General features: G+C 61.6%; 110 protein-coding genes, 2 tRNA genes and 1 other RNA gene (2 of these 113 cut by a window edge). 49 read left to right on the top strand and 64 right to left on the bottom strand.

Annotated elements, in window-relative coordinates; all coding sequences use genetic code 11:
- Positions 1–906, bottom strand: partial view of a peptidase T gene (pepT, locus tag K3759_RS04705; RefSeq protein ID WP_259985565.1) — the 5' portion only. Its footprint begins 354 nt before the window's first position; the window shows 906 of its 1,260 coding nt (coding positions 1–906); it begins with the start codon at positions 904–906; the stop codon falls past the left edge of the window.
- Positions 907–1,036: 130 nt separating this feature from the next.
- Between pepT and K3759_RS04700 the strand changes: the two genes are divergently transcribed.
- From K3759_RS04700 to K3759_RS04685, 4 genes are all read left to right on the top strand, one after another.
- Entirely contained in the window at positions 1,037–2,119 is a 1,083-nt protein-coding gene (locus tag K3759_RS04700) for an AI-2E family transporter (protein WP_259984549.1), read from the top strand.
- A gap of 1 nt (position 2,120) precedes the next feature.
- On the top strand, positions 2,121–2,801 hold the full coding sequence (locus K3759_RS04695; RefSeq protein WP_259984548.1) for an HdaA/DnaA family protein: 681 nt from the start codon (positions 2,121–2,123) through the stop codon (positions 2,799–2,801).
- 61 nt (positions 2,802–2,862) lie between these two features.
- Entirely contained in the window at positions 2,863–5,037 is a 2,175-nt protein-coding gene (locus tag K3759_RS04690; protein WP_259984547.1) for an RNA degradosome polyphosphate kinase, read from the top strand.
- An 84-nt stretch (positions 5,038–5,121) separates the two neighbouring features.
- A complete protein-coding gene (locus K3759_RS04685; protein WP_259984546.1) occupies positions 5,122–6,705 on the top strand; it encodes a Ppx/GppA family phosphatase in 1,584 nt (527 codons plus the stop codon).
- A 13-nt stretch (positions 6,706–6,718) separates the two neighbouring features.
- Here the strand turns inward: K3759_RS04685 and K3759_RS04680 are convergent, their stop codons facing one another.
- The 5 genes from K3759_RS04680 to scpA all read right to left on the bottom strand — a co-directional run bounded on the left by K3759_RS04680 (position 6,719) and on the right by scpA (position 11,558).
- Positions 6,719–7,084, bottom strand: a complete 366-nt coding sequence (locus tag K3759_RS04680) for a hypothetical protein (protein WP_259984545.1) — start codon at positions 7,082–7,084, stop codon at positions 6,719–6,721.
- Positions 7,085–7,161: 77 nt separating this feature from the next.
- Positions 7,162–8,163 carry an endonuclease/exonuclease/phosphatase family protein gene (locus tag K3759_RS04675; RefSeq protein WP_259984544.1) on the bottom strand — a complete coding sequence of 334 codons (1,002 nt, stop codon included), beginning with the start codon at positions 8,161–8,163 and terminating at the stop codon, positions 7,162–7,164.
- Positions 8,163–8,843, bottom strand: a complete 681-nt coding sequence (locus tag K3759_RS04670; protein WP_243262551.1) for a molecular chaperone DjiA — start codon at positions 8,841–8,843, stop codon at positions 8,163–8,165. The genes K3759_RS04675 and K3759_RS04670 overlap by 1 nt, the downstream gene beginning before the upstream one ends.
- 52 nt (positions 8,844–8,895) lie before the next feature.
- Entirely contained in the window at positions 8,896–9,420 is a 525-nt protein-coding gene (locus K3759_RS04665) for a GNAT family N-acetyltransferase (RefSeq protein WP_259984543.1), read from the bottom strand.
- The gene (scpA, locus tag K3759_RS04660; protein ID WP_259984542.1) at positions 9,417–11,558 is read right to left on the bottom strand and encodes a methylmalonyl-CoA mutase; all 2,142 of its coding nucleotides are present in this window, start codon (positions 11,556–11,558) and stop codon (positions 9,417–9,419) included. The genes K3759_RS04665 and scpA overlap by 4 nt, the downstream gene beginning before the upstream one ends.
- A 165-nt stretch (positions 11,559–11,723) precedes the next feature.
- On the opposite strand from scpA, the gene K3759_RS04655 reads away from it, so the two are divergent.
- A complete protein-coding gene (locus tag K3759_RS04655; protein ID WP_259984540.1) occupies positions 11,724–12,179 on the top strand; it encodes a DUF4174 domain-containing protein in 456 nt (151 codons plus the stop codon).
- Positions 12,180–12,221: 42 nt separating this feature from the next.
- Here the strand turns inward: K3759_RS04655 and K3759_RS04650 are convergent, their stop codons facing one another.
- The 7 genes from K3759_RS04650 to K3759_RS04620 all read right to left on the bottom strand — a co-directional run bounded on the left by K3759_RS04650 (position 12,222) and on the right by K3759_RS04620 (position 18,002).
- Entirely contained in the window at positions 12,222–14,267 is a 2,046-nt protein-coding gene (locus K3759_RS04650) for an acetyl/propionyl/methylcrotonyl-CoA carboxylase subunit alpha (RefSeq protein ID WP_259984538.1), read from the bottom strand.
- 131 nt (positions 14,268–14,398) lie between these two features.
- Positions 14,399–14,605 carry a hypothetical protein gene (locus K3759_RS04645; protein ID WP_259984537.1) on the bottom strand — a complete coding sequence of 69 codons (207 nt, stop codon included), beginning with the start codon at positions 14,603–14,605 and terminating at the stop codon, positions 14,399–14,401.
- A gap of 322 nt (positions 14,606–14,927) precedes the next feature.
- Positions 14,928–15,275 (bottom strand): hypothetical protein, encoded by a 348-nt coding sequence (locus K3759_RS04640; protein ID WP_067630248.1) that lies wholly within the window; start codon positions 15,273–15,275, stop codon positions 14,928–14,930.
- Between the two features lie 81 nt (positions 15,276–15,356).
- Positions 15,357–15,497 (bottom strand): hypothetical protein, encoded by a 141-nt coding sequence (locus tag K3759_RS04635; protein WP_259984536.1) that lies wholly within the window; start codon positions 15,495–15,497, stop codon positions 15,357–15,359.
- A gap of 214 nt (positions 15,498–15,711) precedes the next feature.
- Positions 15,712–16,086, bottom strand: coding sequence for a DUF6497 family protein (locus K3759_RS04630; protein WP_259984535.1), 375 nt, complete (start codon positions 16,084–16,086; stop codon positions 15,712–15,714).
- A 23-nt stretch (positions 16,087–16,109) separates the two neighbouring features.
- Positions 16,110–16,364, bottom strand: a complete 255-nt coding sequence (locus K3759_RS04625) for a Rho termination factor (protein ID WP_259984534.1) — start codon at positions 16,362–16,364, stop codon at positions 16,110–16,112.
- A gap of 105 nt (positions 16,365–16,469) precedes the next feature.
- On the bottom strand, positions 16,470–18,002 hold the full coding sequence (locus K3759_RS04620; RefSeq protein ID WP_259984533.1) for an acyl-CoA carboxylase subunit beta: 1,533 nt from the start codon (positions 18,000–18,002) through the stop codon (positions 16,470–16,472).
- 169 nt (positions 18,003–18,171) lie between these two features.
- On the opposite strand from K3759_RS04620, the gene K3759_RS04615 reads away from it, so the two are divergent.
- Together K3759_RS04615 and K3759_RS04610 are read left to right on the top strand one after the other, a co-directional pair.
- Positions 18,172–19,386 carry a multidrug effflux MFS transporter gene (locus tag K3759_RS04615; protein WP_259985563.1) on the top strand — a complete coding sequence of 405 codons (1,215 nt, stop codon included), beginning with the start codon at positions 18,172–18,174 and terminating at the stop codon, positions 19,384–19,386.
- An 80-nt stretch (positions 19,387–19,466) separates the two neighbouring features.
- Positions 19,467–20,867, top strand: a complete 1,401-nt coding sequence (locus K3759_RS04610; protein ID WP_259984532.1) for a short-chain fatty acyl-CoA regulator family protein — start codon at positions 19,467–19,469, stop codon at positions 20,865–20,867.
- Here the strand turns inward: K3759_RS04610 and K3759_RS04605 are convergent, their stop codons facing one another.
- The 6 genes from K3759_RS04605 to K3759_RS04580 form a co-directional block, all read right to left on the bottom strand.
- Positions 20,868–21,542: a thermonuclease family protein gene (locus K3759_RS04605; RefSeq protein ID WP_259984531.1), complete on the bottom strand. Its 675-nt coding sequence runs from the start codon at positions 21,540–21,542 to the stop codon at positions 20,868–20,870.
- Positions 21,543–21,603: 61 nt separating this feature from the next.
- Positions 21,604–23,262 (bottom strand): choline dehydrogenase, encoded by a 1,659-nt coding sequence (gene betA, locus K3759_RS04600; RefSeq protein WP_259984530.1) that lies wholly within the window; start codon positions 23,260–23,262, stop codon positions 21,604–21,606.
- 81 nt (positions 23,263–23,343) lie between these two features.
- On the bottom strand, positions 23,344–24,801 hold the full coding sequence (gene betB, locus K3759_RS04595) for a betaine-aldehyde dehydrogenase (RefSeq protein WP_259984529.1): 1,458 nt from the start codon (positions 24,799–24,801) through the stop codon (positions 23,344–23,346).
- 76 nt (positions 24,802–24,877) lie between these two features.
- Positions 24,878–25,453 carry a choline-responsive transcriptional repressor BetI gene (gene betI, locus K3759_RS04590; protein ID WP_093926810.1) on the bottom strand — a complete coding sequence of 192 codons (576 nt, stop codon included), beginning with the start codon at positions 25,451–25,453 and terminating at the stop codon, positions 24,878–24,880.
- 92 nt (positions 25,454–25,545) lie between these two features.
- Positions 25,546–26,475, bottom strand: a complete 930-nt coding sequence (locus K3759_RS04585) for a DMT family transporter (protein ID WP_259984528.1) — start codon at positions 26,473–26,475, stop codon at positions 25,546–25,548.
- Between the two features lie 54 nt (positions 26,476–26,529).
- Positions 26,530–27,129 carry a LysE/ArgO family amino acid transporter gene (locus tag K3759_RS04580; protein ID WP_259984527.1) on the bottom strand — a complete coding sequence of 200 codons (600 nt, stop codon included), beginning with the start codon at positions 27,127–27,129 and terminating at the stop codon, positions 26,530–26,532.
- A gap of 88 nt (positions 27,130–27,217) precedes the next feature.
- Between K3759_RS04580 and K3759_RS04575 the strand changes: the two genes are divergently transcribed.
- A complete protein-coding gene (locus tag K3759_RS04575; RefSeq protein ID WP_259984526.1) occupies positions 27,218–28,099 on the top strand; it encodes a LysR family transcriptional regulator ArgP in 882 nt (293 codons plus the stop codon).
- Here the strand turns inward: K3759_RS04575 and K3759_RS04570 are convergent.
- A complete protein-coding gene (locus K3759_RS04570) occupies positions 28,096–28,836 on the bottom strand; it encodes a YebC/PmpR family DNA-binding transcriptional regulator (RefSeq protein ID WP_093926813.1) in 741 nt (246 codons plus the stop codon). The two genes, K3759_RS04575 and K3759_RS04570, sit on opposite strands and share 4 nt — an antisense overlap.
- Positions 28,837–28,955: 119 nt before the next feature.
- Here K3759_RS04570 and K3759_RS04565 point away from each other — a divergent pair, with 119 nt between their 5' ends.
- A complete protein-coding gene (locus K3759_RS04565) occupies positions 28,956–30,728 on the top strand; it encodes an SLC13 family permease (RefSeq protein ID WP_259984525.1) in 1,773 nt (590 codons plus the stop codon).
- A gap of 79 nt (positions 30,729–30,807) precedes the next feature.
- Entirely contained in the window at positions 30,808–31,665 is an 858-nt protein-coding gene (locus tag K3759_RS04560) for a bile acid:sodium symporter family protein (protein WP_259984524.1), read from the top strand.
- Between the two features lie 62 nt (positions 31,666–31,727).
- Here K3759_RS04560 and K3759_RS04555 read toward each other — a convergent pair whose 3' ends face one another.
- Positions 31,728–33,488: a hypothetical protein gene (locus K3759_RS04555; RefSeq protein WP_259984523.1), complete on the bottom strand. Its 1,761-nt coding sequence runs from the start codon at positions 33,486–33,488 to the stop codon at positions 31,728–31,730.
- 320 nt (positions 33,489–33,808) lie between these two features.
- Between K3759_RS04555 and K3759_RS04550 the strand changes: the two genes are divergently transcribed.
- On the top strand, positions 33,809–34,843 hold the full coding sequence (locus K3759_RS04550; protein WP_259984522.1) for a hypothetical protein: 1,035 nt from the start codon (positions 33,809–33,811) through the stop codon (positions 34,841–34,843).
- A gap of 1 nt (position 34,844) precedes the next feature.
- Here the strand turns inward: K3759_RS04550 and K3759_RS04545 are convergent, their stop codons facing one another.
- From K3759_RS04545 to mgtE, 4 genes are all read right to left on the bottom strand, one after another.
- Positions 34,845–36,617: an SLC13 family permease gene (locus K3759_RS04545; protein WP_259984521.1), complete on the bottom strand. Its 1,773-nt coding sequence runs from the start codon at positions 36,615–36,617 to the stop codon at positions 34,845–34,847.
- Between the two features lie 95 nt (positions 36,618–36,712).
- Positions 36,713–37,525, bottom strand: a complete 813-nt coding sequence (locus K3759_RS04540; RefSeq protein ID WP_259984520.1) for a TIGR00282 family metallophosphoesterase — start codon at positions 37,523–37,525, stop codon at positions 36,713–36,715.
- A gap of 57 nt (positions 37,526–37,582) precedes the next feature.
- The gene (locus K3759_RS04535; RefSeq protein WP_259984519.1) at positions 37,583–38,149 is read right to left on the bottom strand and encodes a 5-formyltetrahydrofolate cyclo-ligase; all 567 of its coding nucleotides are present in this window, start codon (positions 38,147–38,149) and stop codon (positions 37,583–37,585) included.
- Positions 38,146–39,549: a magnesium transporter gene (mgtE, locus tag K3759_RS04530; RefSeq protein WP_259984518.1), complete on the bottom strand. Its 1,404-nt coding sequence runs from the start codon at positions 39,547–39,549 to the stop codon at positions 38,146–38,148. The genes K3759_RS04535 and mgtE overlap by 4 nt, the downstream gene beginning before the upstream one ends.
- Positions 39,550–39,671: 122 nt before the next feature.
- Between mgtE and guaD the strand changes: the two genes are divergently transcribed.
- A complete protein-coding gene (gene guaD, locus K3759_RS04525; RefSeq protein ID WP_259984517.1) occupies positions 39,672–40,973 on the top strand; it encodes a guanine deaminase in 1,302 nt (433 codons plus the stop codon).
- A gap of 24 nt (positions 40,974–40,997) precedes the next feature.
- Here guaD and K3759_RS04520 read toward each other — a convergent pair whose 3' ends face one another.
- The 4 genes from K3759_RS04520 to K3759_RS04505 form a co-directional block, all read right to left on the bottom strand.
- Positions 40,998–41,417 carry a CAP domain-containing protein gene (locus K3759_RS04520; protein ID WP_259984516.1) on the bottom strand — a complete coding sequence of 140 codons (420 nt, stop codon included), beginning with the start codon at positions 41,415–41,417 and terminating at the stop codon, positions 40,998–41,000.
- On the bottom strand, positions 41,414–42,748 hold the full coding sequence (locus tag K3759_RS04515) for an 8-oxoguanine deaminase (protein WP_259984515.1): 1,335 nt from the start codon (positions 42,746–42,748) through the stop codon (positions 41,414–41,416). Before K3759_RS04515 ends, K3759_RS04520 begins: the two co-directional genes overlap by 4 nt.
- Before the next feature lie 134 nt (positions 42,749–42,882).
- A complete protein-coding gene (locus K3759_RS04510; protein WP_259984514.1) occupies positions 42,883–43,683 on the bottom strand; it encodes an inositol monophosphatase family protein in 801 nt (266 codons plus the stop codon).
- A gap of 70 nt (positions 43,684–43,753) precedes the next feature.
- A complete protein-coding gene (locus K3759_RS04505) occupies positions 43,754–44,128 on the bottom strand; it encodes a helix-turn-helix domain-containing protein (RefSeq protein WP_259984513.1) in 375 nt (124 codons plus the stop codon).
- 626 nt (positions 44,129–44,754) lie between these two features.
- Between K3759_RS04505 and K3759_RS04500 the strand changes: the two genes are divergently transcribed.
- Complete coding sequence (locus K3759_RS04500; RefSeq protein ID WP_259984512.1) at positions 44,755–45,531, top strand: Bax inhibitor-1/YccA family protein; 777 nt, start codon at positions 44,755–44,757, stop codon at positions 45,529–45,531.
- 79 nt (positions 45,532–45,610) lie between these two features.
- Here K3759_RS04500 and K3759_RS04495 read toward each other — a convergent pair whose 3' ends face one another.
- The 3 genes from K3759_RS04495 to K3759_RS04485 all read right to left on the bottom strand — a co-directional run bounded on the left by K3759_RS04495 (position 45,611) and on the right by K3759_RS04485 (position 47,242).
- On the bottom strand, positions 45,611–46,300 hold the full coding sequence (locus tag K3759_RS04495) for a VIT family protein (protein ID WP_259984511.1): 690 nt from the start codon (positions 46,298–46,300) through the stop codon (positions 45,611–45,613).
- A 16-nt stretch (positions 46,301–46,316) separates the two neighbouring features.
- Positions 46,317–46,475 (bottom strand): hypothetical protein, encoded by a 159-nt coding sequence (locus tag K3759_RS04490; protein ID WP_259984510.1) that lies wholly within the window; start codon positions 46,473–46,475, stop codon positions 46,317–46,319.
- 74 nt (positions 46,476–46,549) lie between these two features.
- Positions 46,550–47,242: a metal-dependent hydrolase gene (locus K3759_RS04485; RefSeq protein WP_259984509.1), complete on the bottom strand. Its 693-nt coding sequence runs from the start codon at positions 47,240–47,242 to the stop codon at positions 46,550–46,552.
- A gap of 367 nt (positions 47,243–47,609) precedes the next feature.
- On the opposite strand from K3759_RS04485, the gene gatC reads away from it, so the two are divergent.
- The 6 genes from gatC to rpmG all read left to right on the top strand — a co-directional run bounded on the left by gatC (position 47,610) and on the right by rpmG (position 51,676).
- Positions 47,610–47,897 carry an Asp-tRNA(Asn)/Glu-tRNA(Gln) amidotransferase subunit GatC gene (gatC, locus tag K3759_RS04480; RefSeq protein WP_259984508.1) on the top strand — a complete coding sequence of 96 codons (288 nt, stop codon included), beginning with the start codon at positions 47,610–47,612 and terminating at the stop codon, positions 47,895–47,897.
- A complete protein-coding gene (gene gatA / locus K3759_RS04475; RefSeq protein ID WP_259984507.1) occupies positions 47,897–49,387 on the top strand; it encodes an Asp-tRNA(Asn)/Glu-tRNA(Gln) amidotransferase subunit GatA in 1,491 nt (496 codons plus the stop codon). The genes gatC and gatA overlap by 1 nt, the downstream gene beginning before the upstream one ends.
- A 37-nt stretch (positions 49,388–49,424) precedes the next feature.
- Positions 49,425–50,162: a hypothetical protein gene (locus tag K3759_RS04470; protein ID WP_259984506.1), complete on the top strand. Its 738-nt coding sequence runs from the start codon at positions 49,425–49,427 to the stop codon at positions 50,160–50,162.
- A 3-nt stretch (positions 50,163–50,165) separates the two neighbouring features.
- The gene (locus K3759_RS04465; protein WP_259984505.1) at positions 50,166–50,834 is read left to right on the top strand and encodes an N-acetylmuramoyl-L-alanine amidase; all 669 of its coding nucleotides are present in this window, start codon (positions 50,166–50,168) and stop codon (positions 50,832–50,834) included.
- Between the two features lie 33 nt (positions 50,835–50,867).
- An RNA gene (rnpB, locus tag K3759_RS04460) (RNase P RNA component class A) lies at positions 50,868–51,349 on the top strand.
- A 159-nt stretch (positions 51,350–51,508) separates the two neighbouring features.
- Positions 51,509–51,676: a 50S ribosomal protein L33 gene (gene rpmG, locus K3759_RS04455; protein WP_007119221.1), complete on the top strand. Its 168-nt coding sequence runs from the start codon at positions 51,509–51,511 to the stop codon at positions 51,674–51,676.
- A 324-nt stretch (positions 51,677–52,000) separates the two neighbouring features.
- Here the strand turns inward: rpmG and K3759_RS04450 are convergent, their stop codons facing one another.
- Positions 52,001–52,456, bottom strand: a complete 456-nt coding sequence (locus K3759_RS04450; protein WP_259984504.1) for a nucleoside deaminase — start codon at positions 52,454–52,456, stop codon at positions 52,001–52,003.
- A gap of 62 nt (positions 52,457–52,518) precedes the next feature.
- Here K3759_RS04450 and K3759_RS04445 point away from each other — a divergent pair, with 62 nt between their 5' ends.
- From K3759_RS04445 to dtd, 10 genes are all read left to right on the top strand, one after another.
- Positions 52,519–53,601: a pseudouridine synthase gene (locus K3759_RS04445; protein ID WP_259984503.1), complete on the top strand. Its 1,083-nt coding sequence runs from the start codon at positions 52,519–52,521 to the stop codon at positions 53,599–53,601.
- 87 nt (positions 53,602–53,688) lie between these two features.
- Entirely contained in the window at positions 53,689–53,946 is a 258-nt protein-coding gene (locus tag K3759_RS04440) for a hypothetical protein (RefSeq protein WP_259984502.1), read from the top strand.
- 3 nt (positions 53,947–53,949) lie between these two features.
- Positions 53,950–54,864 (top strand): 5-bromo-4-chloroindolyl phosphate hydrolysis family protein, encoded by a 915-nt coding sequence (locus tag K3759_RS04435; RefSeq protein ID WP_259984501.1) that lies wholly within the window; start codon positions 53,950–53,952, stop codon positions 54,862–54,864.
- Positions 54,864–56,060, top strand: coding sequence for a toxic anion resistance protein (locus tag K3759_RS04430; protein ID WP_259984500.1), 1,197 nt, complete (start codon positions 54,864–54,866; stop codon positions 56,058–56,060). The genes K3759_RS04435 and K3759_RS04430 overlap by 1 nt, the downstream gene beginning before the upstream one ends.
- A gap of 22 nt (positions 56,061–56,082) precedes the next feature.
- The gene (locus tag K3759_RS04425) at positions 56,083–57,045 is read left to right on the top strand and encodes a DUF2927 domain-containing protein (RefSeq protein ID WP_259984499.1); all 963 of its coding nucleotides are present in this window, start codon (positions 56,083–56,085) and stop codon (positions 57,043–57,045) included.
- 35 nt (positions 57,046–57,080) lie between these two features.
- The gene (locus tag K3759_RS04420) at positions 57,081–58,202 is read left to right on the top strand and encodes an SPFH domain-containing protein (RefSeq protein WP_259984498.1); all 1,122 of its coding nucleotides are present in this window, start codon (positions 57,081–57,083) and stop codon (positions 58,200–58,202) included.
- A 52-nt stretch (positions 58,203–58,254) separates the two neighbouring features.
- The gene (locus K3759_RS04415) at positions 58,255–58,803 is read left to right on the top strand and encodes a cytochrome b/b6 domain-containing protein (RefSeq protein WP_259984497.1); all 549 of its coding nucleotides are present in this window, start codon (positions 58,255–58,257) and stop codon (positions 58,801–58,803) included.
- 71 nt (positions 58,804–58,874) lie between these two features.
- Complete coding sequence (locus K3759_RS04410) at positions 58,875–59,987, top strand: TFIIB-type zinc finger domain-containing protein (RefSeq protein ID WP_259984496.1); 1,113 nt, start codon at positions 58,875–58,877, stop codon at positions 59,985–59,987.
- Complete coding sequence (locus K3759_RS04405) at positions 59,984–60,661, top strand: nitroreductase (protein ID WP_259984495.1); 678 nt, start codon at positions 59,984–59,986, stop codon at positions 60,659–60,661. The genes K3759_RS04410 and K3759_RS04405 overlap by 4 nt, the downstream gene beginning before the upstream one ends.
- A gap of 1 nt (position 60,662) precedes the next feature.
- Positions 60,663–61,109 (top strand): D-aminoacyl-tRNA deacylase, encoded by a 447-nt coding sequence (gene dtd / locus K3759_RS04400; protein ID WP_259984494.1) that lies wholly within the window; start codon positions 60,663–60,665, stop codon positions 61,107–61,109.
- A gap of 188 nt (positions 61,110–61,297) precedes the next feature.
- Here the strand turns inward: dtd and K3759_RS04395 are convergent, their stop codons facing one another.
- From K3759_RS04395 to K3759_RS04375, 5 genes are all read right to left on the bottom strand, one after another.
- Entirely contained in the window at positions 61,298–61,558 is a 261-nt protein-coding gene (locus K3759_RS04395) for a hypothetical protein (protein WP_259984493.1), read from the bottom strand.
- Positions 61,548–61,790 carry a DUF1127 domain-containing protein gene (locus K3759_RS04390; protein ID WP_259984492.1) on the bottom strand — a complete coding sequence of 81 codons (243 nt, stop codon included), beginning with the start codon at positions 61,788–61,790 and terminating at the stop codon, positions 61,548–61,550. The genes K3759_RS04395 and K3759_RS04390 overlap by 11 nt, the downstream gene beginning before the upstream one ends.
- Positions 61,791–62,051: 261 nt before the next feature.
- Positions 62,052–63,932, bottom strand: a complete 1,881-nt coding sequence (locus K3759_RS04385; protein ID WP_259984491.1) for an acyl-CoA synthetase — start codon at positions 63,930–63,932, stop codon at positions 62,052–62,054.
- Between the two features lie 148 nt (positions 63,933–64,080).
- Complete coding sequence (locus K3759_RS04380; RefSeq protein WP_259984490.1) at positions 64,081–65,889, bottom strand: ABC transporter transmembrane domain-containing protein; 1,809 nt, start codon at positions 65,887–65,889, stop codon at positions 64,081–64,083.
- Positions 65,890–66,052: 163 nt separating this feature from the next.
- Positions 66,053–66,126 (bottom strand) — tRNA-Gly (locus K3759_RS04375).
- A gap of 166 nt (positions 66,127–66,292) precedes the next feature.
- Here K3759_RS04375 and K3759_RS04370 point away from each other — a divergent pair.
- The gene (locus K3759_RS04370; protein WP_259984489.1) at positions 66,293–67,234 is read left to right on the top strand and encodes a YihY/virulence factor BrkB family protein; all 942 of its coding nucleotides are present in this window, start codon (positions 66,293–66,295) and stop codon (positions 67,232–67,234) included.
- Here the strand turns inward: K3759_RS04370 and K3759_RS04365 are convergent.
- The 6 genes from K3759_RS04365 to K3759_RS04340 all read right to left on the bottom strand — a co-directional run bounded on the left by K3759_RS04365 (position 67,225) and on the right by K3759_RS04340 (position 74,117).
- Complete coding sequence (locus tag K3759_RS04365) at positions 67,225–67,806, bottom strand: hypothetical protein (RefSeq protein ID WP_259984488.1); 582 nt, start codon at positions 67,804–67,806, stop codon at positions 67,225–67,227. The two genes, K3759_RS04370 and K3759_RS04365, sit on opposite strands and share 10 nt — an antisense overlap.
- A complete protein-coding gene (locus tag K3759_RS04360; protein ID WP_259984487.1) occupies positions 67,803–70,043 on the bottom strand; it encodes a xanthine dehydrogenase family protein molybdopterin-binding subunit in 2,241 nt (746 codons plus the stop codon). Before K3759_RS04360 ends, K3759_RS04365 begins: the two co-directional genes overlap by 4 nt.
- Before the next feature lie 2 nt (positions 70,044–70,045).
- Positions 70,046–70,504 (bottom strand): (2Fe-2S)-binding protein, encoded by a 459-nt coding sequence (locus tag K3759_RS04355; RefSeq protein WP_259984486.1) that lies wholly within the window; start codon positions 70,502–70,504, stop codon positions 70,046–70,048.
- A 122-nt stretch (positions 70,505–70,626) separates the two neighbouring features.
- Positions 70,627–71,808, bottom strand: a complete 1,182-nt coding sequence (locus K3759_RS04350) for a hypothetical protein (protein ID WP_259984485.1) — start codon at positions 71,806–71,808, stop codon at positions 70,627–70,629.
- 94 nt (positions 71,809–71,902) lie between these two features.
- Positions 71,903–73,339: a TolC family outer membrane protein gene (locus K3759_RS04345; RefSeq protein WP_259984484.1), complete on the bottom strand. Its 1,437-nt coding sequence runs from the start codon at positions 73,337–73,339 to the stop codon at positions 71,903–71,905.
- Positions 73,340–73,463: 124 nt separating this feature from the next.
- Positions 73,464–74,117, bottom strand: coding sequence for a protein-L-isoaspartate O-methyltransferase (locus K3759_RS04340; protein ID WP_259984483.1), 654 nt, complete (start codon positions 74,115–74,117; stop codon positions 73,464–73,466).
- Between the two features lie 143 nt (positions 74,118–74,260).
- Here K3759_RS04340 and K3759_RS04335 point away from each other — a divergent pair.
- Positions 74,261–74,334 (top strand) — tRNA-Cys (locus tag K3759_RS04335).
- Between the two features lie 116 nt (positions 74,335–74,450).
- On the opposite strand, the gene K3759_RS04330 is transcribed toward K3759_RS04335, so the two are convergent.
- The 6 genes from K3759_RS04330 to K3759_RS04305 form a co-directional block, all read right to left on the bottom strand.
- Positions 74,451–76,076: an alkaline phosphatase family protein gene (locus K3759_RS04330; RefSeq protein WP_259984482.1), complete on the bottom strand. Its 1,626-nt coding sequence runs from the start codon at positions 76,074–76,076 to the stop codon at positions 74,451–74,453.
- Positions 76,077–76,181: 105 nt separating this feature from the next.
- Complete coding sequence (gene ptsP / locus K3759_RS04325; RefSeq protein ID WP_259984481.1) at positions 76,182–78,425, bottom strand: phosphoenolpyruvate--protein phosphotransferase; 2,244 nt, start codon at positions 78,423–78,425, stop codon at positions 76,182–76,184.
- Positions 78,426–78,586: 161 nt separating this feature from the next.
- Complete coding sequence (locus tag K3759_RS04320) at positions 78,587–79,825, bottom strand: aspartate kinase (RefSeq protein ID WP_067935742.1); 1,239 nt, start codon at positions 79,823–79,825, stop codon at positions 78,587–78,589.
- A gap of 87 nt (positions 79,826–79,912) precedes the next feature.
- Positions 79,913–80,557, bottom strand: a complete 645-nt coding sequence (locus tag K3759_RS04315) for an SDR family oxidoreductase (protein WP_259984480.1) — start codon at positions 80,555–80,557, stop codon at positions 79,913–79,915.
- 43 nt (positions 80,558–80,600) lie between these two features.
- A complete protein-coding gene (locus tag K3759_RS04310; RefSeq protein ID WP_259984479.1) occupies positions 80,601–81,050 on the bottom strand; it encodes a DUF1178 family protein in 450 nt (149 codons plus the stop codon).
- 94 nt (positions 81,051–81,144) lie between these two features.
- Positions 81,145–81,612 (bottom strand): NUDIX hydrolase, encoded by a 468-nt coding sequence (locus tag K3759_RS04305; RefSeq protein WP_259985562.1) that lies wholly within the window; start codon positions 81,610–81,612, stop codon positions 81,145–81,147.
- A gap of 111 nt (positions 81,613–81,723) precedes the next feature.
- On the opposite strand from K3759_RS04305, the gene modA reads away from it, so the two are divergent.
- Genes modA through modC form a run of 3 tightly spaced genes read left to right on the top strand, consistent with a single transcriptional unit; the run spans position 81,724 to position 84,228 of the window.
- Positions 81,724–82,461 (top strand): molybdate ABC transporter substrate-binding protein, encoded by a 738-nt coding sequence (modA, locus tag K3759_RS04300; RefSeq protein WP_259984478.1) that lies wholly within the window; start codon positions 81,724–81,726, stop codon positions 82,459–82,461.
- A complete protein-coding gene (modB, locus tag K3759_RS04295; RefSeq protein WP_259984477.1) occupies positions 82,451–83,143 on the top strand; it encodes a molybdate ABC transporter permease subunit in 693 nt (230 codons plus the stop codon). Before modA ends, modB begins: the two co-directional genes overlap by 11 nt.
- Complete coding sequence (gene modC / locus K3759_RS04290; RefSeq protein WP_409202502.1) at positions 83,143–84,228, top strand: molybdenum ABC transporter ATP-binding protein; 1,086 nt, start codon at positions 83,143–83,145, stop codon at positions 84,226–84,228. The genes modB and modC overlap by 1 nt, the downstream gene beginning before the upstream one ends.
- Here the strand turns inward: modC and K3759_RS04285 are convergent, their stop codons facing one another.
- Both K3759_RS04285 and K3759_RS04280 read right to left on the bottom strand, forming a co-directional pair.
- Positions 84,229–84,996: an EcsC family protein gene (locus K3759_RS04285; RefSeq protein ID WP_243262477.1), complete on the bottom strand. Its 768-nt coding sequence runs from the start codon at positions 84,994–84,996 to the stop codon at positions 84,229–84,231.
- 51 nt (positions 84,997–85,047) lie between these two features.
- Positions 85,048–85,527 (bottom strand): GNAT family N-acetyltransferase, encoded by a 480-nt coding sequence (locus K3759_RS04280; RefSeq protein ID WP_259985561.1) that lies wholly within the window; start codon positions 85,525–85,527, stop codon positions 85,048–85,050.
- 105 nt (positions 85,528–85,632) lie between these two features.
- Between K3759_RS04280 and K3759_RS04275 the strand changes: the two genes are divergently transcribed.
- Positions 85,633–86,238 carry a flavin reductase family protein gene (locus K3759_RS04275; RefSeq protein WP_259984475.1) on the top strand — a complete coding sequence of 202 codons (606 nt, stop codon included), beginning with the start codon at positions 85,633–85,635 and terminating at the stop codon, positions 86,236–86,238.
- Positions 86,239–86,496: 258 nt separating this feature from the next.
- Here K3759_RS04275 and K3759_RS04270 read toward each other — a convergent pair whose 3' ends face one another.
- On the bottom strand, positions 86,497–88,128 hold the full coding sequence (locus K3759_RS04270) for a SulP family inorganic anion transporter (RefSeq protein WP_259984474.1): 1,632 nt from the start codon (positions 88,126–88,128) through the stop codon (positions 86,497–86,499).
- A gap of 288 nt (positions 88,129–88,416) precedes the next feature.
- Between K3759_RS04270 and K3759_RS04265 the strand changes: the two genes are divergently transcribed.
- Together K3759_RS04265 and K3759_RS04260 are read left to right on the top strand one after the other, a co-directional pair.
- A complete protein-coding gene (locus tag K3759_RS04265; RefSeq protein WP_259984473.1) occupies positions 88,417–89,289 on the top strand; it encodes an S-methyl-5'-thioadenosine phosphorylase in 873 nt (290 codons plus the stop codon).
- Positions 89,290–89,448: 159 nt separating this feature from the next.
- Positions 89,449–89,979 carry an adenine phosphoribosyltransferase gene (locus K3759_RS04260; protein ID WP_259984472.1) on the top strand — a complete coding sequence of 177 codons (531 nt, stop codon included), beginning with the start codon at positions 89,449–89,451 and terminating at the stop codon, positions 89,977–89,979.
- On the opposite strand, the gene K3759_RS04255 is transcribed toward K3759_RS04260, so the two are convergent.
- From K3759_RS04255 to coxB, 10 genes are all read right to left on the bottom strand, one after another.
- Complete coding sequence (locus tag K3759_RS04255) at positions 89,976–91,391, bottom strand: FAD-binding oxidoreductase (RefSeq protein ID WP_259984471.1); 1,416 nt, start codon at positions 91,389–91,391, stop codon at positions 89,976–89,978. The two genes, K3759_RS04260 and K3759_RS04255, sit on opposite strands and share 4 nt — an antisense overlap.
- 129 nt (positions 91,392–91,520) lie before the next feature.
- On the bottom strand, positions 91,521–92,105 hold the full coding sequence (locus tag K3759_RS04250; RefSeq protein ID WP_259985560.1) for a GNAT family N-acetyltransferase: 585 nt from the start codon (positions 92,103–92,105) through the stop codon (positions 91,521–91,523).
- Positions 92,102–93,364 carry a pitrilysin family protein gene (locus tag K3759_RS04245; RefSeq protein WP_259984470.1) on the bottom strand — a complete coding sequence of 421 codons (1,263 nt, stop codon included), beginning with the start codon at positions 93,362–93,364 and terminating at the stop codon, positions 92,102–92,104. Before K3759_RS04245 ends, K3759_RS04250 begins: the two co-directional genes overlap by 4 nt.
- The gene (gene thrC / locus K3759_RS04240; RefSeq protein ID WP_259984469.1) at positions 93,361–94,749 is read right to left on the bottom strand and encodes a threonine synthase; all 1,389 of its coding nucleotides are present in this window, start codon (positions 94,747–94,749) and stop codon (positions 93,361–93,363) included. The genes K3759_RS04245 and thrC overlap by 4 nt, the downstream gene beginning before the upstream one ends.
- Before the next feature lie 4 nt (positions 94,750–94,753).
- Positions 94,754–95,440, bottom strand: a complete 687-nt coding sequence (locus K3759_RS04235; protein WP_259984468.1) for an SURF1 family protein — start codon at positions 95,438–95,440, stop codon at positions 94,754–94,756.
- A gap of 95 nt (positions 95,441–95,535) precedes the next feature.
- On the bottom strand, positions 95,536–96,342 hold the full coding sequence (locus tag K3759_RS04230) for a cytochrome c oxidase subunit 3 (RefSeq protein WP_259984467.1): 807 nt from the start codon (positions 96,340–96,342) through the stop codon (positions 95,536–95,538).
- Between the two features lie 35 nt (positions 96,343–96,377).
- Positions 96,378–96,953 (bottom strand): cytochrome c oxidase assembly protein, encoded by a 576-nt coding sequence (locus K3759_RS04225; protein ID WP_259984466.1) that lies wholly within the window; start codon positions 96,951–96,953, stop codon positions 96,378–96,380.
- Positions 96,953–97,120, bottom strand: a complete 168-nt coding sequence (locus K3759_RS04220) for a cytochrome C oxidase assembly protein (protein ID WP_259984465.1) — start codon at positions 97,118–97,120, stop codon at positions 96,953–96,955. Before K3759_RS04220 ends, K3759_RS04225 begins: the two co-directional genes overlap by 1 nt.
- Complete coding sequence (gene cyoE, locus K3759_RS04215; RefSeq protein WP_259984464.1) at positions 97,120–98,055, bottom strand: heme o synthase; 936 nt, start codon at positions 98,053–98,055, stop codon at positions 97,120–97,122. Before cyoE ends, K3759_RS04220 begins: the two co-directional genes overlap by 1 nt.
- Before the next feature lie 60 nt (positions 98,056–98,115).
- Complete coding sequence (gene coxB / locus K3759_RS04210; protein ID WP_259984463.1) at positions 98,116–99,033, bottom strand: cytochrome c oxidase subunit II; 918 nt, start codon at positions 99,031–99,033, stop codon at positions 98,116–98,118.
- A 179-nt stretch (positions 99,034–99,212) separates the two neighbouring features.
- Between coxB and tldD the strand changes: the two genes are divergently transcribed.
- The 6 genes from tldD (at position 99,213) to K3759_RS04180 (ending at position 106,945) form a co-directional block, all read left to right on the top strand.
- Positions 99,213–100,634, top strand: a complete 1,422-nt coding sequence (gene tldD, locus K3759_RS04205; RefSeq protein ID WP_259984462.1) for a metalloprotease TldD — start codon at positions 99,213–99,215, stop codon at positions 100,632–100,634.
- Positions 100,635–100,731: 97 nt separating this feature from the next.
- Positions 100,732–101,910, top strand: a complete 1,179-nt coding sequence (dprA, locus tag K3759_RS04200) for a DNA-processing protein DprA (protein ID WP_259984461.1) — start codon at positions 100,732–100,734, stop codon at positions 101,908–101,910.
- 242 nt (positions 101,911–102,152) lie between these two features.
- On the top strand, positions 102,153–104,780 hold the full coding sequence (topA, locus tag K3759_RS04195) for a type I DNA topoisomerase (protein ID WP_259984460.1): 2,628 nt from the start codon (positions 102,153–102,155) through the stop codon (positions 104,778–104,780).
- A gap of 152 nt (positions 104,781–104,932) precedes the next feature.
- The gene (locus tag K3759_RS04190) at positions 104,933–105,520 is read left to right on the top strand and encodes a L,D-transpeptidase (protein WP_259984459.1); all 588 of its coding nucleotides are present in this window, start codon (positions 104,933–104,935) and stop codon (positions 105,518–105,520) included.
- 97 nt (positions 105,521–105,617) lie between these two features.
- A complete protein-coding gene (locus tag K3759_RS04185; RefSeq protein WP_243262466.1) occupies positions 105,618–106,322 on the top strand; it encodes a CoA transferase subunit A in 705 nt (234 codons plus the stop codon).
- Positions 106,322–106,945 (top strand): CoA transferase subunit B, encoded by a 624-nt coding sequence (locus K3759_RS04180; protein ID WP_259984458.1) that lies wholly within the window; start codon positions 106,322–106,324, stop codon positions 106,943–106,945. The genes K3759_RS04185 and K3759_RS04180 overlap by 1 nt, the downstream gene beginning before the upstream one ends.
- Before the next feature lie 45 nt (positions 106,946–106,990).
- On the opposite strand, the gene K3759_RS04175 is transcribed toward K3759_RS04180, so the two are convergent.
- Positions 106,991–107,806, bottom strand: coding sequence for a lytic transglycosylase domain-containing protein (locus K3759_RS04175; RefSeq protein WP_259984457.1), 816 nt, complete (start codon positions 107,804–107,806; stop codon positions 106,991–106,993).
- A gap of 358 nt (positions 107,807–108,164) precedes the next feature.
- Between K3759_RS04175 and K3759_RS04170 the strand changes: the two genes are divergently transcribed.
- From K3759_RS04170 to K3759_RS04145, 6 genes are all read left to right on the top strand, one after another.
- The gene (locus K3759_RS04170; protein ID WP_259984456.1) at positions 108,165–108,347 is read left to right on the top strand and encodes a Flp family type IVb pilin; all 183 of its coding nucleotides are present in this window, start codon (positions 108,165–108,167) and stop codon (positions 108,345–108,347) included.
- Positions 108,348–108,459: 112 nt separating this feature from the next.
- Entirely contained in the window at positions 108,460–108,627 is a 168-nt protein-coding gene (locus K3759_RS04165; protein ID WP_259984455.1) for a hypothetical protein, read from the top strand.
- Positions 108,628–108,777: 150 nt separating this feature from the next.
- Complete coding sequence (gene cpaB / locus K3759_RS04160; RefSeq protein WP_259984454.1) at positions 108,778–109,638, top strand: Flp pilus assembly protein CpaB; 861 nt, start codon at positions 108,778–108,780, stop codon at positions 109,636–109,638.
- A 205-nt stretch (positions 109,639–109,843) separates the two neighbouring features.
- Positions 109,844–111,280: a type II and III secretion system protein family protein gene (locus K3759_RS04155; protein ID WP_259984453.1), complete on the top strand. Its 1,437-nt coding sequence runs from the start codon at positions 109,844–109,846 to the stop codon at positions 111,278–111,280.
- Positions 111,267–111,959, top strand: a complete 693-nt coding sequence (locus K3759_RS04150; protein ID WP_409202501.1) for an OmpA family protein — start codon at positions 111,267–111,269, stop codon at positions 111,957–111,959. Before K3759_RS04155 ends, K3759_RS04150 begins: the two co-directional genes overlap by 14 nt.
- 289 nt (positions 111,960–112,248) lie before the next feature.
- On the top strand, positions 112,249–113,402 hold the 5' portion of the coding sequence (locus K3759_RS04145; RefSeq protein WP_259984451.1) for an AAA family ATPase. Its footprint extends 91 nt past the window's final position; only the first 1,154 of its 1,245 coding nucleotides appear in the window; the start codon lies at positions 112,249–112,251; its stop codon lies beyond the right edge, outside the window.

The raw sequence follows: 113,402 nt of genomic DNA, 5'->3' as shown, positions 1-113,402 counted from the left end.
ACGCAGCAGATCGCCCTTGGCCTGCAGGCCGTCACGCTCGAAATCGCGCAGGATCAGCTTGATCTCAGCCACCGAAGAGCCGCCGTTGATCTCGGAGACGTGGATGAACCCTTCGACCCCTTCAGTGGTGTCGGGCGTCATTGTGGCTTGCGGCAGGGTCATCACAATTTTGGAGGCCAGATGCAGCGCATTGACCATCTTGTCCTTAGCGAAACCGGGATGGGCGGAGACACCGGTGATCTTCACCGTGGCCCCATCGGCGCTGAAGGTCTCATACTCAATCTCACCCGGCTTGCCGCCGTCAAAGGTATAGGCGAAGTCGCAGCCCAGATCCTTGGGCAACCGCGCATGCACACCGCGCCCGATCTCTTCGTCGGGGGTAAAGGCGAGACGGATTTTGCCGTGCGGGATGTCGGGGTTGTCGATCAGATGCCGCGCAGCCGTCATCGCAATCGCAACGCCCGCTTTGTCATCCCCGCCCAACAAGGTAAGCCCGCTGGCGGTGATAATATCCTCGCCTTGCTTCTCGGCCAAATAGGGCGAATTCTCGGGCGACAGCCGCAACTCCGGCGCATCGGCAAAGGTGATATCCCCGCCATTGTACCCGCGATGCACCACCGGCTTCACGCCCGTCGCATTGTACTGCGGTGCGGTGTCCACATGCGCGAGCCAACCCATCACCGGGCCGCCCTTCACCGTGGCGGGCACCGTCGCCAGAACCACGCCATAGTCGGTGAGTGTCACTTCTTCGGCGCCCATGGCGGCCAGTTCCTCCACCAGCAGCCGCGACATATCGAGCTGAATTTCGGTACTGGGCGATGTCGGGCTGTCCGCGTCGCTCTGGCTGTCGATCCTAGCATAGCGGACCAACCGTTGTTCTAGCTCATCGTCAAATTCGCTACGCATCATATGCTCCCTCCATTTTCGCGCCATGGTCGCCTGATTCGTGCCACTGTCAAGCGCCCCCGGCCACAAGCGAGACTTGAAACGAAACGCCACATGGGCGATGTGAGAACATTCCTTTACGGAGAGCATCATGGCCCTGCCAATCCGAGACCAACTGAAATACTGGGGCATCGCTGCGGCGGTGTTCATGGTGGCGCTGTGGTTCATGGGCGATGTGCTACTGCCCTTCCTGCTGGGCGGGGCGATTGCCTATTTCCTCGACCCCGTCGCCGACCGGCTTGAACGGCTGGGGCTCAGCCGCGTCATGGCCACGGCGCTGATCACCGTGGCGGCGATCCTGATCTTCGTGCTCATGGCACTTTTGGTGGTGCCGACGCTGGTCAATCAGACCGTCAACCTGATCGAGACCGCGCCCAAGGTCACCCGCAACTTCACCGATTTCATTACGAGCCGTTTCCCCTCGCTGCTGGACGACGATTCGACGCTGCGCACCTCGCTGACCACGCTGGGCACCACTATCCAAGAACGTGGTGGAGAATTGTTCCAGACAGCGATTGCCTCCTTTGCCTCGCTCATCAACATCCTGCTGCTCTTTGTCATTGTGCCCGTGGTGGCCGTCTATCTGCTGCTCGACTGGGACCGTATGGTCGCTGGCATTGACCGTCTGCTGCCGCGTGACCACGCGCCGACGATCCGGCAACTCGCCCGCGACATAGATGCCACGCTGGCCTCCTTCGTGCGTGGTATGGGCACAGTCTGTCTGATCTTGGGCACCTACTACGCCGTGGCGCTGATGCTGGTGGGGCTGCAATTCGGCCTTGTCGTGGGCTTTATCGCCGGGCTGGTCACCTTCATCCCCTACCTCGGCGCGCTGATTGGCGGGGCGCTGGCGATTGGTCTGGCCCTGTTTCAGTTCTGGGGTGATTGGCTTTCAATTGGGCTGGTCGCCGGCATCTTCGTGCTGGGCCAGATCGTTGAGGGCAATCTGCTGACGCCAAAGCTGGTCGGCAACTCCGTCGGGCTCCACCCGGTCTGGCTGCTGCTGGCGCTGTCGGTCTTTGGCACGCTCTTTGGCTTCGTCGGTCTGCTGGTCGCCGTGCCTGTGGCCGCCGCCATCGGCGTCATCGCGCGCTTCGCCACGGCGCGGTACCGTGAAAGCGTGCTCTACATGGGCCGCGAACCTGAAACGACGGTCGACGAGGACATCCGCTGACATGGCCCATCAACTCGGGTTGAACCTGCCCAGCCGAACGGCTCTGGGCCGCGATGCTTTCTTTGTCGCCCCCTCCAACGCGATGGCGATGGCGATGGTCGACGGCTGGCGGGGTTGGGCCGGCGGCAAGCTGGCACTGACCGGGCCGCAAGGGTCGGGCAAGACGCATCTGACGCATGTTTGGGCGGACCTTTCAGGCGCGCGGATCATCAGCGCCGCGGACCTGATGGAGGCCGGTATCCCAGCCCTCGCCCGTGGGCCTGTGGCCGTGGAGGATGTGCATCTGATCGCCGGAGACGCGGCGGCGCAAACGGCGCTTTTTCACTTGCACAACCTCGTGCTGGCCGAGGGTCAGGCGCTTTTGCTCACCGGCACCGGCCCCGTGGCACATTGGGGGCTGACACTGCCCGATCTGGTCAGCCGTATGCGCGGCGCCACGATGGTCGAAATGGAAGCGCCGGATGATGCGCTCCTTTCCGCCCTGCTGGTCAAGCTTCTGGCCGACCGGCAGTTGACGCCGAAACCGGAGCTGATCAACTACCTGATGACCCGGATGGACCGATCCTTTGCCGCCGCCATCGCACTGGTAAACCGGCTGGATGCCGCCAGCCTTGCGCAGAAGCGTCCGCTGACTCGCGCACTGGCTGCGCAGGTGCTGGACATCGCCCCGCCCCGCGCGTGATACTGGAATAATTAACGTTCGCATTCGCAAACCCGTTACATTCCAATGTCATGAGGCCCGCATGACCCAAGCTGATTTCCTGCAAGCGCCCTTTCCACCCGCTACCGATCTGCCCGAGCTTGATACCGCCGGGCCGGGACGTTTCTTTAACCGTGAGCTGAGCTGGCTCGACTTCAACTGGCGCGTGCTGGAAGAGGCCGAGAACCCGCGCGTACCGCTGCTGGAACGGCTGCGTTTTCTGTCAATCTCGGCCACCAACCTTGATGAATTCTATACCGTGCGCGTCGCGGGGCTGCGCGAACTGGCCCAAGCCGGTAACACCACCGCCGCCGCCGACGGGCTAAGCCCCGGTGAGCAATTGGTGCTGATCAACGAAGACGCCCGCAACCTGATGATGTCCCAGCAGCGCGTGCTCGTCGATCTGATGGCCGAGATGGACGACCAGAATATCATGCTGGAACGCACGGCGGACCTGACCGAGGCGGACCTTAAGCATCTCGAAGGGGTCTTTCTCAACCAAGTTTTCGCCGTGCTGTCGCCGCTGGCCATCGACCCTGCGCATCCGTTCCCTTTCATCCCCAACACCGGTTATGCGCTGGCTTTGCAACTGGAACGCAGCCGCGACAAACGCCCCCTGCAAGCGCTGCTACCGATCCCCGGCCAGATCGACCGCTTCGTGCCCCTGCCCGCGCCCGATGGTTGCCTGCGCTACCTGCCGCTCGAAGACCTGTTGATCATCAACATCCCCAACCTCTTTCCGGGCTACAAACTCAAAGCGCATTTCGAATTTCGCGTGCTACGCGACAGCGATCTTGAGGTCGAAGACGAGGCCGAAGACCTCGTGCGGGAATTCGAAGTCGCCCTGAAACGCCGCCGCCGCGGTGAGGTCGTGCGCCTGACCCATTCCGCAGGCGCGCCCGAAAAGCTCAAATCCGTCGTCATGCGCGAGCTTTGCGTGCGCCCCCAAGACGTGATCGAGATCGAAGGCATGTTGGGCATTGCCGACCTGTCAAAACTTGTGACAGACGCCCGGCCCGACCTGCTTTGGCCGCAGTTCACCCCGCGGGTGCCCGAGCGGGTTAGTGACCACGACGGGGATATGTTCGCGGCGATCCGGCAAAAGGACATGCTGCTGCACCATCCTTACGAGACTTTCGACATGGTGGTGCGCTTCCTCGCCCAAGCGGCGCGGGATCCCGATGTGGTGGCGATCAAACAGACGCTCTACCGCACCTCGCGCGACAGCCCGATCGTCAGTGCGCTCTGCGAGGCTGCCGAGGATGGTAAATCCGTCACCGCCTTGGTTGAACTGAAGGCCCGCTTTGATGAGGCCGCCAATATCCGCCAGTCGCGCCGTTTGGAACGCGCGGGCGCGCATGTGGTTTACGGCTTTCTCGACCTCAAGACCCACGCCAAAATCTCGACCGTGGTGCGCCGCGAGGGCGACCAACTGGTGACCTATACCCACTATGGCACCGGCAACTATCACCCGATCACCGCGCGGATTTATACGGACCTGTCGCTTTTCACCTGCGACTCGAGCCTTGGGCGCGATGCCACGAAAGTTTTCAACTTCCTCTCGGGCTATGCCCCGCCAGAGCAGTTGGAGAATCTCGCCATCTCTCCCACCACGCTCAAGCCGCGCCTGCTTGAGATGATCCACGCTGAGGCCGAACATGCCCGCGCCGGACGCCCTGCCGTGATCTGGGCCAAGATGAACGCGCTGATCGACGCCGAGGTGATCGATGCGCTGTATGACGCCAGCCAAGCGGGGGTAGAAATCAGCCTTGTCATTCGTGGCATCTGCGGACTGCGCCCCGGTGTGAAAGGTCTGTCGGACAACATCCGGGTCAAATCCATCATCGGGCGTTTTCTCGAACACAGCCGCATCGTCTGTTTCGGCAATGGCCATGGGCTGCCGCATAAAAAGGCGCGGGTTTTCATGTCTTCCGCCGACTGGATGGGCCGCAACCTCAACCGCCGAGTCGAGACATTGGTCGAGATCGAGAACCCCACCGTCAAGGCGCAGATAACCAGCCAGATCATGGCCGCCAATCTGGCTGACGTGGCGCAAAGCTGGGTCATGGGGCCGGATGGCAAATTCACCCGGCCCGCCGTGCCGGAGGGGACTTTCGCGTTTAACTGCCACCGCTTCTTTATGGAAAACCCCTCGCTTTCGGGGCGCGGCAGCGCGGGGGCGTCGGATGTGCCCAAGCTGACCCATACCGAGGATTGACCGGGCAGGCGGCCCGTTAGCAATTGACCTCACCGCCCCCCTGCGCCAATTATCCCCTCAAACGGATGGCCCGCAGGAGCATTGATGGCAGACCAGACCGACCCTTCCCGAGCCGCCCCCGTCCCTGAGACCGGCGTGGCGGAACTGGGCCTTTTCGCGAAACCGTTGTTTCAAGATCCGGGCGCACGCGCCTTGGCGCGGGTGGGCGTGGTGGATGTGGGCTCGAACTCTGTCCGCCTTGTGGTGTTCGACGGCGCGGCCCGCTCTCCGGCCTATTTCTATAACGAAAAGATCATGTGCGCCTTAGGCGCGGGCATGTCCGAAACCGGCCATCTATCGCCCGAGGGCCGCGCGCGTGCCCTCTCGGCGCTGCGCCGGTTCAGCAAGCTGGCCGATGGCATGGGCCTGTCGGAACTCACCGTCGTCGCCACTGCAGCAGTGCGTGACGCCAGCGACGGGCGCGAGTTCTGCGCCGATGTGCTGCGCGAGACCGGGCTGCGCATCTGGGTCATCGACGGCGAGGAAGAGGCGCGGCTTTCGGCCCAAGGGGTGCTGCTGGGCTGGCCCGGTGCCTATGGCCTTGTCTGCGACATCGGCGGCTCTTCGATGGAGCTTGCAGAAATCTCTGGTGGGCGCGTCGGGCGGCGGGTGACCTCGCAACTCGGGCCGCTGAAGCTGCGCGATCTCAAGGGCGGTGCCAAAGGCCGACACGCCCATATCAAAGAGGTTATTACCGGGCTTCAGGAAAAGATGGGCAGCCAGCGTGACCGGTTGTTTCTTGTGGGCGGCTCATGGCGGGCGATTGCGCGGATCGACATGTACCGCCGCGGCTATCCGCTGCATGTGCTGCATGAATACCGCATGACCGTCACCTCGGTGCGCGAAACGGTGAAATTCATCCAAGCTTCTGATCTCGAAGAACTGCGCAACGCCTGTAACGTCTCGTCCAGCCGGATGTCGCTGGTGCCCTATGCCGCCGAGGTGCTCAGCCGTCTGGTCAAGACCTTCCGCCCCAAGGACATCGCTATTTCCAGCTACGGCATTCGCGAAGGCATGCTCTATGAGCAGATGCCACAACGCCTGCGCGACCGCGACCCACTGATCGAAGCCTGCTATTTCGCCGAAGCCAAAGACGCGCGGATGCCCGGCTTTGGTAAGGTGCTGTATAACTTCATCCTGCCGCTCTACCGCTCTGCACCGCATGCGCTCAAACGCCTCGTCAAAGCCGCGTGTCTGCTGCATGACGTGAGCTGGCGCGCGCACCCTGACTACCGGGCGGAGACTTGTTTTGACAATGCCACCCGCGCCAATCTGGGCGGCCTGAAGCATTTGGAACGTATCTATCTTGGGCTGGCGCTGCTGCACCGCTACTCCAACAAGCGCGAGAATACGCGGTTTGAAGATCTCTATGAGATGGTCGACGAACAGACCCGGCTTGAGGCCGAGATATTGGGCAAGGCCATGCGCTTTGGCGCAATGCTGTGGATGGACAAGAACGAGCAGCGCGGCGAATTGCGCTGGTTCCCCAAGAAAAAGCAGTTGGAGCTATGGCTGACCCCAGACATGGTGCCCCTCTTCGGCGAGGTCGCAGAGGCTCGGTTGAACTCGCTCGCCAAATCGCTTGACGCCGAAGTGCATGTGCGCACTGGCAAGCGGCCTGCACGGTAAAAAGAGAAAAGCCTTACAGGTCGATCTGGGGCGTAGGCTCGGTCGGGGTTTCTGGCGGCACCATGGGGTGATCCGGCTTGCGGCGAATGATGATATCGCCGTTGGGCTGCATCTCGGGTGCCTGATAGGCATTCCAATCCTCAACGTCGTCCAGCAGCTCCGTCAGCTTCGGCCCCATCTCCCGCGCGAAATCGCGCAGCGCGGGGCGCATGGCTTCGGTGAAGCCTTCAAAACCCTCCATGACTGGACCCATCTCATCCATGATCCCGTCCATGAACATCTGCGCGCCGCGCTCCATCAAACCGAGGCCGCGTTCTTCGGTTTCCTCTTGCGCATGGGCCGCAAGCGGCAGCATCGTGCAGAGGGCGATAAGGGGCATGAAACGTGTCATGCGACACATGTAGGCGGTGCAATGGGGATTTCTAGTCCTGCGGCGATGCGCTGGCACAAGCCCGCCTAGAGGTCGACATCCAGTGTGACGGGGAAGTGATCGGAAGCCGCCAGCAGCGCATCGCGCAGCGCCACGTTCTGCCAGCAGGCGGGATCCTCCATTGGATGCCAGATGCGCCACCGGGCGTCGCGGGCCTGAATTTGTGGCGTGACCATGATGTAGTCCAATAGCGCCTGAAGGAAGCGTTCTTCGGGCGCGATCCAAAACCGCGCGCTGGTGGGAGAGGCCCCCAAACGTCGGCTAAGCGCCTGTTTAGCATGCGGGTCAAAGAGCGCCGCCGCCCCCTGCCCCAGAATGATCTCAACCGACGACCGCCCGAACAGGCTTTCGAATTCATCCAGCCCCGGCCCGTCGTTCAAATCACCCATCACCATCACGGGGCGATCCGCTGCCAGATGCATGTCGATCCGCCGCCTGAGCCAGATCGCCTGCGCCAATTGCTTGCGCCTGTTGGCGATGGCGATGCGCAGCACATCGGCGGCGGACTTGGCCCCATGGGGCGCTTTGGACTTAAGATGCGCGCCGATCATCTGAAATACAAACCCGGCCTTCGTGGTCACCTCCAACTCCAAGGGCGGCTTGGAGAAGACCACCGCGTCTTCTGTCGCATCCACGTCAAGATCAATCCGCAGCGTCCGATCAAAGCGCGGGGCATCGGCAGCGGCCAGCGGCGCATGGCGGGCCGTGAGCTTATCGGGGTCATAAAGCAGCGCAATCTCTTGCTCTGTCTCGTTGGAAAACCCCATAACGGCCTCTCGCGCGCGTAGGGAAAACCGTGCGGCGAAATGCTCAAGCGCGGCCACAGTAGACTGCCGCCGCCCATGGTTTGGCGCCTCGATCACCATCACCGCATCCGCATCCAGCGCCGCGAAAACCACCCCCAGAGCCGCCGTTTGCTCTGCGCGCGTCACCTGATACCGCGACGACCATTCGCCGTCGTCGTAAAGCTGGTTGTCGCTGTCAAACAGGCTCGCGAACCACTCAACATTGTAGGTCGCGATGCGCATCAAGCGTGTTTGCCCGAGATCGTTTCCCACGCGCGGTTGATGTCGATCATGCGTTTCTCGGCCATTTTGATCGCCTCTTGCGGCAGGCCGCGCGCCACCAGCGCATCGGGGTGGTTCTCCCGCACCAACCGCCGCCAGGCCTTACGTGCCTCTGTCAGCGTGGCATTGGGACCAATCCCCAGAACCGTGCGCGGCAGGGGGGAACTATCCGGTACGAAACGCGCCTTGAGCGAGGCGAACGCCTCTTCCCCCATGCCAAAAATTGCGGCCACATCCTCAAGAAAGGCGTTCTCATTCGGGTGATAGATGCCATCGGCCATGGCGATGTGAAACAGCCCCTCCATCAGATCATGCAGCATCTGGGGTTGGTCGTTGAACATACTGGCGATGCGTTTGGCGTATTCCTCAAACCCCGTCACATCCTGACGGGCAAGGTTAAAGACCCGCGCCGCGCCGTCTTGGTCCCCTTCGGCAATTTGGAAGACCTCGCGAAAGGCGGTCACCTCGTCGCGAGTCACCAATCCGTCAGCCTTGGCCATCTTTGCACCCAAGGCGATCACCGCGATGGTAAAAGCCACCGACCGCTCAGGCGGGCTGCGCAGGCGGTCAAAGACAGCCGACAGCCCCTCGCCCGCGGTGAGGGCTGACAAAGCTTCGGTAATGCGCGTCCAGATCGACATGGGTTAACCCCTTGGTATTCGGCCCCCAGCTTAACCGCTGGCACCGGGGAAGTCAGGATGCTGGCAGCGTTTTTTGCATCAAGATCAGGTCAAGCCATTGGCCGTGTTTGCGCCCTACCTCGGGCATCCGGCCCACCTGTGCAAAGCCCAATTTTTCATGGACATTCACGGCACCGGGGTTGGCGCTGCTGATTGCGGCGACCATCACATGATGGCCCTCCGCCGCAGCCGCCTCCTCGGCCCGCGTCATCAAGCCGCGCCCCAGCCCCCGCCCCTGCGCGGCGTCCGACAGCACGATGCTATGCTCCACCGTCGCGCCGTAGCCCGGCCCGCCCCGAAAGCTGCCGTAGGTAACAAAGCCCAGCACCTTCCCCGCATCCTCAGCCACCCAGAAGGCACCGGCGCGGGTGGCGATAAGCGCAGTGATATCCTCAGGCGTCTTTTCGTCGGTGGTAAAGGTCGACAGGCTATCACGGATCATGCCGTTCCAAAGATCGGCCACTGCCACGGCATCGCGCGGCTCTGCCGGGCGGATCGCCCCGCCCCTTGGGGCGGAGCCATCAGCCGCCTGCGTCACTTCCGCGTCTCACGGATCAGCTTGAGGATATCCTGCGCAGCGGTCGGGATATTGGTGCCCGGCCCAAAGATCGCCTTGACCCCAGCGTCCTGCAAGAACTTGTAATCCTGCTGCGGAATGACGCCGCCGCAGATTACCAGAATATCCTCGGCCCCCGCATCCTTCAGCGCCTGAATAAGCTGCGGTGCCAATGTCTTATGCCCCGCCGCTTGGCTGGAGATGCCGACGACATGCACGTCATTGTCCACGGCGTCTTGCGCCGCTTCGGCAGGCGTCTGGAACAATGGACCCACGTCGACGTCGAAACCGATGTCGGCAAAGGCAGTGGCGATTACCTTGGCCCCGCGGTCGTGCCCGTCTTGGCCCATTTTGACCACCAGCATGCGCGGGCGGCGGCCCTCGGCCTCGGCGAACTCATCGACTGACTTCTGGATATCGGCAAAGCCCGCATCACCCTCATAGGCCGCACCATAGACGCCCGAGAGGGTCTTGACCTCGGCCCGGTGCCGCCCGAATTCTTTCTCCATCGCCATGCTGATTTCTCCCACTGTGGCGCGCGCGCGCGCGGCTTCCACCGCCGCGTCGAGCAGATTGCCGCCCTCGGCGGACCGCCGTGTCAGTTCCGCCAATGCGGCTTCGCATGCCGCGTCGTCCCGCTCTGCCCGGATGCGTTCCAGCCGCGCGACCTGACCGGCGCGGACCTTGACGTTGTCGACGTCCAAGATGTCGATCGGCTCTTCCTTGTCGCGGCGATACTTATTCACGCCGACGATAACCTCGGTGCCCCGGTCAATGCCCGCCTGACGCTGTGCCGCCGCCTCTTCAATGCGCAGTTTCGGCATGCCTGAGGCCACGGCCTTGGTCATGCCGCCCATCTCTTCGACTTCTTCGATCAACTTCCACGCGGCCTCGGCCAGATCAGCGGTCAGCTTCTCGACGTAGTAGCTGCCAGCGAGCGGATCGACGACATTGGTGATGCCGGTCTCTTCTTGCAGGATCAGCTGGGTGTTGCGGGCGATGCGGGCCGAATGCTCGGTCGGCAGGCCAATCGCTTCGTCCAGCGAGTTCGTGTGCAGCGACTGCGTGCCACCCAAGACCGCAGAGAGCGCCTCGTAGGCGGTGCGCACAACGTTGTTATAGGGGTCCTGCTCGGCCAAGCTCACGCCGGAGGTCTGGCAATGGGTGCGCAGCATCGAGGACTTGGGGTTCTTCGGCTCGAATTCCTCCATCACCCGTGACCAGAGCAGACGCGCGGCACGCAACTTAGCGGCTTCCATGAAGAAGTTCATGCCGATGGCGAAAAAGAACGACAGCCGCGGCGCGAAGCGGTCCACGTCCATGCCCGCCGCGATGGCGGTGCGCACGTATTCGCGCCCGTCCGCAATGGTGAAGGCCAGCTCCTGCACGAGGTTCGCGCCCGCCTCTTGCATGTGGTAGCCCGAGATTGAAATCGAGTTGAACTTCGGCATGTGGTCCGAGGTGTATTCGATGATGTCCCCGATGATCCGCATCGACGGTTCCGGCGGATAAACATAGGTGTTGCGTACCATGAATTCCTTGAGGATGTCGTTCTGGATCGTGCCCGAAAGCTTGGCCCGGTCATGGCCCTGCTCTTCGCCCGCGACAATGAAACTTGCGAGGATCGGGATTACCGCGCCGTTCATCGTCATCGAGACTGAAACCTGATCAAGCGGGATGCCATCGAAGAGGATTTTCATGTCCTCGACCGAGTCGATGGCCACGCCGGCCTTGCCGACATCGCCCTCAACGCGCGGGTGATCGCTGTCATAGCCCCGGTGCGTCGCCAGATCGAAAGCAACCGAAACACCCTGCTGCCCGGCGGCCAACGCGCGGCGATAGAAAGCGTTGGATTCCTCAGCCGTCGAAAAACCCGCATATTGCCGGATCGTCCAAGGACGGCCCGCGTACATCGTCGCTTTCACACCGCGCGTAAACGGCGCTTCGCCGGGGATGCTGCCGAGATGCTCCAGCCCGTTCACGTCGTCGGCGGTATAAAGCGGTTGTACGTCGATCCCCTCCAATGTCTTCCACGTCAGATCATCAAGGCTGCGTCCGCGCAATTCGCCCGTGGCCAGTTCCTGCCAGCGTGTCTTGGCGTCCTTTTGGTCGGATGTCATATGCTTGTCCTTCTCCCTTAACGCCGAGTGGCAGGCATGGGCCTGCGCATCACCGGCGGCTGAATTGTCACGGAGCGCGCGCTCACGGGGATAAATACCCCCTGCGGCGCTTTGCCCTTCGCAAAATGGTACAGGCCACCTATATCTGAAGGGACAGGAGCCTTGATGAAACGTTTGATCTCACTAGTTTTTGCAGGATTGATCGCGAGCACAGCGATTGCCCAAGGGGCCGACACCCCCGAGGAGGATCCGCTGTTTCTGGTTGCCGATATGGCCGATCTTAGCGCCTTCCAGTGGAAAAAGCGGCCCGTGCTGGTCTTTGCCAATTCCGAGAACGACCCCGCATTTGTCGCCCAGATGGAGTATCTACACGACCGCGAGGAGGAGTTGCGCCTGCGTGATGTCATCGTGCTGACCGATACCGACCCCGCCGCGCGCAGCCCGCTCAGGCTGCGGATGCGCCCGCGAGGCTTCATGCTGGTTCTGGTCGACAAGGAAGGCCAGATCGAATTGCGCAAACCCTTTCCATGGGACGTGCGCGAGATCACCCGTAGTATCGACAAGATGCCGCTGCGCCAGCGTGAAATCAGAGAGGCAAAGGAGCGCGACGTCATCCGTTGATGCCCCGCGCCCTGCCCGCCCTGATCGCCAGCGCATCGCACCCTATTCGAACTCCATGATCACATCGTCCACCGCAAGGCTGTCGCCCGCGCCCGCGTTGACCTTGCTGACGACGCCTTTCTTTTCGGCGCGCAGGATGTTTTCCATCTTCATCGCCTCAATGGTGCAGAGCGCTTGACCTTCTTGAACCTCATCGCCCACCTCGACGTCGAGTTTCACCACCAGACCCGGCATCGGGCAGAGCAGCATCTTGGAGGTGTCAGGCGGCAGTTTCTCGGGCATCAGCGCGGCCAATTCCGCCTGACGTGGGGTGCGAACGTGGACTTTGAGGTCCGCGCCGCGTGTACGAATGCGGAAACCGCCTGAGATTTTGCCGACCTTCAGCACCAGCGGTGCACCATCGACCGTCATCTCTGCCAGTTGGTCGCCCGGCGTCCAATCGCCGCTGACGCGCATCTCGACACCGTCGGAGAAGACCACCGTCGCCCCCTCGGGATCGGCCTTGGTGACCACGTCAAAGTTCTCACCCTGAAGCTTCACGTTCCAGTCGCTGCCGACCTTGCGCTCGTGGTTGTCCATCCGGCCGGAGACACGGGCGCGGCGGATTTCGCCGACGCGGTGCATGGCGGCACAGGCGGCGGCGATGCGGCGCAGCTCGCCTTCTGGCAGGGTAACGCCCTCAAAACCCTCGGGGTATTCTTCAGCAATAAAGGCGGTGGTCATCTCGCCCGAGATAAACTTGGGGTGATCCATTACGGCAGACAGGAACGGAAGGTTATGTCCGATCCCCTCGACCTCAAAACTATCAAGCGCCACGCGCATCTTCTCAATCGCCTCGGCCCGGGTCGGTGCCCAAGTACAGAGTTTGGCGATCATTGGGTCGTAATACATCGAAATCTCGCCGCCCTCATAGACGCCGGTATCGTTACGCACGGCCATGTCGCCTGCAGGGGCATCGCCCTGCCATGTACCCTGGTCCAAGAGCGGGCCGGCGGCCACTTCCTGCGGCGGGCGGTAGCGGGTCAGACGGCCAATCGAGGGCAGGAAGCCGCGGTAAGGGTCCTCGGCATAAAGTCGGTTTTCGATGGCCCAGCCGGTAAGTGTCACATCGTCTTGGGTGATCGACAGTTTTTCGCCATTGGCGACGCGGATCATCTGTTCGACTAGATCGACGCCGGTGATCAGTTCCGTCACCGGGTGTTCCACCTGCAGGCGGGTGTTCATCTCAAGGAAGTAGAAGTTCTTGTCGCCGTCGACGATGAACTCCACGGTGCCCGCGCTGGTGTAGCCCACCGCCTGCGCCAGAGCGACGGCCTGTTCACCCATCGCTTTACGGGTGGCTTCGTCAAGGAAGGGGCTCGGCGCTTCTTCAACAACCTTCTGGTTGCGGCGCTGGATCGAACATTCGCGCTCGCCCAGATAGATACCGTTTCCATGCGCGTCGCAGAGTACCTGAATCTCGATGTGGCGCGGCTGTGTGACGAACTTTTCAATAAAGATACGGTCATCACCGAAGGAGTTCGCGGCCTCGTTCTTGGACGATTGGAAACCTTCGCGCGCCTCTTCATCATTCCAGGCGATACGCATGCCCTTGCCGCCGCCACCTGCAGAGGCTTTGAGCATCACCGGATAGCCGATCTCATTGGAAATCTTCACCGCCTCATCGGCATCTTCGATCAGGCCCATATAGCCCGGCACGGTCGACACCCCGGCCTCTTGCGCGATCTTTTTGGAAGTGATCTTGTCGCCCATCTTCTCGATGGCACCGACGGGCGGGCCGACAAACGCCACGCCGATCGCATCAAGAGCCTCGGCAAACTTGCTGTTTTCGCTGAGGAACCCATAGCCCGGATGCACCGCCTGCGCGCCGGATTTCTTGACCGCCTCCATCACCCTGTCGATAACGATATAGGATTGGTTCGCAGGGGGTGGGCCGATGTGAATGGCCTCATCCGCCATTTCGACATGCAACGCATTGGCGTCCGCGTCTGAATAGATCGCGACGGTGGTCAGCCCCATTTTCTTGGCAGTCTTGATAACGCGGCAGGCGATTTCGCCCCGGTTGGCGATCAGGATCTTGTCAAACATCAGCAGTTCCTTTGACGGTGACAGGCAACGCAAAAAGCCGCGTCAGCGGGGGCTGCGCGTTGCCTATAGAGGTAAAGATGGTGGGCAGAGCCGCCCTGCCCGCACGGAGGGTGGGCAGAGCGGCGAATTGGCTAGTTACATTTGCCGGGGTTGAGCTGGCAATAGCCGACGTTGGCTGCGGCGCCGATGGCTGCACCTTGCAAAAGCGAGCCGCTTGTGACCGCTGCGGCGCCTGCGCCGACGGCTGCGCCGCCAAGGGTTTGTTCACCGATGTTGTCGCCACATGCGGCAAGCCCGGCTGTCGCGCCAAGCGCGAGAATGATGTTACGGATTGACATGTGCCTGTTCCTTCACTGCTGTCTACTGTCCGACCAACGCCCCGCCTATTGGCGGGTTCCCGGTCAGATTTTCTGCCTGATGCCCTGTGTTTAAAAGACCACGCATTCAAAAAGTCGGGCAGCGGTGCCGATCGGCACGTCCGCTGCCCGACAGGGGAAGGGGTATGGTCTTCATGTCTGGTGGCACGTAGGACAAATAATGCGCCGCCAAGCACCGCAAACCTGCCCCAAACCCGCACCCGCGCCAAGCGCGCGGTGAACGGCGGCCTGACTTCGGCAAAGCTGTGCTGATTTACGGCGAGACGCGGCGACAACATGCCGATCAACCCTCGAATGCTTCGGGGAAGGCAGCCCGCGCAGCGGCGACGTCGAGCACCAGCAACGCTTCGTAATCGGCGGGATCAAACGGATCGGTTGCGGGCAGTACCTCGCGGCCAAATAGCCAAGACAGCCGGCCCGCATCGAGATTGCCACGCTCGAAAGGATGCTCGCCAAAGGCTTCCCAAAGGGCTTTGACAAAAGCGGTGTCAGCGCGACGGTCTGGCGCCCGGCGGTCAGGGCGACGCTCACGCCGTGTGATCGGCGTGACCCCTTTGGGGTTCGGGCGGCGAATGGTGAATTGAAAATCGGTGCCAGGCAGACGCCCGGGGAACCCGCGGTGCTTTAACATATAGGCGGGCATCAGACACCCCTCCCGATTGCAGGGGTGTTAGGGATCAGGGCAGGCGTGGACGCCTGCCCTGCAACGGCATTACTTGTACTTGCCGGTGTAGACGGGCTCAACCGAGATGGGCGCGGGCTCGACAACAACGAATTCTTCTTCTTGCTGTGCGCAGGCCGAAACAGCTGCGACGAAACCGATAGCTGCCAGCAATTTGATGCTCTTGGACATGTAAATCTCCTATTAATGTTAGTGGAACCTGGTGCGACATCATGCCGACCAAGCCCGGGTTCTGAGGCAAGGGATACGTGGGTATTCCTTGACTGCATCATATGCGATTCACATGGCAATGGATATGGTTGCAAGCGCAATCGGTGGCGCTGTGACTCCAAAGCATCATTCCAAATGGGGGATCGGCGGATTCTTGCAAGATATGGCGTGCCCATCACAAACCTTCCCAAATACAGGTGTCGTTTTGAGCGCGAAAAGCTTCGAAATACTGGGTGGCTTCAGGGTCGGCTGCGCCAAACTCCACCGCACGGTCGGCCAAGGAGACAACTATCACCTGCCCCACGAGCGCATGTTCAATCATATAGGGCAGTGCGACAGCCGCGCAGAGGTGTTCCATATCGGGCGCGGCCAAATCATAGGCAATGGCATCCGGGCCTTCGGCGATCTGGGGCGCAATGAAACGAAAGCGCAGCCAAGTCTCTTCGCCCATATCCTCGACCAGCACTTCTTGCAGATCGATGACCTGCCCCGAGGGCACGTCGATGGCCAAAGCTGGCGTCGCCAGCGCAAAAATCAGCGCGGCTGGCAAGGCGGCGCGGGTGAATCGCGCGCCTAGTGGCTGCGCAGGGCGTCGATCAGCGCGTCCTTGTCCATGTCCGAGCGTCCCTCGATCCCAAGTTCCTGCGCCCGGTCGTAAAGCGCGTCCTTGGTCCAATCCTCGTAGGACGGCTGCTTGCCCCCCTTCTTGCTGGGATGCTGTCTGTCGTTGGCCTGCGCATTGGCGATCCGGGCGGCTTTCTCCTTGCTCGCCCCGTCCTCGCGCAGGGACTTGTAGGTCTTTTCGTCCTTGATGGATGCGTTCGGCACGGTCAGATCCTCCTTTGCAGAGGAAACCACCCAGCCCGCCGGGGGTTCCGCGCGCGGCCCCCGTGGGATCGGTATTTAAGAAAGGATGAAGCTGCATGATGGTGCTCAGAGCGGGATGTTGTCGTGTTTTTTCCACGGGGTCTGCACTTTTTTATTGCGCAGGGAGGCAAAGGCGCGGGCGACCCGTTTGCGGGTAGAGCGCGGCTGGATCACCTCATCGATGAAGCCCCGTTCGGCGGCGACGAAAGGATTGGCGAAACGGTCTTCATAATCCTTTGTGTGCTGGGCGATTTTCTCAGGGTCGTTCAAGTCTTTGCGGTGGATGATCTCTGTCGCGCCCTTGGCCCCCATCACGGCGACTTCAGCGGTGGGCCATGCGTAGTTAAAATCCGAGCGAAGATGTTTGGAGGCCATCACGTCATAGGCGCCGCCATAGGCCTTGCGTGTGATCACAGTGACCATCGGCACGGTCGCTTCGCCATAGGCGAACAGCAGTTTCGCACCGTGCTTGATGACGCCGCCGAACTCCTGACCGGTGCCGGGCAGGAAGCCGGGCACGTCCACAAGGGTCAGAATTGGAATCTCGAAAGCATCGCAGAAGCGCACGAAACGCGCCGCTTTGCGCGAGCTGTCGATGTCGAGGCATCCGGCCAGCACCATCGGCTGGTTGGCGACCACGCCGACGGTACGGCCTTCAAGGCGGATGAAACCGGTGATGATGTTCTTGGCGAATTCCTCTTGGATTTCATAAAAATCGCCTTCATCCGCCAGCTTCAGGATCAATTCCTTCATGTCGTAGGGTGTGTTGGCGTTGGCCGGCACCAGCGTGTCGAGCGAGGGTTCGATCCGGTTGGGGTCGTCGAAGAAGGGACGAACCGGGGGCTTCTCGCGATTGTTGGCGGGCAACAAATCGACGAGACGGCGCACCTCGGCCAGTGCCTCCACATCGTTCTCGAAGGCCCCGTCAGCGACGGAGGATTTGCGTGTGTGGGTCGTGGCGCCACCCAGTTCCTCGGCAGTGACGACCTCATTAGTGACGGTTTTCACCACGTCGGGGCCGGTCACGAACATGTAGGAGCTGTCTTTGACCATGAAGATGAAATCGGTCATCGCCGGGGAATAGACCGCGCCGCCCGCGCAGGGGCCCATGATAACGCTGATCTGCGGGATCACGCCGGAGGCTTCGATGTTACGTTGGAAGACTTCGGCATAGCCAGCAAGGCTTGCCACCCCCTCTTGGATGCGCGCCCCGCCGGAATCGTTGATGCCGATCACGGGCGCGCCGTTCTGCACCGCCATGTCCATGATCTTGCAGATTTTCTGGGCGTGGGTTTCCGACAGGGAGCCGCCGAAAACTGTAAAATCCTGACTGAATACATAGACGAGGCGACCGTTGATCGTGCCCCAGCCCGTAACCACACCATCGCCCGCAGGTTTTTGATCTTGCATGCCGAAATCGGTGCAGCGGTGGGTGACGAACATGTCGAACTCCTCGAACGAGCCTTCGTCGAGCAGCAGATCGACACGCTCCCGCGCGGTCAGCTTTCCGCGGCCATGCTGCGCATCGATCCGTGCCTGACCGCCGCCCAAACGCGCATCTTCACGGCGCCGCTCCAGTTGTTCGAGAATGTCTTTCATGACGCACCCCTAATGTGATTTCGAGCATTCTATCGGAGGACCGCAGGTGACCAAAGAGCAATTTTGCAAATTTGCAAAACTAATACAGCTAGCGTTGCGCAAAATGAAAAGTTGCAAATCAATCTAGTTAACATGGACATTTCCCATGCCCCAGACTACTTGCATTTGCATGAGCGATATCCCCCGGGTCCGATATTTAAATCGGACAACCCCACCCCACATTTCCACGCTGATCCTGCTGGCCGGGCTTTCGGCCATGGTGATGAACATCTTCCTGCCCAGCCTGCCGAAGATGGCAGAGCATTTTGGCACGGATTATGCAGTGATCCAGCTTTCTGTGCCGCTCTACCTGTTCTTCAGCGGCATATTGCAGATTTTCATCGGGCCGATTTCGGACAACCTCGGGCGGCGGCGCGTGATGCTTTGGGGGCTGGGCCTGTTCCTTGCCGCCACGGTGGGCTGCTTGTTGGCTCCGAACATCGCTGTGTTTTTGGTCTTTCGCATGGCGCAGGCCGTGATCGCCACAGGCATGGTGCTGAGCCGCGCGGTGATCCGCGACCTCTATACTCAGGAAGAATCGGCCTCCATGATCGGCTATGTCACCATGGGCATGGCGCTGGTGCCGATGATCAGCCCGGCTTTGGGGGGCCTGTTGGAGCAGGGCTTTGGCTGGCAGGCGTCATTCTGGGCGATGCTAATCCTCGGCGGCTTGGTGTTCTGGGTGGCCTGGGCTGATTTGGGTGAGACCGCCCGTGCCAGCGGCAAGTCACTGGCGCAGCAATTTGGCGAGTACCCGGAGTTGCTCCGCTCTCCACGCTTTTGGGGCTATGCGCTTGCGACGGGCTTTTGCTCGGGCGCCTTCTTCGCCTATCTCGGCGGCGCACCCTTCGTTGGAACCGTCGTTTTCGGGATGGAGCCTGCGGTGCTGGGCCTCTATTTCGGCGCGCCCGCGATTGGCTATTTCATCGGCAACTTCATCACCGCGCGCACTGCGACCCGCTTTGGCGTGAATACGCTTGTGCTCTGGGGCTGCATTTCCAACGCGGTGGGCGGCACGGTGTCGCTGCTGATTTTCCTTGCGGGCTATGGCTCCCCGCTCAGCTTTTTCGGGCTGATGACCCTTGTGGGGTTGGGGAACGGGCTGTGCATTCCAAATGCCACTGCCGGGATGCTGTCGGTGCGCCCGCATCTGGCGGGCACGGCCTCTGGTCTTGGCGGGGCGATCATGATCGTCGGTGGTGCGGCGCTGAGCGCGCTGGCAGGCGCCCTGCTCACCCCGGAAACCGGGGCCTATCCGCTGTTGTGGCTTATGCTGCTGACGGCCATCGCCTCGGTCGCCTCCATATGGGTTGTGATCCGGCGCGAGAAAGCCCTGGGACTTTAACCTGCACCCCGCCTCGGGCTTGCTAGGAAGAGTTTGCAAAGCTACGCTGCGCCTGACTGCAAAGTTGCAAAGGTGCCCAGATGGCGATCCAGAAACTCTATGCCGGTGTGAAACTGCGTGAGACCCGGACACGCGCGGGGCTGACCCAGAAGGACTTCGCCGCCCGGCTGGGCGTCTCCTTGCCTTATCTCAACCAGATGGAAAACAACAACCGGCCCGTCAGCACCAATGTCGTGCTGGCCTTGGCGTCGGAGTTCAGGCTGGATGTGACCGAGCTTTCCAGCGGCGACGGGGAGCGGCTGGTGAGCGATCTGCGTGAGGCGTTGGCCGATCCGATCTTTGCCGGAAAGGCACCCCCGATGGCCGATCTGCGCCTCACGGCCTCCAATGCGCCGGGGTTGGCGCATGCCTTCCTTGCTTTGCATCAAAGCTATCGGCAGGTGCACGAGCGGCTGGCATCATTGGACGAAGCACTGGGCCGCGAGGACGCCCGCGCCACGCCTTCCCCCTGGGAGGAGGTGCGCGACTTCTTTCACTATTGCGACAACTACATCGATGCAGTTGACCGCGCGGCCGAGCATTTTGCCACCCGTGAAGGCTCAGGCAGCGATACCCGCATAACCGCTATAGATGCGCTCGACCGCGCCGGGGTGACGGTGGTATTTAAGGACGACGACCGTCTGCGTGCCTATGATCCAACAAGTAAAACGCTGCATCTCTCTGCCCGCGCAGCGCCTGAGACGCAGACCTTTCAAATCCTATTGCAAGTGGCGCTGACCCAGCAGGACGCGCTGCTGGAAGCGACGCTTGATCTAGCCCGGTTCCATAGTGCAGCCGCGCGGGATATCGCCAAGATAGGGCTGGCGAACTACTTTGCCGGTGCGGCATTGTTGCCTTATGGACGGTTTTTGCAAAAGGCGCAGGACTGTCGCCATGATCTTGAGGTGCTGGCCGGACATTTCGGTGCCTCGATCGAACAAGTGGCGCATCGGCTCTCGACGATGCAAAGGCCCGGCGCCAAGGGGGTGCCCTTCTTCTTTGTGCGGGTCGATCAGGCGGGCACGATCACCAAACGCCATTCCGCGACACGTCTGCAATTTGCCCGTTTTGGCGGAGCCTGCCCGTTATGGAATGTTCACCGCGCCTTTGAGACGCCGGGCAGGTTCCTGCGGCAACTGGCCGAGACGCCGGATGGGGTGCGCTATATCAGTCTGGCGCGGGATATTTCGAAACCGGCCGGACGCTTTGGCGCGCCGGTGCGGCGCTACGCGATTTCGCTGGGCTGCGAAGTGCGCCATGCGGCAGCGCTGGTCTATGCCGATGGGATGGACGTTACCCGCAGCGATGCTTTTGAGCCGATTGGCATTTCCTGCCGAATTTGTGAACGGCGGGACTGCCATCAACGCTCTGTTCCGCCTCTGGAGCGGCAGCTTGTTGTTGATCCCCACCTGCGTGATGTGTTGCCCTATCGGGTCGAATGACTAGCGCCGCGCAGGTCGCCAGCCCGCACCCCGCGCTTCGGCTTCGCTACAGAACCATCTTTCGCCCTTGCGGGTATTGATCCGCGTGCGGGTGTAAAAGTCCTGCCCCGGCATATGATAAATCTTGGTTCCCTTGGCACTGATATTGCCCTTGATCTGGCAACTTCCCTTGGGCCGCGTGGGCTCTGTCCCGCTGCGGCGGGTCACGCGATAGCGTGCGGGAGAGATCGTCTTGAACCCATGAATGCCACGTTCCGCGACGAATGCGGCCTTTTCATCCAGATCATAGTCCATCGAATACTTACGATAGGCGAATGCCAGCCCGTCACGCACCAGCGTCTGCCCCACGTCGACGCCACCCACTTGGCAGCGCGCGACGATGCGATCATAGCGGTCGCGGTCCAGCGCCTCACATTCAGCTTTAGCGCCTTGATATCTTTCGCGCACCTCCCTCGTTGTCCAATCGCCACAGGCCCATGGCTGCCCCGTGGCCGTTTCGCAAGTCTGGCTCGCCTCAAGCGCATCAATGCCATGCAGACGGATGCGCGTGCCGTTGAGATCAATGGTATCCCCATCGATCACCCGCACCACGCCCGAGACAGTCTGCGCATCGGCAGGAACAGCCCCGAAGCTCAGCGCCAGACTGAGGGTGAAAAGTGAACAAATCCTTAACATGGGGCAGGTATGACGCCCTGCCCCGTTGCCTTCAAGCCGCTAAATTAAGAGAGGTTAACAGCTATCGCTGCGCCACCTGCCAATTGGGGTGTAACCAAGGCTCCTCATTCGCGCGTGGCAAAGGATCGCGCCCCAAAAGCAGGTCCGAGACCTTTTCCCCCACCATGATCGACGGCGCATTTAGGTTGCCATTGGTGATGCGCGGAAAGATCGAACTATCGGCCACCCGCAGCCCCTCAACCCCAATCACCCGCGCCTGCGGGTCGACCACCGCGCCTGGATCATCCGCTGCGCCCATGCGGCAGGTGCCACAGGGGTGATAGGCGCTTTCCGCATGTTCAGCGATGAAACTATTAAGCTCCGCATCCGACTGAAGCGCGGCCCCGGGCTGAATTTCATGCTTCACGAAGGGCTTGAACGCTTCCTGCCCGAAGATCTCGCGCGTGAGGCGGATGCAGGTGCGGAATTCCTCCCAATCGTCAGGATGAGACATATAGTTGAAGCGGATGCGCGGCGCCTCGGCCGGGTCCGCCGAGCGCAGGGTAATGTCGCCCCGCGATTTGGAGCGCATCGGCCCGGTATGGGCTTGAAAGCCATGTCCTTCGGCCGCCGCTTGCCCGTCATAGCGCACCGCGATGGGGAGGAAATGGTATTGAATATCAGGGTATTCCACGCCGGGTTTCGAGCGGATGAAGGCCGCGGATTCAAACTGGTTCGACGCGCCCATGCCGGTCTTGGTAAAGAGCCACTGCGCCCCGATCACCGCCTTCGACAGCAAGTTCCAATGCTTATAAAGCGTGATCGGCTGGCTTGAGGCCATCTGAATATAGAGCTCCAGATGGTCTTGCAGGTTCTGCCCCACGCCGGGGCGGTCGGCGACTACGTCGATGCCATGGTCCGCCAGATGCGCCGCCGGGCCAATGCCCGACAGCATCAGCAGTTTGGGTGAGTTGATCGACGACGCGGCCAGCACCACTTCGCGCTGCGCACGGATGACCTCGGTGGCCGCGCCACGCTTGACCTCAACGCCCACGGCGCGCCCGTCCTCAATCACCACCCGCTGTGCCAAAGCGCGGATCAGCGTCACGTTTCCGGTTTTCTGAGCAGGCCGCAGGTAGGCATTCGCCGCCGACCAGCGCCGCCCATTCCAGACGGTCTGCTCCATCGGGCCAAAGCCCTCTTGCTTCTCGCCATTGTAATCCTCGGTCACCTGATAGCCCGCCTGCGCACCCGCCTGCACAAAGGCATCAAACAGCGGATTGGCCCGTGGCCCACGGCTGACATGCAGCGGCCCATCCGTGCCGCGCCAGGCTGCATCGCCGCCGTGGCCGTTCTCGTGCCATGTCTCCATGCGCTTGTAGTAGGGCAGCACGTCCGCATAGGACCAACCCTGCGCGCCGCTCTCTTCCCAATGGTCGAAATCCTTGGCGTGGCCGCGCACATAGACCATTCCGTTGATCGAAGACGAGCCGCCGATCACCTTGCCGCGCGGGCAGACCAGCTCTCGCCCGTTCAAATGCGGCTCCGGCTCGGATTTGTAGCCCCAGTCGTAGCGCGGCATGTTCATTGGATAGCTGAGCGCGGCGGGCATCTGGATGAAGGGTCCCGCGTCGCTCCCGCCGTGTTCGATGATCGTGACCTTGCGGCCTGCCTCGGCCAGACGGTAGGCCATGGCGCAGCCCGCGGAGCCCGCGCCAACGATGACAAATTCAGCTTCCATTCTCTTCACCTTCCGTGGGTCCGTACGGGTACGGGGCAGCGCCCGGCGAACCGGCCCGCGCTGCCCGCTCATTTTCGGCGTTCAGAACGGCGCTTCGACATCGCCCATGCGCACATAGACCGACTTCAACTGGCTGTAGTGGTTGATCGCCGCCTTGGAGTTCTCGCGCCCGACACCGGAGTTTTTCATGCCCCCAAAAGGCGCTTCGACCGGCGCATCATTATAAGTGTTGATGTAGCAGGTGCCCGCCTCAAACCCGGCCGCAACCCGGTGCGCGCGGCTGAGGTCATTGGTAAAGACCCCCGCAGCGAGGCCATACTCGGTGGCATTGGCGCGGGCCATGACCTCGGCCTCATCCGCGAAATCCAAGACCGCCATGACGGGGCCGAAAATCTCTTCGCGGGCGATTAACATGTCGTCTTTGACATCGGCAAAGACGGTGGGCCGCATGTAAAAACCCTCGCGTTCGATCCGCTGGCCACCATAGACCAGACGCGCGCCCTCGGCCTCGCCCTTCGCCACATAGTCCAGCGCGATCTGCATTTGCCGTTCGCTGACCATCGGGCCAAAGCTGGTGTCGGGGTCCATCGGATCGCCGATCACCGCATTGCCCAGCCGTTCGGCGAGGCGGGCGAGAAACGCTTCCTTAATGTCGCGGTGCACAAAGACCCGCGTGCCGTTTGAGCAAATCTGCCCGGAACTGTAGAAGTTGCCCAAAATCGCGCCGCTTACCGCGTTCTCGATGTTGGCATCTTCAAAGACGATCATGGGGGACTTGCCGCCTAGTTCCATGGTCACATGTTTGATGCCCTCAGCCGCTGCCGCATAGACCTTGCGGCCCGTCGGCACCGATCCGGTCAGTGAGACCTTATCAACACGCGGATCAGTCACCAGCGACCGGCCCACTTCGCCCATGCCCTGCACCACGTTGAACAGGCCCGCAGGCAGTCCGGCCTCGACCAGAATTTCAGCCACCTTCAACGCACAAAGCGGCGTGGTCTCAGACGGTTTAAAGATCATCGCATTGCCGCAGGCCAGCGCGGGCGCGGCTTTCCAGCAGGCGATCTGGGTCGGGTAGTTCCACGCGCCGATGCCAACGCAAAGGCCAAGCGCCTCGCGGCGGGTATAGACCCAGTCTTCGCCCAATTGGATATGCTCGCCCGTCAGGCTGCCCGCCAGACCGCCGAAATACTCCAGCGCGTCGGCTCCGCTGGTGGCATCGGCGACAGAGGTTTCTTGATAGGGTTTGCCGGTGTCATAGGTCTCGAGCACCGACAGATCATGGTTGCGGTCGCGGATCATGTCAGCGGCGCGGCGCAGCACGCGCCCCCGCTCAGTCCCGCTCATCGCAGCCCATCCGGCTTGGGCTTTACGGGCCGATGTGATGGCCTGCTCGACGATTGCAGGCGTCGCGGCATAGACCGTTGCGATCGTCTCGCCCGTGGCGGGATAGATCACCGGGATCGGCGTGCCGTTCGTGTCTTCGACATAGGCGCCGTCGATGAAATGGCTGGCTGTGGGTTGGGGATCATAGGACATCAAAGATACTTTCTTGCCTGAGGGGCGGAGTGTTCGAGGAGGCGGAGCGCGGCAATGCCGCCCTTCTCCGCCGTGTTCAGCGGCCCGCTTTCAGCAGCAGGTCGAGGGTATAGAGCGCGCGGGTCATGGCTTCGGCAGCGCTGACATTGTCCGACAGCGCGGCGCGCAGATAGAGCCCATCAATCAGCGCCGCCAATGTGTCGGCGTCACCTTCGGGTTGAGGGCTGATCGGGCGCAGCGCATGGGTGAGGTTGGAGCGCAGGCGGCTTTGATAAGCCGTCAGCAGCCGCCGCGTTTCGGGATTGGTGCGGGCATGGGCGTAGAGTGTCATCCATGCGCTGATCGTGCCGGGGTGAAAGCCGGTGTCGTCGAAACTGGCGACGATGATCGCCGCTGCCCTGTCATGCGGCGTGCGGGCCGTGGCTAGCCGTTCGCGCACCCCGGCGGCATATTCCGACAGGATATGACGCATCGCGGCGAGGAAGATCTGATTCTTGCCGCCGAAATAGTGATGCGCCAGCGCGCTCGACATGCCCGCCCGCTTGGCGATCTGGCTCACCGTCACATCCAGCGACTGAGCTTCGCCGATCTCGGCGATGGTGGCTTTGACCAGCGCAGAGCGGCGAATGGGTTCCATTCCGACTTTGGGCATTGGATTCGGGTCCTTGGGGCAGTGTTGACCGCCTCAGGATAGGGGAATCTTTATTGACTCGTCAATCAAGTTACCAGAGACCACCGCCTCCGTCAGAATTTCGTGGCGTGAGCGGGCGGCGTGACCTGCCGTTTCAGCATCGCTTCGCGCCAAGTAATAAAGGTGACCGAGCCCAAGATCACCGCGCCGCCCAGCACCACCCAGATGTCGACCGGCTCGGCAAAGACCACGACGCCAAGGATCGTGGCCCAAATCAATTGCAGGAAAGTCACCGGCTGCGTCACCGTCACGGGGGCCGCGGCAAAGGCCAGCGTCATGGTGAAATGCCCCGCCGTGGCGAAAAAGGCGACGCCGGCGAGGATCAGCAATTCCTGCACAGTGGGCGTGATCCAGACGGTGAAGGCGAAGGGCGCAAGGCCAATGGTCACGAAGATCGACAGCATGGTGACGATCATCACAGGCCGCGCCTCATCCGCCAGCACTTTGGCCAAAAGGTAGGAGCCTGCGAAAACCACCGCCGCCAGCAGCATCGCCAGATGCCCGGTTGAGACTTCGCGAAAGCCGGGCCGCAGGATGATCGCCGCCCCCGCCAGCCCCAGACAGACCGCCACGATGCGCCGCGCCGCGAGCTTTTCGCCCAGAAAGAGCGCAGCGCCGACGGTGACATAGATCGGCGCGAGGTAGTTCATCGCCGTCACCTCAGCAATCGGCAGGCGCGTCATGGCGTAGAACCACAAGATCACCCCGCCCGCGTGGAAGAACCCGCGCAGACCGAACAGCCCCCATTGCCGCCCACTGACCGGCGTGGCCAGCAGCGAGCGCAGCATCGGCAAGATGAAAACCAGCCCCATGGCATAGCGCAGAAAGGCGGCCTCTGCCGAAGGCAAGCGCGGCCCCATATATTTCACCAGCGCGGTCACGCCGATAAAACAAGCCCCCGTGACCAGCATCCAAAACACTCCGACAAGCGGGCGATTGGTGGGAACGGGGATGTCGGGGGTGGTGGCCGGGTTTTGTGTCATGCCGCGACCCTTTCCCAAAGTGCGGGCAAGGGCAAGATCACCGCGGCAATTTATTCACATCGCAACCAATTTGATCGCAATTGCCCACATGGTTACGGCAATCACCGCGTCCAAAACCTGCCAACTGCGCGGTTTGGCGAAGAGCGGCGCAAGAAGCCGCGCGCCATAACCAAGCGCGAAGAAGAACACAAAGCTCGCCAGCGCTGCGCCGATGCCAAAGCTCAGACGGTCGGGATATTGCGCCGAGATCGACCCAAGCAGCACTAATGTATCAAGATAGACATGCGGGTTTAGCCATGTCAGCGCCAGTAAGGTCAGGATCGCCTTGCCCGAGCTCCGGGTGGATTGCCCTTCGGTCTCCAGCGCCTCCCCGCCCTGCCAAGCTGACACCGCATTGCGCCAGCCGTACCACAGCAGGAAGGCCGCGCCGCCGTAGCGCATCAAGGGGCCGAACCACGGTGCCGCTTCGGCCAGCGCGCCGAAACCCGCCACGCCCGCCGTGATCAGAATCGCATCCGAGGTGGCGCATACCAGAACCACCGCTAAGACATGCTCGCGCCGCAGCCCTTGGCGCAGCACAAAGGCGTTCTGTGCGCCGATGGCCATGATGAGGGTGAGGCTCAGCGCAAAGCCGGGGAGGAAGGAGGTCAGCATTAGGGCGTCCTGTCTTAGGTTGCACTTGCCTAGCCTTGTTGTCCAGATTACTCAAATTCAATAGTCTACGTCGGGATTAGAAAAACTTATGCAGCTTGATAGCGCCCAGCTTACTGCTCTGGCGCAAATCCTACGGCTTGGGAGCTTTGATGCAGCGGCGGCGGCGCTTGGGGTGACCCCCTCGGCGATTTCGCAGCGGGTGAAGGCTTTGGAAGACCGCGTCGGCGCGACGTTGGTCTTGCGCGGTCAGCCCTGCACCGGCACACCGATGGGCCAGCGTCTCGCCAAACACGCCGAAGATGTTGCCCTGCTGGAAGCGCAGGCTTTGGGCGCCAGTGATACCACCGCCCCACCCCGGCTGCGGCTGGCGGTGCCTGCGGATGTATTGGCGACATGGCTTATCCCGGCGTTGGCTCAAGTGCCCGAGATGCTTTTTGATCTGATGATTGACGATCAAGACACCTCGGCAGATTGGCTGCGCCGGGGAGAGGTCAGCGCGGCGGTGACAGGACAAGCCCGCGCGGCACCGGGCTGCGATGTGCTGGCTTTGGGTGCGCTGCGATACCATGCGACGGCAAGCCCCGCCTATGTGGAAAGCTGGTTTGCAGATGGCATGACCGCCGAGGCACTGGCGCGTGCGCCGATGCTGACCTTTAACCGAAAGGACCAACTGCAGGGGCGTTGGCTGATGCAAAAGACCGGGCAGCGACTGACCCCGCCCAGCCACCACCTGCCCTCAAGTCACGGCTTCGTGGCGGCGGCGCGCGAAGGCTTGGGATGGGGCATGAACCCTGCCCCTCTGGTGGCTGAGGATATGGAGATGGGCCGCCTCGTCTCATTCGACGAGGCTCTGCCGCTGGATGTGCCGCTCTATTGGCAGGTCGCGCGGATCATGGCGCCCGCGCTCGCCCTGCTCACCGCCTCCATTCGGGCCGCGGCGCGCGAGGCGCTGGTGCAAGAGGCGCGTTAAAGCTGCGCCATAACCTCGTCGGAAGCCTCAAAGTTGGTGGTGACGCGCTGCACATCGTCGTCTTCCTCAAGCGCATCGACCAGCTTCATCAGCTTTTCCATGTTCTCAAGATCCATCTCTGTCGTCGTGACCGGACGCCAGATCAGTTTGGTCGATTCCGACTCGCCCAATTCGGCCTCGAGCGCGGTCGAGACTTCGTTGAGATCGGTGTCGGCGCAATAAATGACGTGGCCGTCTTCAGAGCTTTCCACATCCTCAGCCCCGGCCTCGATCGCCGCCATCATCACAGTGTCCGCGTCGCCGACGGAAGCCGGGTAGATCACCTCGCCCTTACGCTCGAACATAAAGCCGACCGAACCCGTCTCGCCCAGATTGCCGCCGTTCTTGGTGAAGGTCGAACGCACGGTCGAGGCGGTGCGGTTGCGGTTGTCGGTCATCGCCTCGACAATCACCGCCACGCCATTCGGCCCATAGCCCTCATAGCGGATTTCCTCGTAATCCTCGCCCTCGCCGCCGATCGCTTTCTTGATGGCGCGTTCGATGTTGTCCTTGGGCATGGACTGGCCCTTGGCCTCTTTCACGGCCATGCGCAGACGCGGGTTCTTTTCCGGGTCGGGATCGCCCATCTTGGCCGCGATGGTGATTTCCTTGGAGAGTTTGGAAAACACCTTGGCGCGCAGCTTGTCCTGACGGCCCTTGCGATGCTGGATGTTTGCCCATTTGGAGTGACCGGCCATGAATACCTCGTTCTGGCAATGCGTTTGCGCCACTCTATATGCCAGCATCACCGCTGGAACAAGCCACCCGGCCTGTGCTTAGCTTTCCGCCGATGAGGCAACCACGTTAGACCGTATATATGACCACAGATCAGATTATTCTTTTCACCCTCTTCGGCGCGGTCTTTGGCCTGCTGCTCTGGGGCCGCTTTCGTTATGACATCGTGGCCTTTGCGGCGCTGATGGCCGGGGTGGTGCTGGGGGTGGTGCCGACCAAGAACGCCTTTGACGGCTTTGGCCACCCGGCGACGTTGATCGTGGCACTGGTACTGGTGGTCTCTGCCGGGCTGGTGCGCTCGGGCGCGGTGATGTTGATCACCCGGACGTTGGTGGACAGCTCGCGCTCGCTTGGGGCGCATATCTCCATTATGGGCGCTGTAGGTGGGGTGCTCTCGGCCTTCATGAACAACGTAGCGGCCTTGGCTTTGCTGATGCCGGTGGACATCCAAACCGCCCGAAAAGCGGGCCGCGCGCCTGGGCTGAGCCTGATGCCGCTGAGCTTTGCCACCATCCTTGGCGGCATGGCCACGCTGATCGGCACACCCCCCAATATCATCATCGCGTCAATCCGGCAGGAATCGCTGGGCGCGCCGTTCAAGATGTTCGATTTTGCCCCGGTGGGCGGTCTGGCGGCCATCGCCGGGCTGATCTTCGTGGCGCTGATCGGCTGGCGTTTGATCCCCGCCCGCGAAGACGCCATGATCGAGGCTGAGGATATCGCGGAATATATCGCCGAGCTGACCGTGCCCGAGGGCAACAAACAGATCGGCAAGCGTTTGGCAGAACTACAGGAAGAAGCACATAAGGCCGATGTGGCGATCCTTGGGCTGATGCGGGATGGCAAGAGGCGCTATGGCACCGCGCGTAATGCGGTGCTGCAAGCCGGGGACGCGCTGGTGTTGGAGGCCACGCCCGACGCTTTGGATGAATTCCGCAGCACCCTGAACCTCGCGTTGGCGGACAGTGAGCGCGAAGACCTGCTGCTGGCCGATGGCGACGGGGTCGAAATTGTCGAGGTCGTGGTGACCGAAGCCTCGCGCCTCAACGGTCGCACGGCGCAGGCGGTGGGCCTCTCGTGGCGTCAGCGCACGGTGCTTCTGGGTCTGTCTCGGCAAGGCCGCAAGATCACCTCGCAATTGCGCACGACCGAGCTGAAGCCCGGTGACATTCTCCTACTGCTGGTCCCGCGCGATACGGTTGCCCATGTCACCGACTGGCTGGGCGTGCTGCCGCTGGCCGACCGTGGCCTTGCCGTCACCCAAGACAGCAAGACGTGGCTCGCCATCGGTATGTTCGCCGGGGCGGTGGCAGCGGCCTCCTTTGGACTGATCTATCTGCCCATCGCGCTTGGGATTGTCGTGGTTGGCTATGTGCTGGCCAAAATTGTGCCATTGTCAGAGCTTTACACGCATATCGAATGGCCGGTGATCGTGCTTTTGGGGTCGATGATCCCGCTGGGGGCGGCGCTGGAAACCTCAGGCGGGACCGAGCTGATTGCGGGCGCACTTGTCGGATTGACCGAAGGGCTGCCCGCTTGGGTCGTGCTGACGGTGCTGATGGTGGTGACCATGTCGCTCTCGGATGTGCTGAACAACACGGCGACAACCATCGTCGCCGCACCTGTTGGCATTCAGATGGCGCAGTCCCTAGGGGTCTCCCCAGACCCCTTCCTGATGGCGGTGGCGGTGGCGGCCTCCTCGGCCTTCCTCACGCCGATTGGACATAAAAACAACACGCTGATCCTCGGCCCCGGCGGCTATTCCTTTGGCGACTATTGGCGCATGGGGCTGCCGCTTGAGATCATCGTGGTCGCCGTGTCGATCCCCGCGATCCTCGTCTTCTGGCCACTCTGACGTTGCGCCTCCAGCGCGCGTCAGGCTTGCCAGATCACATTTGCCGCCCCTAGGCTGATTTCAGCTTTAGGGGGGACAAATGGATATTCTAATCAACGTCGTACTGCCGCTGTCTTTGGCGATCATCATGCTGTCGCTGGGGGTCGGCCTTACGGTCCAAGACTTCACCCGCGTCGCAAAATACCCGCGCGCCTTCGGGTTGGGCGCGCTGTGCCAAGTGGTGCTGGTGCCCGCCGCCGCTTGGGCCGTGGCCACGGCTTTTGGCCTCAGCGGAGAGCTGGCGGTGGGGCTGATGATCCTGTCTTTTTGTCCCGGCGGCGTGACCTCAAACATGGTCAGCAAATTTGCCCGGGGCGATGTGGCGCTCTCGGTGACATTAACGGCGGTCGTCTCGCTCCTGAGCATCCTGACCGTGCCGATCTTTACCGCCATCGCCGTGCGGCATCTCATGGGCGACGCTGCGCCGGATGTCTCGGTCGCCGCACTCGCCTTGGCGATGTTCTTGATCACCACCCTGCCGGTCGCGCTTGGGCTGCTGCTGCGCCATGGCGCTCCAACCCTCGCCGCGCGAATTGAGCCGGGCCTATCGGCCCTCGCCGCGCTGCTTTTTGCGGTGATTGTGCTGGCTGCCCTTGCCGGGAACTGGCGGCTCTTCACCGAGAACCTCGCCAGCCTAGGGCCTGCGCTTATCAGCCTGAACGCGGCATTGATGCTGCTGGGGCTTGGCATCGCCGGGGCCGCAGGACTGGCGTGGCAGACGCGCAAGACGATCTCGATTGAGGTGGGCATCCAGAACGCCACTCTGGGCATCACCCTCGCCGCTTTGATCTCGGGTCAAACATCAGGGTTCAGCGCCTATGCTCTGCCCTCGGCGGTCTATGGGATCACCATGTATCTGGTGGCCCTGCCCTTCGTACTTTGGTTTCGCAAGCGCTGAAAATGGACAAGCAAAAGGCGCGCCCCGAGGGACGCGCCTTTCATTTCTAGAATGACGGGGCCTTAAGCCATGTCGAAGGCGTCATCCTCATAGGTGTCGGTCTCTTCGTCCTCTTCCGAAGGCATGGAGGTAAGGCTGAGCGCATCCATAAGGGCGGTTGCGCTGTCCGAGGTATCGGCGGTGTCGGGGTCATCCATGTCTGGATCGACCATACCGGTCACCTCAAGCACCTCGCCGCCAGTCTCATCCGAGTCGACGACAACGCGCATGCCGCTCAGATCGATATCCTCGAACGACAGCGAACCGGGATAGGTCCACAGGGTGAAGTTTGTACTTGTGACCTCACCATCTGAACTGTCAGCCGTGGTGCCGAATTGCAGACCTACATCGAAACTTCCCCCTGCTTGAGGGCCATCAGCGAAACCGTCGACACCGTCATCAACTGCTTTCACGTCCGTAAGGTGATAGCCTTCAGCGTTCACGTCAGGGAAGAAGTTCAGTTCTTCGATTGCACTGCCATCAGTCACATTGAAGAAAAGCCCGTTGATGTCTGCGTGAGACTCAGCCTCAGGGTCTGTGGGTGAAAGGTTAAAGTGCAACTGCCCATTCGGCATCTCCGTAACGGCGATTGTAATCTCTCCATTCTCTCCCATCAGGAAATTTAGAACAGACTTGTCATCGCCACCCGTATCACCACCTTGCGTACCACCCGAACCGGAGCCCTTCGTGCCGCCAGAGCCGGAACCTTTCGTGCCACCAGAGCCGGACCCCTTCGTGCCGCCAGAACCGGAGCCCTTCGTACCGCCAGAGCCGGAGCCCTTCGTGCCACCAGAGCCGGAACCCTTGGTGCCGCCAGAGCCGGAACCCTTCGTGCCGCCAGAGCCGGAGCCTTTGGTGCCACCCGAGCCGGAGCCTTTGGTGCCACCCGAGCCGGAGCCCTTCGTGCCGCCAGAGCCGGAACCCTTCGTGCCGCCAGAGCCGGAACCCTTCGTGCCGCCAGAGCCGGAACCCTTCGTGCCGCCAGAACCGGAACCTTTGGTGCCGCCAGAACCGGAACCCTTCGTGCCACCAGAGCCGGAGCCTTTGGTGCCACCCGAGCCGGAGCCCTTGGTGCCGCCCGAGCCGGAGCCCTTCGTGCCGCCAGAGCCGGAACCCTTCGTGCCGCCAGAACCGGAACCTTTGGTGCCGCCAGAGCCGGAACCCTTCGTGCCGCCAGAACCGGAACCTTTGGTGCCGCCAGAACCGGAACCCTTCGTGCCGCCCGAGCCGGAGCCCTTCGTGCCACCAGAGCCGGACCCCTTCGTGCCGCCAGAACCGGAACCCTTGGTGCCGCCGGAACCAGAGCCCTTCGTACCGCCCGAACCGGAGCCCTTCGTGCCACCAGAGCCGGAACCCTTGGTGCCGCCAGAACCGGAACCCTTCGTGCCGCCAGAACCGGAACCCTTTGTGCCGCCAGAGCCGGAGCCCTTCGTGCCGCCCGAACCGGAACCCTTCGTGCCGCCAGAGCCGGAGCCCTTCGTGCCGCCAGAGCCGGAACCCTTCGTGCCGCCAGAGCCGGAGCCCTTCGTGCCGCCAGAGCCGGAGCCCTTCGTGCCGCCAGAGCCGGAACCCTTCGTGCCGCCAGAGCCGGAGCCATTGACGTCATCGCTCCCGTCGAACTTCCCAGCCAGGTTTTCGTCATACCACTTGGCGAAGGAAGACCCTTCTACCCCGCCATTGTGATAGGACTTCGTTCCGCTGGCATCACATCCACTGCCCGCCGCACCGTCGGTGGACCAACTATCAGCCGTGCTGTTCCAATCCTTCGAGAATCTATAACCCATGACACCAATCCCTCATATACATTTGCAGTCGCGACCGCTCCGCAGCAGCGCGCCCCCCACAGACCTTTTAATCTATCAGGCACCGCTTCTTTTCGGCAAATTCTTTCCATCTTTTCGGTGAATTGGGCGCAGCTCTAACGCATTATCGAAACATTCCACCCCCCTCATGGGCCATTGTTCTTTAGTATAGGTCAATCCCTCCTAATGCTGACGAATCACTCCATCTACATAGGGGTGAAATTGCCTTTGTTTTGCCCAAAACCCGCCGTACCCTCGTCAGCCAGCCAGTCTAGACAGACGAAAACACCAGCGGAGGCCCCATGGCACGACCCAAGGAACAAAGCTCTCAGGCGCAGATCGTCGCAGCGGCGCGCAAGCATTTCGGTCAGGACGTGGCGCGGGTGTCGGCCCCCGGGGGCGAAAACCGGTCGAGCTTTCGCCTGCATCTGACCGACCGCACGATCATCGCCACCCTGCGCCCCAACTTTCGCCGGACCCATTTGGAAGCGCATGTGCTGACTGAACTCGGTCGCCATTGCAGCGATCTACCCGAATGTTTGGGCGTGGTGGGGGAGATCATGTTCCAATCGGATGTGGGCAAACGCCGCCTCAACGTCGAGGTTGCGCAGGTGGAACCGGCGGCACAACTCGATCTGGCGGCACAGGCCGTTGCGGCCATCTTCCGCATCCACGGCGCGGCGCGCCAGACCGAGTTGAATGCCATCATGCCGCACCTTGGCAACAACCGCGACTGGGTGTTGAACTTCGTCGATGCGGTGGACTTCCTCAAAGACCTCGGTGGCGGGATCTCGGACCAATTCGACCGCACCGCGGCCTATGAGCGCATCAACGCCCCGGCGCGGCAGTTTGTGAAATGGGACTGCCGGTCAGGCAATGCCGCAATTGGCCGCGACGAGAAATTGCGCTGGTTCGACTTTGAATATGCCGGCCTGCGTCATGGGGCCGAAGACATCGCGTGGCTGATCGGGGATGAGGCGTGGCCCGTGGCACCGCAGGACATGGTCGACGTGGTGATCGAGGCCTTTGATCCCACCTGCGGCATTCCCCTGCCCGACTACCTCGACTATCTTTCGGTCTACCTGACCTTCCATGCGGTGCAGCGGCTTAAGCTGATCAGCAAGGAGGCCAAGAAGCGTGGCTGGCTGAGCAAGGACCGCATTCGGCGCTATGATGACGCGGGCGTACACCCCGAATTTGCGGCGCATATCTGCCGGGTTGGGGCTTATTTCTCAGACCAATCCGAACTGACCGCGCCACTGACCCGCAACTTCCTTGAAGCGCAGGCAGGCTTTGACGCGATCGCCGCTCAGACCGAAAAACAGCGCAGCGCCTGACCTACCAAAACAGCGGGATCACCGCGCTTACCAGCAGCGACATGCTTAAGTTAAGCGGGATCCCGATGCGCATGAAGTCGGTGAATTTATACCCCCCCGGCCCGTAAACCAGCGTGTTAGTCTGATACCCAATCGGCGTGGCAAAGGCGCAGGAGGCCGCGATCATCACCGCCACAACCAGCGGGCGCGGGTCCATGCCAAGCGCAGTGCTGAGGCTGATGGCGATGGGCGTCATGATCACCGCCACGGCATTGTTGCTGACGATCTCGGTCAGGGTCGTCGTCAGCAGGAACACGGACAGGATGATCCAGAAGGGCGGCAGTTCCGCCAGCCCCGGTGCGATATTATCGACAATCAGCGCAATAGCGCCCGAGTTTTGCAGCGCGGCCCCCACGGCCAACATGGCAAAGATCAGCGCCAGCAAGCGCCCTTCCACGAAAGAGAATGCCTCCTCCGCGTCGATACAGCCCGTCACTAGCACCACGGCCACAGCAATCACGGCCAAAGCCAAGATCGGCGCCACGTTGAAGGCCGCCAATGTGACGATCCCCACCAGCGCGGCGATGGCAATCGGCGCATGGCCCCGGCGAAAGGCGCGGGCCGAGGGTTGGGTTACATCGACGAGGTTCATGTCGGTGGCCAACCGCTGAATGTCCTCTGCCGCGCCTTCCAGCAGCAGCGTGTCGCCCACTTTGATGATCAATTGATCAAGCTGCTGGCCGATGTTCTGGTTCCGCCGATGCACCGCCAGCGCATAGACCCCGTAGCGCCGCCGCAACCGCATTGAGCCCAGCGAACGGCCCACCATCCGGCAGCCCGGCGTGATCAGCACCTCAACGGTCGTGGTCTCCACTGCCGAAAGCTGATCAACCCGGCGCAGTTCCTTGTTGTTTTGCAGGCTCAACAGCTCGGTCATCTGGGTCCGCAGCACCACGCGGTCTCCGACCTGAAGCTCAACGCCTTTAAGGTTGCGGCGCAATGAATCATCACCGCGCACCACGTCGATCAGCCGCACGCCTTCGCGTTTGAACAGCTGCACATCCAATACTTCACGGCCAATCAAGTTACTTTCCGGGGGGATCACCGCCTCGGTAAAGAACTTCATTTTAGAGCGGTCCGACAGCATATTCGCCATGCTGTCGCGCGCGGGCAGTAGCTTGTCTGCGAAGAACAGCATGTAGATCAGGCCCCACGCGCAGACCACAAGGCCAACGGGGAGGATCTCGAAGATACCGAAAGGCTCCATCCCCTGCGACCGTGCCACACCATCGACCAGAAGGTTGGTCGAGGTGCCGATCAACGTGAGAGAACCACCCATGATCGCGGCATAACTTAGTGGGATCAGCAACTTAGAGGCTTTGGTATTGAGCGTGCGGGTCAATTGCACCACCACCGGGATCATCACCACGACGACGGGCGTGTTGTTCATAATCGCACTGGCCGCCATGACAGACAGGATCACCCCCGCCACCGCCGTCTTAGGATGTGTCTTGGCCGACCGTTCGGCAAGCCGGGTCAGCACATCAAGCGCCCCGGTGCGCACCAGCGCCCCCATGATGATAAACATGGCCGCAATCGTCCAAGGCGCGGGGTTTGACAGTACTGCCAGCGCATCGTCATAGGGCAGGACGCCAATGGCCAGCAACAGCGCTGCACCGGCGATGGCGACCACTTCGGTAGGGAAAGCTTCGCGCAGGAAAAGCACGAACATCATGCCGACCACCACAAGGGTGAGTACGGCCGTCTCCATCGGAGAGAAGCTGAAAAATTCCATCAAGAACCTGTCATTCGGGCAAAAGGCCGTTGTCCAGTTACGCCGATTGACGCGCCCTGCGCAAGCCCGACGCAAAAGCGCATGCTGTCAGAACCTCAGGGCGCGCTGGCCTGTAAGGCACCGCCCTCGCGCACCGGCACGATCCGCGTGGCCCGGCCCGTGCGGTCATCGGTTTCGATATAAACGCCTGAGAGTGTCGCCTCGCCATTGGCCGGGGTGAAACGTTCGCGCGGCATGCCGGTGATGAAACGGCGCAGCGGCTCGGCCTTATCCATGCCGATCACCGAATGATAATCGCCGCACATGCCCGCATCGCTGAGGTAGGCCGTCCCGCCCGGCAGGATCATCGCATCGGCGGTGGGCACATGGGTATGGGTGCCGACAACAAGGCTCGCCCGCCCGTCGCACCAGTGGCCCATGGCCATCTTTTCGCTCGTAGCTTCGCAGTGCATATCGACGATGATCGCCTGCGCCATGCCGCCCAAAGGATGCGTTTTCAGCACCGGCTCCAGCGCCGAGAAAGGATCATCAAAGGGCCGTTTCATAAAGACTTGGCCAAGCGCTTGGGTGACCAGAACCTTCTTGCCGTTCTGCGCCGTGAACAGCTTGGCCCCTTTGCCCGGCGCGGATTTGGAGAAGTTCAGCGGGCGGATCACGCGCGGCTCCTGCTCGATAAAGCTGAGCATGTCTTTCTGATCGAAAGCGTGATCGCCAAGGGTCAGACAGTCAGCTCCGGCATCCAGCAACGTTTTGGCATGCGCGCCCGACAGGCCCATGCCCCCGGTCGCATTCTCGCCATTCACCACAATAAAATCGAGCTTCCAGTCGCGCCGCAGCCGCGCCAGATTTTCGGTGATCGCCCGCCGTCCGGCCCGGCCCATCACATCGCCAAGAAACAAAATCTTCATAAACTATGGACTAGGACGCAGACGCCTTGGCGGCAACCCTTATTCCGCCTGGGCGGGTTAGCGTTGCGTCACTTCGATCACACCGGCCTCTGTCACGATCAGGTCCAGCGGCTCATCGGTTTCCTCGAGCGGAATGTCATCCCACTCCTGCCCTGCAAAGGCGAAACCAATCGCCATCGTGGCCCTCCGCGCGCGCAGCATCGCTAGCGTCCGGTCATAAAACCCGCCGCCATAGCCCAGCCGCGCGCCTGCGCGGTTGAAGGCCAAGAGCGGCACAATCACGATCTCAGGTTCGAAAAAATCGTTATGTTCTGGGATCATCGCGCCGAAGCTGCCCGAAACCATTGGCGTCTCCGGCGTCCAGCGCGAGAAGGAGAGCGGATGGTCAGGCCACATGATCACCGGCACGCCAACCGGCCCATGGGCGCAGGCCTCTGCCATGGCGGGACGGGGGTCAATCTCGGTCCGGATCGGCATGAACCCCGAAAGCGGCACGCCACGGTAGCCTGCCAGCACCTCAGACAAATAGCCCCCCTGCGCGGCATTCGCCTGCTCAAACAACGGCTTGCGGCGGGCAAAGGCGGCCTTGCGCGCCGCGGCCTTGCGGGCCGCAGCATCACTCACAACAGCACCAGCGCCGCGAGACCGAGGAAGGCGAAAAAACCGACCACATCCGTCACCGTCGTCACAAAGGCTCCCGAGGCGAGTGCCGGGTCAATCCCGAACCGCTCCAGTAAGATCGGGATACCAGTGCCTGCAAGCCCCGCCACCACAAGGTTAATCACCATTGCCGTGGCGATCACATAGCCCAGCGCCGGAGAGCCGAACCAGATCACGCCGACGATCCCCATGATCACCGCGAAAATCACCCCGTTGACCAAGCCGACGAGAACCTCCCGCCGGATCACCCGCCAGACGTTGGAGCCGGTGAGGTCTTTGGTGGCAATCGCACGCACTGCCACGGTCAGGCTTTGCGTGCCTGCATTGCCGCCCATCGAGGCCACGATCGGCATCAGCACCGCCAGCGCCACGATCTGCGCGATGGCTGCTTCAAACTGAGAAATCACCATCGATGCCGCAATCGCCGTCACAAGGTTCACCGCAAGCCACGGCAGGCGCTGTTTGGTCGTTTCCGTCACCCGGTCAGAGAGAGAGCCTTCGCCCACACCCGCCAGACGCAGGATATCTTCTTCATGTTCCTCATCAAGCACCGCCATCGCGTCGTCGATGGTGATGACCCCGATCAGCCGCCCCTCTTCATCGACGACAGGGGCCGAAATCAGGTGGTACTGGTTAAACGCATAGGCCACGTCGCCCTCATCGCGCATGGCGGGAATGATCTGGAATGTGTCCTCCAAGATATCCGCCAGCCGCGTCTCGCGGCGCGAGCGCATCAGCTTGCCCAGTGTCACATTGCCCACCGGGTGCAGACGCGGGTCGACCATGACGATGTGATAGAACTGATCGGGCAGGTCTTCTTCCTTGGTGGCGCGCAGGTGGTCGATGGCTTGACCAACCGTCCAATGCTCGGGCGCCATGACGACCTCGCGCTGCATCAGACGACCGGCGGAATACTCCGGCCAGTTCAGCGCCTGTTCAACGGCGACCCGGTCAGTCTCCTCCAGCGCGTCGAGGATGGTTTCCTGCTGCGCATCCTCCAGATCTTCGATCAGGTCGACGACATCATCGCTGTCCAGCTCGCGCACCGCTTGGGTCAGAACCTGCGGCGACAGGATGGAGATGACCTCTTCGCGGATCGACTCGTCGAGTTCCGACAGAATCTCACCGTCGAATTCCTGCCCATAGAGCCGGATCAGCGCCGCGCGGTCATCCTCGTCGATCTGCTCCAAAAGGTCAGCGATGTCCGCCGCGTGCAGCGGTTCCATGAGCTGGGTTAGATGGGCCTGATCCCCGGCCTCCACGGTTTCAAGGATCGCGGCAACGGCCTTACGGTCCAGCATATAGGCCTCGGCAGTCTCCTCAGAGGCTACCGCCGGATCCAGCTCTTCGATCTGCTCTGACATCCGCTGCTCTCCGTGCCTGTGCCCTTGTTGGAGGCGACAATAGGCGAGCGGCCTCGGGGGTACAACGGCACCCGCGACGCTTCGGTATTGTTCCCCGTCTCGCCCTCACCTAAACCACTGGCATGACAAATCAACGACTCCTTTTGGGCGCAACGCTCAGCTATTCCGGCAACCCGATGCAAAGCGCCTGGGAGGATGCCGTGAAGATCGACACCGAAGGCGGTGTCTTGATCGAAGAAGGCCGGATCACGGCGGTTGGCAATCGAGACGCCCTGCGCGCCGCGCATCCGCAGACCGAGGTGACGCACTACGGCAACGCGCTGATTTGTCCGGGGTTTGTCGATGCCCATGTGCATTATCCCCAGACCGCGATCATCGCCTCTTGGGGCAAGCGGCTGATCGACTGGCTCAACACCTATACCTTCCCCGAAGAGATGCGCCTGTCGGATCCGGCCTATGCGGATGAGATCGCCGCGCGTTATTTGGACCTGACGCTGGCCCATGGCACCACCACGGTCGCGTCTTATTGCACGATCCATCCCCACAGTGCCGACGCGCTGTTTCAGGCGGCAGAGGATCGCGGTCAACGGATCGTGGCGGGCAAGACCTGCATGGATCGCAACGCCCCTGAGGGGCTGCGCGACACGGTGCAATCGGCCTATGAAGACAGCAAAACGCTGATTGAGCGCTGGCACGGCAAGGGCCGCGCGAGCTATGCAATCACGCCGCGTTTCTCTCCGACCTCGACGCCCGAGCAACTCTCGGCCCTCGGTGCGCTTTGGGCAGAGCATCCGACCTGTCTGATGCAAACCCACCTCAGCGAACAGACGGATGAGATCGAATGGGTGCGCGGGTTGTTTCCTGAGGCCCGTGATTACCTTGATACCTATGAGACCCACGGACTGCTGAACGAACGAGGCCTTTACGGCCATGCGATCCACCTAGAGCCGCGTGAGATCGACCGGCTGGCAGAGACGGGCGGCGCGTTGGTGCATTGCCCGACCTCCAACACTTTCATCGGTTCCGGGCTGTTTGACATGACCGGCCTTGCCGCGCGGGGCATTCCGCTGGCGCTGGCGACGGATACCGGGGGCGGCTCGTCGTTTTCGATGCTGCGCACCATGGCGGCAGCCTATGAGGTCGGCCAGTTGCGCGGCACGCCGCTACATGCGGCGCAGCTGATCTGGCTTGCCACCGCAGGCTCGGCCCGCAGCCTTCATCTGCAGGATCATGTGGGTTCTCTAGCGACTGGGATGGAGGCGGATATCACCGTGCTATCGCTCGACTCGACCCCCGCTATCGCACAGCGTCACGCGGCTGCCAAAGATATCTGGGAAAGCCTCTTCGCCACCATCATGATGGGCGATGACCGCGCGATTGCAGATGTTTGGGTTGCGGGTGCGCGTCGGGGTGGCACGGCGTAACGCACCACCCGCGATTGGGTCACGTCAGCAGGGCGCGCCCAACACCATGACCCAGACCTCGCTATCGGTCCGCACCAGCCCCATCTCTTCGGCGCGGCTGTCGACCATATTGCGGTAATGCCCCGGCGAATTGGTCCAGCCGGTCATGACCTCATCCAAGGACTGCTGCCCCTTGGCGATGTTTTCAGCGACAAAACACCATTGATAGCCCGCCATCGCGGCACGACGGCCTACATCCGTGCCGTCGCGGCCCTTGTGGCTGAAATAGTCATGCTCTGCCATATCGCTGGCATGGGTTCCCGCCGCCTGCGCCAAGCGGCTGTCATAGATCAACGGTTTGAGCCCCTGCACATCCCGCAGCGCGTTTACGCGCTCCAACCCCATCGGGTCGGCCCATGCTGGCATCCCTGCCAACATAAGTATCGATAGAAAAAATGGCCTCATTCAGCCAAGCCTTTCGCCAATTCGTTCTGCCGCGCCACCTGTGCGGCCAAGTCAATCGTGGTGACGCGACCATCGCGCACCACCTGACGGCCTTCAACGAAAAGGTCGCGCACCGCCGTCGGACCGGCAAGAAGCAGCGCAGCAGGATCCCAACTGCCCGCGCTTTGCACACCCGAGACATCCCAGATCGCCACATCGGCCCGTTTGCCGGGCATCAGGCGGCCGCAATCAGCGCGCCCCAGCACATCCGCCCCGCCCCGCGTCGCCAGTTCCAGCGCCGCACGCGGGCTCATCGCATCAGCGCCGCGGGTCACGCGCTGTAACAGCATCGCCTGCCGTGCCTCGGCGGCCAAATTGCCGCTGTCATTGCTGGCCGACCCGTCGACGCCCAGCCCCAGCGACACCCCCGCATCCAGCATCGCCCGCACCGGCGCGATGCCTGACCCAAGGCGGCAATTCGAACAGGGGCAATGCGCCACCCCCGTGCGGGTCCGGGCAAAGAGGTCAATCTCGGACGCGTCCAGTTGCACGCAATGGGCATGCCAGACGTCATCGCCCAGCCAACCAAGGCTTTCGGCATATTCGCCGGGGCGGCAGCCGAATGTCTCTAGCGAATAAGCAACGTCTTCGGTATTTTCGGCCAGATGGGTGTGCAGCATGACACCCTTGTCACGGGCCAGCAGGGCCGTGTCGCGCATCAATTCGCGGCTGACGGAGAAGGGCGAACAAGGGGCCAAGCCAACGCGGCACATCGACCCTTCCGCGGGATCGTGAAACGCATCAACTACGCGAATGCTGTCTTCCAAAATCGCCGCTTCACGCTCGACCAGCGCGTCCGGGGGCAATCCGCCGTCGCTTTCACCGATACTCATCGATCCGCGCGTGGGGTGAAACCGCAGACCAAGCTCGGCAGCGGCGTGGATCGTATCCTCCAGCCGCACGCCGTTTGGGTAGAGATAGAGGTGGTCCGAACTCAGGCTACAGCCCGACAGCGCCAGTTCCGCCAGCCCGATTTGTGCCGAGACGAACATATGCTCCGGCCCCATACGCGCCCAGATCGGATAGAGCCGCTGCAGCCAGCCGAAGAGCAGCGCATTCTGGGCCCCCGGCACAGCGCGGGTCATGCTTTGGTAAAGGTGATGATGCGTATTCACGAGGCCGGGTGTGACAACACAGCCCTTGGCCTCGACAATCTCTCCCCCTGTCCGGAGGTCTTGCCCGATCTCGGCAATCACCCCGTCGCGCAGCAGCAGGTCCGCGCCTGCAAGCTCCCGCCGGGTATCGTCCATCGTGATAAGATAATCCGCGCAGCGGATGAGAGTTTCGGCCATAGGTCACACTTTTCTTGACGCCCGCCTCATGAAAAGTGTGGGAGGTCGGTGGAAAACGGGCAAGAGAACCGACCTATGCGCCATTTATCGCAACATTCCCGTCCCGGTCAATCCGTGGCTTTTTGACAATGTGATCAAAACGCCGATAGGATTTGCAACGCTTGCGCGTGGATTTCTGGGTTAGCCGCGGCGAGCGCCCTGCCCCCTTCATGCACCGGATTGCCCCGCCAATCGGTCACGACCCCGCCCGCGGCTTGGATCACCGCAATGGGCGCTTGAATGTCATAGGCGTTCAACCCCGCCTCGATCACCAGATCGACCTGTCCGGCCGCAACCAGTGCATAGGCGTAACAGTCCATGCCATAGCGCGTCAGCAATGCTTGCGATGCAACGGCACGAAAGGCGCTGGCCTCTTCGCTGCTGCCGACTTCGGGGAAGGTGGTGAAAACGATGGCTTGCCGCAGATCGCGTGCTGCACGGGTTTTTAGGGCATGCCGCCCATGCGGTCCGGTCAAAAACGCGCCATCCGGAGCGCCCTCAAACCGCTCTCCAATATAGGGCTGGTCAATAATGCCATAGAACGGCCCTAAAGCATCGGAGACAGCAATCAGCACCCCCCAAGTCGGCGTGCCGCTGAGAAAGCCGCGCGTGCCGTCAATGGGGTCAAGCACCCACGTCAGCCCCGAAGTACCGGGCTGCGCACCGTATTCTTCACCCAAGATCCCATCCATGGGCCGCTCCGCTGCCAAGATATCGCGCATCGCCCGTTCGGCGGCACGGTCAGCCTCTGTCACCGGGTCAAAGCCTAAGCCGAGCTTATTGTCGGCCTCAAGGTCAAGGCTCCGGAAATAGGGTAGGATCACGTGGCGAGCGGCATCCGCCATGAGGTGGGCAACGCGGCGGATATCGGGATCAAAATCGGTGGTTTTCATCATGGCCAAGACCTGACAGCTTGCGCCGGTTTGCGCAAGCCTGTCAGCGCCTTACAAGGAAGCCGGGGATAAATCAGGCCACGTCGCTTAATACGCGGGCCAGCTCAAAAAGCCTGCGCCGCTGATTTTCCGGAATGGCATAGTAAGAGCGCACCAGTTCCATCGCTTCTTTGTCGGCCATCAGATCGGCAGGTAGCCCGTCAATCGGCGCAGAGCCATCGACCGCCTCGTCTTTCAGCCCCTCAAAAAAGAAGGACACCGGTACTCCGAGCGCATCTGCGATATCCCACAGACGCGATGCGCTGACCCGGTTCGCCCCAGTCTCATATTTCTGTATTTGCTGAAACTTGATGCCGACAAGTTCTGCTAGTTTTTGTTGGGTCATCCCGGTCAACCACCGCCGTTGCCGGATGCGTTTTCCCACATGCACATCTACCACATGTACCATATTGCCTAATCCTTATAGGGGCACATGCCACCGTGCCAACCTCATTTCCAAACAAGAACGAATTGCGCCGTCACCCCGCGCAATACCGCAAGGGTTGCGCAAGAGTTCTACCCCCTATCATAGCGGTTGCGCTCAATTCGGCCAAGAAATTTTACGTGATGGTAAAAATCCGCCTCATATCGACTGCAACCTCAGGCGGTGCAACGCTCCTATCCTCTCACTGCCAGACGGATGTTAAAGTGCTATGTTCCTTGACTTTATTGCTTCCCCGCTTAGCAACCAGTGGGTGAACGCAAAGAATATCAATCGGTTCCCAGTCAATGCAACAAATGCCACATTTTTGACCTCAAGGCTTTGCGAACGGTCATCGCGCTGCGTCCGCCGCGGGCCAAAAGAATAGGAATTTTTTCGCTGATCGACTCACTAGGGGCAGCGCTGCGCGTCCCGAATGAGGGTCTCAGCCAGTCCGCGCTTTGTTCCATGACCCGAACGCTCCGAAATCCGCAATTATCGCCTTGAAATCAGGCGGCAAGACACTTGAAATTTCGCCTCTCACACCCGATATTCAAAGCCAAGAACGTGTCGGCTCGCTTTCGACACGCAATTTTGCCAATGGGAGTCACTAAATGGCTGACGTCAATACAATTCGCTCAACCGCTGGGACGCGCGCCTCTGCGATCGACGCAGGCCTGCGCGCTCATATGAACAAGGTGTATGGCACCATGTCGATTGGCATGCTGATCACCTTTGCCGCCGCATGGGCCATTTCCGGCCTGTCGGTTACCACCGATCCTGCCGCTGGTGCCGCTCAGCTGAGCGAGAGCAAATACCTGACGCAGATCGGCTACGCGCTCTATGCCTCGCCGCTGAAATGGGTTGTGATGTTCGCGCCCTTGGCCTTTGTCTTTGGCTTTAGCGCGATGATCAACAAAATGTCCGCTGCGACGGCGCAGACGGTTTTCTATGCGTTCGCCGCTGTCATGGGCATCTCGATCAGCTCGATCTTCTTGGTCTTCACCGGCTATTCGATCGCGCAAGTCTTCCTGATCACCTCGATCGCCTTCGCGGGTCTGTCGCTCTGGGGTTACACCACCAAGAAGGACATCTCGGGCTGGGGCAGCTTCCTGATCATGGGCGTGATCGGCCTGATCGTCGCATCGATCGTCAACATCTTCCTCGCCTCCTCGGCGCTGATGTTTGCGATCTCCGCCATCGGTGTTCTGATCTTTGCAGGTCTGACCGCCTATGACACGCAGAAGATCAAAACCGAATACCTCGCCCACGCGCATCACGGCGACACCGAATGGTTGGGCAAAGCCGCCATCATGGGCGCGCTGAGCCTCTATCTGGACTTCATCAACATGTTCATGATGTTGCTGTCGCTCTTCGGTAATCGCGAGTAATCGCTTTACCTCTCAACAAGAAAGGCCGGTTCCCAGAGGAGCCGGCCTTTTTCTTTGGCGGTCGCATTACAGTGAGACTTCAGCCAATCGCGCCGAAGAGATGGCCCACCCCAGCCGTCACAGCCATGGCCAAACCGCCCCAGAAGACCACGCGCCGTATCGCAGGCCATTTCGGCGCACCGCCTAGCTGCGCGCCGCCCACCCCCAGCATCACCAGCGCAAGCATCGCCACCAGCGCGACCGACAGACCCCGTACCCCCATTGGCGCGAGACCTGCCGCAAGCAGAGGCAGCCCGCCGCCCAATCCAAAAGCCAGTGCCGAGGCGCCCGCCGCCTGCAGGGGATCGGCCTGACCAGCAAGGCCGAACATGCCCAACTCCTCCCGCGCATGGGCGCCGAGCGCGTCATGGTCGGTCATCTGCGCGGCTACTTCCAAGGCGAGGTCGCTCTCCACGCCGCGGTTCTCCAACCCTTCCGCCAACTCGCTAAGTTCATAGTCGGGGTCTTCGATCAGGGCGACGCGCTCACGTTCCAGATCTGCACGTTCGACATCCGCTTGGGCAGAGACCGACACATATTCCCCCGCCGCCATCGACAGCGCCCCGGCGGTCAGGCCGGCAAGCCCGGTCAATAGGACATTGCCATGCGTCATCCCGGCGGCACTCACCCCCACCAGCAGGCTGGCCGAGGAGACGATACCATCGTTGGCGCCCAAAACGGCGGCGCGCAGCCAATTGCTGCGGTTAATGTAGTGACCTTCTCTGGGCATCTCAGCCGCCTTACGTCTATTGCGGCTGGTACACCAGAACATGTGCCGGGAAGATGACGGGGCGGTCGCCGCCCACGCCGGTGAAGCCGACGCTGCCGGTGGGCTCTGCCCGGTCCAGCGGGGCGCAGGCCCCCAGTGTCAGCAACAAGATCGCAGCGGTCAATTTGGCAGACATGGCAGTTCCCCGGCAGTTGATGTTGAGGTATCCCCTGTTCCGCCTTGCAACGCAAGGCGATGGGGGTGGGAGGGTCAAAGTTTGATCGGCTGCATTACCTGCGGCTCGACCACATCGACTCCGGGCAGCCCGTCAACCAACGTCTGCGCTGATTGCTCCAGCGCGTCGAAGGTGCGGTAGTGGCAGGGGATAACTGTCTTAAAGTTAAAATAGCGTTTTGCGGCATAGGCAGCCTGCGCCATGTCCATCGTGAAATGCCCGCCTGCCGAGAGAATGCCGATGTCGGGTTTGTGGTAGTCGCCCATCCAATCCATATCCGCCATGATCGCCGTGTCGCCGGAATGATAGATCGTATGGCCCTCGCCCGAGATCATGAAACCGGTTTCCATGCCCGTGTAGATCGGCCCGTTCTCGCCTTCCACCGATGAAGAATGCGAGGCCGGGACCATGGTGATCGCCACCTCGCCCGCGCGGATCGTACCGCCTTTGTTAAAGCCCGTGGTTTGTGCGACCCCTTTGCCTTCCAGCCAGCCCATCAATTCGACCATCCCCGCCACAGGCGCATTGGTGCGGCTGGCGACATCGGCGATGTCTGCCGTATGGTCGAAATGACCGTGGGTGACGAGGATCTGCGTGGCCCCCCGGATGGCTTCCGCATGATGCGCTGCGTCCAGCATTGGGTTGTCTTTGAGCCAAGGGTCGATCAGCAGCACTTGATCTTCGATCTCGATGCGGAATGAGCCGTGGCCGAGCCAGATGATGTTCATGGGTGTACTCCTGATTTGTTGCTTACCTCAAACTTGCGCTTCCTTGCGACGGAATCAAGAAAACGGTTCCCCATGCCACCGGCCCGGAATCAAGCCGCAGGCGCCGGGCCATCGTCTGCCCGCCCGTCACGCCAAAGGTGTGCCAGTTTATATTGGCCCACCTTCGGTGCGACCGGGTAGGCGATTTCGTTAGGCTAGGCGCAACTTCGCGGAACGCACATCACGGCTAATCCATAAAGTGGCATGAACCACCCTTAGGATCGCCGACCTGCGGGCAGGCGCTGACCCTCCTCTCTCTTACTCAGCCCAAACCCTTGCGAGGCCCGGTCCCAAACGGTAGAGGAGCCTCAAAGAGATGGAGATGTTCATGTCGATCGACGAAAACACCGCCGCACGCGTGGCGAAACTGGCCCGGATCAAGGTTGAACCAAATGCGCTCCCGGCGCTGGCGGAGGAATTCAACAACATCCTCGGCTTTATCGAACAACTGTCTGAGGTGGACGTTGAGGGCGTGGAACCGATGACCTCCGTGACCCCGCAGCGCCTGAAACGGCGCGAGGACGTTGTCACCGATGGGGACCAGCAGGACGCGGTCCTCAAGAATGCGCCCGATGCCCGTGAAGGGTTCTTTGCCGTGCCGAAGGTGGTGGAATAATGAGCGACGATCTGAACACACTGAGCCTTGCCGACGCCCGCGATGCCCTGCGCAAGGGTGAAACGACATCCGCCGCGCTGACCGAAGCCTGCCTTAAAGCCATCGACGGCGCAGGCGCGCTCAACGCCTTTGTCCACCGCACGCCCGAGATCGCGATGGAACAGGCCGCCGAGGCCGACGCGCGCATCAAACAGGGCGACGCCCCTGCCATGTGCGGCCTGCCCATCGGCATCAAGGATCTCTTCTGCACCAAAGGCGTGCCGAGCCAAGCGGGCAGCCGCATCCTCGAAGGGTTCCTGCCGGAATATGAAAGCACCGTCAGCCAAAAGCTGAAAGACAGCGGTGCCGTGATGCTGGGCAAGCTCAACATGGACGAATTCGCTATGGGCTCGTCGAACGAGACCTCCGTCTACGGCAACGCGGTGAACCCGTGGCGCCGACAGGGCGACTCCGCCGAACTGACACCGGGCGGTTCCTCGGGCGGCTCCGCCGCTGCCGTGGCTGCTGATCTGTGCCTCGCCGCGACCGGCACCGACACCGGTGGCTCGATCCGCCAGCCTGCGGCCTTCACTGGCACCGTGGGCATCAAGCCGACCTATGGCCGTTGTTCCCGCTGGGGCATCGTCGCCTTCGCCTCCTCGCTCGACCAAGCCGGGCCGATGACCAAGACGGTGCGCGACGCCGCGATTATGTTGGAAGCTATGTGTGGCCATGACGCCAAGGACAGCACCAGCGCCGATCTGGCCGTGCCGGATTTTGAAGCGGCGCTGACCGGCGACATCCGCGGCAAGAAGATCGGCATCCCCCGCGAATACCGGATGGACGGTATGCCCGAGGAGATCGAGAAGCTCTGGCAAGACGGCATCGCCATGATGAAGGACGCGGGCGCTGAGATCGTCGACATCTCGCTGCCGCACACCAAATACGCCCTGCCAGCCTATTACGTCATCGCGCCTGCCGAGGCGTCCTCGAATCTCGCGCGTTATGACGGTGTACGCTTTGGCCACCGCGCCAAGCTCGACCACGGCGACGGCATCACCGAGATGTACGAGAAAACCCGCGCCGAAGGCTTTGGCCATGAGGTGCAGCGCCGTGTGATGGTGGGGACCTATGTGCTGTCGGCTGGCTTCTACGACGCCTATTACAACCGCGCCCGCAAGGTCCGTACCCTGATCAAGAAGGACTTCGAAGACGTCTTCGCGCAAGGCATTGACAGCATCCTCACCCCGGCCACGCCTTCGGCGGCCTTTGGTCTGGGCGAGATGAAGGACGCCGATCCGGTTGCGATGTATCTCAACGACGTCTTTACCGTGACGGTGAACCTCGCCGGTCTGCCGGGTGTCGCGCTGCCGACCGGGCAAAGCGCCACCGGCTTGCCGCTGGGTCTGCAACTGATCGGGCGTCCTTGGGAAGAGGCCGAGTTGCTGTCCTCCGCCTATGCGCTGGAGCGGGCCGCTGGTTTTGTGGCCAAGCCGGAAAAATGGTGGTAAGCCCACGGGCGTTATTTAACAGGCAAGAGCGGGTCAGATGATCAAACGGACACTTCTAGCGATGACAGCGGGCGGTCTTTTGGCAGCCTGCCAACCTGCGATCCCCGATTCCGGGAGCATCAACAGCGGGCGCGGCGTCGGCTTTGGCGACGGCAGCTTTGAGGCTGAACAGCGGGCGCGTGACGCGGCACTTGCCAATGACAGCATCGACAGCGCCATCGCGGCCACGACACCCGCCCCGGCGGACGGCTCGCCCGAGGCCACAGCCGCCGAAACCGCCCGCGTTCTGGCCGCCACCCGTCCGGGCGGGGCAAGTGCCCTGAACCCCGGCGTGACCCCGGTGAACGCCAGCCCGTCGAACCCGCCCCCCGCGGCGGTCAATGCCGTGGGCATCTCGAACGAGAACAACTTTGATGCCGTATCCGGCCAACGCAGCATTCAAGATGACGCCGCCCGCGTCGCCGCCAATCGTGCGCAATATGAGGTGATCCAGCCCGAAGCGCTGCCCGAACGTACTGCCAGCGGCCCGAACATCGTCGCCTATGCGCTGCAAAGCAACCAACAGATCGGTCAGCAAATCTACAGCCGCATTGGCTTTAACAAGGCCCGCAAGTTTGAACGGGCCTGTTCGCAGTACAGCCATGCCGACCAAGCGCAGATCGCCTTCCTTGCTGCGGGCGGTCCTGAGAAGGACCGAGAAGGCATGGACCCTGATGGCGATGGCTTTGCCTGTGACTGGGATCCGACCCCCTTCCGCCGGGCTGCACAGGGCTGATAGATGCCCGCCGCGCCTGACGTGACGGTGCACCCTTCACCCAACTGCGGCCCGCGACGTAGCGGGCTACACCCCCGACTTATCGTTCTGCATTACACGGCCATGGCCAGCGCCCAAGCGGCGCTGGAACGGCTTTGCGACCCTTCTTCCGAAGTCTCTGCCCATTACCTGATTTCCGGGCGCGGCGATGTCACTCAACTGGTCGAGGAAGACCAGCGCGCGTGGCATGCAGGCCAAGGCGAGTGGGCGGGGCTCGACGATATTAATTCCCGCTCAATCGGCATAGAGTTGGACAATCGCGGCGATCACCCCTTTGCTGAGCCGCAAATGCAGGCGCTCGAAACTTTGCTGCCCGGCATCATGGCCCGACATGACATCCCCGCTGAGGGGGTGATCGGTCATTCCTGCATGGCTCCGGGCCGCAAGATCGACCCTGGCCCGCGATTCGATTGGGCGCGGCTCGCACGGCGCGGGCTGGCGCTGCCTGCGGGCGATGGCCCCGTTCCTGACAGCGTAACCGCCGAAACCTTCCGCGATGCCGCACGGGCCGCAGGCTTCACCGCGCCCTGCGACAATGACACGCTGCTGAGTACCGTACGTATGCGGTTCAGGCCATGGGGGAGCGGCCCTCTCACCCCCGCAGACCTCGCCGCCCTGCCCCGCGCCCATTGACGCGCCGCGCGGCGGGGTCTAGGGCGGTCAGGCGCGGAAGGCTGGATGGCCGCTGCGTCGACTCGTGTCGCATGACCGACGTCCGCTCCCGTCACACGCATGTGTGGCATCGGCGGCGTCGCTTTTGCGAGGCAAAGGCGACGTAGAGGAAAGTCCGGACTCCAAGAAGGAACGGTGCCGGGTAACGCCCGGGCGGGGCAACCCGACGGAAAGCGCCACAGAAATGAAACCGCCCCTACGGTCCGGCTTGCCGGAACAGCCGCAGGGGTAAGGGTGAAACGGTGGGGTAAGAGCCCACCGCGGGGCTGGCAACAGCTCTGGCATGGCAAGCCCCACCGGGAGCAATGCCAAATAGGGACCGCGCGCCGATGATCTTCGGGTCAAAGGCGGGGCTCTTCTGCCCCAGCAGGTCCGGGTTGGCAGCTGTAGCTGCATCGGCAACGGTGCAGTCAGAGGAATGGTCATCGCTTGCTTTAGGGCAGGTACAAAATCCGGCTTATAGGCCTTCCGCGCATATTCCTGCTCTTTCAGGTCCGAAAGACAGGTTTTTCGACGAAACCGGCGTCTTTCGACATCGGACGGGCAAATAGCGGTTGACTCGGGCGCGGGTCTGACTAGAACCCGAAATTCAGAATTCACGCAGGCCTGCGCGGCGCTGCAGCAGGAGAAGACACATGGCGAAGCCAACCACGATCAAGATCCGTCTGAACTCGTCCGCGGGCACAGGCCATTTCTACGTAACCAAAAAGAACGCACGCACCATGACCGAGAAGATGGTCATCAAGAAGTACGACCCCGTTGCGCGCAAGCACGTCGAATACAAGGAAGGCAAGATCAAGTAAGATCGCCTGACCTGATGGTTTGAAGGGCCACGTGCACTGCGCGTGGCCCTTTGCGTTGGAAAGGGCCTCCGGCGGCCGCTGATGCTGCATTGAGGAACCTCGCAATATCCACCCAGCTCGGAACCAAGGCCGAAGGCCGCCGGGCAGCGCCAGACCGTCCGTCACGCCGTAGGCGTGCCGACAATTTAACAGCGCGCCTCTGGTGCGATGGGCTGGCGCTTTGGCAAATGCTGGATGAGCCGGTGGAGGGCGCGCCACGGCAGCAGCCATAAATTGCCAAACTGCCAACGAAGGACCGCCATCCCCCGGTCCGGCGCTGCCCAGCTATCGGTCCCTCTTTTCCCGAAAGAAGCCGACAAGCAGCTCCTCTGCTTCTCGCGCTGCGATCCCATCGAAAATCTGCGGCACATGATGGCACTGCGGATGTGCAAACACCCGCGCCCCCTGCGCCACCCCGCCAGACTTTGGATCCGCCGCGCCGTAAAAAAGCCGCTCAACCCGCGCCGCCGCGATGGCGCCTGCGCACATCGCACAAGGCTCCAGCGTGACATAAAGCGTGTGACCAATCAGTCGCTCTGACCCCACCGCCGCACAGGCGGCGCGCAGGGCCAGCATTTCGGCATGGGCCGTGGGATCATGGCGCGCGCGGGTCTCATTGCCCGCCGCCGCCACGATTTTGCCCGTCGGAGAGACCACCACGGCCCCCACCGGCACCTCGCCGCGTGTGGCCGCTGCCCGCGCCTGATCCAGCGCCTGACCCATATATGAGCGAAACTCCATCCGCTCACATGGCCGCAAACGCCACCCTTTCGCAAGGGCGTGAAACAGGGTAAGCGCAGAGTATGGACGCAAAACCACCCCTCTCCGGCTCCGGCCCGACTGATGATTCTTCCGCTGCTGACGCCAGCACAGCGAAGGGCGCCCGCATCGCCAAAGTGCTGTCCCGCGCAGGCATCGCCTCGCGCCGTGAGGCCGAGCGCATGATCGAGGCAGGCCGCGTGCGTGTGAACGGTGAGCAGATCACCTCGCCCGCCCTGAACGTCACGCCCGAAGACAAGATCACCGTCGACAACACCCCCGTCGGCGCGCCCGAGCCGCCGCGCATCTGGCTGTATCATAAGCCCACCGGTTTGGTGACGACGAACTCTGATGAAAAGGGCCGCGAGACGATCTTTGACGCCCTGCCCGAGGACATGCCCCGCGTGATGACCGTGGGTCGGCTTGATCTCAATTCCGAAGGGCTCTTGCTGCTGACCAATGACGGCGGCGTGAAACGCAGGCTGGAACTGCCCAGCACCGGCTGGCTGCGCCGCTACCGCGCGCGGGTGAATGGCCGTCCGACCGACGAGATGCTTGAGCCGCTGCGCCGCGGCATCACCGTTGAGGGCGAAAACTTTCAGCCGATGGATGTGACGCTGGACCGCCAGCAAGGCGCCAACGCTTGGCTGACCATTGGCCTGCGCGAAGGCCGCAACCGCGAGATTCGCCGCGCGATGGAGGCCGTGGGCCTGACCGTTAACCGGCTGATCCGTATCTCTTACGGCCCGTTCCAACTGGGCGAGTTGAAAACTGGCGAAGTCGAAGAACTGCGTCGCAAGGTCGTGCGCGATCAACTTGGTCTTGAGTTGGAAGACCCGACCGGCACCGCCGTCAAGAAACCCAGTGCCGTGCGCCGCCCGCCGCGTCGTAAGCCCGGTGGTTTCGGCGGCGCGGGCCAGCCCGGCCTGCCTGTGGAGCCGGGCGAAGACGATACCCCGCCGCCCCGCCGTGGCGGTGGCAAAGCGAAGAACGCACCGCATGGCAAGGCCGCACTGGGCAAGCCCAGTGGCAAACCGGGCGCGCTTCCGACAGGCCGACCAAATGCAAAGCCGGGCGCGAGACCGGGTGCAAAGCCCAGCAGCCGGGGCCCCAAACCCCGTCGCTGATTGGCTTTGCCGCAAGCCAAGCCATTTGCGCTGTCGGAACGCTGCCATGAGGCGCGCGTTGACAAGAGAACGGCAGGCAAGACAAGCGTGAAACCGCTGTCAGAAAAGGGCAATATGGCGCGAATAGTGATGTTTTTGGTGGCCTTGGCTGCGCTCGTGGTTATCATCCTCGGCGCGGCCTCTCTCTTGGGGCGCGCGGCAGACAGTGCTGGCACGGCATTGCGCCCCATCTGGGGCAGCAAAAGGGGAAACATGATGGCGCCAACAACCTTTCAGAAAATCGCCTACGGCGCTTTGCTGGTTGTACTGCTTGGCCTGACCAGCGGTTTTCTCGGGGGGTTGTGATCTATGGCGCAACGTTTTGGGGGCCGATATAGCCCCGGCACGGACGTAAAGCTCGGCACCACCCCGCGCAAAACGCAGCGACTGCGGGTCGACCCTGCGGGCGGGCGTGTGAATCTCCTGTTCCTCCCCCCGGTCCTGCTGGCCGCGACCTCACTCACTGCTGGGGCGGGCACGCTGATCCTCGGGCTTGGCGGCGCGTTCCTTTTGGCCTCCGGCGTCTGGCTTTTGCGCGAAGGTTTGCTGGCCGAGGCGGAGTATAACGAGCGCAAGGTCGCCCGCCGCCCTGTCCTGCCGCGCAAAATCCTCGCCGCAGTGCTGGCTGGTCTGGGTGCGGGGCTTGCGGCATATACCAATGAACCCAGCCTTACCGCAGCCGTGCTCTATGGCATCGCGGCCATGGCGCTGCACCTCGCGGCATTTGGCGTTGATCCGTTGAAAAACAAAGGGATGAAGGGCATCGACACCTTCCAGCAAGACCGCGTTGCCCGCGTGGTAGATGAGGCCGAGAAACTGCTCTCGGGCATGAGCCAAGCCATCCTACGCGCCGGAGACCGCCGCGCCGAAGCGCGGCTGGCGGATTTCCAAGAGACCGCCCGCCAGCTGATCCGCACCGTCGAAGAAGACCCCCGCGACCTGACCGCCGCGCGCAAATACCTTGTCGTCTATTTGCGCGGCGCGCATGATGCAACGGTGAAGTTCGCCGATCTTTACGCCCGCAACCGCGATGACCAAGCCCGCGATGACTACCTCGCGCTGCTCGACGATCTGGATGAGAATTTTGCCGCCCGCACGGCGAAATCCCTGCTCGACGACCGCAGCGATCTGAATGTCGAAATCGACGTGCTGCGCGCGCGTCTCTCCCGTGAGGGGGTCCGGCTCGAACAGCCCGCCCCTGTAAATACTAAGGAAGATCAGTGATGACCGATGCCGTCCGTGAAAAAGCTGCCCAGTCGCAAGGTCTGGTCGAAGAAGTAAACGCAACCGTTCTGCCCGAACCTGCGGATGCCAATGCCATCGTCCCCTTGGCCAAGGCCGATCCTACGCAAAGCGCCGAAATTCAAAAGCGCATGGCCGAGATCGATGTGACTGACACCCAGTCCATCGTCGCCTTTGGTTCCGCTGCGCAGGCCGAGCTGCAAGAAATCAGCCAAGCCATGTTGGCCGATGTGCGCAACAAGGATGTCGGCCCCGCGGGGGACAGCCTGCGCACCATGGTCAGCGCGATTCGCGGCTTCTCGGTCTCGGAACTTGACGTGCGGCGCAAACAAAGCTGGTGGGAGAAACTGCTGGGCCGCGCCACCCCTTTCGCCAAATTCACCGCGCGTTTCGAAGAGGTGCAGGGCCAGATCGACCGGATCACCGACAACCTGCTGGCCCATGAGCATACGCTGCTGAAAGACATCAAATCCCTTGATCTGCTCTATGAGAAGACACTGCAGTTCTATGACGAACTGGCGCTCTATATCTCTGCCGGTGAGGCCAAGATCGTAGAGCTTGACCACAAGACCATCCCCGCCAAGCAGACCGCGCTGGATAAGGCGGGCGAGGACGACCAAGTCATGCGCGCCCAAGAGCTGCGCGACCTGCGCGCCGCGCGAGATGATCTGGAGCGTCGGGTGCATGATCTGAAACTGACGCGGCAGGTCACCATGCAATCCCTGCCTTCGATCCGTCTGGTGCAGGAGAACGACAAGAGCCTCGTGACCAAGATCAACTCGACCTTGGTGAACACCGTACCGCTGTGGGAAACCCAACTGGCGCAGGCCGTCACCATCCAACGCAGCAGCGAAGCCGCCCATGCGGTGCGCGAGGCAAACGATCTGACCAACGAATTGCTCACCTCCAACGCCAAGAATCTACGCGACAGCAATAAGGTGATCCGTCAGGAAATGGAGCGCGGCGTATTCGACATCGAAGCCGTGAAACAGGCCAATGAAGACCTCATCGGCACCATTGAGGAATCTTTGCAAATCGCCGATGAGGGCAAGGCGAAACGCGCTAATGCCGAGAAGGAGTTGCAAGAGATGGAAGGCCGTCTGCGCGACACCTTGGCGTCCGCCAAAGCCCGCGAAACGGGTTTGGGAGACACCACCAGCAACGCGGTTCCGAGCTAAGGCCAAGGTGAGGGAACAGGCAATGCAAGGACGTTTGCGCAGACATCTGCGCGCCGTGGGGGCGCTGGCGCTGAGCACGCTATTAGCGGCCTGCGCTGAGCCTGAGCCTGTCTTGCAAAAGGTTGCCAAACCGCAGGCCCGCCCTGCGGTGGCGCCCCCGCCCGCGCCGGTGGTGGCCCAGCCCACATCGCAAAAAAGCGCCATGCTGCGCAGCTATTTGCATCAGGTCGAAAAGGCGCAATTGGGCCAAGACCTGTTGCGCCAAGACGGCGGCGGGGAAGACACGCCTTTCACCAGCGAGATGCTGGCGCGAAACTTTGAGCAGATCGCGCTCTACAATGAATATGACGGGGATTTCTCGGGCCAGGGGGGTGCAAGCCCGCTGCGTCGTTGGGAATCGCCAGTGCGGATGCAGATCATCTTTGGCGACAGCGTGCCGCCCTCGCAGCGCCGCTCTGACACCGCCAAGATCAACGCCTTTGTCCGCCGCCTGGCGCGGGTCACCGGCCATTCGGTCTCGGTCAGTGACAGGCCGAATTTCATGGTCATCGTTGCGTCCGAAGACGACCGCGTCGATGCGCTGGCGCAAGCGGCAGAAAAGGTGGCGGGGGTCAGCAAATCTTCGCTGCGGGCCATGCGCAACATGCGCCGCGACACCTATTGCGCCGTGGCCGCCTATGCTGCTGGCGACAATCCTAATGTCTATACCGCCGCCGTGGCTGTGATCCGCTCGGAAAACCCCGAATTGCTCCGGCTGTCGTGCATCCACGAAGAACTGGCCCAGGGGCTGGGTCTGGCCAACGACAGCCCCGCCGCGCGGCCTTCGATCTTTAACGACGACGACGAATTTGCCCTGCTGACCCGACACGACGAGCTTCTGCTCAAGATGCTCTACGACACGCGTCTGCGCCCCGGCATGACGGCGGAGCAGGTTAACCCGATCACCCGGATCATCGCACGCGAGTTGACGGACGGGCCGGTGTAACGCACCCTTACGACGAAAGAATAAGGACCATCCCCATGGGCATTTTCGATTTCCTCTCTGGCCAGTTCATCGACGTCATTCACTGGACCGACGACACCCGCGACACGATGGTCTGGCGGTTTGAGCGTGAAGGCCATGAGATCAAATACGGCGCCAAGCTGACGGTGCGCGAAGGGCAAGCAGCGGTCTTTGTGCATGAGGGGCAGTTGGCGGATGTCTTCACCCCCGGTCTCTATATGCTTGAGACCAACAACATGCCGATCATGACGACGCTTCAACACTGGGATCACGGCTTCAAAAGCCCGTTTAAATCCGAAATCTACTTCGTCAACACAACTCGGTTTAACGATCTAAAATGGGGCACAAAAAATCCGATCATCGCCCGCGACCCTGAGTTTGGCCCCGTGCGCCTGCGGGCCTATGGCACCTATTCGGTGCGGGTAAGCGACCCGGCGAAATTCCTGACCGAGATCGTCGGCACCGATGGTGAATTCACCATGGACGAAATCTCTTACCAAATTCGTAACATCATCGTTCAAGCCTTCTCACGCACGCTGGCATCCTCTGGCATCCCGGTGCTCGACATGGCCGCCAACACGCGCGAGCTGGGGCAGTTGGTAGGCAAGGACATCGCCGCGCAGATCGCGGAATACGGTTTGGCGATGCCGGAGCTATACATCGAAAACATCTCGCTCCCGCCCGCGGTCGAAGCGGTGATGGACAAGCGCACTTCGATGGGCGTGGTCGGAAATCTAAACGAATACATGCAGTTCCAAGCCGCCGAAGCCCTTGGCCGAGATGGCGCCGGGGGTGCGGCGATGCAAACCGGTCTTGGCGCGGGGCTGGGGATGAGCATGGCGCAGGCCGCCACCGCGCAGGCCGGCCCCTGGGGCGCGCGCCCTGCCCCGACTGCCGCCGCCCCCGTGCCGCCGCCCCCACCGCCGGTCGAAAAAGTCTGGCACATCGCCAAGGATGGCGCGACCTCTGGCCCCTTCTCCAAGGCCGCTATGGGGCGCAAGGTGACTGACGGCGGCCTTACCCGCGATTCTCTGGTCTGGACGCCGGGCCAAGACGGCTGGCAGCGGGCCGAGGATGTGGCCGAACTGGCGCAACTTTTCACCGTGATGCCACCTCCCCCGCCGCCAGCCACGGGATGATCTGGTGGCGCGCCAAGTGAAACTTTTGCGCGCGCCTGCCCGTGGTTTTCCTATGATCACGCGCCTCAAATTTCCGCACCGCCGCAGCGCCCTCAAGGTGCTGCATTGGTCGATGGTGCCGCTGCTGATTTGGTTCATCCTTGTGACCCCCGCTGATGTACTGCCCTTTGGCCCCACGGCCTTTCGTATCCATTCGCTGCTGGGGCTGGTCTTTGTCACCGCCTGTCTGCTCTGGACTGCCGATTACCTGCGCCGGGGTCTTGCCAGCCGACCGGGGCCAAAGCTGCCGCCTTGGGCGCGGCATGTGCACCAGTGGATGCATAAGGCGTTGATTTGGGGGCTGTTTGGCGTGGCACTCACGGGCTTTGGCCTTGGTCTTACTGCACCGCGTCTCTTTATGGCGGGCGATCTGGTGCCGGTGGCCCCGCCGCTGAACCTGCCGCGTGCGCATGATCTGATTGGCAAAATCCACATCTATGAATTCTACCTTTTGGCCGCCATTGCGGGCGCCCATGCGCTGTTTCATCTTTGGCGCCACTTGCGCCTGCGCGACAACGCACTGCGGATCATGGCGCCGAAATGCCTGCACCGCTTTTTGTGAGGTTCAAGGTCTGGCCCATGCCCCCCAAGGCCGCTAGGCTCCGCCGCGATTGACCTTGCAAAGCATATCTCATGTCCGCCACCGATCTGCCCCCTGCCGCCCCGCTTGAAGAGCACCGTTTCCCCTGTGATACCTGCGGCTCTGACATGCGCTTTGACCCGGCGCAGTCCCTGCTGATCTGCGACCACTGCGGCAATGTTGAACCGATCGACGGCACAGGCCGCCACGCCCATGCCATCGCCGAGCAAGATTTTCGCGCAGGCTTGCAGGCCGCGCTGCCCGCCGTCGAGATGGAAGAGACCCGCGTCACCACCTGCCCCAACTGCGCGGCGGAGGTGGAGTTCGAGGCTGGCAAACACGCCACCGAATGCCCCTTCTGCGCCACGCCAATCGTGGTCGATACCGGCACCAACCGTCACATCAAACCCCGCGCCGTGCTGCCCTTCGCCCAATCCGAAGAAAGCGCCCGCAGCGCGATGAAAGACTGGCTGGGCAGCCTCTGGTTCGCGCCCAATGGCTTGCAGCAATATGCCCGCAAGGGGCGGAAAATGCAGGGGATTTACGTGCCCTACTGGACCTATGACGCGCAGACGGCCTCCAGCTATCGCGGCGAACGGGGCACGGTCTATTACGTCACGCAAACGGTCATGCGCGACGGCAAGCGCGTGCAGCAGCAGGTGCCGAAAGTGCGCTGGCGGGCGGCCTCGGGCCGGGTGGCGCGGTTCTTTGACGACGTGCTGGTGCTGGCCTCCCGGTCTCTGCCCAAGAAACACACCGATGCGCTGCACCCTTGGGACCTGTCCGCGCTGGAACCCTATGCGCCCGAATACCTCGCCGGTTTTCGGGCCGAGGCCTACGGCGTCACGCTGGAGGAAGGCTTCGTTCAGGCCAGCGCCCATATGGACCGGGTGATTGAACGCGACGTGAAGTTCGACATCGGCGGTGACCGTCAGCGCGTGCATGACATCAACACGCAGATCAGTGACGTGACCTTCAAACATATCCTACTACCGGTCTGGCTGGCCGCCTATAAGTACCGTGGCAAGACCTATCGCTTCGTGGTTAACGGGCATTCGGGCAAGGTGCAGGGCGAACGCCCCTATTCCGCAATCAAGATCGCCTTTGCCGTGGTGCTGGGGCTGATTGCCGCCGCCATCGTTGGCTATTTCATGGCACAGCAATGACCCAGAGTTACGACCAGTTTACCGACCTCTTGCAGACGCGCCATTCCTGCCGCGCCTTTCGGCCCGACCCGCTGCCGGAGGAAACCATCACCCAGATCGTTAGCGCCGCACGCCATGTGCCATCGTGGTGCAATGCCCAGCCATGGCAAGTGACCGTGACGCGGGGCGCTGGCACAGAAGCCTTCCGCGGCGCACTCCTCAAAGCCGCGAGCGAGGGCGCCCCGGTTGAACCCGATCTACCATGGCCCAAAGGCTACTCCGGCGCCTATGCCGAGCGGCGGCGCACCTGCGGGTTCCAGCTCTATGATGCGGTGGGCATCGCCAAGTCTGACCGCGAAGCGCGTAAGGCGCAGATGCTGCGCAACTACGCGCTCTTTGATGCGCCGCATGTGGCCATCGTGACCTCCCCTGCCGAGCTTGGCCCCTATGGCGCGATGGATTGCGGCGGCTTCGTCACGGCCTTCACCCTCGCCGCCACAGCGCTTGGCGTGGCCAGCATCCCGCAGGCTGCCATCGCCGCCTATGCGCCCTTGGTGCGTGAGGTGCTTGACCTGCCCGAAGATCGACTGGTGCTCTGCGCTATCTCCTTTGGCTATGCAGACAGCGACCACCCGGCCAACGCCTTCCGCACCGAACGGGCGACCCCCTCAGACATTATCGATTGGAAAGACTGACATGCGCGCATTGCTGCAACGGGTGACCGAGGCGTCGGTCACGGTCGAAGGTGAGATCATCGGAGAGATCGGACACGGCCTGCTGATCCTCGTTTGCGCCATGCCCGAGGACACGGAAGAAACGGCAGAGAAGCTGGCGCTGAAAATCTCGAAACTGCGGCTGTTCAAGGATGAGGGCGGTAAAATGAACCTGAGCCTCGCTAAGACCGGCGGCGCAGCCTTGGTCGTGAGCCAGTTCACCCTCGCCGCCGATACCTCACGCGGCAACCGACCCGGTTTTTCCGGCGCGGCAAAGCCCGACATGGCCGAAACGCTCTATGCGCATTTCGCCCGCAGCCTCACCGCCTTGGATATTCCAGTTCAGACGGGGCGTTTCGGCGCGGATATGTCCGTGGCGCTGGTCAATGACGGGCCGGTGACCCTTTGGCTCGACAGCGCGGCACCTTGATCGAAAGCGGGGAAAGCATGGGCCGGCAAGCTTGGGAGGAGGTAAGCTTGCCGGCCGGTATAACGGGTCCGGGAGGAGGACCGTTAAAATGCGGTGTCAGATCAACCCGGGGAGGAACGGGGTCCGACGCCTGACAATGCGGCGCTCAGAGCGCGACATTGATTCCTGAAGGGTGCAAGCCTGCGGGCTTACAGACCGTCGTATTCTTCGGTGACCAGCGCTTCGGCGTGCTGCGGGATCTGGTTGCGTTCGATGCCCGCGCGTTCCAGCTGCTCGTCGCTCATGCCGTTCAACACGGACTGCATACGCGAAATCTGCATCTGGGTGACGCCACGCGCCAGCATGTTGCCCACTTTGCCCGCAGCGGTGCCGAGCGCACCGAGGACCGGTGCCGTCGCATCCCGCAGGGAGAAACCGTGAGGGGCGGATAGGGTGTTGTTATACTTCATAGGTCTGTTCCTTCAAAAGTTCTTCCGACGCGAGACGTCGGATGTCACACCGCGCGATGCCGATATCCGACAGTTCGCGATCACTCAGTGCGTTAAGTTCTGTGAAAGTTCGGTTGTAAGCTGCGCGCCGGGCCTTCATCTGGGCCACACGACGGCGCAGGCCGTCATAGGTGTGGTGAAGCCCATCGAGCGCGGAGCTCAGGGTGGTGCCACGTGAGATTGCCATCGTCATAAGCGCAACTCCTTTCAGAATGCTGCAAGTGCATTATTAATGCTGCAATGCAGAAGTAGTACGCTCTGACCGTAGTTTGAACCCGCAGAATTTGCATAGGCGCTATGCCTGACGCGAAAGGCCGACCTCTAACTATAGGCAAAATAGCCCAAATTTTTTGCGCCGACACACAGGAATTGTGCATCGGCGCAACGCAGCGGGGCTGCAATCTGGATATTTAGGGGGGATGGGGGCAGTTTAGCCGCCCCGCCTTTGCGCAGCTTAGCTCGCAGGCTCCCACGGGCGTGTATAGACGCTGAGCACTTTGGACACGTCATCATGTGATGCGCCGTTCATCGTGACCTTGGCCACCAGCCCGCGCTTTTTGTCGTCGATCACGTCGGTCACCCGCGCGGCGCACCCGGCCTGCTCAAGGCTGCCGTTATAGACCCGCGTAATGGCATCCTTGCGCAGATCGGGTTTGAAAATCTTACCGACAGCGGTCTTGGGCAGTTCATCCATAATCTTGAGGTGTTTTGGCTGGGCCGCGCGTTCTGCCACTTTCTCACGGGCGAAAGCCAGCAACTCTTCCTCGGTCACATTGGCGCCGTCCACCAGTTCGACAAAGGCGCAGGGCACCTCGCCCGCATGGGCGTCGGGCTGACCGATGGCCCCGGCAAAGGCGACAGCCTCATGGCCCAAAAGCGCCTCCTCAATCTCAGCCGGGTCAATGTTGTGCCCGCCGCGAATGATCAGGTCTTTGGCGCGGCCCGTGATCCAGATGTAGCCATCAGCGTCGATCCGACCCAGATCGCCCGTGCGCAGGTATTTGCCGTGGTAGAAGAGGTCTTTGTTCTTCTCTTCTTCGACATAGGTATGGCCCGCGAAGACGCCGGGGTTCGACACGCAGATCTCGCCGATCTCATCGACATCCGCATCAATCGGCCCGTCCGCCGTGCCCTTGATGATCCGCACATCCGAATAGGGAAAGGCGATGCCGATTGAGCCCACCTTTTTGACACCATCCGTTGGGTTGCAGGACACAAGGCAGGTCGCCTCGGTCAAGCCGTAGCCTTCGACCAGCGTGACGCCGGTGGCCTTCTCAAAGCGGCGAAAGAGCTCCAGCGGCAGCGGGGCCGAGCCGGAGAAGGCCGTTTTCACGGTGCTGACATCCGCATCAATCGGGCGCTGCATTTTGGCCGAAATCGCGGTGGGCACGGTGATGATGAAGGTGATCTTCCATCGTTCAACGAGCTTCCAGAAGTTGTCGAACACCCCCTCGCCGCGATAGCCCTGCGGCGTGGGGAAGACCACATGCGCGCCAGAGGACACGGCGGCCATCAGGATCACATGGCAGGCAAAGACGTGGAACAGCGGCAACGGACACATGATATTGTCCTGCTCACTGAAGAGCAGACGATGACCCAGCCAACCGTTGTAGATCAGCCCGGAGTATTTGTGCTGCGCCACCTTCGGCATCCCGGTCGTACCACCGGTATGGAAATAGCAAGCGACGCGATCCTCTTGCACGTCCTCGAAGTTGAGCGATGTGTTTTGTTTGGCGATCTCGGCGTTAAAGTTGAGGTATTTCGCCTGATTGTTCACCATCCCCTTGGGCCGGACCAGCGGGACGATCCAGCTTTTCGGCGGGGTGAGATAGCGGACCAGATCGACTTCGAGCACCGTATGCACCTTGGGCGCAAGCTGCACCGCCTCGGCAGTCTTTTGCGCCACATCCGTTTTCGGGAAAGGCCGCAGAGTGACGACGACCGATGCGCCAACTTCGCGCAGGATGGCCCCGATTTGTTCGGCATCCAGCAGCGGGTTAATCGGGCTGACAATCCCGGCCACGGCACCGCCCAACAGGGTGATCGTCGTCTCGATACAGTTCGGCAGCACATAGGCCACCACGTCTTTTTCGCCCACGCCAAGGCTGCGGAACAGGTTCGCGGCCTGCGTCACACGGCCATGCAGCTCTTTCCACGACAGCGTTTCCGCCTTGTCCTTGGGACCTGAGAAAATCTGATAGCTGACGGCGTTGTGGTTGGGGAATTTCGCGGTCGTATTGCTCAGCATCCCGTAGAGCGTCTTGGCCACGTCGCGGTCTTCCCACGGCATTTCCGCCGCAATTGCATTGCGGTCCTCGATCCCGGCGAATGTCATGGTGTCTCCTCCCCTATGCCGGTGTTCCGGCTTATTCTCCTCGCGCCAGATTGCGGCGAAACGCGCCGTTTCGCAAGCAATCGGCAACAACAAACGCAACGTCACACGAGGGTGACGTAACGCCGGGGTTGCGCGGATCAAGAATGGTTCAGGCGGCGACGGCCCCATCGGTGAATTGCAGCCGCGCCAAACGTGCGTAGAGCCCGTCGCGCGCCACCAGTTCGTCATGGGTGCCGATGGCCGCGATGCGCCCGGCCTCCATGACCACGATGCGGTCGGCCTTTTTCACGGTGGCGAGACGATGTGCGACGATCAGCGTGGTGCGATCGGCACTCAGGCGGTCCACAGCAGCCTGCACCAGCCCTTCGCTTTCGGAATCCAGTGCAGAGGTCGCCTCGTCCAGCAGCAGAACCGGTGCGTCGCGGAGAATAGCACGGGCGATGGCGATACGCTGTTTCTGCCCGCCCGACAGCATTACGCCGCGCTCGCCCAAATAGCTGTCATAGCCTTCTGGCAGCGCGGTGATGAACTCATGTGCCGCTGCCGCGCGGGCGGCCTCCTCAACCTCCGCGTCACTGGCGTCCGGACGCCCAAAGCGGATATTCTCGGCAGCCGTGGCGGCAAAGATCACCGGGTCCTGCGGAACCAGCGCCACGGCGCGGCGGAATTGATCCCGCGCTACGTCGCGTAGGTCGACACCGTCCAGCGTGATCCGACCCGACTGTGGGTCATAAAACCGCAGGATCAGCTGGATGATCGTCGTCTTCCCCGCGCCCGAGGGGCCGACAAAGGCCACCGTCTCGCCGGGGCTGATTTCAAGGTCGATCCCATCGAGGGCCGCGACATCGGGCCGGGCGGGATAGGTGAATTGCACCTTCTCAAAGGCGATCTTACCCGCGACCGGTTGCGGCAGTCTGACCTGCGCCTCATGGGCCGGGTCTTTCACCGTGTCTTCGGTTTGCAGCAGGTCCACCAGCCGTTCTGTGGCGCCTGCGGCGCGCTGCAACTCGCCCCAAATCTCAGACAGGGCGGCGACCGCGCCCGCCACCATGACCGCATAGATCACGAATTGCACCAGTGCGCCTGCGCTCATCACATCAGCGCGCACATCGCGCGCGCCGATCCATAGCACGCCCACCACGCCCGCAAAGACCAGAAAAATCACGATCATCGTCATCGCGGCACGGGTTTTGATGCGGCGTTGCGCGGCGTCGAAAGACGCTTCGGTCATCTGCGCGAACTGGCCCCGGCTTGCCGCCTCATGGGTGAACGCCTGTACGGTTTGCACCGCGCCTAGCGTCTCCGAGGCATTGCCCGAGCTGGCAGCGATCCAGTCTTGGTTCTCACGGCTCAGCACGCGCAGGCGGCGGCCCAGCGTCAGGATGGGGATCACCACGGCAGGCACAATCAGCAGAACCAGTCCGGTAAGCTTGGCCGAGGTCAGCAACATCAGCCCCAACCCGCCTACAAAAATCAGCAGATTACGCAGCGCGATGGAGACCGAAGACCCGATCACAGACAGGATCAGCGTGGTGTCGGTCGTGATCCGGCTCAGCACTTCGCCGGTCAGGATACGCTCATAGAAAGAGGGGCTCATGCCCACTACCCGGTCAAACACCGCACGACGGATGTCGGCCACGACCCGCTCGCCCAACCGGGTGACCAGCGCATAGCGCAGCCCGGTCCCCACGGCGAGCAGAGCCGCAATCAGCAAGGCGGCGACGAAATACTGGTCGAGCAACTCGCTTTCGCCCGTCCCGAAATTATCGATCACCCGGCGCACGGCCAGGGGGAGTGCCAGCGAGATCATAGCGGTCAACACCAACGCCGCTCCGGCCGCAGCCATCAGCCAGCGATAGGGCACCATGAACGGCATCAGCGCCGCCAAAGCCCCGATCCGCCGCGACTTTTCACGTTCATCTTTGGCGGTCGGTGCTGGGGTTGGAGTGCGGGCCATGGGCTTTCCTTTGTCTTTCCACATCGGTCATGGCGCGGGGGCTGGGCGGGGTCAAGCGTGTCCGCCGCGATGGGGACAATCTGCCGCCCCCGCCATGGGCCAGCGGACGGACGCACTCAGCGCTGCTGCCGTCATAAAAATCGCATCGGGGGGGGGGGAGAAGTGGAGCGGGCGGCGGGAATCGAACCCGCATCATCAGCTTGGAAGGCTGAGGTCTTACCATTACACAACGCCCGCGCTACGGTTTCCTCCTATTTTATCGCTTAGGGACCGTCAAGTGGAGCGATGCATCTTGCGCGGGATCAATTGCATGAGCCTGCTTTCGCCCGCCCTCCGTTATCAAGGTGGTCGCGAAGCCAAAGGGGCACTAGCTTTACCTCACAGACTGCAATGAGGCATGGGAATGGACGGCAGACCGGCTCACGACCAGAAGCGCGAAGTGGTGATGACCCACGGTGTTCTTAGCGAGAACCCCGAGGACCTGTTTCACGGCACCGGCTTGCGGGTCGCGCGCGCAGTTTTGCACGAAGCGGTGCTGCGTCTGTGGAGCGATGATGCCTTTGGCATGGCCGGAAACGTGGCCTTTCGCGCGCTGCTGGCAATTTTCCCGTTCCTGATCTTCACCAGTTCGCTCACCGCCTTCGTCGGCGACCGGTCGATGGCCGATGACCTGATCCATTTCCTGATCGCCATCGTCCCCCCTGCCCTGATCGAGCCGATCGTGTCGGAGGTGGAAAAGGTCATGACCGTGCCGCGCGGTGATTTGCTGAGCGTGGGTATCCTGCTCACCGTCTGGTTTGCCGTGGGCGGGGTTGATGGGGTGCGCGTGGGCCTGAACCGGGCCTATGGGCTGCGCGAAACACGTTCAGTTTTCACGATCTATGCGGTGCAAGTGGTGATGGTGCTGCTGGCAAGCCTGATCCTTGTGATCGTCGGATACCTGCTGGTGCTGGCCCCGCGCGCGGGGTCTTGGTTGCATATGCTGATGCCGGGGTTTGATCCGGGGTCGGTGACCGTCGGCCTTGTGCGCTTCCCGGTCTCGGCGACGATCCTGCTGGTGGCGCTATTTGCCGCCCATGTGATCCTGCCTGCCCGTCGCACCAAGTTTAACAACATCTGGCCCGGCGTGGTGGCAACCGCCGTCGCTTGGACCCTGCTTGCTGTGCTCTTTTCGTCCTACCTGCGCAGCTTTGCCACCTATTCCAGCTATTACGCGGGCATGGCCGGAATCATTGCGGCGCTGTATTTCATGTATCTCGCGGCACTGGTGCTGATCTTTGGCGGGGAGCTGAACCGCGCCCTGCGCATCCGCAGATTGGCCCGCGCGATGAGCGATCAGCCCTGATCACCTTCACAAGGCGTGCCCGCTGCGCCCCAGACCGTCACATCATGCACCAGCGCATCGAGCGATCCTTCGGGCACCGAGCGCCCCGCACCGGGGGCGAAACCCCAGTTCACAAAGGCCGAGCTTTGCAGGTGGTCGACCAGAGAGGCGATGTCATGGCCGTCATTGGTCTCAGGGTCGCGCAACTGGGTGCAGACCTCTGCCGAAGATTTACCGAACCACGCCAATTCCACCGGCGGCAGCCGCCAGGCATCGTCGATATGCGGTGGGGCATGGGGCACGGTGTTCGCAGCGGCAGAGGTGACGTGGCAGGCATTGCAGGGAATGCTTTCGGCCCCGATCCGGCTTTCGCCTGCGCGCACGTTCATGCCGTGCACCGCCTCAGGACCATAGCCCAATGCCTGCCACATCGGCTGGCCCTCTTCGCCTACATGGCAGTTGGTGCAGCGTGGGTGCGAGGTGACAGTAAAGATCCGATCCCAAGCCGCCAGCCCCTCGACGCGGTTGGGATCGTCCTGCGCGATCGCAGGGGTGGCCAGCATCAGCGCGGCACAGATGGAGAGGTATTTCATGCGAAATCCACGGATTTGGAGAGGGGGAGTTCACGGATCCGTTGGCCTGTGGCAGCAAAGATCGCATTGGCCAGCGCCGGGGCGGCGGGCGGCACGCCCGGCTCGCCGATGCCGCGCAGCTTGCCGCCGTTCTCCAACCCGCGCACCTCGATCTTCGGCGTCTGGTACAGCCGCAGCCCCTCATAAAGGTGATAATTGTCCTGCTGCGGCACCCCGTCGCGATAGGTAAGCTCGCAGTTCATCGCATGGCCCAAACCCCAGATCACCGCCCCGGAGAGCTGCGCCTCAAAGTTCACCGGATCCATCACGCGGCCCACTTCGGCGGCGACGAAAACCCGGTCAATCTTGAGGCCCGCGTCGGTCTGGCTGACCTCGACCACCTCGGCCACCGGCACGCCAAAGGACAGGCAAAACGCCAGCCCCCGACCCCGCCCCGGCCCGAGGTCAACGCCCCAATCCGACATCTCGCCCACGGCCTCCAACACCCCGCGCGAGGGCGCATGGGTGCAAAGACGCAGCCGTTCCTCCAACGGATCGACGCCTGCGGCATGGCACATCTCATCCATGAAGCTTTCATGCAGGAATCCGTTGCCCGAGGCCCCGACAGAGCGCCACGAACTCACAGGCACCATCGCGGGCACCCGGTGGCCGGTCACGCGGTAGTCGGGGATCGCGAAAGGCTGATCCCACGCGCCCGCAACAATGGCGATGTCGGGGCCGAAAACCGGCTGGTTGAGCCGCGCCATTTGCGATTCCGCCGTTGAGGGCGCAGCGATGGCCAGATCATAGGCCGCAATCTGCCCGTCTGTGACTTTGCCACGTGCCCGAGCCATGGCCAGCGGGCGGGGGAAGTCATGGGTGAAATCCTCTTCACGCGACCAGACCATCTTGATTGGTGTGCCCGGCATCTGCTGCGCCACTTCGACGGCACGCAGGGTATAGTCATCCTCAAGCCGCCGTCCGAAACTGCCGCCTGACATCAGCACATGGATATGCACGTTCTCGGCGTCGATCCCGGTCAGCGCGGCCACATTGGCCTGCATGAAACGCGGGATTTGCGTGCCGGTCCAGATATCGACGCGGCCCTTCTCGAGCTTCACCACCACGCTCATCGGCTCGAGCGGGACGTGGGCAAGATAGGGAATGCGATATTCGGCCTCCAAAACCTCACCATCAGAAAGCGCCGCTTTTACATCGCCGTCATCGCGAAACCGACTGTCTTGTCGGTCGTCGGTGAAGGATGCGGCAACAGTCTCGAACTGCTCTGCCGTATCGCCAATATAGGGCGACGGCCCCCAGTCACAGTCGACTGCCTGCACGGCTTGAAAAGCGCGCCACGTATTGTCCGCCACCACGGCCACCCCGCCGGTGATCGGCAGCACGGCCTGCACGCCACGCATCTTTTCGGCACGGCCTGCGTCGAACCCCATGATCTCCCCACCCTGCGCCGGATTGGTGCGGGTGGTGGCGTAGAGCATCCCTTCCATCGCCATGTCGATGCCATAGGTCTGGGTGCCGGTGGATTTGGACAGAATATCGGTACGCATCTGCGTCTTGCCCAGATGCCGCCATTCGCTGGGATCGCGCAGTGTCACCTCGGTCACTGGATCAATGTCTGCCGCGGCGGCGGCAAGGTCTTGATAGGTCAGTCGCATGCCATCAGGCAGCACCACGGCGCCCGCTTCGGTCTTGAGCTGATCACGATCCAGCCCGGTCTGCGCCACGACGGCGGCCAGCAGCGTTTCACGTGCCACAGCCCCGGCCATGCGCAGGCGGTCATACATATCCGGCACGGTAGAGCTGCCGCCGGTGAGTTGCAGGCCCAGAATTTTCCCCGCCACATCCGACGCCCCGCGCCCGGTGCGCGCCAGCAGTGTTTCGGAGGTCGCGGCAATCGGCATCGCCTCAACCCCGACCACGCCATTGTAATAGACCGGCGAAGGGGGGCCGGGCGTGATCTGAACTGTGTCGAGATCGACATCCAATTCTTCAGCGATCATATGGGCTTGGATAGAGTATGCTCCCTGCCCTACATCAGCGCGCGGGGTGATTAGGGTGACACCGCTGGCATCGATCTTAACATAGGGCGTGATCGCCGCCGCGCCGGGGGGCAGCCCCTCTAGCAGCGGATTCTTCAGGTCACGTCTATAGAGGTAGGTGCCAAAGGCGACGCCCCCGACGATGGCCGCAGAGCCGATGATGAAACTGCGGCGGGTGATGGTGCGCAAACGCGACATGTTCAGGCCCCCCGCAGTCGGGCGGCGGCGCTGTGGACGGCGGCGCGGATGCGCGGGTAGGTGCCACAACGACAGAGGTTCCCGCTCATCGCCGCGTCGATCTGATCGTCGGTCGGATCGGGATTGAGATCAAGAAAAGAGGCCACTTGCATGATTTGCCCCGATTGGCAGTAGCCGCATTGTGCCACTTGATGCTCGACCCATGCTGCCTGCACCACATGGAGCGCCTCGGGCGTGCCTAAGCCTTCGATGGTGGTGACGTTTCCGTTCACATCCGCCGCCCGCAGTTGGCACGACCGCACGGCCAGCCCGTCAACATGTACGGTACAAGCGCCGCATTGCGCGATGCCGCAGCCGTATTTAGGACCGGTGATGCCCAACTCATCGCGCAGGACCCACAGAAGCGGCATATCGTCTTCCACATCCACTTCGTGGACCGTGCCGTTTATCGTCAATTCCATCGGTGATCCTTCCGCCCTGTTGCGTCTAATGTAAACGGCGGCGCATATGTCGCAAGGCCACGCGAGGCGGGTCGCGTAGCGTCATCTCGTCAAAGTCTGGCGCGGGGATGCTGCCAGTCCGGTTATTCGAGGTCTTGGGCCGTGAGCGCACGGTGAATTTCGCGGCGCACCAATTTGCGCACGTTGCGGGTGATCCGCTCGCCCAAGGCACCTTGCAACTCAGCGCGAACGATCTCTGTCACTAAATCGCGCAGCGCCTCTTCGTCGAGGAACTGGTCATCGCCGGCCATACCATCGTCTTGCGCAGGGGCGGCATAGCCGAATTCCGGCGCGGTCGCAGCCGGGTCGGCCACGCGGGGGCCGCTGTCGGCAAAGCGCCGCACCTGCTCTTCGAGTTGAGGTGTTGACGGCTGCGGACGGCGCGGGCGTGGTGCAGGCTCCTCTGCCTCTACCGTGGCGGTATCGGCGATCGGGGCCTCCGCAATCTCCGGAGTCTCCGGGGTTTCAAACTCGACATCGTCTTTCCATTCCATCGCCGGAGGTTCGGTGCCGGAATAGTCGTTGTCACCGGGGCTGTCCGGGTCCCAATCGTCAGAAATCTTGCCAATCGCCGTTTCCAGCGCGGCCAGCTTGTCGCTGCGGGTGCCACCGGTGGCCTTAACCACCGTCTCAGCCACGGTTTCGGCCTCTGCTGCCGCTTCCTGCGGGGGGCTGCTGTAGTCTTCGGCATGGAGGTCGCTGGGATCGTCATGCAGCATGTCGTAGTCCAAGGGCGACACTTTAGCAGGCTCAGCAGCGGTGGGCTGCGGGCGGTCTTTGCCATCCGAAGTGGCCACGCGCAGCGCCGGGGTCAGCACCAAACGATCGCTGGATGCACCCGGCGCTTTCGCGGCAGGCGCTGTGGAGGGGCGACGGGCAGAGACAAAGGGACGCTCTGCTTTGTGAGAGCTGTTGTCACCTTCTGCTTGCATGGCTTGGGTCAGGGGCAAAGGACGCGGTGCGGCCTCTAGCGTTTTGCCGGCTGCCTCCTGCCCGCTCAAGGAACGCATCGGGCTGGCAGAGGCAGAACGAAGCGACAGATGCGGCGTAAAATCATCTGGCGATACGGTTTCCGAAGACCCTCCGCGCGCGCTCTTGAACTCGCCCTCTTCGCCCGCCTGCGCCGCGCGCGGCGGCGCGGCAGCTTCGGGGGCGGTTTCCTTTACGGGGCCAGATGCTTGCAGGGGACGCTTATCTTCAGACACCAATCGGCGAATCGACGACAGGACGTCTTCCACCTCCGCATTTGTGACGGGTTCGGACATATTTCTCTACCACTCTTTCCTCGCGGACAGCTTAACCGCGTGGGGGGATTCTCACAATGGGGCGGTGCAAAATGTCAAAGCGCCGTGCAAAGCGTCAGTCTTTTTGCAGCGCGCGCAGCACTCGATCAAGCGCTTGGCCCTCTTTTGAGTATTTAGCGGGGCCGTCCTTAACAAGGTTGTAATAGGCCCCCGCATCGTAGATCTGCACCGGCAACTTGAGGTCCAATGCTGTCAACTGACCTGTCGCCGCCAGCACCGAATAGGCCGCCACATAAAGGTTTGCGCGGGCCGACACGCGGGTCGACTCCGCATCCAGCAAGGATTGTTCGGCGTCCAACACATCCAAGGTTGTACGTGCGCCGAGAGTGGCTTCTTCGCGGACCCCCCGGAAGGCGATCCGCGCGGCGCGGATTTGCCGGTCAGAGGCTTCCAACTGCGCCCGGGCCGAGGCCAGCGCGGCATAGGCATTGCCTACTTCCTGCTCCACATTCCGGCGCACCACATGCAGATTCGCACGCTGCGCATCTCGCTGAGCCATCGAACGGCGCACAGCCGAGGAAAGCGCCCCGCCTTGATAAATGGTCTGTCCGACCTCCACCCCAACGCTGCCGCTGCGGGTATAGGCGTCGCTGTTGAAGGTCTCATTCAAGCCGTATTGGCCGTTCAGCGTAATACGCGGCGCCATCGCGGCCTCATTGGCCTCCACCCCCAGATCGGCGGCGGCCACCTGATGCTGCGCTGAGATGATTGACGGATGCTGGCGCACGGCCAAAGCCTTGGCCGCGGCGAGGTTGCCACCAACATTTGGCAGGCTCGGTGGCTGGCTGAGATTGCCGGGTGTGCGGCCCACGGCGTTGCGATATTCTTCGACCGCACGGAGCAGAGCCCCCTCCGCCCCGGCGAGACCGCTGCGGGCATTCGCAAGCTGCGCTTCGGCCAGAGCCACATCGGTACGGGTCACTTCGCCTACGTCAAAGCGATCCCGCGCGGCGCGCAGTTCTTGGGTCAACAGACGCAGGTTGTTGTTGCGCAGCTCCACCGTTTCTGAGGCTTCGATCACCCCCATATAGGCCGCAACAGCGCGCAACAGCACCTGCTGCTCAAGGTTCACAAGCGTTTGGCGGGTGGCCAGCACGGTCTCTTTCGCGGCCTCAATCCGATAGGCGCTGGCACCGAAGTCATAGATCAACAGCTCGCCGATGAGATTGATCGATGCCCTAAGGCCTTCCGTCGATTGAGCCGCCAGTAGGGAGGAGGTGCGCGTGGTACCAAAGCTCTGCGTGAGCCCCGCCGCCCATCGCAGCACGGGTTTCAGCGTCGATTTCGCTGCGGCTACATCTTCGTCAGCGGCGCGCAAAAGCGCTCGGTTCTGTTCAAGCAGGCCGGAGTATTCATAGGCGCCGACCAGCGCATCGGCCAAAGTCTCGGCCGAGGCCACGCGCGGAAAGGCAGCCCCGCCTGCCAAAGCAAGGCTCACCGGCACCGCGATGGCAAAACGTTTGAGGGATTTTGTGAAACTATTCGCGCTCATGGCTCAATGCCCCTGAATGGCTTTTATAGACCTTTTTGACCGGCCCAAAGGCCCGACCGGGACGGGTGCCCCTACCCTGAAAGCGGAGTGGCGCCCGATATCGGCCGGTGCGCCATGCTTCCACTTACAGCTGAAATTCTGCCTGACGTTCAAAGCCACGCAGCACCGGCGCACCGGCGTTGAACTCGGGCCGCCAAGACACCTGGCCGCCCCGTTTATAGCCCAGACGCACCTCGCCCAGACCCCGATCCATAAAGAGACAGGCAATGCGCCCACCCTCTTTCACCTGTTCCAACAAGGCTTCGGGCACTTCGCCCACGGCACCTTGGATAATGACCACATCATAGGGCCCATGCTGCGGCGCGCCTTCAGTCAGCGGGGCGACATGGACGATCACGTTATCCGCCCCAGCCTGCGCCAGCGCTTCCTGCGCTTCGGCGGCCATGGCCTCATCCTCTTCGACGGCAACGACGGCTTCGGCCATATGCGCGATCACGGCGCTGGAATAGCCCATGGCGCAGCCGATATCGAGCACCAGTTCGTCATTGGTGATGTCGAGATGATCAAGCATCTTAGCCAGAGTGCGTGGATCAAGCAGCACACGATCCTGCCCGAGATCGAGGTTCTCGCCCAGATAAGCAGCCTCGCGCTGCGCCGCCGGCACGAAGTCTTCGCGCTGCACGGTCAACATCGCATCGATGATCGGGAACTTGGTCACATCCGAAGGACGAACCTGCGTATCTACCATGGTTATGCGGCGGGCGGCGAAATCACTCATCAGCTAAACTCATTCGTTCAGGGTGTTTGGAGAATGGTGTGCCACATCGCCGGGCCAGCGGCAACGCCCTGACCGCATTTTCGCACGCATATGGGTCTTGCGGCGCTCTTCGTGATCCGGTAGCAGTGCGCCAACCACCGGACGGCGAGTTGGCGGAGTGGTTACGCAGCGGATTGCAAATCCGTGTACACCGGTTCGATTCCGGTACTCGCCTCCATTTATCCCATCTAAATATATTTGTTCACTATAGGTAACGTCGCTGCTGACATCTGTCATGCTTCGCCATTCGACCTCTTTCACCGTTGGTATTGCTAAGCACTAGGACTATTACCCTTATTTCTCACCCCGCGCCGCCGCCGCCAAGACCTCGCGCAGTTCATCCTCGTTTCGGTACCCGATCAAGATACCCGCCTGTGCCTCCCCAATCGTGGCATCTTTCCCCGCGATCTGCGCGTCCGATATGGTCGTCCGCTGCGAAGTTCTGCGCGCCCAGTCGAAAAACAGACGCTCCATGCGGGCGATTACTGGTGCATGGGCCGGGTCGGCACCCAGATCGGTCAACTCATCGGGGTCAGCTTTTAGGTCAAAGAGCATCGGGCGAAATCCTTCGGCAAAGATGTATTTCCACCGCCCGTCAAAGAGCATCGTCAGCTTGGCGTCTTTCACCTCGACCCCGAGCCGCTTGCGCACATCGCGCTGCGCATAGTCGTATTCCGATACCGCAAAGTCGCGCAGCTTGTCAGCTTTCCCGTGGAGCACAGGTATCAAAGACCGCCCCTCGATGATATGGGGCACCGAGGCGCCGCCGAAATAGTCGAGGATGGTGGGCACCACATCAATCGCTTCAACCAGCGCAGAGGATGTCACCCCGCGTGTGGCGTCGGCCTCGAGGCTGGGGTCGACAACGATTAGCGGGATGCGGGCCGAGGGATCGTGAAAAAGCTCCTTTTCACCCATCCAATGATCGCCGAGGTAGTCTCCATGGTCCGAGGTGAAAACGATCATCGTTTCATCCGCAATCCCCTGTGCCTCGACAAAAGTCATTAGGCGGCCGATCTGGTCATCCAGCTGCTTGATCAGCCCCATATAGGCCGTCAATACGCGGGTCCGGGCGGTGTCATCGCTGAAGGCCCGCGACACGCGCTCTTCCATGAAAGCACCGTAAACGGGATGTGGATCACGCTTTTCTTCGGCGCTTCGTACCGGGTTCAAATGGCTCTCGGGTCCGTAGATATCGTGATAGGGCGCGGGCACGATATAGGGCCAGTGCGGCTTGATATAGCTCAGGTGAAGGCACCACGATTTATCCCCGGCCTCGCGAATAAAATCCATCGCGCGCCCTGTAATATACGGCGTCTCGCTTTCCTCATCTGCGGCGCGGGCCGGTTTGTCGGCATGATCCAGAAACCAACCGCTTAAGATATTGCCGTCTGCGTCTTCGGCACTGTTGGAGACCGTGTGCCAAGGGTTCTTGTCCGCCCAACCGCGCTCTTTCATATGGGCATCATAGGCCGCGTTGCGGGCATATGGCCCCCCATCAGGATGCAGCCCGTCGTCCCGCTCATAGGGTTCGAAACCACATTCCGAAATCAGCACGCCAATCTCACTGTCAAGTGACAGGCCAAGGCGACGCAGCCCTTCGATATCAGCTGTCATATGGGTTTTGCCGCAGAGTGCCGTGCGCACGCCCAAAGGACGAAGATGATCCCCCAGCGTCATCTCCCCCACCTTCAGCGGGATGCCATTCCACGTAGATCCATGCGAGCTGACGTAGCGCCCCGTGTAGAAGGACATGCGCGAGGGGCCGCAAATTGGCGATTGCACATAGGCGCGGTCAAACAGAACCCCGCGTGCGGCCAGCGCGTCTATATTGGGCGTATGCAGATGCGGGTGCCCCGTACACGAGAGGTAATCCCAGCGAAGCTGGTCGCACATGATGAAAAGAACATTTTTGGGCATAGGTCCATCTTACCTGCAGTGACTGTCCGACAGGATCATCCACGGACCGGTTCGTTTTGCAAAGGCTTCCCTTGGTGACAGCCTACGCCCAAGTAGCAGCACCGATTATTGCTGATGTTGCTGGCGCACATAGTCCATTACCGCGCCGCGCACCGACATATCGCCCCGTTCGCGCGCCGCATGGATGACCTCACGCACATCATCAAGATTGCAGCGCCGCAGCAGGCTTTTGACCGGTCCGATAGAGGCCGGGCGCATTGACAGCGTCTTCAGCCCGATGGCCGCAAAACAAAGCGCCTCGACAGGACGGCCCGCGTCCTCTCCGCAGAAGGACAGCGCCGTGTCGGTCTCGGCACAGCGTTCAACGATGCCTTCTAGGAAAGTCAGGAACGAGACATTCAGCGTATCATAGCGCCGCCGCACCCGCTCATTCTCGCGGTCAGCGGCAAAGAAGAATTGCTTTAGATCGTTGCCCCCGATCGAGAGGAACTCAACCTCTTCAAAGAATTTCTTCGGTGCGAAGGCGAGGCTGGGGGTCTCAAGCATGGCGCCGATTTCAAGTTTCTCCGGCAAAACATGGCCTAAGATACGCTCGCGCTCCATCGCCTTGTCGACCTCAGCACGGGCGGCGCGGAACTCTTCAAATTGGGCGACGAAGGGGAACATCACCGCAAGGGGCCGCCCTGCCGCGGCGCGGATCAGAGCCTGCAGCTGCATCCGCATGACGCCCGGTTTGTCCAAGCCCACACGGATCGCGCGCCAACCCAAGGCCGGGTTTGGCTCGTCATTGGGTTTCATGTAGGGCAGCACCTTGTCCGACCCGATGTCGAGCGTGCGAAACACCACCCGGCGGCCATGTGCGGCATCCAACACGCGGGCATAGAGCGCGGCCAGCTCGGTCCGGCGCGGCATCTGGTTACGCACCAGAAACTGCAATTCCGTGCGGAACAGCCCCACCCCTTCGGCCCCCGACCCTTCGAGCGAGGGCAGATCGGCCATCAGCCCGGCGTTCATCTGCAGACTGATGATCCGTCCGCATTTCGTTTCAGCCGGTTTGTCGCGGATCGAGGCATAGCGTTCCTGCGCGGCGGCCTGCATCGCGATTTTGTCGCGAAAGGCGGTGGCCACGGTATCGTCGGGGCGCAGATGGACCACGCCCTGTTCCCCATCCACCATGATATGATCGCCATTCAGCGCGTCGTTGGTGATGCGGCTTGCATGGACAATCAGCGGGATCGCCAGCGCACGCGCTACAATAACCGCGTGCGACCCGACGGAGCCGCCTTCCAATACGATGCCGCGCAGCGTCCGCCCGTAATCCAGCAGCTCCGCCGGGCCGATGTTGCGCGCCACAAGGATCGGATCGACGGGCATCTCTGCGCCCGTGTCACTGCCCTGCCCCGTCAAATGCCGCAGCAAGCGGTTCGACAAATCATCCAGATCCGACAGTCGCTCCCGCAGATAAGCGTCATTGACCTGCCCCAGCCGGGCGCGGGCCATGGATTGCTCCTTCTCGACCGCAGCTTCGGCGCTCAGCCCGCTTTGAATATCCTCCACCATGCGCCGCATCCAGCCTTTGGAATTGGCGAACATGCGATAGGCTTCGAGCACCTGTTGCTGCTCTTTGTCGGCGGTAAGGTTTAACAATTGGTCAACGCTGACACGCAACTGATCAACCGCTTCGGTCAGGCGCTCAGTCTCGCGTTCGGGATCGTCAGCGATAGGGTTGGAAACCACGACACGCGGCTCATGCAGCCAGACATGGCCCTCGGCCACACCCTCCTGCCCCACGGTGCCGCGCAGCAGCACCGGCTGGCTGTGCCGGGCCGACATCGCCGCGCCTTCGCCCACAAAAGCGCCAAGCTCGGCCATTTCGGCCAGCACCATGGCCACGACCTCAAGTGCATAGACCTCATCCGCCGAAAATTCCCGCGCGACTTTGGACTGCACGACCAGCACGCCCAGTGTCTCACCCAACCGCTGGATCGGCACGCCAAGGAACGAGGAATAAATCTCCTCCCCCGTCTCTGGCATAAAGCGGAAACCGGCGGCTTGCGGGGCATCGGGCGTGTTGATGACCGTGCGCCGTTTGGCGACCCGACCCACCAGACCTTCGCCCAGTTTCATCCGCGTTTCATGTACCGCCGCCTCGTTCAGACCTTCGGTCGCACAAAGCTCAAGCGTGTCTTCATCACGGAACAGATAGATCGAGCAAACTTCGCAGCCCATAGAGTTGGCGATCAACTGGGTGATCTTATCCAGCCGCGCTTGGCCCGCCACATCACTGGCCATCGCATCGCGCAGCCGCCCCAGCAGCTTGCGGCTTTCTGTTTCAACCCGTTCGGCCATATGATCTGGTCCCTGTCCCTCTGGAGCAGGGTTTAGCGCACTCGCGCAAGGATAGAAATGCTATTCGCGACATACCCTGCATCCTCTGCCAGCATATCGGCGGGATGCTGCAGTTTTACGCAAGGCGCAACCTCGCGTAAAACCCATTTGATCGCAGAGGCTTAAGCGGCTTTATCCAGCTCGAAAGCATCATGAAGCGCCTGCACGGCCAGCTCCATATACTTGCGGTCAATCAACACGCTGATCTTGATTTCAGAGGTGGTGATCACCTTGATGTTGATCCCCTCATCCGAGAGCACCTTGAACATCTTGGCGGCCACGCCGGTGTGGCTGCGCATGCCGATGCCGACCACGGACACTTTGGCCACACCCTTGTCGGCGATCAACTCTTGGTAGTTGATGATGCCGTCTTCATGGGCTTTCTCCATCGCCTTTTCGGCGCGGATCACCTGATCGACGGGGCAAGACCACGTCATATCGGTGCGACCTTCTTCGGCGATGTTCTGGACGATCATGTCGACGTTCACGCCACCCTCGCTGAGCGCGGTAAAGATCGTCGCCGCGATTCCGGGGCGGTCTGCCACGGACACCAAGGTCATCTTTGCCTCATCACGGGAAAACGCGACCCCGGCCACCACATTGCTTTCCATGATTTCCTCCTCATCGCAGACGAGCGTCCCGGCATCGTCAGATTGTTCTTCGAAACTGCTCAACACCCGCAGTTTAACCTTGTAGCGCATCGCCAGCTCGACCGAACGGGTCTGCAAAACCTTTGCCCCGAGAGAGGCCAGTTCCAGCATCTCTTCAAAGGAGATCTTGTCAAGTTTGCGTGCTTTGGATTCCACCCGTGGGTCGGTCGTGTAAACGCCATCCACATCGGTATAGATATCGCAACGTTCCGCATCAAAGGCGGCAGCAAAGGCGACAGCCGTCGTGTCCGATCCGCCCCGGCCGAGCGTGGTGATCCGGCCCTGCGGGCTGATGCCTTGGAAACCTGCGACCACGGCCACCTTCATGCCTTCGCCGAACTTGGCGTTGATGTTGTCTGTGGGGATCTCTTCGATTCGCGCGGCGGAATGGGCATCGGTGGTACGCACCGGCACCTGCCAGCCTTGCCAGGAGCGCGCGGGCACATCCATTTCCTGCAAGGTCAGCGCCATCAACCCGGCGGTAACATTCTCCCCGCTCGACACGATGGCATCATATTCGCGCGCATCATAGAGCGGTGAGGTCTCATTGACGAAGCCCACCAGCTTATTCGTCTCGCCCGACATGGCCGAGACGATGACAATCACGTCATAGCCTTTGGCAACCTCGACACCGACGCGCTTTGCCGCGCGGCGGATACGGTCCAAAGTGGCGACCGAAGTCCCACCGAATTTCATAACCAGAACAGGCATATTGTCCCCCGCGCAACAGTCCAGCGCGGTCTAAGCCCACGGCACGGCAAGGGCAAGCCTATTTAACATGAGGTTATGCTGCGTGGCCTAGAACGGATGCGGACGTCCATCCCATGTCTCAAACGCGCCGGTCTGAGCAAGGTCCAGCGCGGCAATCCGTTGCGCAAGGCCTTGCGCAGACTCCGCGACGCTGATCTCGCCCTGATCGCCGCCCATATCCGTGCGCACCCAGCCGGGATGGTAGATGCCCACGGCGATGCCTTCGGGCTTGAGGTCGACCGCCAGATTGCGCCCCAGATTGATCGCCGCCGCCTTGGAGGCACGGTAGATATAGCTGCCGCCCGGTGCCCGCGTTGAAGACCCCATCTGCGAAGCAATGATCGCGATTTTCGCGCCCGAAGCAGCCCGTAAGTTGGGCAGCAGCGCTTGCACCGTCAGGAACACGCCGGTCACATTGGTCGCGAAACTCTGTGCCCAGAGATCGGCACCAAAGCCGGTTTCCAGATCATCGCCCTTATCAAGGTAGACGCCAGCATTGCAGATCAGCAGATCCAGCGGACGATCTTTCAACTGGGTGGCAAAGGTGGCGTGGCTTGCCGGGTCAGTCACATCCAGTGCGGCCTCCGCCCCCGCCCCGCGCGCGGTGCCGATCACCTCTTCGCCTGCATCTTTATACAGTGCAGCCAGCGCCGCGCCGATGCCCCGGCTTGCGCCGGTGATAACGATGGTCATGGGCGATCCTTTACAAAGAATGGGCCTTTACAAGAATGAGATTTCAGGAAAGCTGGCGTTTGGGTTTGAACGGCAGCGGCATTAGGGGCACGCCTTCCTCTACCAAGGCCCGCGCCTGATCCAGCCGCGCTTCGCCATAGATCGCACGCTCAGGAATGCGCCCCGCGTGCATGTCGCGCGCTTCGCGAACAAAGTTCTTGCCGACGTAATCCGATGTGGATTCCACCTTTTTGCGCAGCGCGGTCAGGGCTTTTTCAACATCGCTCGGAGGATTGGACAAGACGGGTACGGATTTTTCAGCCGCCTTGGGGGCCTCAGCCACGCTATCGCTCGACGTCACGCGCGGGGCCATCAGCGATTTGCTCACCTCGCCCGATCCGCAGACGGCGCAGCTTAGATGACCGGCACGGGCGAGGCTGTCAAAGGCTGCCGCCGATTGGAACCAACTGTCGAAACCATGCCCGGCCTCACATTTTAACGCATAACGGATCATTCGCCCGGTCCTTAAACTCTGTACTTTAAATGGGCTGCGGCGGGGGAGAGGTCAAGATGGGCAGGATTGGCCTGCAAGTCACATCTTTGCGCAGTTAACCCGCCAACCCACCACTGCGCGGGTCGAAATCGCGGATCAGCCGCGCCAGATCGGGGGCATCCACCAGCCGCGCGGCCTTCCGGCGCGAGCACCACATCCGCTTGCGCTGTCCCTTTTCCGGGAACTGTTTGGCCAAGGCTTTGACCTTTACCGGGTAGAGCATCGCCAGACAGGGCACTGCCCCGTCCTCACCCGTTTTGGCATAGCTATAGACGCCCAGACATTGCCCGCGCACTTGTCCAACAACGCCGCCCTCCTCCCATGCCTCGACCAAGGCCGAGGCCGCGGGGGTCTTCCCTTCCATCGGCCAGCCCTTGGGGATGATCCAGCGTTTGCTGCCGCGCGAGGTGATCAGCAAAACCTGCAACTTGCCACGTTTGCGCCGCCAGCAAAGTGCGGCAAACTGAATGCGCAGATCGTCCTTCTGTCCGCCATTCAAGGATATCGGTGCCTGTGTCGTCATCCGCTGCAGCCGCGCCCTTTGGCTGGTTGTTTTCGCTTTCACCCTAGCGTGGCGATCCCTGTCTGACCATATGCACTTGCCCCCCTTCAATGCATCAAAGATACTACCAAAATGATAAGATTTTGCGCCCTTCTGACCTTGCTATGCAGCCTCGCCCTGCCCCTTCGGGCCGAGGCACCGGTGACGGTCTTTGCCGCCGCCAGCCTGCGCGGCGCGCTGGAGGAGATCGCAGCGGCGTTTCCCACGCCCTTGGTCTTGGCCTATGGCGGGTCGGGCACGATGGCACGACAGGTCGCAGCCGGTGCGCCTGCAGATGTCGTTCTGCTGGCGAATAGCGACTGGATGGATTGGTTGGCGGATCAGGGGATCGCCGCCGCCGATGAGGCGCAGATCATCGCCCGCAACCACTTGGTTCTGATTGCCCCCTTCGGCACCGCCCCCCTGTCCCAACCTGCCGACCTGCCTGCCCGGCTTGGCCCCACGGGTCGGCTGGCCATGGGCCAGCGCGACGCGGTGCCCGCAGGCAGCTATGCCCGCGATTGGCTGACGCATGAGGGGATGTGGGAGGGTTTGCAAAGCCGATTGGCCGAGACGGACAATGTCCGCGCCGCACTGGTCTTGGTCGCGCGCGGCGATACGCCCTTTGGTGTGGTCTATGCCAGCGACGCCCATGCCGAGGTTGACGTGCAGATCGTCTATGAGGTCCCCGCCGACACCCATGCCCCCATCACCTATCCTGCCGCCGCCCTGACGCCCGCCGGCGCGGCTTTGGTCTCGTTTCTGACCACGAAACAGGCGCAGGCGATCCTCGAAGACCATGGTTTCGTCCGGGCCAATCATGGATCTTGACGCCGCCGCTTGGGCCGCGCTGTTGCTCTCGCTGCGGGTGGCAAGCGTGGCGATGCTCTGTTCGCTGCCACTGGCGCTTTGGGTCGCGTGGATTCTTGCCCGCAAGGAGTTTCGCGGCAAGGGTCTGCTGAGTGCGCTGGTCCATCTGCCACTGGTGCTGCCTCCAGTGGTGACGGGCTATCTGCTGCTGCTCAGCTTTGGCCGCAACGCCCCTTTGGGTCGGCTGTTAGAAAGCCTCGGCATCGGCCTTGCCTTTCATTGGACGGGCGCGGTGTTGGCCGCGCTGATCATGGGCTTCCCGCTGATGGTCCGCGCCATGCGGTTGGCGATCGAAGCGGTCGACCCCCGGATCGAGGACGCCGCCGCCACCCTCGGCGCGCCGCGCGTCAGCGTCTTCTGCCGCGTGACCCTGCCGCTGATCTTTCCCGGTATCCTCGCCGGAGCGGTGATGGGCTTTGCCAAGGCGATGGGCGAATTCGGTGCCACGATCACCTTTGTCGCCAATATCCCCGGCCAGACCCAAACCCTGCCCAGTGCGATCTGGACCGCCTTGCAGGTGCCGGGCGGCGAAAACCGCGCGCTGGCTATGGCGGCACTGGCTGGGCTGGTGGCGCTGGCCGCCGTGCTACTTTCAGAAGCCTTGGCGCGACGGGTCGCCAAACGGATTTCAGGGGCGGGGTGATGCTGGAGGTTACGCTGCGCCATGGGTTCGATGGCTTCGATCTGGATCTGTCTTTCACCACCCAAGGCGGGATTACCGCGCTCTTTGGCCGCTCCGGCGCGGGCAAGACGACGGTGATCAACGCACTTGCCGGATTGCTGCGCCCCGATGTCGGGCGCGTGGTGCTGGACGGTGAGGTGCTTTTGGATACACAGCGCGGCATCTGGGTGCCGCCGCATCGCCGCAGGCTGGGCTATGTCTTTCAAGACGCGCGGCTTTTCCCGCATCTGGACGTGCGCAGTAACCTGACCTTCGGCGCGCGCTACGCCCCGCGGGGCAGCAGGGGAGCTGGTCTTGATGATGTGGTCGCTCTTTTGGGGCTGGGCCCGCTTTTGGACCGCGCCCCGGCCACGCTGTCGGGCGGAGAGAAACAGCGCGTCGCACTAGGCCGGGCATTGCTCTGCCACCCTCGCCTGCTGCTGATGGACGAACCTCTGGCAAGCCTTGATGGTCCGCGCAAGCAGGAAATCCTGCCCTACCTCGAACGTCTGCGCGATGGAGCCTTGGGCTTGCCGATCCTCTATGTCAGCCACGCGGTGGACGAAATTGCGCGCCTTGCCGACCGTTTGGTGCTGCTGCAAAACGGACGGCTGAGAGCGCAGGGCGCGTTGTTTGACGTCATGGCCGACCCTGCTGCGGTACCTCTGCTGGGTGTGCGCGAAGCCGGCGCAGTGCTGGAAGCTGACGTCCTCGTCCATGCAGAGGATGGGCTCTCGACCCTTGCTGTGCGGGCGGGGCAGCTGGAATTGCCGGGGGTGCAGGCCCCCATAGGCGCGCGGGTGCGCCTGCGGGTTCTGGCGCAGGATGTGATCCTGTCCCGGCAACGGCCAGAGGGGCTGTCTTCGGTCAATATCCTGCCCGTGCGGGTTGATGCCGTGCATCCCGGCGACGGACCGGGCGCTGCCATCGCGCTGGATGCAGGCGGCGACCGTCTGCTCGCCCGCGTCACCGCCCGCGCGGTGCGCGATCTCGACCTGCGCGCGGGGATGGACTGCTATGCCATCATCAAGGCCACCACCGTGGCCCCCGGCAGTATCGGGCGCTGATCAAATTTTGGGCGGCGTTCGACCCATTTTCTGACGCAGCCGGGCGACCAGTTCTTCTTGCGGAATATCCGCCTCTATCGCCAATTTGCGCATGCCAAAATGCACATGGGCCATATCTTGGTAATAGCTGGTATAGGCATAGTTTGTCGCAGCCCCAGCTACTGCGCCCAATACCGGCACAGCTTGGGCCGCAAGCTTTTGGCCCAACACAACGGCAAGGCGCGGCGCCACACGAGCGATCACCGCGTTCATTGCACGCCCCGTAAGCGCCATCCGGACTGTCAGAAATCCCAGATCAGCCGTGTTATCATCGGCCAGCGGCCCTGCAGCGGTGAAGACATGCACGCAGTCGAACTGCACATTCTCAGCCGCCGGATCGAAACCATGTTCTGCGGCCACACCCTGAATAACCCGCAAAAGCAGCGTCGTGGTCACGGGCAGCTCGGCCAGCGCGGTGGGCAAGCCCCCGGCCCCGCCAGCGGCCCCCATGGCGGTCGAGACCGCTTGGTTCAGCCAGCCTTGCTGGTCCTTTACATAGCTGCGGCTAGAATGCGCGGCCTGCATCGCGTGGTTCAGCGCCTTCATCGTGGCGCTTTCGAGGTTGCGGCGCACGGCCCCCGGCAAACGGTCGATCAACCCATCCGCGCTGCCTCCGATCAGGTTCAGCACATGGATGCCCACGCCCCCGGCCTGCTTATAGCGGCGGGCGATCTCGTCCAGTCGTGCATCGACGTCGATGGTGCTGGGCAGGTTACTTTCGATCTGCATGGGCGTCCCTCTTTGAGCTTAGGCACAATGTGGGTCGGGAGCGGGGTAAAATCAATCGTACCAGCGGCGAACCTTACCGGTCACCCCTGCCCAAGCGTTCTCGGCCAAGGCGCGGCCCAGGACGCGGGCCGGGTTCGTCGGCGGGGGCATCTCGACATCTTGCAGCAGGGTAAAGCCAAAGCGGTTGTAGTAAGGGGCATCGCCCACCAGCATCACCCGCTCCCACCCCAGCGGGGCCGCCTGCGCCAGTGAGGTCTCAATCAAGGCTGCGCCCAGTCCTTCGCCCTGCCGTGTGGGGTGGACGGCAACGGGGCCCAGCAACAGCGCCGGCGTCGCGTCAATGCGCACCGGCCAATAGCGGATCGCGCCTGCCAGAATCCCACCGCTATCGCGCGCCACATGGCTCAGCCCCGCCATGGGCGGCACACCGTCGCGCAGCCGGTAAGACGACAGCGCCTCACGCCCCGGCGCGAAACAGGTGTCATAAAGCGCCTCAACCTCCCAATGGTCGGCGGGCCCCTCCGGGGTCATCTTGTAGAGCGTCTGATGCAAGGCCGGAGGCTTTCAGGAGCAATTGCGGGTGGCGCTGGACGTAGCATGAGGCTAGCCATAGGTGCAAACCATCAAGGAGTGTTCATGTTTTATCGTCCCGAAGACGGCCATGGTCTGCCGCATAACCCGTTTAACGCCATCGTCACGCCGCGCCCCATCGGCTGGATCTCCAGCCGCGATGGGCAGGGCCGCGACAACCTCGCGCCCTATTCGTTCTTTAACGCCGTGGCTTATGTGCCGCCGCAGGTGATGTTCGCCTCTACCAGCGCCAAGGATGATGTGGACGGCACCAAGGATTCGGTCGCCAATATCCGCGAGACCGGTGTCTTTTGTGTAAACATCGTTGAATACGCCGCGCGGGATGCAATGAACGTGACATCGGCGCAGTTGCCGCATGGAACCGATGAGTTTGAGCGCGCCGGGATCACCAAGGCGGAATGTGATCAAATCGCCTGTGCGCGGGTGGCCGATGCCCCGGCGAATCTGGAATGCAAGGTGACGCAGATCGTGCAACTGCCCGGTGAGGCGAACTTCGTCGTGTTTGGCGAGGTAATTGGCGTGCATCTGCGTGATGATTGCGTGGTGGACGGACGTTTTGACGTGACGCAGTACCAGCCGCTGTCGCGCATGGGCTATCGTGATTACACGGTTGTGCGGGAGCTGTTTGAGTTGAAGCGTCCGGATGATTGACGAGGGCCATCGCCTGCCCGCGGGTGGGCGAACTAACAGTGGTTGAAACCACTTTATGGCTCAGCCAAGATGCGCGTTTTCAATGTCGCGCCCGGCCTCACCCAATCGCCTACCCGGTCGCACCGAAGGTGCGCCAGTAATATTTAGGCACGCCTTTGGCGTGACGCGCGGGCAGGCGATGGCCCGGCGCCTGCGGCTTGATTCCGGGCTGAGGTGATCCAAACAGCCCGGCCCTTTCCACAAGCGCCAGGCATTTCTTTAGTGTCCGCCCAGAACCCCGGTGCGCACATCGTAGTCCACGGCCAATTCGTAATCGGGGTCATCGTCACTATCGACAATGAGATGCCCGGCCTTGTTCAGCAGACGGTGGCAATCGCGGCTGAGGTGGCGCAGCTGCAAGCGCTTGCCCGCGGCTTCGTATTTCGCGGCCATCGCCTCGATCGCCTGTAGGGCGGATTGATCCACCACGCGGCTGTCAGCAAAATCGACGATCACCACTTCGGGATCGTTTTCCACGTCAAACAGTTCGGCGAACCCATCTGCGGATCCGAAGAATAGCGGCCCGTGGATTTCATAAACCTTGGCCCCTTCCTCACGGATAGACTGGCGTGTGCTTGCATGGATACGGCGCGCGTTGTTCCACGCATAGGCCAGCGCCGAGACGATCACGCCGACGACCACCGCCACGGCAAGGTCTTCCATCACAGTAACCACGGTCACCAAGATGATGACAAAGGCGTCCATCAACGGCACCTTGCGCAGGATGGTGAGCGAGTTCCATGCGAAGGTCCCGATCACCACCATGAACATCACACCCACCAGCGCCGCCAGCGGGATCAGTTCGATCACCGAGGAGCCGACGAGGATGAAGAGCAGCAAAAACACCGCCGCGGCGATGCCCGCCACACGAGTGCGCCCGCCGGATTTGACGTTGATCATCGACTGGCCGATCATCGCACAGCCGCCCATACCGCCGAAGAACCCCGTGACGGTATTGGCCAAGCCTTGGGCGATACATTCTTGGCTCGCTCCGCCGCGCTTGCCCGTCAGATCGCCAACAAGGTTCAGCGTCAGCAGGGATTCGATCAGGCCAATGGCCGCAAGGATCACCGCATAGGGCAAGATAATCTCAAAGGTTTCCCACGTCAGCGGCACCATAGGAATATGCCACTCAGGCAGCCCCCCTTGGATCGAGGCCAGATCGCCCACGCGTGGCACATCAAGGCCAAAGCCGATCACCAGCGCGGCAATGATCCCGATACCTGCCAAAGGCGCCGGGATAATGCGGGTGATACGCGGCGTGACCCAAATGATTGCCATGGTTGCGGCCACCAATCCTAACATCATTACAAGCGGTTGGCCTGATAGCCACTCACCGCCGCCCATGCCGTGACCCGTATCGACCATCGTGCCGGGCACTTTAAACTGGCTCATCTGCGCCAGAAAAATCACGATGGCGAGGCCGTTAACGAAACCCAGCATGACCGGATGCGGGACCAGTCGGATGAACTTGCCCCATTGCATGACGCCCGCGAAGATCTGCAACAGCCCCATCAGCACCACTGTAGCAAAGAGGTACTCCACCCCGTGCTGTGCCACCAAGGCCACCATGACCACCGCCAAAGCGCCAGTCGCCCCCGAGATCATACCGGGCCGCCCGCCGATCAGCGCGGTGATGAGACCGACGAGGAATGCCGCATAAAGCCCGACCAAAGGATGCACCCCGGCAACGAAGGCAAAAGCCACCGCCTCGGGCACCAAAGCCAGAGCGACCGTCAGCCCCGACAGCAGTTCGATCCGCAGCCGCCCAACGGAGAAACCCTCATCCGGCATCCAGCGCAGATCGGTCACATCAAGGTTCTTGGCAAAATTGTGCAGCGTGGCGCGCATGGGGGCGTCCTTTGACTTTCGGAAAACGGATATAGCGCCCTGACCGCGACTGCGGGGCGCTTTGGGCTGCACCTAGAGGAAATTCACCGTGAAGAAAAGCGCTCTGGCCCATTCAGGCGGGGATTGCTGCAATGCAGAAACACTTTTCTGCAGGCGATGCCGTGCCTCTACCTGATTAAATTCCTGACAGAGACGTGTCTGGCATTTTAGTGAAAGCACTTGATCCTCGTTGCATTCTATGAGGTTCTTTGAGCTTCACTGGTAACCACTCAAAGCACAGGCTCCCCCATGACAGACACGAAAATCGCCGTAATCGGCGGCTCCGGTATCTATGACATTGACGGGTTGCAGGATGCCGATTGGGTTACCGTCGAGACACCGTGGGGCGCGCCTTCAGATCAGGTGCTGACCGGGACGCTGGATGGTGTCGCCATGGTCTTTCTTCCACGTCATGGCCGAGGGCATGTACATACGCCGACCTCTGTCCCCTACCGCGCCAATATCGATGCGTTGAAACGGTTGGGCTGTACCGATGTGATCAGCGTCTCTGCCTGCGGATCGTTTCGCGAGGAGATGGCGCCGGGGGATTTCGTGATCGTTGACCAGTTCATCGATCGGACCATGGCGCGAGAGAAGAGCTTTTTTGGACCGGGCTGTGTGGCGCATGTCTCTGTGGCACATCCGACCTGCCCGCGCTTAAGCGACGCCTGCCAATCGGCGGCGCGGGATTCAGGCATCAACGTTCACCGTGGCGGCACCTATCTAGCGATGGAGGGACCACAGTTCTCGACACTGGCCGAGTCCAAAATGTACCGCGAAAGCTGGGGCGCGGATGTGATCGGGATGACCAATATGCCCGAAGCGAAATTGGCCCGTGAGGCGGAGCTTTGTTATGCTTCGGTCGCCATGATCACAGACTACGACAGTTGGCACCCGGACCACGGCGAAGTCGATGTGACGCAGATCATCGCCACCTTGATGGGCAACGCTGACAAGGGCCGTAGCATGGTATCGCGTCTGCCGGCGCTGTTGGGGTCCGAGCGCGCCCCCTGCCCGCACGGCTGTGACCGCGCCTTGGAGTTTGCGATCCTGACCCAGCCGGATGCGCGGGATCCGGAAATGCTGGCAAAGTTGGATGCGGTGGCGGGGCGGATGCTTTGAACGCGGGCGCTGGTGCGCGTGGCTGGGTGCGGACGGTATTTAGGAAAGGATGAAGGGAAAGGGGGCGGTGGTCCCCTTTTCTGCTGGGCGAGGATTGGGGTTTGCGACAGGGGTGCGGCGCGCTATGACGGGTCGGGTTGAAACACGCGGAAGGGCGGCATGAAACAGGTTCAAGACTATATTCGCACGATTGTAGATTTTCCCCATGAGGGGATCATGTTTCGTGACGTGACAACGCTTTTTGCCGATCCGCGCGGGTTTCGCATGGCGATCGACCAGATGCTGCATCCCTATGCGGGGATCGACATTGATAAGGTGGTGGGGCTTGAGGCCCGGGGCTTTATTCTCGGCGGGGCGATTGCGCATCAGTTGAGCGTAGGTTTTGTACCGATCCGCAAAAAGGGCAAACTGCCGGGCACGGTGATCAGTCAGGAATATAAGCTTGAATATGGCGAGGCCATTGTCGAGTTGCATGACGATGCGATCAAGCCGGGGGAGAAGGTTCTGGTTGTTGACGATCTGCTGGCCACGGGCGGTACGGCTGAGGCCGGAATTAAGTTGATCGAACGGTTGGGCGGTGAGATTGTATCTTGCGCGTTTATCATTGATTTGCCGGAACTAGGCGGGCGCAAGCGGTTGGAAGCGCTTGGCAAAGAGGTCCATGCGCTTTGTGCTTTCGACGGGCTTTAAGCCCTTAGGACGGCACCGGGGTTCATGATACCCTTGGGATCGAGGGCCGCTTTGATGGCGCGCATCGCAGTGAGTTTGGCGGGGTCGCCGTAGCGTTCGAGGTCATCGACCTTGATGCGGCCCACGCCATGTTCCGCGCTGAACGAGCCGCCGAGGTCGTGGACGAGGTCGTGCACCAGACGTTTCACGCCTTCGCGTTGATCTTCGTAATCAGCGCGGGTTTTGCCCTTTGCGGGGAAGACGTTGTAATGCAGGTTGCCGTCCCCGACATGGCCGAAACAGTTGATCCGAAAATCGCCAAGAGCCAAGAGCGCATCGGTGGCGCGGGTGATGAATTCGGGGATCGCGCCGAGGGGCACCGAGATGTCGTGGCTGGAGACCGAGCCGATCAGGCGGTTGGCCTCGGGGATGGTTTCACGGATGGTCCAGAAGTCTTTGGCCTGTTGGGCGTTCTGGGCGATGAGGCCGTCTGAGACGAGGCCCGCTTCCAGCGCGGCGGCGAATAGCCTTTCGAGCGCAGCGTCGGTGTCAATCTCTCCGGGTGTGCCAATCTCGATCAACACGCACCAATCGGGGGCTTCGGCGAAAGGCTGGCGGACATGGGGAAGGGTTTCGTTAAGAAAATCGAAACCTTGGTGGTGCATCAATTCAAAGGCGCTGATCATTTCGCCCAAGTGATCGCGCGCGAGGGAAAGGAGCGATAGCCCCGCCGCTGGGCTTTCGACCACCAGAAGCGCGGTGCCACTGCGTCCCGGTCGGGCGTAGAGTTTGAGGGCGGCGGCGGTGATCACGCCCAGCGTGCCTTCGGCGCCGATCAGCAGGTTGCGCAGATCGTAGCCAGTGTTGTTTTTGCGCAGGCGGGTGAGGCCGTGCCAAATCTGGCCGTCGGGCAGGACGGCTTCAAGGCCGAGGCAGAGGTCGCGGGCATTGCCGTAGCGCAGCACGCCGGTGCCGCCGGCGTTGGTCGAGAGCGTGCCGCCGATGCGTGCTGTGCCTTCGGCGGCAAGCGACAGGGGGAAGAGACGGTTTGCGCCATCGGCGGCTTGTTGAACCTCGGCGAGGATCACACCGGCTTCGGCGACCAGCACGTTTTCTTCGGGCAGCACGGCGCGGATGCGGTTCATGCGTTCGAGTGACAGGATCAGCGGAGCGGGGCCATCGCTGCTGATCTGACCACCGACGAGGCCGGTGCCGCCGCCATAGGGCACGACCGGGACGCGGGCGGCATGGGCGACGCGGATCAGGGTAGCGACTTCGTCCGTATTGCGTGGCAGGGCCAGCACGCCGCCCTGCCCGGCATAGCGGCCACGTGGCTCTTCGAGGTAGCGCTGCTCGGGCTTGCGCAGCATGTCGTCGGGGAGTTGCGCGCGCAGGGTATCGGTGAAGGCGGTGTCAGCGGGGTTCAGTGTCATGGCTCTTTGATCCTGTGTGCGGCGGGGGGATACAAGGGCAAAGCGTTTGATCTGCCACTTAGGGTGCTTGGTCTGCTCCGCCGGCGAAGCTTCCGCAGTCGAGGGGCGTCGCGTGTAGTGGGCACAAGTCTAACCGACATCCGTGCGGCCACGCCGATCTTTGCGTAATGAGGCATAGAGGACATGGGTGCGCCAGCGGCCGTCGATTTGCAGATAGCTCTGGGCCACCCCCTCATATTTGAAGCCGGCCTTCTCAAGCAACCCGCGGGAGGCTTGGTTTTCAGGCAGACAGGCGGCTTCGATGCGCGAGAGATCAAGCCGGGTGAAGGCCTGATGCACCGTCGCCTCTATCGCCTCGCGCATGTAGCCTTGGCGGGCGAAGGGTTCGCCTGTCCAATAGCCAAGCGTGCCGGATTGCGCGGGGCCGCGGCGGATGTTGTCGAGGGTAATCGCGCCGACGAGGTTTTGGTCGCTGCGGCGGATCAGGAACAGCGGCATGGCATTGCCCGAGGACACCGATCGCTGCGCCCAGTAGACGCGGTTGGTGAAGGCCTTGCGGGTGAGGTGATCTTCGGCCCAGGTCGGCTCCCAGGGGCGCAGGTAATCGTTGCTGGCGCGACGCAGCGCGGACCAAGCGCGGAAATCGGCGTGGATCGGCGGACGCAGGGTCAGCCGTTCGGTCTCAATCCGCAGTTTGCGTCGGCCCAGCATCAGGCAGCGCGACGGGCGTGGAGTTCGGCCAATGTGGGGGCCGCGTCAACAGGGCCGTAGAGGGCCAGCGCTGCCGGGGCCTGAGTGGCCATACGCTCGGCGAAATCGCGCACGTCGCCGGTGGTCACTGCGTCGATCTGCGCCACGGTTTCTTCGAGCGGCGGGACGCGGTCCCAGATCTGGATCAGACGGGCCAGACGTTCGGCGCGGTTGGAGGGGCTTTCCAGCCCCATAAGCAGTCCGGCCTTCATCTGCGCGCGGGCGCGGGCGACTTCGGCGGGGGACATGTCGGAAGCGGCGCGTTTCATCTCGTCAATGGTGATGTTTGCCAGTTCGGGCAGTTGTTCGGCACTGGTCCCGGCATAGATTGTGGTCATGCCGGTGTCGGCATAGGCGCCGGCTTGGGCGAAAATCGTGTAGCAGAGGCCGCGGTTTTCGCGGATCTCTTGAAACAGGCGCGAGGACATGCCGCCGCCCAAGGCAGAGGCGTAGATCTGCGCGATATAGATATCGTCGGAGCGGTAGCCGGGGCTTTCAAAGCCAAGGGCGAAATGCGCCTGCTCAAGCTGTTTGACCTGCCGGAACTCACCGCCGCCGAAGCGGGCGCTGTCGACTTCGTAGAGCTTCTTGGACGGCATGTCGCCAAAGAGGGTTTCGGCGAGTTTGACGATTTTGTCGTGGTCCACCGCCCCGGCGGCTGAGAGGATCATCTGTTCAGGCCCGTAGTGATCTGCGATGAAAAGTTTCAGATCGTCGCGGGAGAAGGCCGAGACGCGTTCGGATGGGCCGAGGATGGTGCGGCCGATGGGCTGATCGGGGTAGGCCTGCTCTTGCAGCCAATCGAAAATCACATCGTCGGGCGTGTCGAGCGCTTGGCCGATCTCTTGCAGGATCACGCCGCGTTCGACCTCGACTTCGGAAGGGTCCAGCACCGGGTTGCGCAGGATGTCGGCGATCACGTCGAGGCCGAGCGCCACGTCGTTTTCCAGCACGCGGGCGTAATAGGCGGTGACTTCGCGCGAGGTATAGGCGTTGATATAGCCGCCCACGTCTTCGATGGCTTCGGCGATTTGCAGCGAGGAACGGGTCGCGGTGCCTTTGAAAGCCATATGCTCAAGGAAATGCGCGATGCCGTTTTGTTGGGGCGTTTCGTGCCGTGCGCCTGCGTTCACCCAGACGCCGATGGCGGAGGAGGCGAGCCCCTCCATATGTTCGGTGACGATGCGAAAGCCGTTGGGCAATGTAGTCTGTTGGAGGCTCACGCGGGGAGGTTTCCTTTGATATGCGCTTTCAGCGCGTCGAGGTCATTTGGCAGCCGGGTGAAACGTTCTTCCCGGTCGAAAAGGTCCGCCATGCGGGGCGGCAGCGGGGGGCGAATGCCGGTGGCGGCTTCGACCGCGTCGGGGAATTTGGCCGGATGCGCGGTGGCGAGGGTGACCATTGGAATGGCCGGGTCGCGCTGCTCATCCGCGACCTTCACGCCGACGGCAGAATGCGGGCAGAGCAGTTCGCCCGTGGTGCGGCGGCGGTCGGTGATGGTGGCACTGGTTTCTTCTTCTGAGGCGCGACCTGAGCGGTAGGTGTCTTGCAGCGCTTGCATCGCGCCTTGGGAGACGTCGAAACCGCCCTGCCCCAACTCGTCCATCAGCTGCGCCACGGCACCGGCGTCGCGGTTGTAGGCGTCAAAGAGGGCGCGCTCGAAATTGGACGAGACTTGGATATCCATCGAGGGGCTGATCGAGGGGGTCACGCCGCCCTTGTGATAGCCCTGTCCCGACAGGCAGCGGTGCAGGATGTCGTTCTGGTTGGTGGCGACCACCAGATCGGCGATGGGCAGGCCCATGCGTTTGGCGATGTAGCCCGCAAAGATGTCACCGAAATTGCCTGTGGGCACGGTGAAGCTGATCTCGCGCAGCGGCGCGCCAAGGCTGGTGGCGGCGGTGAAGTAATAGACCACCTGCGCCAGCACCCGGCCCCAGTTGATCGAGTTCACCCCCGCCAGCCGCACGGAATCGCGGAAGTCGAAATCGTTGAACATGTCCTTCAGGCGGGCTTGGCAGTCGTCGAAGTCACCGTCGATGGCGAGAGCGTGGACGTTGGATTCCGACGGCGTCGTCATCTGGCGGCGCTGCACGTCCGATACCCGGCCATGCGGGTAGAGAATGAAGACATCGACGTTATCCAAGCCCTTGAAGGCTTCAATCGCGGCAGAACCCGTGTCGCCCGAGGTCGCGCCGACGATGGTGACGCGCTCGCCCTTGCGGCCCAGGGCGGCTTGGAACATCTGCCCGATAAGTTGCATGGCGAAGTCTTTGAACGCCAGCGTTGGGCCGTGAAACAGTTCCAGCAGGAAGTGGTTCGGGGCCAGTTGCACCATGGGTGCGCGGGCGGTGTGGCCGAAACCCTTGTAGGCGCGGGCGATGATGGCGCGAAATTCGTCATCGGTAAACGTGTCGCCGATGTAGGGGCGCATGACGGTAAAGGCGACCTCTTCGTAGCTTTGACCCTGCATGGCCGTGATCTGGTCAGCGCTGAGTGCCGGGATCGTTTCAGGCACATAGAGGCCGCCGTCACGGGCCAGGCCGGTTAGCATCGCCTCTTCGAAGGACAGGACAGGGGCAGAGCCACGGGTAGAAATATAGCGCATGGGGTCAGTCGACTTTCGGCGTTGCAGGGGCGCGGCGGCGGCGCAGGAAAAGGACGGTCATCGCCAGCCAGATGGCGGCGAGGGAAAACCAGGTGATCGCATATTGCAAGTGATCGTTGGGGATGCGGGCGGTATCGACGGGCAGCGGGGCGATCTTCGGGTCACCCCCCTTGGTCTCGCGGGCGACGACGAGCAGCGGTTCGGTGTTAAGGGTCTCGGCCATCAGCGGCACGTCGCGGGCGAACCAGATGTTGCGGTCGGTGTCGGCCTTGGGCGTGAAACTGTCGACCTCTTGGGGCCATTGCAGATTACCGATGATGCTAGCGGGGCCAGCGGGGTTTACCGCGTCTTTATTCTCGGTCGCAGTGAAACCCAGATCGACGAGAATGCGGCGGCCTGCGTCCAGCGTCAGCGGCGCGATGATGCGATAGCCTGCGCCCTTTTGCTTTTGGCTCACCAAGACATACAGCGCGTCCGCACCGATCTCTCCCTCCACCGTCACGGGCAGATAGGCGTCGGCCTCAGAGTCAGGTTGGGCGGGCAATTCAACAGGCGCGGCGGTGATGCGGGCGTTGATGTCGGCGACAATTGCTTCTTTCCATGCCAGCCGTTGCACTTGCCATACCCCAAGCGCCACGAGGATGGCCGCCCCGCCAAGACCGACGATGATGAAGAACAGGCTGCGCCGCATGCTACTCTCTCAGGCTGAAACGACAAACGCGCGAAGAAGGCTTCGCGCGTTTGGGTTTTACGGGTGTGGGGCGCGGATGCAACCCCGCCCGGATATTAGGGCGTGCCCCACATGTAGACGGCGAAGAAGAGGAACAGCCAGACCACATCAACGAAGTGCCAGTACCAAGCCGCCGCCTCGAAGCCGACGTGGCGTTCGGGGGTGAAGTGGCCGCGCATGGCGCGCAGCAGGCAGACAAAGAGGAAGATCGTGCCGATGATCACATGGAAGCCGTGAAAGCCGGTCGCCATGAAGAAGCTGGAGAAATACATGTCGCCGCCGAAGGTCCAATCGTCATGAACCAGCAGTTCGTAGTATTCAAAAGCCTGCAGGGCTGTGAAGAAAACGCCGAGGACGACAGCGATGGCCAGACCTGTGATCAGGTCTTTGCGGTTGTTTTCATGCGCCAGTGCATGGTGGGCCCATGTCACGGCACAGCCCGACAGCAGCAGCACCAGCGTGTTGATCAGCGGCAGGTGGAAGGCGTCAACCGCGTGGATTTCGGGTTTGACGTATGTGGTCCCGGCATATTCGTACATCGGGTAGAGGGCCTGCTTGAAGAAAGACCAGAACCACGCAACGAAGAACATGACTTCGGACATGATGAAGAGGATGAAACCATAGCGTAGGCCGATCCGCACCACACCAGTGTGATCGCCCACTTCGCTTTCGGTTACAACCTCGGCCCACCATGCAAACATGACGTAGCACACAGCGATCAAGCCGCCGAGGAAGACAAAAGGCGTCATCCCGTGCATCCACAGGACGGCACCGGCAAGCATGACGAAGCCAGCCAGCGAGCCCAGCAGCGGCCAGGACGAGGGGGCTAGAATATGGTAGTCGTGGTTCTTTGCATGGGCCATGGTTTCGGGTCCCTCACCTTTGTTTAATCAGGTCGTTAATTGGTTGCTGTGGCGCTGTCCTGATCGAGGGCGGCATAGCCTTCGGGCAGGTCAATTTCGTAGAATGTATAAGACAGTGTGATGGTATGTACAAACTTCCCATCACGGTCGTTGACCATTTCTGGATCAACAAAGAAGCTGACCGGCATCTGCACCCGTTCGCCGGGAACAAGCACCTGCTCGGTAAAGCAGAAACAGTCGATCTTCTCGAAAAAGGCCCCGGCAGTGTAGGGGGTGACGTTGTAGCTCGCCTGCCCCGCCACCGGTTTATCGGTGGGATTATAAGCCTCATAGAAGGCCAACCCCGTCTCACCGATGCGCACTTCCATTTCGCGGACCACCGGTTTGAATTCCCATGGCATGCCGTCGTTCAGCGAGCCGTCAAAGCGGACCTTTACCGTCTGGTCGAGAACTTCACCGCTGGATGCGCTCACCTGCCCCGGCGTACCGCCAAAGCCGGTGACCCGGCAGAACCAGTCGTAAAACGGCACCGACGCCCAGGCGAGACCGCCCATCAGCACCACGACACCGACAGTTTGCATCACTGTTTTCTGAGGACCGGAGAATGCCATTACTGTGTCACCTCACGCTGGTTAGCCGGCAGTTCGAAATCAGTTTGGGTGATTTTGACGTAGGTCAGCGCCATAATCAGCACCACAAAGGCAGCCAGCATCAGCCCGACTCCGATGTTGCGGCTCCGGCGGCGTTTGTGCAGCTCATGCTCAGGACGAAAGCTCATTACCAGCCCCCTAACCCAAAGGTGCGCAGGGCGGCTTCGCCCAAGATCGCGCCGAAATGCAGGAAGAGATAGGCCAGCGACAGACGAAAGAACTTGCGCTCTTCGGCGTAGTCGTCGGCTTCGGCCATCACCTCATCGCGGTTCCAAATGCGCCATGCTCCCAGCAGGAACGCGGCGTTCAGTACCAAGGCCACAGCGAAGTAGAAGATACCACCGATAGCCGTAAAGGACGTGCCGATCGCCAGAGCGGCCAGCAGAACGGTATAAATCAGGATATGCAGCCTCGTGGCCGGGCGGCCGTGGGTCACAGTCAGCATCGGCACTTTGGCGTCGTCATAGTCAGAGCGCATGAAGAGCGCCAACGCCCAGAAATGCGGCGGGGTCCACATGAAGATCAACGCAAACATCAGCCATGCCTCGACCGAGAAGCTGCCGGTGGCGGCGACCCAGCCAATCACGGGCGGGAAAGCCCCGGCGGCACCGCCGATAACGATGTTCTGCGGCGTCAAACGCTTGAGCCACATGGTGTAGAAAACGGCATAGAACAGGATGGTGAACAGCAGCATTCCGGCGGCCAGCAGATTCGTCGCCAGCCCCAGCATCATCACCGACAGCCCCGACAGCGCGACACCAAGGGTCAAAGCTTCGCCAGGCTGCACACGGCCCGATGGGATGGGACGCCCGCGGGTGCGGCGCATCACAGCGTCAATGTCCGCATCCCACCACATGTTCAACGCGCCCGAAGCACCGCCGCCGATGGCGATGAACAAGATGGCGCAGAAGCCGACGATCGGGTTCACAGACACCGGTGCGGCCAGCAGCCCCACAAATGCGGTAAAGACAACAAGCGACATCACACGCGGCTTGAGCAGGGCAAAGTAGTCCCCCAGCTGCGTGTCGTATTCACTTGTCGGCGTATTGGTGATGTCAGTCATCCCGAACCTTCCCAGGGTAAACGCGGGGCAAAGGCTTTGGCCCTGCCCCGCGGAACTGGCTTATTTAGAAGCGACGGTCAGCGGCTGTTCGATGCCCGCATATTCCGCCTTGGCTTTACCAAGCCACTCGGCATAGGCCGCTTCCGAGACGACTTTGACAGTGATCGGCATATAGGCGTGGGCCTGACCGCAAAGCTCGGAACATTGACCGAAGTACACGCCTTCCTGTTCGGCAGTGAACCAAAGTTCAGCCAAACGGCCCGGTACGCCATCCTGTTTCACGCCGAATGCGGGGATGGTCCAAGAGTGGATCACGTCGCTTGCGGTAACCTGCACCACGATGGTCTTGCCCACGGGGATCACGACCGATGTGTCGGTGGCCAGCAGGAAGTCTTCGCGGGCATAGCCTTCGTCTTCGAGCTTGGCGACCATCGCGTCGTTCAGCACGAAGGGGATCACATCTTCATCGCCGTCACCCAATGTGGCAGGGGCACCGATCATGTAGCTGTCAAAGGCGATCTCTTCGTCGACATATTCATAGGTCCAGTACCACTGGTTGCCCGTCGCTTTGATCGTGATGTCTGCCTCAGGGATTTCCTGCTGGCGGAACAGAATGGGCAGCGAATAGGCCCCGATCAGCACCAAGACCAAAATCGGCAGGATCGTCCAGGCGATCTCAATCGGCGTGTGGTGGGTGAAGGACGACGGGTTCGGGTTCCGCTTTTTGTTGTAGCGGATCATGACCCAGATGATCAGACCAGTCACGAAAAGGGTGATGATCGTGATGATCACGAGAATCAGGTAGTCGAGGTCGTGGATATCCTGCGCCACCCGCGTAACGGCGGGTTGAAAGCCTGTCTCGCCGTCAACAGGTCTGCCGATGACATCAAGCCCGTCAATGCGCAGGCTGTCCTGTGCCAATGCAGGCAGGGCGGCAAGGCTGGTCAAAAGACCGGAAAGGGGGAGTAGATGTTTCATATGTCGTCCTGATCTTGTGACCATTAAGAAGCCGATTAGACACCTGAACCACTGCTGCGATCCGGTGCCGTTGTAATCCTGGGTGCTTACAATCATATTCTGCCTACAAGATAAAGTCACATGCTTGCGTCATAGGGACGCGCGAGACAGTTTTGTGACAGCAAGCAAGGATATCCCCAATGAGCAGCGCGCATTTCACCCCCTTCGAGGCCGATCTGGACCGAGAAACCGCTCTGAGCGTGCTGCGCGAGGCCGTGGCCGGTGCCGATGACGGCGAATTGTTCCTCGAACGGCGCCGCTCCGAGGCGTTGGTTTTTGATGACGGACGCCTCAAAACGGCAAGTTATGATGCCGCCGAAGGTTTCGGCCTGCGCGCCGTGCGGGGTGAGGTTGCAGGCTACGCCCATTCCACCGAACTCAGCGAAGCCTCCCTGCGCCGCGCATCCGAGACGGCGCGGCTTGCGGTGGGCGATGGCGGCGGCACTTGGGCCGATGCACCTCAGGCCAGCAACAAGCGGCTTTATACGGACGAAGACCCGATTGCCGGCCACGCCTTCCCGGTGAAAGTGGATACCCTGCGCGAGATCGACGCCTATGCTCGCAGCCTCGATTCTCGCGTGGTGCAGGTGAGTGCGACGATTGCCGCGAGCATCCAAGAGGTTGAAATTCTCCGCCCCGAGGGGCATTCGGTGCGCGACGTGCGCCCCATGACGCGGGTCAATGTTTCGGTCATCGTCGAGCAGGACGGCCGCCGGGAGAGCGGCGGTGTCGGCGGTGGTGGGCGGATCGGGCTTGATGGGATGCTGGCACCGGAGGATTGGCAGGCCAAGGTCCGCGAAGCGCTGCGGATCGCCTGTGTGAACCTTGAGGCCGTCCCTGCCCCGGCGGGTGTAATGGACGTGGTGCTTGGCCCCGGCTGGCCCGGCATCCTGCTGCATGAGGCCATCGGTCATGGGCTTGAAGGCGATTTTAACCGCAAGGGTTCAAGCGCCTTTGCCGGCTTGATGGGTCAACAAATCGCGGCCAAAGGCGTGACCGTTTTGGACGATGGCACGATCCCCGACCGCCGCGGCTCAATCTCTGTCGATGACGAAGGCACCCCTTCGGCGCGAAATGTGCTGATCGAAGACGGCAAGCTGGTAGGCTACATGCAGGATCGCCAGAACGGGCGACTGATGGGCGGCGCCTCAACCGGCAACGGACGGCGGCAGTCCTACGCGCATATCCCGATGCCGCGGATGACCAACACCTATATGCTAGGTGGAGACGCAGCGCCGGGTGATATCGTGGCGGACCTCAAAGACGGGATCTATGCCGTTGGTTTCGGTGGCGGTCAGGTGGACATCACCAATGGCAAGTTCGTGTTCTCCTGCACCGAAGCCTACCGCGTGCAGAACGGCAAGGTCGGCGCGCCGGTCAAAGGGGCCACGCTGATCGGCGACGGAGCCACGGCATTGAAACAAATTCGCGCCATCGGCAACGACCCGACGCTGGACCCCGGCATGGGCAACTGCGGCAAACAGGGGCAATGGGTGCCGGTGGGGGTCGGGCAGCCTACTTTGATGATCGGCGGACTGACGGTAGGCGGGGCCGCAACCTGAGGGCACGCCTAAGTTGACTCGAATGGGTGAGGAAAAAATTCATAGGTTGTTAAGCACTAAATCCTATACCTGATTCTGCAACGGACGGAGTTTCGGGATGACTGACAAGGACCTACATCCTTCTTCCACTCACCCCCCACTCCCACCCACCCAGGAAGATGAACAGTTTGCCCGGCTTCGTCTGTTGCGCTCTCGCCGGGTCGGGATTTCGACCTACCGGCGTTTACTGGATGAACACGGCTCGGCGATCAATGCGCTGACCGTCCTGCCAGAAGTTGCCCATGCCGCTGGCATTTCGGACTATCGCATCTGCCCCGAAGGGGTTGTTCAGGCCGAACTTAACGCCGCCCGCGCCGCCGGGGCGCAGCTGCTGGTGGAGGGCCAAGCGCCCTACCCTGATCTGCTAAGCGACCTGCCCGATGCGCCGCCCTTTCTGTGGCTGATCGGTGACCCCGCACTGCTGACCCGTCCGATGATTTCCCTTGTCGGTGCACGCAATGCCTCCTCGCTCGGGCTGCGCATGGCTCGCGCCCTCGCGGCAGAGCTTGGAGAGGCTGGTTTTGTCGTCGTCTCCGGCCTCGCACGTGGGATCGACGCGGCAGCGCATGAAGCGGCCCTTGTGCGCGGTACGGTCGCGGTTCAAGCAGGCGGGGTCGACATTATATATCCCAGTGAAAATGCCACGCTGGCGGGTCAGATCGCAGCACAAGGGCTGTGCCTGTCAGAGCAACCGATGGGCCTACAACCGATGGCGCGGCATTTCCCGCGCCGCAATCGCATCATTTCCGGGTTAAGCCGGGCGACCGTGGTGGTTGAGGCGGCGGCCCGCTCCGGCAGCTTGATCACCGCGCGGGATGCGCTGGATCAAGGGCGCGATGTCCTCGCGGTGCCGGGCCACCCGATGGACGCCCGCGCGGCGGGCTGCAACATGCTGATCCGCGACGGCGCGGTGCTGGTCCGCTCAGCCGCCGATGTGTTGGAGGTATTGCCGGAAGTCCACAGGTCAAAGCCGAAAGCCTCTACCCCCGCGAAACATGCCTCTGGTCAAACATCCGCGTCGCCACCTCGCGCAGTTCCACCCCGCAGCAATACGGGATCAATTGCGAAACTCCACGCCCGTATCCTCTCCCGCCTAGGCACCGCGCCGATAGCGGAGGACCAGCTGATCCGTGACCTGCAAGTGCCCAGCAGCGACGTGGCCCCGGCCCTTTTGGACCTTGAGATGGAGGGGGAAATACAACGTCAGCCCGGCGGTTTGCTCAGCCGCTCGGCCTAGCGGGTCAGAGCACTTCCGCCTGCTGAGTGGTTAGCTGCACGGCGAGGCATTCGCGCGACGTAAACCGGGCTAGGGCGGCACTGGAAAACGCGCGCGGATGTCGTCAGCACCGCATCTTTGGCCCGTCAAACCACTGCGCCACAAAACCCTCATCCTCAGCAGCCGCATTGACAAACACCCCCGCCATCCCACATGAGACAGCGCAAAGCTGCCCTCATTTTTGATCTAAGGTGCCTGTATTTATGCCCGTCGTCGTTGTCGAATCCCCCGCCAAGGCCAAAACGATCAACAAATATCTGGGGGACAATTACACCGTCCTTGCCTCCTACGGCCACGTCCGGGACTTGCCGCCAAAAGACGGATCGGTCGACACCGACGCCGATTTCGACATGAAATGGGAAGTCGCCTCCGACAGTAAGAAACACGTCAAAGCCATCGCCGACGCGCTGGCCAAAGACAACGCACTGATCCTCGCGACTGACCCCGACCGCGAAGGCGAGGCGATCAGCTGGCACCTGCAAGAGGCGCTGACCAAGCGCAAATCGATTAAAAAAGACACGCCCGTCAGCCGCGTGGTGTTCAACCAGATTACCAAGAAGGCCGTCACGGAGGCGATGCAGAACCCGCGTCAAGTCGACATGCCGTTGGTCGAGGCTTATCTGGCCCGCCGCGCGCTGGACTATCTGGTGGGCTTCAACCTCTCCCCCGTACTGTGGCGCAAGCTGCCGGGCGCAAAATCCGCAGGCCGGGTGCAATCGGTCACTCTGCGTTTGATCGTTGAGCGTGAGATGGAGATCGAAGCTTTCCGCGCCCGTGAATATTGGTCGGTCAAAGCCCTGCTCGCCACGCCGCGCGGTCAGGAGTTTGAGGCACGCCTCGTCTCGCTTGCGGGCAAGAAGCTGGAGCGTTTCGATCTGGCCGATGCCACGCAGGCCGAGATGGCCGTGCAGGCGATCACAAGCCGCGCACTCAGTGTCACTAGCGTCGAGGCAAAACCCGCCAGCCGCAACCCCTCTGCCCCCTTCATGACCTCGACCCTGCAGCAGGAGGCAAGCCGCAAGTTCTCCATGGGCGCGCGGCAAACGATGTCCACCGCGCAGCGCCTCTACGAGGCCGGGCACATCACCTATATGCGGACCGATGGCATCGACATGGCGCCCGAAGCGGTGACCATGGCCCGCGAGGCGATCAAAGACCGCTTTGGCGCGGACTACGTCCCGAAAGAGCCGCGCATCTATAAGAACAAGGCCAAGAACGCCCAAGAAGCCCACGAATGTATCCGCCCGACGGATATGACGAAAGACGCCAAGGCGCTGAAGCTCGATGCCGATCAGGCGAAACTCTATGATCTGATCTGGAAGCGTACGCTGGCCTGCCAGATGGAAAGCGCCCGGCTGGAACGCACCACGGTAGAGGTCGGCAGCGAGGATGGCCAAGTCGGCCTGCGTGCCAATGGTCAGGTCGTGCTGTTTGACGGGTTCCTGCGCGTCTACGAGGAAGGCCGCGACGATGTCGTGGACGAGGACGACAAGCGTCTGCCGCAAATCTCTCAGGGCGACGCGATGGACAAACGCGCCGTCACGCCCGAGCAGCATTTTACCCAGCCGCCTCCGCGCTATACCGAGGCGACGCTGGTCAAACGCATGGAAGAGCTGGGCATCGGCCGCCCCTCGACCTATGCCAGCATCGTCACCACGATTCAGGACCGCGAATATGTCCGAAAGGATGGCAACCGCCTGATCCCTGAGGACAAGGGCCGTTTGGTCACCGCCTTCCTCGAAAACTACTTCCGCCGCTACATCGGCTATGATTTCACCGCCGATCTCGAAGACCAGCTTGATAAGGTCAGCGCCGGAGATGCGGCCTATAAAGAAGTGCTGCGCCGCTTCTGGCGTGATTTCTCTGCCGCCATCGCTGAGACATCCGAGCTGCGCATCACCGAGGTCTTGGAAAAGATTAATGAGGTGCTCGAGCCGCATCTCTTCCCGCCCACCGAAGACGGCAGCGATCCGCGCCTTTGCCCCAATTGCGAGATTGGCCGCCTGTCGATGCGCACCGCGCGCTCGGGCGGGGCCTTTATCGGCTGCTCGAACTATCCTGAATGCCGCTACACCCGCCCCTTCGGCCCGCCAGACCCGGAAGCCGAAGCCAGCGCCATCCCCCCCGACGGGAAGCTGCTGGGCGAAGATCAGGGCGACGAAATCCGCGTCTTCAAAGGCCGTTTTGGACCTTACGTCCAGCGCGGCGCTGTGACCGAAGAAAACAAAAAACCCCCGCGCCAGTCGATCCCCAAGGATTGGGTGCCCGAGGACCTGACACTGGAACAGGGCGTTATGCTGCTGTCGCTCCCGCGGGAGATCGGCCCCCACCCCGAAGATGGTGTCATGGTCTGGGCCAACATCGGCCGCTACGGGCCTTACATCAAACATGCTGAGAGCACCTCAGACCGGGGCGGCACCAATGCCAACCTTGAGGGTATTGATGAGGTTTGGACCGTTGGCATGAACCGCGCGGTACAGCTTTTGGCCGAGAAGGTTGCCAGCCGTGGCGGGCGTGGCAAAGCCGCCAAGCCGATCCGCGAGATGGGCGAACACCCGGATTTGGGCGGCGCGGTCAATGTCATGGAAGGCAAATACGGGCCTTATGTGAAGTGGGAAAAGGTCAACGCAACGATCCCGAAAGAGATTGAGCCGGGCGACCTGACGATGGAACGCGCGGTCGAGTTGATCGAGGAAAAGCTGGCCAAATCACCGGCGAAGCGAAAGGCGGCGACCAAGAAAGCGCCCGCCAAGAAAACCACCGCCAAAAAAGCACCGGCCAAGAAGCCTACAGCGAAGAAACCGGCGGCCAAAAAGGCTGACAGCGCGTAAGCCACGCGCTTGCACCACCGCGGCCGCGCCGACATCGGCGCGGTTCCGCCTGTGGCGCATCGTCACATCCAGCATCATGAATATGTGATTTGCTATTTCTCTTGGATTTTCCGATCAGGACGAACGGCAAGACCAATATGAAAGGCAGATAGATGTCAGGCATTAAATTCACCCGACGCGGCGTGATTGCCGCCAGCGGCGCGGCATTGATGACCCCGCAGATCCTGCGTGCGCAGGAATTTGGCCAAGCGGCCCGCGAGTTTTCAAACGAAGCCCCTGTATCACGCAACGCGTCGAGCTTTGCCACGCAGCGCTGGCAGGATCATTTCGACAGCCTTGGCAAAGGCGCCATCGTGGCCGATACCATCAGCCGCGCCTTGCATTATTGGAGTGCCGACGGCCAGATTTACAAGGTCTACCCAACCTCCGTACCTGCCACCGAAGAACTGACCAAACGCGGCTACACCGAAATCGTGCGCAAGAAAGAGGGGCCGGACTGGACCCCGACCGCCTCGATGATGGAGCGTTTCCCGCATTACAAATATATGCCGCCGGGCCCCGATAACCCGCTCGGCACCCACGCGATGTATCTCAGTTGGCCTGCCTATATCATTCACGGCACCCATGACACGCGCAAGATCGGGCGTCGCTCCTCGGACGGCTGTATCGGTCTCTACAACGAGAAGATCGAAGAGCTTTTCGGCATGTGCCCTGTGGGCACACAGGTCCGCGTAATTTAAACCTCTCGCGGCGGCCTTCCCTTGCGTAGCTCCACGTAATTGACACTGCGGCAACGCAGCGTCACATATGGCGCAACGAAACCAAGGGAGGTCGTCCGTGAACAAAATCTATGGATCCGCCGCCGAAGCGCTGGAAGGCGTCTTGTCGGATGGCATGCTGATCGCCGCAGGGGGCTTTGGCCTTTGCGGCATTCCTGAATTGCTGTTGCAGGCGATCAAGGACAACGGGGCCAAAGACCTCACCTTCGCGTCGAACAATGCGGGCGTCGATGATTTCGGCATCGGCATTCTGCTGCAATCGCGGCAGGTGAAGAAGATGATCTCTTCCTACGTTGGCGAAAACGCCGAGTTCATGCGTCAGTACCTTTCGGGCGAGTTGGAGCTTGAGTTCAACCCCCAAGGCACCTTGGCCGAACGCATGCGCGCCGGTGGCGCGGGCATCCCCGGTTTCTATACCAAGACCGGCGTCGGCACCCAGATCGCCGAGGGCAAAGAGGTCAAGCAGTTTGGCGGTGAGGATTACATCCTCGAAGAGGGAATCTTTGCCGATCTGTCGATCGTGAAAGCGTGGAAAGCCGACGACACCGGCAACCTTGTCTTCCGCAAGACCGCGCGCAACTTCAACCCACCAGCAGCAATGTGCGGCAAGGTCTGCATCGTCGAGGTCGAAGAGATCGTCCCGCGCGGCAGCCTCGACCCCGATCACATCCACCTTCCGGGCATCTATGTGCATCGCATCATCCAAGGCGAGCATGAGAAACGCATCGAAAAGGTCACGACACGCCAGCGGGAGGAAGCATAATGCCTTGGGATAGAGATCAGATGGCGGCGCGGGCCGCAGAGGAGCTCGAAGACGGCATGTATGTGAACCTCGGCATCGGTATTCCGACGCTGGTGGCGAACTACGTCGGCGACAAGGACATCACGCTTCAGTCGGAAAACGGCATGTTGGGCATGGGCCCCTTCCCCTTTGAAGGCGAGGAAGATCCAGACCTTATTAACGCTGGCAAGCAGACCATCACCGAACTCAGCCGCACGGCCTATTTCGACAGCGCCATGTCTTTTGGCATGATCCGTGGTGGCAAAATCGCCGCCGCGATCCTTGGCGCGATGGAAGTGGCCGAGAACGGCGATCTGGCGAACTGGATGATTCCCGGCAAGCTGGTCAAAGGCATGGGCGGGGCGATGGACCTCGTTGCAGGCGTCAAACGGGTCATCGTGGTGATGGACCACCAGAACAAGGCCGGTGAGTCGAAGGTGCTGAAGGAATGCACCCTGCCGCTGACCGGCAAGGGCGTGGTTGACCGGATCATCACGAACCTCGGTGTGCTCGACGTGGTCGAAGGCGGCTTGCGGATCGTCGAATGCGCCGATGGTGTGACCGAGGACGAGCTGCGCGCGGCGACCCAAGCAACCATCGTTTGATTTAGTTCCCCCGGCGGCATCCGCCGGGGACTCCGCCTTATGCGCTCAGTTCAGCGCGGCAAAGACACAGCCATCGCTGATCAATTCCGGCGGTGTCAGGCAAAGACCCTGCGCAACTTGAAACGCGGCGAGCACCTTTGGCACATAATCGCGCGTCTCGGCAAATGGCGGCACGCCCGCGTGTTTGCGCACAGACCCCTCGCCCGCGTTGTACCCGGCCAGCACAAGGATCGGATCGCGGTCGAACTCCCCCATCAGCCAATCAAGGTATTTAACGCCGCCCGAGATATTCTCAGCCGCGATCATACTGTTCTGAACGCCGAAACGTGCAGCGGTATCGGGCATGAGCTGCATCAGACCAGCCGCCCCCGCCCGGCTTACCGCATCGGTGCGGCCCGCTGATTCGACGCTGATCACCGCCAACACCAGCGCCGGAGAAACCTTGGTGCCGACCGTGGCGCGTAGGATGTCGATGCCGTTGCTACGCGCAATATCTTGTAGATTTTGCAGGCGCGGCGCGGGCACTTTGCCCGTGGAGAGTGCCGCCATCGCCGGGGCCAACCGCCCTGCCCCACCCCGATCCGCCGCCGGAGAGACCTTATCCCAGAACCAGTCAAACTGCCCTGCGTTCAAAGGGGCAATCGCACCTGTGGGGGAGGCCGCTACGGCCGGACCCGTTTCAACCTTGGCGGCGGCGGCCGCGCGGGCGACCGGATCGATCTGAACAGTGATACGCTTGGCCCCCTTTTTCGGCGGGGTGACCCGTTTGGCCGAAAACTCGGGAAAGGGATTCGGCCCTCCTGCCCAAGCGGCAGGGGCGATAAGGGCTGTGACCAGCGTAAATGCCAATATTCGAAACATGCCTGCTCTACCTTGCGTCTGACGCGCGCTTATCTGGCAATATCTCATGAATCAGGGAATCGGGCCAGCGATTGAGGTGCCGATCATGGCGATTCCGCCGTAATTGACGGAGAAATCCGGAAAAACGTGCTGCCAAGAAGCACCTTTTAGAAAATAAATACAATCAAAACGGCATCTTACGATTTTTCTCAACCAAAAATGCGGCCAAAGCGCAAAAGTCACATTTGCTGCCAAATTAGCGCCCCAATCTCACGGCTATATAGGGTCATACCAAGTCGGACAGCCTCCATGAGAGAATGAGGCAAACCGGACGGCGAGGTTAAAACCTTATAATCAGTGATCCTTGGAGGGACATGACATGATGAACTTTATCAAAAACTTCCGCAAAGACGAAGACGGTGCCGTGACAGTTGACTGGGTCGTTCTGACCGCTGCGATCGTTGGTCTGGCCATTGTTGCTTTCAGCACCATCGGTGACAACACCGAAAACCTGACCAACAGCATCGCTACCGAAATCGGCGCCGTTACAGCGACTCGCTAAAATCGAGTTGGGCGGCAAAACGCCCCCTTCGACGAAAGCCACAGGGGCCGCCTCCCTTTTCTGGGTGCGGCCCTTCTTCATTGCGACCCGCCGTTATCAAACAGAGATACCAATGCGCAATTTCTTCAGAACCTTTTCGGCGGATCAAAGTGGTGCCGTCAGCGTGGACTGGGTCGTCTTGACCGCCGGACTGGTTGGTCTGGCAATCTTGCTGCTGGGCGTGTTTTCAGACAGCGTTGATGTGCTTGTGGAATATATCCGAGTAAAGCTGGCAGCTTAATTGCTTGTGCGTTAACAGCTCAAAAAACCGACCACGGCAGGCACCTTCCCATCGCCGCCGTACAGACCAAATCTCGCCATATTCGGCAGCTAGTCTGCCTGAGAGACACAAGCGGGCTCAGACTCGCTTCCATAGCAAAGAGGTGACGACATGCGAGCCGTATTCGGATTGGTTCTTTTGGTGGGTATCGCACTTGCCGGTGGGGCCGTTTATCTGGCGAAAGACCGGATTTCACAGTATCAGGCCGCCAATGCGCAGGCTCAAGCCGCGCTGGCGCAGGTGGTGTCAACCAAAACCGTCTGGGTGGCCGACAAGCCATTGAAATATGGGCAGCTCCTCACCCGCGAAGACGTCCGCGCCGTCAAATGGCCCGAGAATGCTATTCCTGAGGGCAGCTTTGTTGAGGAAACCATGCTGTTTCCTGAAAACACCAAAGATCAACGCATCGTGCTGCGCAACATCGAGAAAGATGAAGCGATCATGGCCGTGAAAGTAACCGAGCCCGGCGAAGACTCTGGTCTGACATCGCGGCTGGCCCGTGGCATGCGCGCCTTTACGATCAAAGTGGATGTTTCCAGTGGCGTGTCAGGCTTCCTGCGCCCCGGTGACCGGGTGGACGTTTACTGGACAGGCCGCGTGAACGTTGGCAGCCAATCCAGCAATGGTGATGTGACCAAGCTGATCGAATCGGCGGTGCAGTTGATCGCTATTGACCAAAGCGCCGATGCGCTGGTGATGGAGGAAGCCTCAATCGCCAAGACGGTGACCGTGGCCGTGAACCCTCAGCAGGTCGCCGCCCTCGCCCAAGCGCAATCAACCGGCAAACTGTCCCTGTCACTGGTTGGCACCAATGACGACACCGTGGCCGAAGCCATTGAAGTCGATCAGCGGTCGCTCCTTGGGATCCAAGCACAAGAGACCATCGCCGAAGTGGCCAAGGAAAAGGTTTGCACGATCCGCACACGGCGCGGTGCCGAAGTGGTCGAACTGCCGATCCCCTGCACAAACTGACCCGATAACAACCTCTTGCTCAGCTACGAGAAGACGTCGCAAACTCTGCGGCGTCTTTTCCATTTCATGGTTATGTTGCGAATAGCCCACATGCAGAGCACCCGCGAAGAGCTTGATTCTTGCAATAAAATTTCATTTGCCGCAGAGTGCTGCCAAACGAGGGCGAAAAGACCCATCCCGAGGCGTGATCAAAAAGGCAGGTCACATGAAAATCGATAGATTTCTTAAAGCAGCCCTATTGGGGCTGACGCTGGGCGCGATGCCATTGGCATTGACCCTGCCCAGTTCTGCTGGCGCCGACACGCTGCGCGTTGTGAAACGTGGCACGAACTCCAGCCTCGACGTCCCGATGAACCGCGCCGTGGTGGTGGAAAGCGACATTCCCTTCGCAGAACTCAGCATTGCCAACCCCGGCATCGCGGATATTTCTTCCCTGTCTGATCGCACGATCTATGTGCTTGGCAAATCTCCGGGCCTGACCACGCTGACGCTTTTGGACGCCGGGGGGCAATTGATCACCAACGTCGATGTCCGCGTGGCCGCGGATGTCTCAGAATTCAAAGAACGTCTGCGCCAGATTCTTCCGGGTGAGAAGATCGAAGTGCGCACCGCCAACGACGGCATCGTGCTGTCGGGCATCGTCTCTTCGACGCAGCGGCTACAGCGCGCACTTGATCTGGCCGAACGCTATGCGCCCGAACGGGTCAGCAACCTGATGAGCGTCGGCGGCATTCAGCAGGTCATGATGAAGGTCCGCTTTGCAGAGATGCAGCGTAACGTGTCCAAATCGTTGGGCTCTTCGCTGGCCATTAACGGCGCGATCGGCGGCACCGGCATCAACGGTGGGACGGGCAGCACCAATTCATCTGGCGGGGTTGCGTCGTCTCTTGGCGGCACGATCCCCTCTTCCAACCAGAACGCGGGTGCTGTGCTTTTCGGCTTTAATGCAGGCTCGACCCAAGTGGGCATCCTGTTGGAAGCGTTAGAGGAAAAAGGCGTTGTGCGGTTCTTGGCTGAGCCGAACCTCGTGGCGCTCTCAGGGCAAGAGGCCAAGTTCCTCGCCGGGGGTGAATACCCCGTCCCGGTCGCCCAGACAGGTGACACCATCGCCGTGGAGTTCAAACCCTTCGGTGTTGAACTCGCCTTCATCCCGCGCGTCGTCGACAAGGACATCATCAACCTTGAAATGAACGCCGCCGTGTCGGCCATTGATGCGAGCAACAGCATCGCCCTGGGCAACGGTATCGAAATTTCCGCTTTCACCCGTCGTGAAACCTCGACCACAGTCGAAATGCGTGATGGCGAAAGTTTTGCCATCGCGGGCCTTTTGACCGACGATTTCACCGACAGCACGCGGCAACTGCCGTGGATCGGTGATGTCCCAGTACTGGGCGCGCTGTTCCGTTCGGCGGATTATCAGCGCAGCCAGACCGAATTGGTCATCATCGTCACCGCGCATTTGGTCACGCCGACCCGCGGCGAAGCTCTGGTGCTGCCCACGGACCGCATCAAACCGCCCTCCGAGAAAGACCTGTTCTTGCATGGCCGCACGGCAGACGGCACCCGCACCCCCAGCCGGGGCGCGGCGGGCGAAGTGGCCAAACAGGACTTCCGCGGCTCCTACGGTTATGTACTGGATTGATCCGATGACACGCAGACATTTCACGTTGATCGCTGGCACCGCCGCTCTCACTGGGCTCACCGCCTGTGCCCCCAGCAACGATCCGGTCTATACGCAATTCTACCGCGAAGCAGGATCGGTCGTGGACACGGGACAGTTCGGTAATGCCACGCTGCACAACCGTCAGGTTATGACCGGTGAAAAGCGCGTGACCTTTGATCTGGCGAACCGTTTCGCCAGCGAAGTACGCTCAACCGTGACTTTCGCGTTCAACTCCGCTCAGCTGGACGCCAATGCGCAGGCGATCCTGCGCCAACAGGCCGGATGGATCCGCCAGTTCCCCGAGATTCGCTTCCGCGTCTATGGCCACACCGATCTGGTCGGCTCGCAGGCCTATAACCGGGCGTTGGGTCTGCGCCGCGCGCAGGCAGTGGTGGGCTACCTCTCGACCTTGGGAATCAGCCCAAGCCGGTTGGAAGCTGTTGTTTCCTTTGGCGAAACCCAGCCCCTGATCGTCACCCAAGGCCGCGAGCGCCGCAACCGCCGCACCGTGACCGAGGTCAGTGGCTTTGTACACGGCCACCCGATGCTTCTGGACGGCAAATATGCACAGATCATCTACCGCGATTATGTGGCCAGCGCCGTGCCCCCCTCGCAGCTGAGCGCCGGTGCCACTGCGGCAGCTGGCAGTGCAGAGTAAGGCCAAGGCCATCTTCTGTAATGCAAATTCACCCCCGTGCCCTTGGGTTACGGGGTTTTCTCGTACCCCGCCAAGAGATGTCCAATAGGGCGCTAAAACGTGGATCGTTTCAAGATACCCAACAATAGAGGCTTTTTGGCCCCAATCTCGCCCCAGTTGGGCGTGATATTCGACCCAGAAGGATAGATGTGCCCGGCTGAAAGGCCGCGCATGTGGCAAAGGTCAGGCAGTCGCGGCGACAGAATATCGCCGCCCCTGGCCAAACCGTTGATGTAAAGGACAAAAGGTCATGAGCAGCAGTATGCCCCAACCCGAAGCAGCGCCGATCGTTGCCTGCACAATCAGCCGTGATGTACAGAATTTCGACCTCTTGATCGAAGATATGGAGGCCACTCTGGGCGAAAGCTGGGGTGATCTGGGATTCGCCGAAGCGCTTGCATTCTTTGGCCAACCCGAAGCTGAGGCGATGGAATTTGTCGCCCTCGCCATGGATGAGACCGACGAGGACAACCTTGTCCTGATGAGCGAGATCATCACTCAGGCCAAGGCCCGCAACATCCGGGTGATATTGATTGCCGAAGACATGACCCCCGCTGCGCTGCATTCGCTGCTGCGTCAGGGTGCTGATGAATTCGTCCCCTACCCGCTGCCCGAAGGTGAGTTGGCCCAAGCCATCGCCCGCGTCCGCGCCGGAGAGAACGCCGCGCCTGTACCCGCCGAAGAGGCCAGCGCCCCTCAACTGAAAGCCGGCGCGCGCAAAGATGGTGCCCTGATCGTAGTGCATGGTTTGGCCGGCGGCACAGGGGCCACGACCCTTGCCGTGAACCTTGCTTGGGAACTCGCCAACGCTGACAAGAAAACCGCGCCTTCCGTTTGCCTGTTAGATTTCGATCTGCAATACGGCTCCGTCGCAACCTTCCTTGATCTGCAACGCCGCGAGGCGGTCTATGAAATGATGTCCGACACGGAATCCATGGACGAAGAGATCTTCGGCCAAGCCTTGCAAACATTTGAAGAGAAGCTGCATGTTCTGACCGCTCCTGCGGAGATGCTGCCGCTCGACATCATCACCAATGAAGACGTCGACCGCATCCTGAGCATGGCGTGCAATCAATTTGACTATGTCATCGTCGATATGCCCTCGACGCTGGTGCAATGGTCCGAAACCGTGCTGACCAGCGCGCATATCTACTTCGCGATGCTAGAGCTCGACATGCGCTCGGCCCAGAACGCATTGCGCTTCAAACGCGCGCTGCAATCCGAAGAACTGCCCTTTGAGAAGCTGCGCTATGTGATGAACCGCGCGCCAAAGTTCACCGACCTCAGCGCCAAGAGCCGGGTCAAGCGCATGGCCGAATCGCTCAGCATCTCGATTGACGTACAATTGCCTGACGGCGGCAAAGCGGTGACGCAGGCCAACGACCATGGCCTACCGCTTGCCAA

The sequence above is a fragment of the Sulfitobacter sp. W027 genome, from assembly GCF_025143985.1.
In the GTDB taxonomy this organism is placed as follows: domain Bacteria; phylum Pseudomonadota; class Alphaproteobacteria; order Rhodobacterales; family Rhodobacteraceae; genus Sulfitobacter.
Note: the sequence above shows the minus strand (reverse complement) of the source record. Positions and strands in the feature narration are given on the sequence as shown.

Excerpts from the sequence above, each read along its gene's own strand:
- K3759_RS04700 (WP_259984549.1), top strand. The coding sequence starts at position 1,037 with ATGGCCCTGCCAATCCGAGACCAACTGAAATACTGGGGCATCGCTGCG.
- K3759_RS04695 (WP_259984548.1), top strand. The coding sequence starts at position 2,121 with ATGGCCCATCAACTCGGGTTGAACCTGCCCAGCCGAACGGCTCTGGGC.
- K3759_RS04690 (WP_259984547.1), top strand. The coding sequence starts at position 2,863 with ATGACCCAAGCTGATTTCCTGCAAGCGCCCTTTCCACCCGCTACCGAT.
- K3759_RS04685 (WP_259984546.1), top strand. The coding sequence starts at position 5,122 with ATGGCAGACCAGACCGACCCTTCCCGAGCCGCCCCCGTCCCTGAGACC.
- K3759_RS04680 (WP_259984545.1), bottom strand. The coding sequence starts at position 7,084 with ATGCCCCTTATCGCCCTCTGCACGATGCTGCCGCTTGCGGCCCATGCG.
- K3759_RS04675 (WP_259984544.1), bottom strand. The coding sequence starts at position 8,163 with ATGCGCATCGCGACCTACAATGTTGAGTGGTTCGCGAGCCTGTTTGAC.
- K3759_RS04670 (WP_243262551.1), bottom strand. The coding sequence starts at position 8,843 with ATGTCGATCTGGACGCGCATTACCGAAGCTTTGTCAGCCCTCACCGCG.
- scpA (WP_259984542.1), bottom strand. The coding sequence starts at position 11,558 with ATGACATCCGACCAAAAGGACGCCAAGACACGCTGGCAGGAACTGGCC.
- K3759_RS04655 (WP_259984540.1), top strand. The coding sequence starts at position 11,724 with ATGAAACGTTTGATCTCACTAGTTTTTGCAGGATTGATCGCGAGCACA.
- K3759_RS04650 (WP_259984538.1), bottom strand. The coding sequence starts at position 14,267 with ATGTTTGACAAGATCCTGATCGCCAACCGGGGCGAAATCGCCTGCCGC.
- K3759_RS04645 (WP_259984537.1), bottom strand. The coding sequence starts at position 14,605 with ATGTCAATCCGTAACATCATTCTCGCGCTTGGCGCGACAGCCGGGCTT.
- K3759_RS04640 (WP_067630248.1), bottom strand. The coding sequence starts at position 15,275 with ATGTTAAAGCACCGCGGGTTCCCCGGGCGTCTGCCTGGCACCGATTTT.
- K3759_RS04635 (WP_259984536.1), bottom strand. The coding sequence starts at position 15,497 with ATGTCCAAGAGCATCAAATTGCTGGCAGCTATCGGTTTCGTCGCAGCT.
- K3759_RS04620 (WP_259984533.1), bottom strand. The coding sequence starts at position 18,002 with ATGAAAGACATTCTCGAACAACTGGAGCGGCGCCGTGAAGATGCGCGT.
- K3759_RS04615 (WP_259985563.1), top strand. The coding sequence starts at position 18,172 with ATGAGCGATATCCCCCGGGTCCGATATTTAAATCGGACAACCCCACCC.
- K3759_RS04610 (WP_259984532.1), top strand. The coding sequence starts at position 19,467 with ATGGCGATCCAGAAACTCTATGCCGGTGTGAAACTGCGTGAGACCCGG.
- K3759_RS04605 (WP_259984531.1), bottom strand. The coding sequence starts at position 21,542 with ATGTTAAGGATTTGTTCACTTTTCACCCTCAGTCTGGCGCTGAGCTTC.
- betA (WP_259984530.1), bottom strand. The coding sequence starts at position 23,262 with ATGGAAGCTGAATTTGTCATCGTTGGCGCGGGCTCCGCGGGCTGCGCC.
- betB (WP_259984529.1), bottom strand. The coding sequence starts at position 24,801 with ATGTCCTATGATCCCCAACCCACAGCCAGCCATTTCATCGACGGCGCC.
- betI (WP_093926810.1), bottom strand. The coding sequence starts at position 25,453 with ATGCCCAAAGTCGGAATGGAACCCATTCGCCGCTCTGCGCTGGTCAAA.
- K3759_RS04585 (WP_259984528.1), bottom strand. The coding sequence starts at position 26,475 with ATGACACAAAACCCGGCCACCACCCCCGACATCCCCGTTCCCACCAAT.
- K3759_RS04580 (WP_259984527.1), bottom strand. The coding sequence starts at position 27,129 with ATGCTGACCTCCTTCCTCCCCGGCTTTGCGCTGAGCCTCACCCTCATC.
- K3759_RS04575 (WP_259984526.1), top strand. The coding sequence starts at position 27,218 with ATGCAGCTTGATAGCGCCCAGCTTACTGCTCTGGCGCAAATCCTACGG.
- K3759_RS04570 (WP_093926813.1), bottom strand. The coding sequence starts at position 28,836 with ATGGCCGGTCACTCCAAATGGGCAAACATCCAGCATCGCAAGGGCCGT.
- K3759_RS04565 (WP_259984525.1), top strand. The coding sequence starts at position 28,956 with ATGACCACAGATCAGATTATTCTTTTCACCCTCTTCGGCGCGGTCTTT.
- K3759_RS04560 (WP_259984524.1), top strand. The coding sequence starts at position 30,808 with ATGGATATTCTAATCAACGTCGTACTGCCGCTGTCTTTGGCGATCATC.
- K3759_RS04555 (WP_259984523.1), bottom strand. The coding sequence starts at position 33,488 with ATGGGTTATAGATTCTCGAAGGATTGGAACAGCACGGCTGATAGTTGG.
- K3759_RS04550 (WP_259984522.1), top strand. The coding sequence starts at position 33,809 with ATGGCACGACCCAAGGAACAAAGCTCTCAGGCGCAGATCGTCGCAGCG.
- K3759_RS04545 (WP_259984521.1), bottom strand. The coding sequence starts at position 36,617 with ATGGAATTTTTCAGCTTCTCTCCGATGGAGACGGCCGTACTCACCCTT.
- K3759_RS04540 (WP_259984520.1), bottom strand. The coding sequence starts at position 37,525 with ATGAAGATTTTGTTTCTTGGCGATGTGATGGGCCGGGCCGGACGGCGG.
- mgtE (WP_259984518.1), bottom strand. The coding sequence starts at position 39,549 with ATGTCAGAGCAGATCGAAGAGCTGGATCCGGCGGTAGCCTCTGAGGAG.
- guaD (WP_259984517.1), top strand. The coding sequence starts at position 39,672 with ATGACAAATCAACGACTCCTTTTGGGCGCAACGCTCAGCTATTCCGGC.
- K3759_RS04520 (WP_259984516.1), bottom strand. The coding sequence starts at position 41,417 with ATGAGGCCATTTTTTCTATCGATACTTATGTTGGCAGGGATGCCAGCA.
- K3759_RS04515 (WP_259984515.1), bottom strand. The coding sequence starts at position 42,748 with ATGGCCGAAACTCTCATCCGCTGCGCGGATTATCTTATCACGATGGAC.
- K3759_RS04510 (WP_259984514.1), bottom strand. The coding sequence starts at position 43,683 with ATGATGAAAACCACCGATTTTGATCCCGATATCCGCCGCGTTGCCCAC.
- K3759_RS04505 (WP_259984513.1), bottom strand. The coding sequence starts at position 44,128 with ATGGTACATGTGGTAGATGTGCATGTGGGAAAACGCATCCGGCAACGG.
- K3759_RS04500 (WP_259984512.1), top strand. The coding sequence starts at position 44,755 with ATGGCTGACGTCAATACAATTCGCTCAACCGCTGGGACGCGCGCCTCT.
- K3759_RS04495 (WP_259984511.1), bottom strand. The coding sequence starts at position 46,300 with ATGCCCAGAGAAGGTCACTACATTAACCGCAGCAATTGGCTGCGCGCC.
- K3759_RS04490 (WP_259984510.1), bottom strand. The coding sequence starts at position 46,475 with ATGTCTGCCAAATTGACCGCTGCGATCTTGTTGCTGACACTGGGGGCC.
- K3759_RS04485 (WP_259984509.1), bottom strand. The coding sequence starts at position 47,242 with ATGAACATCATCTGGCTCGGCCACGGCTCATTCCGCATCGAGATCGAA.
- gatC (WP_259984508.1), top strand. The coding sequence starts at position 47,610 with ATGTCGATCGACGAAAACACCGCCGCACGCGTGGCGAAACTGGCCCGG.
- gatA (WP_259984507.1), top strand. The coding sequence starts at position 47,897 with ATGAGCGACGATCTGAACACACTGAGCCTTGCCGACGCCCGCGATGCC.
- K3759_RS04470 (WP_259984506.1), top strand. The coding sequence starts at position 49,425 with ATGATCAAACGGACACTTCTAGCGATGACAGCGGGCGGTCTTTTGGCA.
- K3759_RS04465 (WP_259984505.1), top strand. The coding sequence starts at position 50,166 with ATGCCCGCCGCGCCTGACGTGACGGTGCACCCTTCACCCAACTGCGGC.
- rpmG (WP_007119221.1), top strand. The coding sequence starts at position 51,509 with ATGGCGAAGCCAACCACGATCAAGATCCGTCTGAACTCGTCCGCGGGC.
- K3759_RS04450 (WP_259984504.1), bottom strand. The coding sequence starts at position 52,456 with ATGGAGTTTCGCTCATATATGGGTCAGGCGCTGGATCAGGCGCGGGCA.
- K3759_RS04445 (WP_259984503.1), top strand. The coding sequence starts at position 52,519 with ATGGACGCAAAACCACCCCTCTCCGGCTCCGGCCCGACTGATGATTCT.
- K3759_RS04435 (WP_259984501.1), top strand. The coding sequence starts at position 53,950 with ATGGCGCAACGTTTTGGGGGCCGATATAGCCCCGGCACGGACGTAAAG.
- K3759_RS04430 (WP_259984500.1), top strand. The coding sequence starts at position 54,864 with ATGACCGATGCCGTCCGTGAAAAAGCTGCCCAGTCGCAAGGTCTGGTC.
- K3759_RS04425 (WP_259984499.1), top strand. The coding sequence starts at position 56,083 with ATGCAAGGACGTTTGCGCAGACATCTGCGCGCCGTGGGGGCGCTGGCG.
- K3759_RS04420 (WP_259984498.1), top strand. The coding sequence starts at position 57,081 with ATGGGCATTTTCGATTTCCTCTCTGGCCAGTTCATCGACGTCATTCAC.
- K3759_RS04415 (WP_259984497.1), top strand. The coding sequence starts at position 58,255 with ATGATCACGCGCCTCAAATTTCCGCACCGCCGCAGCGCCCTCAAGGTG.
- K3759_RS04410 (WP_259984496.1), top strand. The coding sequence starts at position 58,875 with ATGTCCGCCACCGATCTGCCCCCTGCCGCCCCGCTTGAAGAGCACCGT.
- K3759_RS04405 (WP_259984495.1), top strand. The coding sequence starts at position 59,984 with ATGACCCAGAGTTACGACCAGTTTACCGACCTCTTGCAGACGCGCCAT.
- dtd (WP_259984494.1), top strand. The coding sequence starts at position 60,663 with ATGCGCGCATTGCTGCAACGGGTGACCGAGGCGTCGGTCACGGTCGAA.
- K3759_RS04395 (WP_259984493.1), bottom strand. The coding sequence starts at position 61,558 with ATGAAGTATAACAACACCCTATCCGCCCCTCACGGTTTCTCCCTGCGG.
- K3759_RS04390 (WP_259984492.1), bottom strand. The coding sequence starts at position 61,790 with ATGACGATGGCAATCTCACGTGGCACCACCCTGAGCTCCGCGCTCGAT.
- K3759_RS04385 (WP_259984491.1), bottom strand. The coding sequence starts at position 63,932 with ATGACATTCGCCGGGATCGAGGACCGCAATGCAATTGCGGCGGAAATG.
- K3759_RS04380 (WP_259984490.1), bottom strand. The coding sequence starts at position 65,889 with ATGGCCCGCACTCCAACCCCAGCACCGACCGCCAAAGATGAACGTGAA.
- K3759_RS04370 (WP_259984489.1), top strand. The coding sequence starts at position 66,293 with ATGGACGGCAGACCGGCTCACGACCAGAAGCGCGAAGTGGTGATGACC.
- K3759_RS04365 (WP_259984488.1), bottom strand. The coding sequence starts at position 67,806 with ATGAAATACCTCTCCATCTGTGCCGCGCTGATGCTGGCCACCCCTGCG.
- K3759_RS04360 (WP_259984487.1), bottom strand. The coding sequence starts at position 70,043 with ATGTCGCGTTTGCGCACCATCACCCGCCGCAGTTTCATCATCGGCTCT.
- K3759_RS04355 (WP_259984486.1), bottom strand. The coding sequence starts at position 70,504 with ATGGAATTGACGATAAACGGCACGGTCCACGAAGTGGATGTGGAAGAC.
- K3759_RS04350 (WP_259984485.1), bottom strand. The coding sequence starts at position 71,808 with ATGTCCGAACCCGTCACAAATGCGGAGGTGGAAGACGTCCTGTCGTCG.
- K3759_RS04345 (WP_259984484.1), bottom strand. The coding sequence starts at position 73,339 with ATGAGCGCGAATAGTTTCACAAAATCCCTCAAACGTTTTGCCATCGCG.
- K3759_RS04340 (WP_259984483.1), bottom strand. The coding sequence starts at position 74,117 with ATGAGTGATTTCGCCGCCCGCCGCATAACCATGGTAGATACGCAGGTT.
- K3759_RS04330 (WP_259984482.1), bottom strand. The coding sequence starts at position 76,076 with ATGCCCAAAAATGTTCTTTTCATCATGTGCGACCAGCTTCGCTGGGAT.
- ptsP (WP_259984481.1), bottom strand. The coding sequence starts at position 78,425 with ATGGCCGAACGGGTTGAAACAGAAAGCCGCAAGCTGCTGGGGCGGCTG.
- K3759_RS04320 (WP_067935742.1), bottom strand. The coding sequence starts at position 79,825 with ATGCCTGTTCTGGTTATGAAATTCGGTGGGACTTCGGTCGCCACTTTG.
- K3759_RS04315 (WP_259984480.1), bottom strand. The coding sequence starts at position 80,557 with ATGACCATCGTTATCACCGGCGCAAGCCGGGGCATCGGCGCGGCGCTG.
- K3759_RS04310 (WP_259984479.1), bottom strand. The coding sequence starts at position 81,050 with ATGATCCGTTATGCGTTAAAATGTGAGGCCGGGCATGGTTTCGACAGT.
- K3759_RS04305 (WP_259985562.1), bottom strand. The coding sequence starts at position 81,612 with ATGACGACACAGGCACCGATATCCTTGAATGGCGGACAGAAGGACGAT.
- modA (WP_259984478.1), top strand. The coding sequence starts at position 81,724 with ATGATAAGATTTTGCGCCCTTCTGACCTTGCTATGCAGCCTCGCCCTG.
- modB (WP_259984477.1), top strand. The coding sequence starts at position 82,451 with ATGGATCTTGACGCCGCCGCTTGGGCCGCGCTGTTGCTCTCGCTGCGG.
- modC (WP_409202502.1), top strand. The coding sequence starts at position 83,143 with ATGCTGGAGGTTACGCTGCGCCATGGGTTCGATGGCTTCGATCTGGAT.
- K3759_RS04285 (WP_243262477.1), bottom strand. The coding sequence starts at position 84,996 with ATGCAGATCGAAAGTAACCTGCCCAGCACCATCGACGTCGATGCACGA.
- K3759_RS04280 (WP_259985561.1), bottom strand. The coding sequence starts at position 85,527 with ATGACCCCGGAGGGGCCCGCCGACCATTGGGAGGTTGAGGCGCTTTAT.
- K3759_RS04275 (WP_259984475.1), top strand. The coding sequence starts at position 85,633 with ATGTTTTATCGTCCCGAAGACGGCCATGGTCTGCCGCATAACCCGTTT.
- K3759_RS04270 (WP_259984474.1), bottom strand. The coding sequence starts at position 88,128 with ATGCGCGCCACGCTGCACAATTTTGCCAAGAACCTTGATGTGACCGAT.
- K3759_RS04265 (WP_259984473.1), top strand. The coding sequence starts at position 88,417 with ATGACAGACACGAAAATCGCCGTAATCGGCGGCTCCGGTATCTATGAC.
- K3759_RS04260 (WP_259984472.1), top strand. The coding sequence starts at position 89,449 with ATGAAACAGGTTCAAGACTATATTCGCACGATTGTAGATTTTCCCCAT.
- K3759_RS04255 (WP_259984471.1), bottom strand. The coding sequence starts at position 91,391 with ATGACACTGAACCCCGCTGACACCGCCTTCACCGATACCCTGCGCGCG.
- thrC (WP_259984469.1), bottom strand. The coding sequence starts at position 94,749 with ATGCGCTATATTTCTACCCGTGGCTCTGCCCCTGTCCTGTCCTTCGAA.
- K3759_RS04235 (WP_259984468.1), bottom strand. The coding sequence starts at position 95,440 with ATGCGGCGCAGCCTGTTCTTCATCATCGTCGGTCTTGGCGGGGCGGCC.
- K3759_RS04230 (WP_259984467.1), bottom strand. The coding sequence starts at position 96,342 with ATGGCCCATGCAAAGAACCACGACTACCATATTCTAGCCCCCTCGTCC.
- K3759_RS04225 (WP_259984466.1), bottom strand. The coding sequence starts at position 96,953 with ATGGCATTCTCCGGTCCTCAGAAAACAGTGATGCAAACTGTCGGTGTC.
- K3759_RS04220 (WP_259984465.1), bottom strand. The coding sequence starts at position 97,120 with ATGAGCTTTCGTCCTGAGCATGAGCTGCACAAACGCCGCCGGAGCCGC.
- cyoE (WP_259984464.1), bottom strand. The coding sequence starts at position 98,055 with ATGACTGACATCACCAATACGCCGACAAGTGAATACGACACGCAGCTG.
- coxB (WP_259984463.1), bottom strand. The coding sequence starts at position 99,033 with ATGAAACATCTACTCCCCCTTTCCGGTCTTTTGACCAGCCTTGCCGCC.
- tldD (WP_259984462.1), top strand. The coding sequence starts at position 99,213 with ATGAGCAGCGCGCATTTCACCCCCTTCGAGGCCGATCTGGACCGAGAA.
- dprA (WP_259984461.1), top strand. The coding sequence starts at position 100,732 with ATGACTGACAAGGACCTACATCCTTCTTCCACTCACCCCCCACTCCCA.
- topA (WP_259984460.1), top strand. The coding sequence starts at position 102,153 with ATGCCCGTCGTCGTTGTCGAATCCCCCGCCAAGGCCAAAACGATCAAC.
- K3759_RS04190 (WP_259984459.1), top strand. The coding sequence starts at position 104,933 with ATGTCAGGCATTAAATTCACCCGACGCGGCGTGATTGCCGCCAGCGGC.
- K3759_RS04180 (WP_259984458.1), top strand. The coding sequence starts at position 106,322 with ATGCCTTGGGATAGAGATCAGATGGCGGCGCGGGCCGCAGAGGAGCTC.
- K3759_RS04175 (WP_259984457.1), bottom strand. The coding sequence starts at position 107,806 with ATGTTTCGAATATTGGCATTTACGCTGGTCACAGCCCTTATCGCCCCT.
- K3759_RS04170 (WP_259984456.1), top strand. The coding sequence starts at position 108,165 with ATGATGAACTTTATCAAAAACTTCCGCAAAGACGAAGACGGTGCCGTG.
- K3759_RS04165 (WP_259984455.1), top strand. The coding sequence starts at position 108,460 with ATGCGCAATTTCTTCAGAACCTTTTCGGCGGATCAAAGTGGTGCCGTC.
- cpaB (WP_259984454.1), top strand. The coding sequence starts at position 108,778 with ATGCGAGCCGTATTCGGATTGGTTCTTTTGGTGGGTATCGCACTTGCC.
- K3759_RS04155 (WP_259984453.1), top strand. The coding sequence starts at position 109,844 with ATGAAAATCGATAGATTTCTTAAAGCAGCCCTATTGGGGCTGACGCTG.
- K3759_RS04150 (WP_409202501.1), top strand. The coding sequence starts at position 111,267 with ATGTACTGGATTGATCCGATGACACGCAGACATTTCACGTTGATCGCT.